The sequence below is a fragment of the Paenibacillus sp. WC2504 genome (assembly GCF_052682475.1).
Map to the genome: position 1 here is coordinate 6320737 of NZ_JBQZFH010000001.1, position 115343 is coordinate 6436079.

The following is a 115343-nucleotide window of genomic DNA, read 5'->3' on the forward strand; positions in this document are numbered from 1 at the left end:
GACGATCTGATTGCCAAAGCGGGGTTTGACGTGGAAGGGATTATCGGCAGCGCCAATATCAAGAAATTTGCAGACGGCAAATATTATTATCTGCCTGCCAACAAGAACGTCGGTGCCGTGCTTTTCAATAAAAAGGCATTAGACGAAGCCGGCGAGAAGCTGCCCACCGCCTGGACCTGGGATGACTTCAGCGCCCTTGCGGCGAAGCTCAACAAAGGCGAGCGCAAAGGCACGATGCTTGACCCCGCTTTGTCCACCTTCGGGGAAATTATCCTGCAAACCGGCAAAGCCAAAGACTCCTTCATCGCAGATGACGGCACGTCCAACTTCAACAGCCCCGCTCTGAAGAAAGGTTTGGAGCTGCAACAAAGCCTGGAGAGCAAAGGCATTATGATGAAATATTCCGAAGCCGTCGCCGGCAAAATTACAGTGCAGAACGAGCTGCTGACAGGTAAAGCGGCTATGACGCCTTCTCAAATCTATATCATCCGTTATATCAAAGATACGAAGAGCTTCCCTCACGATTTCAAAGTTGCTTTCGCTCCGTATCCGCAATTTACGGCTGGGGGCAACGTTAACCCCGGCGGCGGTATGGGTGACTATATGTCCATTAACAAAAACAGTAAAAACAAAGAAGCTGCCATGAAGTTCATTTCCTGGTACCTGCAAGAAGGCAACATGTCGATGGTTCCCGGCGGTCGTATCCCGACGAATAAAAAAGCCGATGCAGGCAAAATCGCTTCTATCCTAATCGGCGATGCCAAAGATTTGATTGATGAAGATTCCTTGAAAGCATTGCTCGCTGGAAACTACACATTCCCAACAGCTTACAATGTACCTGTCCCTACAGAGCTGAAAGCCATCTACAAGGACGAAATGGAGAAGTATTTACTCGGCGTCCAACCGATTGATAAAACGCTCGAAACGATGAAAACCCGCTCCGATACAACGATCAAAGGCGCCAAAAAATAAGTTCACGCTGCCAAGGAAGCTGTCCCCACAAGTCATTCAGTGACCTGGGGATAGCTTTTTCATAAAGGAAGCCTAACACATGAAACGAAAGGATGACTCGCCCATGAGACCATTCTGGCAAACCGCGAAATTCAGGGAGAATCTCGCCGGTTACCTGTTCATTTTACCTAATCTTACCGGGTATCTCGCATTTATTTTATTGCCCATTCTATTCAGTCTTTATCTGGTCTTTGTGGACTGGGAGTACCTCAAAGGATTCGCCGGTATCACATGGGTTGGCTTCGATAATTTCAAAGCGCTGCCAAGTGATCCGAAATTTCTTAAATCGCTGCAAAATAATACCGTGTTTACCTTAGTCAGCGTACCCGCTTCCATCGTAATCGGCTTGTTCATGGCCGTTATTCTAAACAAATATGTGTTTTTCAAAAATACGCTGCGGCTGCTGATTTTTTTACCTTACGTCTCTTCCCTTGTTGCCGTCTCCGTCATATGGAGCATCATGTACCGTGCAACGAACGGACCCATCAACCAATTCCTGTTATCGATCGGTATCGAACATCCGCCAGGCTGGCTATCAAGTCCGAAATCCGCGCTTTTTGCCATTATTATCATGTCCGTATGGGTCACCATCGGTTATGCCATGGTCATTTACTTGGCAGGCCTACAAGGCATTTCTAAAGATTTGTACGAAGCGGCCGAGATTGACGGCGCCTCAAAGATGCGGCAATTTTTCCAAATCACCGTCCCCATGCTAACACCGACCACATTTCTCATTGCCATTACGCTCATCATTTGGTCCTTCCAAGTGTTCGGTCCAGTCGCCGTTATGACGCAAGGAGGTCCGATTGATTCAACGATGGTGCTGTCCTATCACATCTATCTGCTTGCTTTCCGTTTCTATAAAATGGGCTATGCGGCTGCTGTGTCGTGGGTGCTGTTCACCATTATCTTCATCATTACGCTCATTCAGTGGCAAAGCCAAAAGCGTTGGCAGGATCACTTTTAGGAAGAAAGGAGAACCATCATGGAAATGGAAACTACCTATCCGGTGCAATCCACCCAACAAAAAACGCGAGCTAAAAACAAGCAGCTGTCTTGGGTTATCAAAGCCATCATTACCATCGTATTGGCAGCCTTCGCGCTAATCATGATACTGCCTTATATCTGGATGATTTCTACTTCTTTTAAAATCAATGGCGAAGTTTTCAAGTATCCGATTGATTGGATTCCAAAAACATGGCATTTTGAAAATTACAAGCAAGTATGGACGGGTCCTAACCCCTTTTATCTGTTCTATTTGAACTCCATTAAAATTACCGGGATTACAGTTGCTGGAAACTTACTCACGAGTGCAATGGCTGGCTATGCTTTCGCCAAAATCCGCTTCAAAGGCCGCAACTTCCTGTTCCTGCTCTACCTATCAACGATGATGATTCCAAGCCAAGTGCTTCTACTCCCGCGTTTTATCTTGTTCGATTCGATGAAACTGATTAACACGCACTATTCACTTATTTTGCCAGGTTTGTTTACAGTATTTGGCACTTTTTTGATGAGACAGTTCTTCAGCACGCTGCCCAATGAATTGCTTGAAGCCGCCCGTGTAGACGGAGCCGGGTACTGGCGCACCTTCTGGCAAATTTCATTGCCGCTGATCAAACCTGCCATCGTCACCCTGCTCATTCTCTCCTTCACTTCCCATTGGAATGAATACGAAGGTCCGCTTATTTACCTCAGAGACAAACATCTCTTTACGATTCCACTGGGGTTAACCAGCTACGTCGAAGAGTTCGGGACCAATTATGTCCTTACCATGGCTGCTTCGGTATCCGCTCTGCTGCCTCTTCTCATCGTCGTAATCGTCTGTCAGAAATGGTTCGTTGAGGGCTTCGCCAGCTCAGGGTTGAAAGGGTAGCAGGCAGCGGGCAGAAGGCAACCCCCTAGGATATTCAATCAACTTGTAGATAGGATGCCTAGGGGAGCCTCATTGGATGATTTCCAATGAACTAGCTTTATTTGCAGGCTAAACATACATTTCATTGGACGAAATCCAACGAACTCCGCAGCACAAAGCCCCTATTACTGCCTTATATTCTATCTCGGCATTGGATTTCATCCAATGAAATTGCCGTTTCAGCAGCCAAAACCATACTTTCATTGGATTACGTCCAACGACGTGCCAATCCAAACGCGCTATCCTCATCCTTTCACCTCACTTCGAAGTCGAATCCGCTCTTTTTACCCATATACCCTTATCTCCACCACTTCCGCGCTCGGACTCCCATTCGTCGACTCGACGATCAATCGCAATTGCGCAGCAGAAACGCAGCTTGCCAACTCATGTCTTCGCGTCCTTTTCCGGTTGTTCGTCTCCCGCAGCAGAACGACCCACGTCCCGTCCACGCAAGTCTCAATCCGGTAGTCTTTCACCAATTCCGGCATGACGTCAAAGGACGTCCTGAACGCGTGCAAATTGATCAGATCCTGATTCACATTGTCATTGAAAGTCACCTGCACCCGCTTCATCTCCTTCGGCTCCTCCCATGCCAGCTCAAGCCACTCTTCCCTGCCTGCTGCCATCTGCTCCGACATCCACAGATGCGGAGTGCCGTAAGGACGCAGATAGCCGTCCGTCACACGCTCAGCCGAGAAAGCCGTTGACGCTTCCGGTGATCGGAAGCAGATCGGCTTGCGGTCTAAGCCGCCTTTCATGCTCCACAGCACAACCGGCTGCTCCGGCTGATGATCCTCCAGCTTCGGATCAACAATCGGCTTCGCGCCCTTTACGAAAGCGATCGTCCCTGTTACCGGCTCATTTGCATGGTAAACAGTCACGTTCTCGTTCGCTTTGACAATGACGAACGCGTTCTGCTCCACCTCCGGCTCCCAGCGTAGATCAAAACCCACCCACTGGCGCTCACCTGTCGCAACACGGGCTGATACAGCCGCAATCAAGCTCTTCGGCACATAGTTCTCAGCGCGTCCCGTATCCCACAGCTCCACGGTCATCGTCGTAGCCTCCGAGACATCCGTCAGAAGCTCGAAGCCCCGCAGCGCTGGAGCTACCGGGAATACCACAGCCACGTCCGTGTGCAAGCGTCTGGGCTCCACAGCCCGCTCCACGCCCACCTGGCGTAATGTACTCGACGCCGTTACCTGGGCCCTGCGGGCCAGATCCGCTTCATCTTCGCTGCGCAGGCCAATGATCGAAGCATCCTGACGCAGCAACGTCATCTGCAGCTCCTTCAGATGCTTCTGATGCAGCTCGCGGGGCATCACTTGCTTTTGCACGCACAGGGCCGCCCCCGTCCCTGCCGCCTCTCCAATGACGGCGCACGTGGCCATGACCCGCGTCGTCCCGAACGCAACATGCGAAGTGCTGATATTGCGTCCCGCCATCAACAGATTGCTGACATTCACCGAGTACAGTGAACGAAACGGAATATGGTAGATGCCGTCGGCATGCAAGTGCTTAGAGCCGCTTTCCTTCGCGTACATTCCCTGCGGAGGATGCAAATCAATCGACCACCCGCCGAAGGCGATACGATCCTCAAAAGGCGTCTGCGCCATAATGTCGTTTTGAGTCAGGACATAATCGCCGACAAATCGCCGGTACTCCCTTTTTCCGGGCAAAGCACCGACCCACTCAAGCGTCATCTGCTGCGCTTCGAAGTTGCCGGAGTTTTTAATATAATCCCAAATTCCGTAGATGACGGACCATAGCTCATCACGAATCTTTTCATTTTCATGCACAGTGTCCAGCTCGCCGCCCCACTCAATCCACCAATAATGACAGCCCGAATCTCCACTGCGTATAACTCTTTTGATCGGTATCGATGTCTTCGTAATATCTTTGGCAAAGCTCGGAGGATGGAATTTAACGGGATGGCCCACATCTTTCGTGTAAAATAAAATCGTGCTGCCCAGCGTGATCCCATCCGCCACCTCCGGCGCCCAATCCTCGCCATGCTCCGCTCTCGCTTCACGTCCAATCCGGTACTTCGCACCAGCCAGAAACCCGATGAGCCCATCCCCTGTGCAATCCAGAAATACTTCGCTTTCGAAACGGATTTTTCGCTCAGAACCCATCATCCAACCTGTAACACTGCGGATCATCCGATGATCCTCTTCGCCATCAGCCTCCACCTCATGAACGTCCGTGTTGAGAAAAAGCTGAATACGGCACTCTGCGCGCACCGCTTCGAGCACCGTCAAATCCCATAAATACGGATTGCCGTCCATATTCTGAAACTGGTTTTCGACGAACAGCTCCCCCATAATGCCAGTTTCCCGCGCATAGCGGTTGACTCCGTGCCCTGTCGCGCCGCAGACCCAAACACGCACCTCGCTGGAGGAGTTTCCGCCTAATACAGGCCGATTCTGGATGAGCGCTACCGTTTGCCCAAGCCTTGCCGCAGCAATGGCTGCACACACACCGGATAACCCGCCGCCAATAACGGAAATATCCGTTTTTACCCGTTCCTCTTTCATTTACCTTTCCCCCTCAACGCTTGCTTATGTCCTCATTTTAATGTATAGTAAGCGCTTTACTCCATGCACGACTGCAACATAAACTTATACAAAATTTCATTCCTATCTATCTTGCTTCTACGGTTTCGTATATGCTAGTCATGTGGGACAAATTGGCAGAAGTGAGGGGCAAATCGTGCGAGTACGCGATATAACAAACACGAAACCGGAAGTGATCAGCCATGTCTACTGGAAGGAGAAAGCCGCCTTTCAAGTTCAAGTGGACATCAACGACTTCTGGGTGGTATTTGGCGTGGAAGATGGCAGTTTCACTTATAGCATCGGTCCGCACGAAGGTACGGCTTCGTTCGGTGATCTCGTGTTTTGTCCGCCTGGCGTTGCTTTTCAGAGAGAAATGGTCCATCCCTTGTCTTTTCACGTGTTTTTGCTGCGATGGGTACATGAAGAGGACGGTGCCTTGCTTACGGAGGACAACATCCCTGCCGGCAAAGTAACCGTCCATGATCTGCATCGGCTGACATCCACTTATACGTATTTACGGAAGTGGACGGAGCTTCATACAGAGGCCTCCACTGCTTTACGTCATCACTTTGTGACGGATATCTGGATGCAGGTTGTGGAAGAATGGCAGTCAGATTCTCGCACACCTTCGGGTGAGGACATCCTTGTGCAGAAAGCTATTGCCTACATGCTGGAGCATGCAGCGTCCTCGTTCAATTTGAAACAGCTCGCCATGGAGCTAGGGCTGACACAGGTGCAGTTTACGCGGAGATTCAAAAAAACGACCGGCATGGCGCCGCTGGATTACCTCACTTCTTTGAGATTGCAGAAGGTACAGAAACTTTTGCTCGATAGCGACTTGACGCTGCAGCAAATTGCGGGAAGATGCGGGTTCGAGAATGAATTCTACTTGAGCCGCGTGTTTAAAAAGCGCATGCGCATTACGCCTTCGCATTACCGGAAGCTGCATCGGTTATGAACCCTTTTTAGCGGAAACAATGGAAGTAAAGAGAGAGGTGTGATCTCATTGAACGTTCTTCTTTTCGGAGCCACCGGCATGGTAGGGCAATCTGTGCTGCGGGAATGTCTCCTTGATACTCGGATCAAGCGCGTAGTAACCATCGGGCGGAATGCGACTGGCCAACAGCACCCGAAACTCAACGAGCTCGTGCACGTGAATTTGCTGGATCTGTCAGCCTTGGAGGGCAAACTGTCCGGATTTGATGCTTGCTTTTTCTGCCTTGGCGTCTCTTCTGCGGGTATGAGCGAGGAGAAATATAAAGCGATAACGTACGATTTAACGATGAGTGTGGCAAAAACGTTAGTGAGGCTGAACCCCGCCATGACGTTCACCTATGTGACTGGAGCCGGTACGGATAGCTCTGAGCGAGGGCGCAGCATGTGGGCGCGGATCAAAGGCAAAACAGAAAATGACCTGCTCAAACTGCCTTTTACAGCGGCGTATATGTTCAGACCTGGTGGCATTCTGCCTCTGCATGGCGTCAGATCCAAAACGAAGCTCTATCAGGCCGTTTATACGGTCATGAAACCTTTTTACCCGATGCTGGAAAAATGGTTCCCGAATTCGGTCACGACCTCGGAAAAGGTTGGCCGCGCCATGATTGAAGTGGCTATTAACGGCTATCCCAAGCCGATCATTGAGAGCAGTGATTTGAATCAGTTCTAACTCGCAAAAGAAAAAGGACTCCTCGCGGAGTCCTTTTCGACGGTGACAAATTGATGGTACTTTTGCCTTGAAACCTACTTCGCTCGGTAACTACCTCATCACATTCCTGCAGTTTTTGACTACATTAATGGCCTGCGGCACATCTCCTCGCTTTACGGTAGATTCAACAACAACTTCCCTGGTATTTCGTCTACATAATATGCGACACAACACCTCTCTGAATCACCGTCGAAAATTAGTATGTCCGATCTCCACTATCTTATACAGAACACCTCAAAATGATTTGACGAATATATATGCTAAGAATATAATTGCTATAGCAACTAATTTTCGAGAAGAGGTTTGTGTTATGCAGATGGATCATTCCCTGGGGTTTATTCTGAATCATGCCGGGCGCCGAATGACACAGCTTTTGGGCTCTCAATTTCAGCCATACGATATGACGACGGAACAGTGGGTCGTGCTTCATCGTCTGGCCTGCGAGGACGGGATTACCCAGAAACTGCTCGCTACTCGAGCGGAGAAGGATCAGACGAATATTACCCGAATACTCGACCAATTGGAGCGCAAAGGGATGATTGAGCGCCGCGCTAATGAACAGGATCGCCGATCCTTTCTAACGTTCATTACGGAACAGGGCAGAGCTATGAACGACATCCTCACCCCGATTGAGCAGAAGGTCATCGCTTCACTGCTCAGCAGCTTCACGGAGGAACAGGCTGCCCTGCTCAAGTCGCTGCTCATTCAAATCACCCAAGAAGCCAATGCACGCATTAAGGAAGTGGAGGAATCACAGTGAATACCGAGACCGATCAGAAATTGTGGAATCGCGATTTTGTTGCTGTATGTCTCAGCAGCTTTTTTTTATTCATGACGTTTTATATTCTAGCCGTAACGTTACCTATCTTTGTCACCGATACGTTGCATGCCGGGCAGCAGCAAATTGGTCTGGTGATGACCGTCTTTATTATTTCAACCGTTATTTTACGTCCATTAACCGGCAAATGGATGGACGAATGGAATCGGAAGAAGATCATCTCCTTCTCCCTTGTCCTGTTTATGATTTGCACCGCGATGTATCCGTTTATTCATCAGTATGGTGTCTTGCTAGGCGTACGGTTTCTTCATGGCATCGGCTTTGGGATGGCTACCACAGCCGCTGGGGCTGTCGCCATTGATCTTGTGCCGGATCGACGCAAAGGCGAGGGCATCGGCTATTTCAGTCTTTTCATGAGCCTGGCGATGGTTGTAGGACCGTTTCTCGGTTTAACGATTATGCAGTCTAACAATAATGCGCTGCTGTTTGGCGTCTGTATCGTGTTCGCCGTTCTTTCCCTTATGTTCGGGTTATCCCTCCGTATTCCGAAGCGCGTTGTACAGGCATCCGTGAAGCCGGAAAAGGGCTGGAGAAAATTCATCGAGCCGCGCGCGATCCCGATTTCCCTGACAGGCAGCGTACTCGCCTTCTCCTATGGCGCCATCACCACGTTCCTGTCCGTTTACGCAAAATCGAACGGATTGGAGAAATACGCAAGCTACTTCTTCATGGTGTTTGCTTTGATGATTGTCATTTCCAGGCCGTTTACGGGCAAATGGTTCGATCGTTCAGGACCTAACGGCTTAGTTTACCCAGGCGTTGTTTTGTTCACGCTGGGGATGATTAGCCTCAGCCTGACATCGTCCCCCGTGCCCTTTTTAGTGGCCGGCGGACTGCTGGGACTTGGCTTCGGCGCCATGCTGCCGAGCTTTCAAACCATCGCGATCCAAGCGGCGCCCGTGCACCGCAGAGGACTTGCCACCGGCACGTATTTCTTGCTCTTCGATACCGGCTATGGCATCGGCTCGTATGTGCTTGGCCTCGTCGCATCCAAAACAGACTATCATACGATGTACTTCGTGGCCGGCATCGTTGTTGCATGTTCGTCACTGCTGTATTACGGGCTGCATCACCGGAAATCGAGTGTCGCCCTGAAGTCCGGTCCAGCGGCTTCGATGAAATAAGCAAACGCCGTTTCTCACTAACACTTCTGAGTGGTAGGGAGGGACGGCGTTTTTATCATTTTCACAGGAAGTTACAGGGAATAGCAATTGACATTAAATTGGCGGAGTGATATAAAAATAATGTGTAGCACTCAAGTAGAGAGAGTGCTAATATTGAACTATTGTTACATATCGAAAGGAGATTTATCCGTGGAAAAGAAACAGTTTCAGGCTGAGTCCAAAAGACTATTAGAAATGATGATTAACTCCATTTACACGCAAAGAGAAATCTTCTTGAGAGAGCTCATCTCCAATTCCAGCGATGCCATTGATAAAATTTACTACAAAGCACTCACAGACGACTCATTGGTATTTGATAAAGACAATTACTTTATCAAAGTCATTGCAGACAAAACGAACAGAACATTAACGATCCGCGATACCGGTATCGGGATGACAAAAGAAGATTTGGAGAACAATTTAGGGATCATCGCGAAAAGCGGTTCTCTTGCGTTCAAAAAAGAAAACGAAGCCAAAGACGGCCACAATATCATCGGCCAATTCGGCGTAGGCTTCTACTCCGCGTTCATGGTAGCTGATGTTGTTACGGTGACAAGTAGAGCTCTTGGCAGCGACACGGCTTACAAATGGGAATCCACTGGCGCTGACGGTTATACCATCGAAACAGCCGAGAAAGATTCCATTGGTACAGAAATCGTACTGCAAATCAAAGCGAATACCGAAGATGACAACTACGACGAATATTTGGACGAGTACCGCCTGAAAGCGATCATCAAAAAATATTCCGACTTCATTCGTTATCCGATCAAAATGGACGTTGCCGGCAAAAGACTTAAAGAAGGCACGGAAAATGAATTCGAGGATTATCAAGAAGAGCAGCAGCTCAACAGCATGGTGCCTATCTGGAGAAAAAACAAAAGCGAGCTAACGCCTGAGGATTATGAGAAGTTCTATCATGAGAAGCATTACGGCTTCGATAAGCCGCTTAAGCATATTCATGTTAGCGCGGACGGAGCTGTTGTCTACCAAGCGATCCTCTTTGTTCCGGAAAGCATGCCTTTCGACTACTATTCCAAGGAATATGAAAAAGGCTTGGAGCTATACGCCAATGGCGTTTTGATCATGAACAAATGCGCGGACCTGCTGCCCGACTATTTCAGCTTCGTGAAAGGGATGGTCGATTCCGAAAGCTTGTCTCTGAACATTTCCAGAGAGATGCTGCAGCATGATCGTCAATTAAAGTTGATTGCCAAAAACATTCAGAGCAAAATCAAAGGCCAACTTCAATCCATGTTGAAGGATGAGAGAGAGAAATACGAGACCTTCTACAAAGCGTTTGGCCGTCAGCTCAAATTCGGCGTCTACAGCGACTACGGCACCCATAAAGACGTTCTGCAGGACTTGTTGATGTTCCACTCCTCCAAAGAGAAGAAGCTCGTTACACTCGACGAATACATCGCGAGAATGCCGGAAGATCAGAAGTACATTTACTATGCATCCGGGGAGTCTATGGAGCGCATCGATAAGCTTCCGCAAACGGAGCTTGTTACGGATAAAGGCTATGAAATCTTGTATTTCACAGACGATATCGATGAATTCGCAATCAAAATGATCATGACTTACAAGGAAAAAGAATTCAAATCGGTTTCCAGCGGCGATCTCGGCATTGAAGCTGATGATAAATCCGAAACCGAAGCGGACAAAAACGATAACAAAGAGCTTTTCGACTACATGACCAGCTTATTGTCCGGTAAAGTTACGAACGTCAAAGCATCCAAACGACTCAAGAAGCATCCGGTTTGCCTGTCTACAGACGGTGACGTAACCATCGAGATGGAAAAAATCTTGAATGCGATGCCGAATAATCCGAATGTGAAAGCTGAAAAAGTTCTTGAAATCAACATGAACCATGAAGTGTTCGGCTCGTTGAAGGACGCTTTCGAAAAAGACAAAGAGAAACTGAACCTTTACACGGCCCTCTTGTACAACCAAGCACTCCTCATCGAAGGCTTGCCGCTTCAAGACCCGGTTGAGTTCACGAATGACATCTGTAAAATTATGGTGTAAATCTTTCGCCATAATCAAGAGCACTGCCGCCGCTATGGTTGCAGTGCTCTTTCTTGTAATCAGGAATGCTCATCAAGCCTGATCATCGGCTGCGCGGCTCTATCCTCACTCCGATTATTTGCCTCCATATTCGAATACACATAAGCCAATAATCGATCTTGATCAATTCCTAAGGAGCTAGCTACCTTCATAATATCTAATTCATAAGAAAAACCTGGAATTTGATTGGATTTGACGGACATATGCTTCAACCATCCTTCGAATAGATGTAATAATTGGAAATAATGTGATATAGTTTTCTTACAAGCATTAATCGGCACGACAAAGGCAAAACCACTGAAAAGTGGTGACGCAAAGCTATAGGGGCTAATTTGGACTAATTTCCATGTCCAAAATGTCAGCCAGCTGCCAAGACCGCCTCCGTCCGATTAATGTAGAAATGACTAGGAGGAGCTGAAAAGGATGGAGAAAATTGTGTTGAATGGAAACATGAGCTTGGATGTGGAGCACTTGATTGCTAACCTGCATCTACCGGAAAGTGATATTTTGAACATGTTCTCCTTTAAGTTTAATAACAACCTGCTGTCCCACGAAGAATCCATTCGGTTTATTCAATTTCTTAGGAGTGAACTGGACAAACGTACCCAATAACAGAATTATGCACGAACGCCCACAAAAATGCAGTCGGTTGGTGTCTATAGCATTATTTTTTTTAAAATCGAAAGAAATCGCGCCATAATAGCTTTTTAAGAATAAACACAGCAAAAAGACAACGGGAATCCCGCTGTCTTTTTCTTATTTTTTGTCAGATTTAAGGTTTAAAGTTTAGTGGATTTTCATACGCTAACATCCAATAATTTCCAAATACACAACATATACTATACTAGATTACTAGATTAGTCCTTGAGTTGAGGATAGAAAGGGAGAATGACGATGAGTTCAGGCTTGATTACCTTGCATTTGACTGCAACCATCACGGTTTCGGGGACCATATTAACAATGCCCTTACGATTGGCGTTACGGTCGTCTTGGAGACGCTCTCCTTTACGGCTACCTCTTCTTCTACTTCAACGACAAATAATTTAGTAGTCACTACGGTTATTCACTCTATCTAACAAATAAAAGCCGATCTGATCACGTTCAATCGAACGAATCAGAACCGGCTTTCTTTATTTGTCCCGGAGTAGGCCGGGATCATGCTTTCCCAATATTTGCGTTAACTCTTTGAGGAACATGTTAATGTCCTTGAATTGCCGGTAAACGGAGGCGAAGCGAATGTAAGCCACTTCATCGACTGGGTACAATTGCTCCATGACGATTTCGCCAATGCCTAAACTGTCTACTTCCGCATGAGCCGTCGTGCGAAGCTGCATCTCAACTTCGGATACAAGCATCTCGAGTCTCTCCATAGACACCGGACGTTTCTCACAGGCACGTATTAAGCCTCTTAATATTTTCTCACGACTAAATTCTTCCCTGCTGCCATCTTTTTTAATCACAATAAGCGGAGTTTCTTCCACCATCTCAAAGGTGGTGAATCTTCGGGCGCATTTCTCACATTCCCGGCGACGGCGGATCGATTTGTTTTCATTAGCTGAACGTGAGTCAAGCACTTTCGTACCGGAATAATCACAGAACGGACACTTCATTCGCTATCTCTCCTTTCTCTTCTATCTGATGGATTACCATATGTTACATGTCATGAACGATGAAGAAGTGCGCACAATACTAGTACCAACCGACAAGGAGGTGAACAGACATGAGCGCAGGAAACAGCAACACACTAGTTGTTCCTCAAGCTAACGCAGCGTTGGATCAGTTGAAATACGAAGTAGCCCAAGAACTTGGTATCTCTATCCCACAAGATGGATACTACGGTAACATGGCTACTCGTGACACTGGTGCCATCGGTGGTCACATTACTCGTCGCCTGGTGCAAATCGCAGAACAATCTTTGGCTGGTCAATTCAAGTAATCTTGAGTAGAAGTAGCCGCTGAATCTGCAAACGGGAAGCATTGGACTTTAAGCCCCCACAAAGGAGCTAGTCCAATGCTTCTTTGTTATGTAGAGACTTCATTTGCTCACTCTTCCATTGTTCTTGTTCGGAGTAAAGCTTTGTGTATTTCTCGTAATAATAAATAACTCTCTGAACATAATGACGCGTTTCGCCGAATGGGATTTGGTCAATGCGCTCTTGTGAGCCGTCCCAAACGTTCGTTTGCTTCCATTTATTCACATTCCCTTGTCCTGCATTGTAAGCTGCAATCGCATAAATTAAATTTCCATTGTAATGCTTGTTCAGCCAGCTTAAATACCAAGAACCGAGATTAATGTTCACATCCGCTTTTAACAAATCCTCCTGGGTATGTGGTCCTAAATTCGTGGACTCTACAATCCATTCTGCCGTGTCCGGCATCAACTGCATAAGCCCCAAAGCACCTTTTTTCGATTCCAAATGATGCTTATAGTTCGTCTCCACCCTGATGATGGCTGCAATGAGAAAAGGGTCTATATTGTGCTTCGCCGCACTTTGCTTAATTTCCTGCTCAAAATAGATTGGATACAACTTTCTTCCTATAAAATTGCTGTTCATAAAGAGGACTAGAACGAAACAAACGAGTAAAAGGGCGAACACTCGTTTTTTGCGCAAAAACTTCATGAAAGCCCCTTCCCTAGCCAAAACCGTTCGACCGAAGATAAGGTATCTTCCCAGGTTCCGCTGTTGTCGATCACGATATCCGCCAATTTGCGTTTTTCTTCTATCGACATCTGCGCGTTGATTCGCTTGTTGGCCGCGCTTTCCGTTAAGTTGTCTCTTCGCATTAAACGTTCTACTTGAATGTGAGGAGGCACATACACGACCAGAACCTCTTCGAACATAAAAGATAGGTTCGATTCAAACAATAAAGGAATATCGACGACAACCAGTTTGTCAGGAAATTGCTTCTCATACGCTTCCATCTGTTCTCTGATCATCCTGCGGATAGGCGGGTGCAAGATGTGTTCTAGTTGTTTACGGGCATCCGTATTCCCAAATACGATCTCACCCAGCTTTTTACGGTGCAGTGAGCCGTCTTCCTGAATGACCGCTTGTCCAAAATGCGCAGCAACCTGTTCGAGAACAGGGCTGCCGGGCTGGACAACATCGCGCGCAATTTGATCCGCATCTACTAATAGGGCGCCGCGGCTAACCAGCATGGCGCTAACTGTGCTTTTGCCGCAAGCGATTCCTCCTGTTAACCCGATATTCATAGGCAAATCTCTCCTAAATGTTTTCCTGTTACTACAGCATTTTCAATAAACCCATAAGTATAAGTACACACCCCGGAAGAATAGATAACTTCTTCATCCACGTCATTTCCGCGTAACGAAAGCCAATGCGCAAGCCTAGTGCAATAAACGAACCGCTCGAAATCGAAATAACGGATGCCGTTAACAAAGGAACAAAACCAATTAATGCAGCGCCAATACCCGCTCCAAATGCGTCCAATGAAAGGGCTAGCCCTAGCAAAGTAGCTTCGGAAGCTGAAATATTACCTGATTTATCCACATCAGCAATGGAGGGTGTACGCAAAATTTGAATAACCAAACCAAAACGCTTGAGCTCGATATTCAGAATTTCCTTCGTCCTTTGCAGCGTATCGAGCGTGGCGGGCTCATTGCCGGAAGGGGGAATACTGCTGAGAGATATCTGGTCGTCAGACGGTTTGGCTGCCTCTTGGGGATCCTGCGACTTCTGTTGTCTCTGTTGATAAAGCGCCCAAATGCCAATCCCGATCAGGATGAGTGCACCGATACGTTTGGCAAACTCGGGAGACATAAAAGAAGACATCAGGACGCCTATTTGCATCGAACTATAAATAATGATACCAGACCAAAGGGATATAATACCAATAGAGAGAAATGGAATTCGAATTTTGCGTAATCCGTACATGACGCCAACGCCGAAACCGTCTAATGAAACTGCGAAAGCCAGAACCAGCAAAGAAAGCACCGGAAGCATAATACCCCTCCTAAGAGTTTTACCACTGACGATAATAAGTTGGGTAACAGATCATCATCTGGGCTAAGTACTCCATATCATATGGGAAGGGCGCGCTTCACGTGCCTATTTCTCAGACTTCTTTATGATTCTCTTTCGCTTTAACGGTTGACAGGTTGGACAAATGTGCGTTCCGCGACCGCCAACCACGGTTTTGTAGATTTCGCTGCCGCATGTTTTGCAGCTTTGCGACTGTCTGCCATAAATGTTCAGCTGATGCTGGAATAAGCCGATTTCACCTTGGCCGTTGACATACGATTTAATTGAAGATCCACCCACCTCAACGGAATCGCTCAGTGTACGAATAATCGCCCCATGCAGCAGCACGAGCTCCTTCTTGCTGAGCGACGACGCCTCGCGTTCAGGATGAATACCGGCCAGGAAAAGGGACTCGTCTACATAAATATTACCGATGCCGACAATATATTCTTGATTCAGGAGCAGCGGCTTAATCTTCGTCTTTTTGTGGGCGATCCGATCCCGGAAAGCTTCAAAAGTGAAGCCCTCATCCAGCGGCTCCAAACCAAGTTTATGCAGCGGCGGCTGTGTGAGTTCTTCCCCTCTCGGGAACAAATGCATCGTACCAAATTGTCTGACATCCTTGTACCGCAGCTCGCTGCCGTCGGTAAACCGAAATAACACATGCGTATGAGACTCCAGCGGATCTTCCGTGTTGTACAGGCCATAGCGGCCTTCCATCCGCAGATGGGAGACCATGACGTAATCAGTTAAAACAAATCGCAAAAACTTGCCTCTGCGCTCAATCGTTTCAATCTGCTGCCCTTGCAGCAGCACTTCAAACATCTGGATATCATCAGGCTTCTGAATAATGCGGGGCAGTCTGACCTGAACCTGCTCGATCGTTTTACCGGTGATCAGATTGTTCAGTGTGCGCTTGACCGTCTCGACTTCGGGTAGTTCAGGCACGGATGTTCACCTCTTTTTGAATTTGTTCAGTTTCCTTACTTGGCGTCATACCAAGTAAGGCCATAATCCACGTCCGCGCTCAGCGGCACGTCCAGTTTCAATGCCCCGGCCATGACTTCCGGCACCAGGCGGCGCATCGTCTCGAGTTCCTCTTCCGGGACCTCGAAGACGAGCTCATCGTGTACTTGAAGCAGCATGCGGCTCTTCAAGCCCTCTTTCTTCAAGCGGGCATCCATCTGCACCATAGCAAGCTTAATGATGTCTGCCGCCGTACCTTGAATCGGCGTGTTCATCGCGGTACGCTCCGCAAAGGAGCGGAGGTTGAAGTTCGAGTGCGTAATCTCCGGCAAATACCGGCGGCGCTGCAGCAGCGTCGTCACATAGCCGTCTCGGCGCGCATCCTTCACGATATCGTCCATATATTTGCGTACGCCCTGGAAGACAGCAAAGTATTGTTTAATGAACTGTGCTGCATCCCGGCGAGTAATGTCCAAGTTCTGAGACAAGCCATAGTCGCTGATCCCGTAAACGATCCCGAAGTTAACAGCTTTCGCTTGACGACGCATGTTCGCGTCGACGGCGCTTTCTTCCACGCCGAAGACGTCCATCGCCGTCTTCGTGTGGATGTCCATATTCTGAAGGAAAGCTTCCTTCAGCTTCTCATCCTGCGAGATGTGCGCCAGCACGCGCAGCTCGATCTGCGAGTAATCCGCAGCGAGAATGTACCATCCAGGCTCGGATGGCACGAACACTTTGCGGATCTTCCGGCCCTCCTCCAGACGAATCGGAATGTTCTGGAGGTTCGGGAACTGGCTGCTGAGCCGTCCTGTGGCGGCAATTGTCTGCCGGTAATAGGTATGCACCTTACCGGTCTCCGGCCGCACCTCTTTCAGCAGCCCTTCGACGTACGTCGATTGCAGCTTCGCCAGCTGACGGTAATTCAAAATCTGCCCGACCACTTCGTTGTAGGGCGCAAGGCGCTCCAGCACCTCGGCATCGGTCGAGTAGCCGGTTTTGGTCTTCTTCCAAGCTGGCAGCCCCAGCTTCTCGAACAGAATCTCGCCAAGCTGCTTCGGCGAGTTGATGTTGAACTCGACGCCAGCGAGCTTGTAAATGCTGGACATAATCGTGTCCAGCTTATTGACAAGTTCCACGCCGAGCGCTTTAAGCCCTTCGGCATCTACGGCGATGCCGCGCAGCTCCATCTCTGCCAGCACGCTGGCCAGCGGCTGCTCCAGTTCATAGAAGAGCTGATGCATCTCGCCCTTCTCCAGCTCTTCCGCCAGCACCGGCACCAGGCGCGCGGTCGCCATTGCTTTGCGTCCCAAGTGGTCGCTAAGCGCTGTTAACTCCGGCAGGCGGAATTTCGCGCCTTTGCCGAACACATCTTCGTCTGCCTTCAGACCAGGCAGGCTGTATTTCGCCGATAAGCCGCTCAACGTTAGATTCGACTCCGTTGGGTCGAGCAGGTAAGCGGCGAGCAAGACGTCGAAATCCACGCCTTTGAGCACGATGCCCTGCCAAGCCAAAGCGAGAATCGAGCGATGCAGATCGAAAAGCTGCTTCTTCTTCGAATCATCCGCCAGCCATGCCCGCAGCGGCTCGCCAGCTTCTCCTTTGAGCAGCTGGAATGGCACGTAATAGGACGTATTCACGTCCTCATCATGCGTAAACCAGACCACGCCGACATTGACGGCTTGATGTGGATTTTCACCGACAGCTTCCACATGGATCACTCCGCTGTCGCTTAATTTGCCAACTAACTCACCCACATTGGCTTCCGTAACGACAACCGCTTCCATGCTTTCAACAACTTGTCCTTCCGCTTCCAAGTCCACAGCGCCGAAATCCATTTTCTCCAGCAAGGATTTAAATTCGAGCTTACGGAACATGCCAGCCAAGGCTTGTCCGTCATATCCATCGTAACGGAACGTATCCCACTCGGTTTCCATCGGCACTTCGCGGAAAATCGTCGCGAGCTCTTTACTCATAATCGCGTCTTTCGCGTGCTCCTCGACCTTTTCTTTCATCTTGCCCTTCAGGCTGGCTGTATTCGCAAGCACTTCTTCCACGGTGCCGAATTCATGAAGCATCTTGAGCGCAGTCTTCTCTCCAACTCCCGGAATACCAGGGATGTTATCTGAGGTATCGCCCATGAGTCCCTTTAGATCAATAATCTGCGCAGGTGTAAGACCGTACTTCTCTTTGATCTCAGCCGGGTTATATAACTCAACTTCCGTAATTCCTTTGCGCGTTATCGCAACGGTGACGTGATCGGAAGCGAGCTGCAGCATATCCTTGTCTCCCGAAACAAGAAGCACTTTCTCGCCTTTGGCGTCTGCGGCTTTGGTCAGCGTGCCGATGATGTCGTCAGCTTCATAGCCGGATAGCTCAAACTGCGGGATTTTGAATGCTTTCAGCAGTTCTTTGATCAGTGGAAATTGTTCGGAAAGCTCTGACGGCGTTTTGGCCCGTCCACCCTTGTATTCCGTATATTCTTTATGTCGAAACGTAATCTTCCCGGCATCAAAAGCAACAAGAAAATGCGTCGGCTTTTCTTCTTCTATTAATTTGAGCAGCATGGTTGTAAAACCATAAACGGCATTCGTGTGCAATCCGCTAGAATTGCTGAGAAGCGGTAAAGCATAGAAAGCTCTGTTTGCAATAGAATTCCCATCAATAATAATAAGCTTATCCATAAGTTCACACCCCGTTTTTAGACATACTTCCTTCATCATAGCATACGAAATTAAAATAAAAAAACGCTAGCGCACATAAACATGTAAGGAATCCATTAATCGATGTTCCGGTCTTCAAAAGGAGGTTCTCCGAATGAGCCCTTTTTTCTCACCAACACGTAAAAAGGTTATATTTTTCGATATGAACAATACGATTCTGGATCGCAGACAATGCTTTGACTCTGCATTCCTTGAGGTCATGAATGACTACACGGCGAGGTGGGAGCCGGACGAAACTCTCTTCACAGCCCAAGACGTTCTTCAGAGTTATAAAATGGAATGGAGCCGGCACCGCAAAGCACCGGTGCGCAGCCCTTTATCACCGGATGAGCTGCGGCACATTTGTTTGCGCAAGGCGCTGCATCCTCTGCCAGTGAATGTGAGCACGGCGTTTACCCGAGCTTTTTTCGAACAGGTCGAGGAGCAAGAGGATCATTTTGTTGCGCTTTTTCCCGGCGTAGAGGACACGCTCGAAGCGTTATCCCAGAATTATAAGCTTGCCATCATCAGCAACGGAAACCGCAGAAGATTGCAGAGTAATTTGGATAAATTGAAGCTGACCCGGTGGATTACAGAGGATCGCTTATTTAGCTCGGAGAAGGACGGTCCGCGTAAACCGCACCCAGCTATATTTGAGAGGGCTCTGAAGACCATGAACGCGGCTTCAAGCCAAAGTGTGATGGTTGGTAACTCGTGGCGCAATGACGTGGTAGGAGCCGCTTCCAGCGGTCTGGACGCTATCTGGATCCATCCCGGGAATATGAAGAAAATTTCCGAACGGCGAATCGGCAAACAGAAGGTTGTTATCATCCGTTCATTTAAACAGTTGATCTACACCTTCTAATGTTTCACCCTATATTCTGGAAATAATAAATACTGCCTGGATACGCTTTGGCTTTCTTCTTGAGAGCAGCCGCGGTTTGTGAAATATGTTCAAGTGAAATGGGAGATTCACAGGTGCAAACGACTAATGACAGCGATAGTGTGACTCCCTCGCTTTTAACTTTATTGCCGCTCCGGTCCCATACATACTCCCATTCCTCATCTTCATAAAACATCTGCACGCCCATTTCGAACCTGCGAATCATTTCCTGGCACAGAAGCTCAGGCTCATCCGTAGAAGAAATCGCGATGAAATCATCGCCTCCCACATGCCCCACGAAATCAAGCGGGGTTCCGCAAACCGAAATCGCCTGCTGCATAATGTCAGCTGTATATTGAATCAATTGATCCCCTTTTTGAAAACCGAACCTGTCATTGAACCATTTGAAATAGTCCAGATCCGCATAGACAACATGAAATGGCTTACTTTCATGAATCCGTTTATTCAATTCCCTATTAATTTGCAAATTCCCCGGCAAGCCCGTTAATGGATTCGCCACTCGAGCGGACTCCATCCGGACATTGGTTATACTCTCCAGAATGGCTCTGATCGAAGCAATACCCGCCATCTTTCCGCTACTTGTTATAATTACGAGGTCATACAAATGATGAATCGACCGCGAAGTCGCCATCTGGGACACCTGCTCGACGGAAATAAACTCGTCCACAATTAGCGGCGAGTCGTCCATGATATTGTCAATCGTCCGGTTCCAAAACAAAGAGAACGCATATTGTCCCGCCAACTGCTGGAACAAGCGATCTCTCATCATAAGGCCGACCGGTTCTTCTTCACTAACGATGACAGCTCCCACAGATTCCTGGTTTTTTTTGAAATAATCCGCCACTTCCGAAATAGGCACTTTCTTATCGAACACTTTCACCGGTGTTTTGAGATCGCCAATTGCCCAGGTCATATGTCCTCCTTGTACTTTGCGCTGCTGCCAAATCAACATCTTCAAGCTGTCCTGAATCGTTGCAGGATCCGCCTGTGGTCTCCCCAGCAAAAAGCCTTGGGCATAATGAACCCCAAGCCTCGCCAATTTGGTCAGCTCATCGACATGTTCAATGCCCTCAGCGATCAAAGAGATGTTCATTTTTTGTGCAAAAGTAACGAATGTTTCCAATATGTACTCTTTGACTTTATTGATATGAATATCCTGGATGAGCGACCGGTCGATCTTGATGAAATCCGGTTGAAGCTCGGCAATGGCTTGCATGGACGAATATCCGGCCCCGGCATCATCGATCGCAATTCGATAACCTTGCTTCCGGTAATGAGCCAATATTTTTTGAGCTAGGGAAAAATCCTCAATGGAGGTTCTTTCTGTTATTTCAAAAACAACGTTGTTTGGACGAAGCCCGTATTTCTGTAAAATTTCCAGTGTTTTCCCCGGAACGAACCCAGGATCATACAGGACATGCGAAGAAATATTAATAAAAAGCAATTGCTGCGGATGCTCCAAAATAGACCCCTGAATGGCTTTCTCTCTTGTCAACTGTTCCAGCTTTTACAGTTCACCGTGCTGCTCTGCGAATTGAAACATGGTTAGCGGCGAGTGAAAATTACTATCTTTGGGACCACGAATTAGTGCTTCGTACCCCATTACCAGACCATCTTGCATAGAAACAATAGGCTGATAGACAGAATAAATGGAACCTTTTTCAATGATATCGTAAAATTGGAGGAGCTCTTCTGACTGAATACCCATGTCCATCATCCCTTGCGTCATTTAAGTTTATTATCAGTCTATCAAACCAAATGGCAGGCTTTATTATCAATATGTAAAATGTGTGTAAAGAGTTCAAATAAAAAAGAGGGAATTGCCTTTTAGCCACGAAAAAATAGAAGGACGATTGCTAGGTGCGTACAAAGGCTTGTACAAGCACGGAAAGGATTTGAAATGGAACAACAAGTCAAAATCTTGGCGGTAGATGACCGCTACGAGAACTTGCTGGCTCTCAATAGCATTCTGGCCTCTTCCCACTATGACGTGATTTCGCTGCAATCGGGTGAGGAAGTTCTTCGATATTTATTAAAGGAACCCGCCGATCATATTGCTGTCATTCTCATGGATGTCCAAATGCCGGGCTTAAGCGGCTTTGAAACGGTTGAACTGATCAAACAGCGCAAAGCCTGTCAGGATATCCCGATCATCTTCTTAACCGCACTCAGCACATCGATTGAGCATGTTCTAAAAGGGTATCATGTAGGCTCAATTGATTACTTGTTCAAGCCTGTTCATCCCGAAATGCTGCGCATGAAAGTCGATGCTTTCGTCAATATGCACTTGGGACATCAGAAAATCAAATTTCAAAGCGAGCTTCTGCACAAACGGACGCTTGATCTCGAAGAGACGAACCGTAAACTGGCGGAAGCCGAGGAGAAACTGAAGCAGCAGAATTCACTTCTAGAACAATGGGTCGAAGAACGAACTACGGAACTAGTAGATGCCCATGAGAAGCTGCTGAAGTCTCAGGACCATTTTCAGAAAATGTTCATGCTCTCCCCTTCCTTGATGGCCATTCGCCGTCTGCCGGAACTTACTTATATCGAAATAAATGAAAGTTGGAAGCAATATACAGGGTATGGCGACGAAATCATCGGCACCAATATGGATTTATTACGATCGGATTCCGGGGAATCTATCAGCTACGATGAAGTGATTCATAACTGCAAAGTGAAGTATGAAACCAAATCCAAGGAAACTCGAACGGCTCTTCTCTCTACGGAGATCATCGATATTGAAAATGAGAGTTGCTTGCTTCAGGTGGCCGTCGACATTACGGAAAGCTTGCGCTTTGAGACGGAAATGGCTCGTCTTGCTCAGCTGAATCTGGTTGGGGAAATGGCAGCAGGCATCGCCCATGAAATTCGCAATCCGATGACGACGATTCGCGGTTTTTTGCAATTGTTTCGTGAAAACGATCGCAATATGCAAAAAGAGTATATTCCGATTATGCTCGAGGAGCTGGATCGCGCCAACGAAATTATTACCGAATATTTGTCACTGGCCAAAAACAAACAGTCCCATCAACAGCCGGATCAAATCAACCGGATCATCGAAATGCTCCTTCCACTCATACAAGCTGAAGCAGTCATGTCAGGCAAGCACGTTCAGTTCCAATTTGTCGATTGCCCGGTTATTCATCTTGATGATAAAGAGATGCGCCAGCTTATTCTCAATATGTGCATGAATGGGCTTGAAGCCATGACGATTGGCGGAACGCTTACGATCCAAACTTTCCAAGAAAACGGATATGTTGTCTTGCTTATTTCGGACGAGGGGACAGGCATTGATGAGAAGCATCTGGAGAAGCTTGGACGCCCTTTCTTCACCACCAAGGATGAAGGCACAGGCCTTGGTTTAGCCATCTGCTACAGCATCGCCGCCAGGCACCGCGCCTCGATTGAGGTCCAATCCAGCTCGGAGGGGACGACCTTTCTTATTCGCTTCCCTATTCCTGAATGAGCCGCGGCTACGAATCTGTTCGTCGCACATAGCATCAAAAAAAGACCGTAAACCAAGCGGAATCCGCTTCGTTCTACGGTCTTTTTTTGTCTCTTTTACACGTTCAAATCTTTACGCTTCCCAGTCACCATATAAATAACGCCTTCACCAATATTCGTAGTGTGATCCGCTACCCGCTCCAGGAAGTGGGCAACCAGCAGCAAATGAGTCAACTGACGATTGCGATGATAATCGGAATTCATCATACCCATCAGCTCTGTCATGACAGTGCTGTACATTTTATCTACACGATCATCCTTCTCAGCTAGCGCTGCAGCACGGTGAACATCGCGCTCTGTATAGGAGAGCAGGCTTTCCTGCAGCATCTCGATGGCGATATTCGCCATTTGCGGAATTGTCTCGAGAGGCTTCACAAGTTCTTCTCCGGCGAAGCGGATTGTAATTTTGGCGATGTCTACGGCATGATCGGCAATACGCTCCAAATCAATTGCAATTTTGAGCGCTGTGCCAATAATGCGCAGATCACTTGCCATAGGCTGCTGCAAAGCAATGAGACGCAGCGACAGTTCATCAATCCTAGTTAAATAATCATCGATTTGATCGTCATTGTTAATCACTTGCTGCGCGGCTTTCTCATTGAGCGTTGCCAGAGAATTAACGGACGTAAGAATCAATTCCTTAACGCTTTCCCCCATCTCAAGCAGTTCTTTTTGCAGCAAAGTTAATGATTGATGAAACCCGGGTCTTGCATCCATGTACGTTGCCCCTTCCAGTAGTTGTTAGCCGAATCTTCCTGTAATGTAATCTTCGGTACGTTGATCATTCGGATTTGTAAAGATTTTATCGGTTTTGTCAGTTTCGACTAAGTACCCGTTCAAGAAAAAGGAGGTCATATCGGAAATCCTAGCGGCTTGTTGCATGTTGTGAGTAACGATAATGATCGTATATTTGTCTTTCAGGGTTTGTGTAAGTTCTTCAACCTTCAACGTTGAAATTGGATCTAAGGCAGATGTAGGCTCATCCATCAAGAGAACATCTGGCTCAACGGCAAGCAAACGAGCGATACATAAGCGTTGCTGTTGTCCACCGGACAATCCAAGTGCGGATTTGTTCAAACGATCCTTAACTTCATCCCATAATGCAGCTTGGACAAGGCTGCGTTCTACGATTTCATCAAGCAATGCTTTTTTCTTGATCCCGTGAATACGCGGGCCATATGCAATATTGTCATAAATGCTCATCGGAAATGGATTTGGACGTTGGAACACCATACCCACCCGTTTACGCAATGAAACCACATCTGAATCCGGACCATAAATGTTATGGCCGTCTACAGCCACATTTCCCGTAATACGAACACTGTCAATCAAGTCATTCATCCGGTTCAAGGTACGCAGGAACGTGGATTTCCCACAACCTGACGGTCCAATCAATGCTGCGATACTTCCTTTTTCAATCGTTAGATCAATATCGTGAAGCGCGTGATTTTCTCCGTAGAATAAATTCAATTTATCTGCTTTAATCTTTGTTTTAGTCATAGTTGAAGTCGCCATTGTTATTTCCCCCCGGAAAGTCTTTTTTGTAAGATTCGGCTTGGTATGCTGACCAATAGATTAAAGATAAGTACAACGATCAGAAGCAGCGCGGCACTTCCCTTGGCAATGTCTTTCGCATCTGGCACAAGCGCTTCAGCACCTACATACCATAGATGAACGGATAACGTCTCACCCATGTTCAGCGGGTTGAAATCCGGGAAGAAACGGGAAACCGATAACCCGGCTGTGTAAATAAGAATGGCGGATTCACCTAATGCACGACCTGCAATCAGCGTGATTCCTGTAATCAAACTAGGCAGCGCTGCTGGAATGAGCACTTTACGGATGGCCTGCCATTTGGTTGAACCGAGCGCCAAGCTTGCTTCCCAATAGGACTCCGGAACCGTGCGGATCGATTCTTCCGTAACCCTGACCATAACAGGCAAATTCAGCAGGGCCACTGTCGCCGCGCCGCCTAGAATGGAAAACTTCAGCCCGAGCAAATTGGCAAAAAGCAAAAATCCGAACAATCCAAAAACGATGGAAGGTACAGAAGACAAAGCTTCAACGGATATACGGACAAGATCCGTAAACCAATTCTTTTGTGCATAAATCGCTAAGTAAATGCCTGAGAACAATCCGATTGGAATAGAAATCAGGAGAGATAAGATCAGGACGTAGAAAGAGTTGAACAATTGAGGCCCAACGCCCCCGCCAGCTTTAATTTCTTCCGGCTTTCCGAAGATGAAATGCCAGGACAGATGAGGAATGCCATCCCCTAATATCCGAAAGAGAAACCAAGCCAAAATCCCTATGATCACAATGCCTGACGCCCAAAAATATATCGTCGCAATCCGGTCCGTTGATTTACTTGTCATTTCACTTCACTCCTTTTTGCAACAATACGAATGATGATAATTAAGGATAAGGAGATCACAAGTAAAAGCAGCGCCATCATGTACAACGCATTGTTCCATGTTGATCCGTAATTTGTATTCCCCATGTCTTTCACGATGGCTGTTGTTAATACCGTTGTGGAATCCAGCAACGATTTAGGCATTTGAGGCGAGTTACCAATCACCATAAACACAGCCATGGTTTCTCCAATTGCGCGGCCCATCCCAAGAATGATTGCCGTTAAAATACCCGGTCTAGCTGCTGGCAGAAGTACGCGCCACATCGTTTGCCAGCGTGTTGCTCCAAGCGCTAGAGATGCTTCTTCCAAACGGCTGGGAAGTGCGCGAATAGCGTCCTCCGATATGGAAAGAATAGTTGGTAGAATCATAATCGCTAATATGATAGAAGCAGGCAGAATGCCGTAAGCGACATCGCCGGTTATTTTACCGATGGCAGGAACAATGACCGTCATCCCGATCAAACCGTAGACAACCGAAGGAATCCCTACGAATAAATCAGTCGCTGGACGCATGATTTCGCGCATCCATTTTGGAGCAATTTTTGCCATGAATAACGCGCCGGACAAAGCCAGCGGTACTGAGAAGACTACAGAAACGAGCGTCATCAACAAGGTGCTGTATAAGAAAGGAAACGCTCCGAATTTATTCGAACCTGGTGTCCAGTCCGTCGAGAAGAAAAACTCCAAAGGACTTACTCCCTGAAACGTTTTGATCCCTTGCATACCTACGAAAACAATGATAGAGAAAATAATCGCCGATACAAGAGCAGCACTAAGGACAAATACCCATCGCATGATGCTGTCTTGTCTATGTTGTCCTCGGGTCCATTTGGAAACAATTGGACGGCTTTTGCTGTCTGAACTCGCATTTGATAGTTTGTCTGCTACGGAATTCACTGGGTTAATCCCCCTTTATTTAATACCACATGCCCTAACATGTCATACAATTATGATAGGACATGAATGTCATTGCATCGTTAATGAATTGTAAAGGCAATGTAAAAGTTTATTAATTTGTCCTCTCTCACACGGCAAAAAGAGCGCCCGCATGATGCGAACGCCCTAGATGAGAGAACTAATTATTTTTTAAGCAAATCAGCAGGCAAGAATTTCAAGTCACGAACTTGTTTACCTTGGAATTCTTTTGTGGACATATATTCGATGAAAGCTTTAGCTGGATCTTTTGCTTCACCTTTTGTATACATGTGCTCAACACCAAACAGTTTGTAAGTACCGTTTTTGATGTTTTCTTCGGAGAAAGCTACGCCGTCAATTTTCAAAGCTTTAACAGTATCATCGATGTAAGGAGTATCTACATAACCGATGGAACCGGATTGACCAACAACAGCTGTTTTCATAGCACCGCTGTTTTCTTGTGTAATACCGTCTTTAGTGAAGTCTTTACCATCAAGAATGATAGTTTTTACAAGCGTACGGGAACCGGAGCTATCTGGACGGTGTACAAGAACGATTTTCGCATCGTTACCGCCAACTTCTTTCCAGTTTGTGATTTTACCCATGTAAATATCAGCTGCTTGTTGTTTTGTTACGTTGTCTACTTTAACATCTTTGTTAACGATGAATGCGAATGGAGCAATTGCTACTTGGTGGTCAACAAGACCTTTATCTTTATATTCAGCGCCTGGCTCAACGTCGGAGTTACCGATATCGGAAGTACCATCAGCTACGTTTTTAATTCCTGTTCCTGAACCACCAGCTGTAACGTTGATCGTTACTTTTGGGTTCTTTTCCATAAACTCAGTTGCCGCTTGCTTAACTAGTGGAAGCAATGCGCTTGAACCGGAAGCCGTGATTGTACCGCTAAGTTCTGTTTTAGGTGTATCAGAAGGCTTTGCAGACGCTGTAGCAGCTGTTGTTGCAGCAGGTGTAGCGGAAGCGCCATTTGTTTTTGTTTCTGTTTTTGCTCCGCATCCAACCAATGACCCCATCATTAATACCGCGGATAGTGTTAATGTAATTCCTTTTTTCGACATGAACTTGAACATAGTCAGCATGTCCTCCTTTTATTTTATGTTGCTTCTCTGGTTAGTTTCGATTTCCTTGTTTGTCCCTCGCAACTAACTTACAAATACATCGTAACAATCGAATGTAAAATCCAAACCCATGAAACGTAAACGTAATGTAAAACTTTTTCATAGGACTTTTGATAGAGTTGTATGGTTAATTTTACATCTTATTTACACAGTTCGACGCTTTAGTTAATAGAAGTCTCCTATATTTATAAGTAGAAACAAGAAACGCGTCATATCTTGTCTATTTATGGGGGGATGAATGTGAGCCGATTATTTTTCTTCAACATGACTATGCGTACCAAATTAATCGTCAGTTTCAGTGGGGTGCTCTTGATTTTTCTGGCTGTCGCTTATTTCAATCTTCATCAGGTTAGTCAAATCAAACAACATATGAATAATCAGAATGACAAGGTCGAACTCAAAGTGATGGCTTTGGAATTAAAGGAAATGGTCCAAGACATGAACATTATTGCTTCTGGATTGGAGATTTCGAAGAAACCCGAATACATATTTAAATACAATGCCAAACGCCAGCCTTTCAATGATTATATTAAAAAAATAGGAGATACCGCCGCTACGCCTGATCAGCTAAAATGGCGCAGCCAGTTAATCCAAGCCTCCGTTGACTACATTAATAACTTTGATTCTGCCGCTAAAATGATTCAAGTTAATAATGGTACGAGCACTAAGGATTTAGAAATCAACCTGATGTATCTCTACAATGAGTCTCAGGATCTGAAAAATGTGATCTTTGATCTAGTCGATAAGTTCTACGTGACCTATGCGGAGTCAGCTGATCAAGCCATCGTTTCCTCTACCAAAGCTTTGGACAGCACGAGTCTGGTTATGATGTACGCATCTATCGTTGTGCTTGTGATTACGGTTTTGATCGCTTTCTTCTTAATTCGTTCATTTATCCGTCCGATTCAAAAACTGCAAAAAGCCGTTTCGCTTATCGCGGCAGGAGATTTAACACATACGATAAATGCCACATCCAAAGATGAGCTGGGTCAACTCAGCCAAAGCTTCGATCATATGATCCGCCAGGTGCGTCATATGCTTTACGCTACGAAGCAAATCGCCTCTTCCTTAAGCGATCACTCGCATGAATTTCATCGTTTCTCCCAGCTTACGGCTTCCGCAAACACGGACATCTTGAAAGCGATCCATGAAATTTCACACGGGGCCGACGAGCAAGCCATTCAAACTGAGTCCAGCTCCCTGATCATTACAGAGCTGGAGGCAGAGATTCGGGACATTACCGCCTATACGTATGAAATGATAAAAGCGAGTGATGAAGCCGCAGCCGGTACGCTGCAAGGCACAGGTTATGTTCGTGCGCTGAAGGTTTCGTCCGAACAGTCGCAAGAGGTGCTGCATAAAGTTGATGCAGCCATGCAGACCTTAGCCGCCAGCTCGAAGCAGATTGGCGCCATCACACGTTCGATTACGGAGATATCGACGCAAACGAACGTCCTGGCCCTGAACGCTGCGATTGAAGCGGCTAGGGCTGGCGTGCACGGCCGCGGCTTCTCCGTGATCGCCGATGAGGTTCGTCAGCTGTCGCAGCAGACGAACGATTCGTCCAAGACGATCAGCGGCATTACACAGGTGCTGCAGAAACAAATCCAAGAGCTGCAAAGCTCTCTCTTGGAAGCAAAAGATTCTGCGGTTACCCAGAATCATCGTGTTGCAGACACGCTCAGCTCTTTCGAGAGCATCGAGCATTCCATGACCGGCATCAAGGAGCAGATTGAGCACATTCATTTGAAAATCGAACAAGCGCGTTCCAAGAACGATCAGCTTGTTGGCTCCGTTCAGTTCGTGGCGGCAATTGCCCAAGAAACAGCGGCTGGCGTGGAGGAAGTCAACTCCACTTCCATCCAGCAGGATGCGTCCATCCGCCGCATTGCGGAAGAGTCCGATGACATTCTCGCATTGGCAGACCGATTATTCACAGAAATCAGCAAGTTCCAGATCATTGAAACCGGTGAAGAAATGGCGAATGGTCAGGATAGTTCAGATACGGATCATACTCCTGGCGATGAAGGTACTGAATGTCATAGTGATACTGACGTTGATACTGACGGTGACGGACACAGCCATGAGCAAATTGAGACAGACTTCACAGTGACTAAAGAGGATGAAAACACTTTATCAAACTATGCCGATCATGCGAAGGAAGCTGAAACCGATACAAAGACAGCGGAAGCAAATTCGAAGGATAAAAAAGAGCCTGTACTTATTGGATAATCTAAAAAGTTGAAAAAAGAGGTTCTCCCCCGGTCACACGATGACTTTTGGGAGAACCTCTTTTTACTTTGTGCAGATTCACGGAGCCTGTCCAAAGCGCTAATGCACGAAACGCCCTTCCTCCGGCCTTGCAACTTCATCGAAATGGTCAGCCAAGTACGCTAATTGACTTGTCAGTTCCTCCCCGCGCATCGGTGTGCCATGCCCGGTCACAGCCAAGCTCGGGCGAAGGTCATTCAATTTCTTGACGGAGGATGCCGCGCCCTCCCAATCGGTCGTAAAATACTTCGGCGGACCGCTGATTTCCTGCGTCTGGAGTAGCACGCGGTAGAGCGACTCCTGTTTTACGGTGACAAAAGCATCGCCAGCGAGTAAGGAGCGGTCTTTTTCCCGGAAAAGCGAAATATGGCCTGGCGAATGGCCCGGTGTATGCATCCATTGCCATTCAGGCAGACCGGGAATGGAGCCATCGGCCTGTAACGCCTTTACATGATTCCCGAGATTGATGCCGTGATTCGGAAACAGCGGAGAAAGCTCACTCATGAGTCCCCCGTTCACGGTTGAATCCCCTTCGGGGTAATTCGCTTTTCCTGTTAAATACGGGATTTCCTGCTCGTGCGCGTAAACAGGCACATCCCAATGTTCAAGCAGTTCCGTAAGAGCACCGACATGATCAAAATGCCCGTGAGTCAAAATAATGCCCTGCGGCTTCGTCATTGTCCCAAAACGATCCTCCGCCAACTGAATGATGTTGTCTGCGGAATGCGGCATCCCGGCGTCGACCAGAAACCATGTCTTCGATTTACTTGTTGGATTGCCGATCAAACATATATTAACGAACTGAATACAGTAGCAATAAATATCTATGCTCACTTCGTGACCTTCCCCGCTTGATACCGTGGTTAACGGGATATGTGTATGCTCATAGGTGGACTCCAATTGTCTTGCTCCTTTTCAGGTGGATTTCTATTATCATCTCCTTTAGCGATTCGGATTATCTGAACAATCATAAGAAAGACCAACCTGCTTAGCGTTTAGCGCAGGTTGGTCTTTTTGTTTAAACTTTTTGCGGAAGCTTTCTAATAATTTCGATCTTCCGGATGCGGTTGGCATCCCTCTCCCGAACGATAAAGGTCAAATCCTCATAATCCCATGGCTCGCCTTTTTCCAGTTCAGGTTGCTTACTATACAGCCACCCGCCAATCGAATCAACTTCCTCATGATCCAGTTTCGTTTCAAGATAATGATTGACTTCATTAACGAGCGCGGTTCCTTTGATCAAGAATCGATTGGCATCCAGCGTTTCAATATCGCGCTTCTCATCCTTATCAAATTCATCACGAATCTCACCGACAATCTCCTCAAGGATGTCCTCAATGGTGATTAAGCCGGCCGTACCACCGTACTCATCCAATAGCAGCGCGATATGCACCTGTTCTTGCTGCATTTTCTTCAAGAGCTGCTTAATGGGCATGACATCAGGCACAGTCATAACAGGCTGCAGTAACGAGGTAAAATCACAATTAGGATTGTTATCATAACTTAAGAAAAACTGTTTGGTATTCACGATACCAATAATATGATCTTTATTCTCTTTGGCAACAGGAAAACGGGTATATTGTTCTCGCTTAATGATCTCCAAATTCTCTTTCAACGGTTTGTTCGCGTATAAGCAGACCATGTCGGTCCGCGGAACCATGATTTCACGAGCTAACAACTCATCAAATGTAAAAATTCGATCCGTGTAGCCGTATTCTGTTTTATTAATTTTGCCGCTTTGGTAACTTTCCTGCAGAATAAGGCGAATTTCTTCTTCGGAGTGAGCTTCTTCATGTTCGCTGGCTGGCTTCATTCCGAGCAATTTGATCATGCCATTCGCAGACCCGTTCAGCAGCCAAATGAATGGATACATGATTTTGTGAAAAACAACAATGATCGGTGCTGTTAGCACTGCGATTTGCTCAGCTTTTTGAATCGCAAGCGACTTTGGCGCAAGTTCACCAAGAACAACATGCAGGTATGTCATCAAAACAAAGGCGATACCAAAAGATAAAATGTGTGACAAGCTGTCACTCAAGGTTAATAGTTCGAATAAGGGGTGCAGCAATTTCTCTACCGTCGGCTCTCCTAACCAACCAAGACCGAGCGCTGTGATCGTAATCCCCAGTTGGCAGGCGGATAAATAAGCATCTAGATTTGTTGTTACTTTCTGTACGGCAAGCGCATTCTTATTACCTTCAAGTACCATTTGTTCAACCCGGCTGGGGCGAAGCTTAATGATTGCAAATTCGGTAGCCACGAAAAAAGCGGTTAATAATATGAGTAAAGCAATTAAAAATAAATTCAACAACATGGCAACTCATCCTTTGCGAAATGAATTATTCTTATAAACAGTTCTTATGAACTATTCTAATATAATATAATGAAACAGACAAAGTTTGTTTTAAGCCATAATCGATTATTTTTCACTTTATTGGGGGAAATCGTTTGCAGATGCCGTCCTTCTCATGAAATCTTTCCTTTTGACATGGCCTTAACCGTATTTTATTATAAGTTCATATGAACTGTTCAATCACAGACGAGGTGATGTCAATATGGAAACATTAACTTTTAGACGCAAAGATATGGCTGATTTAATGTTGTCTTTGAGTGGTCATCTAGAGAAATCACCTCTGGCTATCCTGCAAGACACATGGCGAATTCAGCATGAGAGTGATTTGGAGCAGGGAAAATCCATGTCTGCTTTTCTTTCAACGACGCTTCCTCCCCTAATTGAGAAAATGATCAAGTCGGAGATTAAGCCGGCTTTCTCCTTAAGCGATATCGTTGCACTCGGTACTCAAGTAGAGTTTACACAATTTAGTGTTACCTCTATTCAGAACTGGGTGAAACGTGATTTCAAAGAATTGATCGGACTTCCTGAGGATGGGAAGAAATACTCCCTTCAACAAGTCGCTTTGTTTTTCATCATCGAGGACCTGCGATCATCGTTGGACTATGACTCCATTCGCAAATTGTTCCATATATTATTTAGTTCTACGTCATATAACTGCTCAGAACAAACCATCACTCCCCTTAAGTTTTATTCGATCTATTCGGAGCTGTACGAAGTATTGGATGCACGATACAGGAATTACACGGGGAATAGTCAGGATTTCATCTCCAAGTGGGATCAAATGTTGGATGAGGCGGCACATGAGTATGCCGCTTCACATTGCCCGCATGCGAATGCCAAAGAGCAGGAGATGCTCAAAAATGCCATTCATGTAGCTATCATTTCCGTACATTCGTCTAGTTTTAACTCTTTGGCAAGACGATATGTGAACGGCATGGTATTTCTGCACAGTTTTAAATAATAATGGACAAAAAAGGCCAAGAACCCTATACATCGGTTCTTGGCCTTTCTCTTATAAACTTTATTTCGCAATCTCATCCGTTGCTTTAATGTTGCGCAGAATACTTACTTCAACCCTGCGATTCTGGGCGCGGCCTTCCGTTGTATCATTCGATGCAATGGGGCGATACTCCCCGTATCCGACTGAAGAGTACGAGGAAGGGTCGATTTTACCATTATTTAATAAGATTTTCATAAAATTAACGGACCGTTTGGCACTCAAATCCCAGTTTGTTTCAAAATCCGCGCGGTGAATCGGGATATTATCCGTGTGCCCTCCCACCTCAACCTGATAGCCCGGGTAATTCGCCAGCATGCCTGCGATGGAAACAGCCAGCTTCTGAGAATCTTGCTTCATGGTCGCAGAACCCGAGTCGAACAGCGCGCGATCACTGATGGTAATCGTCAGTTTCTCGTTATCCAGCTTCGTCGTTAGCTGCTCGTTCAACTGATTTTCTTTGATGAAAGCATCCATGCTCTTCTTCAGTTCTTCCAGATCCTTTTCTTCCTTTTGCAGCTTCGCAGCCAGTTGACTGTCTGTATTACTCGGCTCCTTTGGCGGCGGGTTCTGATTCTTGTTGTTGTTCCTGGTCGAGTTCGCCGCGTCGTCAATCGGGATTAAATTAGATACCGCGAATGGCGCTTCTCCACCCGTAAACGCATTATTCAAGGACCTCATAATCGAGTTGTACTTCTTTGAATCCAACTGACTGGATGCAAATAGAATGATAAAAAGAGCTAGAAGCAAAGTAAGCAAATCCGCATAGGGAATAAGCCAGGATTCATCAACGTGTTCTTCATGGTCCTCATGCTTCTTCTTTTTACTCACTGCGCGGCGTCCCCTTTCGCCTCTTCGTCATACGATGCGCGTTCGCTGTTCGCTACGAAGATCATCATTTTTTGCTTCACAGAGTTGGCGGATACACCGGACTGAATGGACAGTAAGCCTTCGACGACCATAAGTTTAATTTCAACTTCCTTCTTCGACTTTTGTTTCAGCTTGTTCGCGAAGGGGTGAAAAATAACATAACCAAGGAAAATCCCAAACATCGTGGCCACGAACGCAGCGGAAATCAAATGCCCCAGTTTCTCTACTTCGCTTAAGTTCCCAAGGGCAGCAATCAAACCTACAACGGCGCCAAGAACGCCAAGAGTTGGTGCGTATGTACCGGCTTGCGTAAAAATTCCCGCATATTTCTTATGTCTTGCTTCCATTTCTGCAATATCTTCAAGCAAGACATCGCGCACGAAATCAGGATCATTTCCATCAATAATGAGACGCATACCGCTTTTCATAAAAGGATCCGATAGCTCTTCCGCTTGCTTTTCCAGGGAAAGAAGGCCTTCACGGCGTGTGATGGATACCCATTCGATAAACGTATTGATCAGTTCTTTTTTAGGCATTAATTTTTGTTCGGTAAAAATAATTTTCAATAAGGTCGGAATCTTTTTTATTTCCTCTAATGAGAACGCGATAAACAGGGCTGAAGCGGTTCCTCCGAAAATAATAAGCGCAGCCGCGGGGTTTAAAAGCGCCACCAAACTTGCCCCTTTTAACACCATGCCCACACCAACCGAAATAAGTGCTAAAACAATTCCAATTAAAGATGATTTCTCCATATGACGACACCCTCTTTTCTCTAGTCATAAAAGCCTTGTAGCACGCATTCCAGAATTCGACAAAAATTCTGTCTTTGTACATAATGATAGGTTTATTTGCTATAAATTACAATCGTTTTCGAGAGAAAACTAGGACTATAGTCATGTATTTTTTGTGAAGATCAATGGGGAATGACGAAATCTGGCGTCTCTCTCTTACCTAATTTATACTTAAGGAGAGAATACTCCTGCTAAATTCGATATCAGCAAATCTGAAGGAAGTTGGTATGATCTGGCAGCCTTTGTGGAAACGATAGAAAAGAAACAAGCAATCTTCATACATAAGGAGAGATGAACGTGGAGAAACGAATATTCGGCCGGACGGGGCAGCAATTTCCGCTGCTCAGCTTTGGCGCACAACGCATCGTAGACGAGCATAACTGTACGGAAGACGAGGCTATTGCGATCGTGAATCGCGCGATTGACGAAGGCATCACTTATTTCGATACGGCACCGAGTTATTCAAAAGGGCAATCCGAAGAGAGGCTTGGCAAAGCCTTAGCGCTGCATGGCCGCAGAAATGATGTCTGGATTGCGACCAAAACGAACGACCGCACGAGAGACGGTTCTTTGAAGCTGCTCGAAGAAAGCCTGAAAAGACTGCAAACCGATCATGTAGAAGAATGGCGTTTGCACAATATCATGACCATGGAAGAGCTGGACAAATGCTTTGCCAAAGGCGGTGCTTTGGAAGCGCTGATTGAAGCGAAAGACCAAGGCTTGATCAAACATATCTCGATCAGCGGACACACGAATCCTCGTGTACAGCTCGAAGCCATCGACCGGTACCCGTTCGATAGCGCGCTTGTGGCTCTCTCCGCCGCTGACCACCTCGTATACAGCTTCGCACATGAATTCCTGCCGAAAGCGAATGAGAAAGGCATTGCCGTGATCGGCATGAAAGTGATGGCGCTTGGCAAGCTTGCTCCGTGGTACGAGAAGGCGCTGCAATACACGTTCTCTCTACCGATCTCCACGGCCATCGTCGGCATGGAATCGATGGAGCAGCTGGAACAGAACCTGTCTATCGCGAAGAGCTTCAAACCCATGACTGATCTTGAGCAACTGTCTTTCCTGAAGGAGATCATGCATCTGGCTAATCCGGATGTCCTGCGCTGGAAATCAACCGACTGGGTGTCGGGGGAATGGTACGTTCGTTAGATAGGCTCCAAGGATAAACACCTTCGTCGCCCTTTTAGGACGATCGCGTTTATCAAGGTAGATCGAAGCAAAAGTAAAGGAGCTAAGCGGCTTATATACGCTTAGCTCCTTTGCTTTTGACGTTAATCGGTGCGAAAGCCCCCGCTTCATGACTCACTCAGAGGCAACGGGAACTACAGGGCGCTATTTATGCCAAGTAGGCTGATTTCAGGGGCGGGAGGGAACTGTGGGGTCTTATTTGCTCTCAAATATGGTGGTAGAGATCCAATATTCAACAAATAGAGGCCCCTAATTCCCTCTCGCTGGCAAATGTGTTGATTGGCAGGAAATAGGGGATCGTAGTTCCCGTACACGCTACTTCATTCAATAATTAGTGCATAGACGATACCGGGACCATGTACGCCAATGGTCAAATCGTTCTCGATATCGGCTGACCGACTCGGGCCTGATATGAAATGAATGCCAGCCGGCCGCTCGCCTAAGGCAAGTGCGTCAAAAGGCCGCAAAACCTCGCCCAACTTCGTCCGCAGACGCTCCACAGGGATGATCGCGATGAACGTCGTCGGGAGCAGACTAACGCTTCGGCCTCGCGTAGCGTCGGACGTGACGACTAACGAGCCCGTGTAAGCGACCGCATGCTCAACAGCCACGGTCCCGATATCTGCGCCAGCCGCCTTGGCGACAAGCTCATCTTTGGCCTCAGCGGTAGCATCCTGCGCGTTCCACACGGTGATGTTCGTTTCCGTGCCGGCTGAGAGGCTTTCGCGCAGCACTTCCAGCTCCGGCTGATCCTGTATGATCAGATTTTTCGCTTGCGTTTTAGCGATAAAATCAGTAATAAAAGCTTGCGCTTCTGCCATGCCCGACAACCGGTAGGTGTGTCCACCTGCTTTTTGCCAGTTCGCCATGAAGAGCTGAATCCGCTCCTCCAGCGGGAGGTTGACCTCCTCCCAAAAAGCGGGAGCCCCCTTCATTGGATGTGCAGGAGCGCTCTGCAGTGGCTTTGCCCGACCCAGACGCGTCGAAATATTAGCAAAGAAGGATTCCTGCTTCTTGAGAGCTTCTTCGTGCAATTGCTGCAGAAATGACGGATCTGATTTAGCCATGATGATGTCCTCCTCCGCCGTTTTTGCGATCAGCGACCAGTTTCTCCATACGTGCCTTCATGACAGCGTCAAGCTCGGGAAACGTGCCTTCCAGCTCCTGCTCGATGTCTTTCCACGACTCACGGAATGTCTTGCTCGCCATACTTGGCGCATAACGATAGGAGTTCCAGCCTTTGAGCGGACCGATCCGCGCTTTGATATGGCCATCCCGAACGAGCAGCTTTTGCCCGATGCGACCGAGCTTAATCAGCGCCTTCACCCGTTTGGCATCGGACATGAGGAAGTTAAAGCCTTTCATCCCCACTTTCTCCGCTAAATCCGTCGATCCCCGCTCTACTTTGCGTTGGCGGAGATAGACGAGCATATCATGCAGCGGAATTTTGACCGGACAAGCCTCATAACACGCTCCGCAGAGGCTGGAGGCGTTGGCAATGTCGTCCCACTGGTCGACATTTTTATTCAGAGCCGGCGTAAGCACCGCGCCGATCGGACCGCTGTAGACGCCGCCGTAGGCATGACCGCCGATATGGCGATACACCGGGCAGGCGTTCAAGCAAGCGCCGCAGCGAATGCAATTCAGCAATTCCTGGAATTGCGGATCGCCTAGCTGCAAAGAGCGACCATTATCGAGGATGATGATATGCATCTCCTCGGGGCCATCGCCGTCCTGCTTACGCTGCGGCCCGGAAATAACGGACATATACACCGTCAGTTTCTGTCCGGTTGCAGAACGAGGCAGCAGCGTCGCCATGACCTCAAGATCGTCCAGCGTAGGAATGATACGTTCCATCCCCATGTAGGTGATCTGTGTCTTCGGAATCGTGCTGACCATCCGCGCATTGCCTTCATTTTCAAAGAGTACCATTGAACCTGTTTCGGCAATGGCAAAATTACAGCCCGTCATCCCGATGTCGGCTTCAAGGAATTTCTCTCGCAGCTTTCTGCGTACGTATCCGGCCAATATTCCCGTATCAGGCTCAAGCTTCTCTCCTGCGTCTTCAGACAGAAGATCAGCGATCTGGTACCGGTTTTTGTGAATCGCCGGGATAATGATATGCGACGGCGTCTCGCCAGCCAGCTGAATAATATATTCACCAAGGTCTGTCTCAATCGCTTCTACGCCGATTTGCTCAAGCGCATGGTTGATGTGCAGCTCCTCGGAAACCATCGACTTGGATTTCACGGCACTTTTCGCCTTCTTATGCTCGGCAATCTGCATCGTTAACCTAACCGCATCCGCCGCATCGGCAGCAAAATGAACATGCACCCCTTGCGCCCTTGCATTTTCAACAAATTTGCCAAGATAGTAGTCGAGATGCGCAATCGTATGCAACCGAATTTCTCGTCCGCGCTCACGCCACTCTTCCCAATTGCCATGCTCGGCGGTCGCAGCCAGCTTCCCATTCTTTAATCGCTCCGTCGTGAATTTCACCGCATTGCGCAAAAAGTCGTTGTTCAGCGCAATTTTGGATCTATCCTTCACCGTCCCGCCAGGTTTATGCTCGCTCATGGGCAAGTTTCACTCCCTCAGCCAATAACTCCGCCAGATGCATCACCTTGACAGGCTTTCCTCGAAACGACAAATTACCGGCAATATTCATTAAACAACCCATATCCAGCCCGACGAGCACTTCAGCTTCCGTCTCTAAGACATGGTCGGATTTCTCGGACACCATCGCCCCGGAAATATCGCACATTTTCACCGCAAAAGTACCGCCAAACCCGCAGCAATCCTCGGCATGAGGAAGCGGCAGCAGTTCCATGCCCCGAACATGCTGCATCAGCTGCATCGGTTCAGCTTTCACTCCGAGCAACCGGCTGCCATGGCAGGACGGATGGTAGGTCACTTTGTGCGGGAATACAGCTCCCACATCCGTAACCCCTAACACTTGTACCAGGAACTGAGTGAATTCATAGGTTTTCTCAACAAGCCGATTAGCGCGTGCTAGATTAACAGGGTCATTTTCAAAAAGCTTCGGATAATAATGGTGAATCATGCTCGTGCAGGAACCCGAAGGCGAAATGACAAAATCGCTGTCTTCAAAAGCCTCCAGCAGGGTCATGGCAGAACCTCGCGCCTCATCCCAATAGCCGCTGTTGAAGGCGGGTTGGCCGCAGCAGGTTTGCTTCACCGGGAAGTCTAGCTTGACTCCGTATTTTGCAAGTAAATGAACGATTGACTCGCCAACCTTGGGATAGACAAGATCGCTGAGGCACGTTATGAACATCGATACTTTCATGTTGCAGCTGACTCCCTTCCTGCATCGTTCCCCCCACAGAGGCAGGTGGCTATACAAAAAACCATCCTCAGTACGAAAGCGAACATACTGGAGATGGAAGGAACAATGTCTTTACTCTTTATCTAGTTGGATGACGTGAACCCCTTTCTCCCGAATACGGTCCACATCCTCCTTATTGGTTTGTCCGTCTGTGATCACATGCTTGATTTCAGGCCATGCCGCGACTTGCGTCAAAGACTGCATCCCGAATTTACTGTGATCGGCTAGCAGATATGTTTCATCGGCAATCGAGATCATTTTGCGCTTAATAAGCGCTTGAAGCTCATTCGATTCGCTGATGCCGCGCTGAATATGAACCCCTTTACAGGAAAGGAAAAGCTTATGGACGTGGTACATGTCCAGTGACCTCTCCGCTAGTGGTCCTACATAGGACAACGATTTTGGCGAGAGAAGTCCTCCCGTAGAAATCACTTGAATTTTCTCCTTGCCGCTGACCTCGAGTGCGACTTTCATCGAATTCGTAAGGATCGTCAGCTGCATATCCGGAATCAATTTGGCCATATACCAAGCCGTTGTGCTCGCATCCAAAATGATGCGGTCGCCTTCGCGAATATGCGATACCGCTTCCTTCGCAATGCTGTTCTTGAAATCAGCGTGCTCCGTTTCCCTTTCCAGGAAAGGCACTTCCGACTGCGCTTCCTTCACACTCACGGCGCCGCCATGGCTGCGCATCAGCTTGCCTTCGCTTTCCAACCGATCCAAATCTCTTCGAATCGTCTCTTCCGTCACTTGACACAGCTCGCTGAGCTCCGTCACGCGAATGCTACCTCTTTCATTCACTAACTGAACGATTCTCTGCCATCTTTCCGCTACCAGCATCGTCTTCCCTCATTTCATCCTCGATCGGGACGCCACCTGACAAAATGTTGCATACGCCGCCTGCCAACCCGCAGCATCCTCGGGGATGTACGTTTTGACCGGGAACGAATTCCGAATCAGCTTCCTGGCTTCGCGTAAATTCGCGATATACCCTAATGCTATCCATTGTACTACAAGGTTTCCTAAGGCACTACCCTCGACAGGACCTGCCCAAACCTCGCGCCCTGTAGCGCTCGCAGTGAATTGGCAGAGCAGCTCATTCTGAATGCCGCCGCCAACAATGTGAAGTCCAGGGTACGTGACACCCGTAAGCTGCTCGGTCCATTCCAGAACAAACCGATATTTGAGCGCCAGACTTTCTAGGATGCAGCGCGCGATCTCGCCTTCGGATTGCGGAACGACCTGCTGCGTATCCCGGCAATATTGCTGAATTTGCTTCGGCATATGCTGCGGATTAAGAAACATGTCGTCATCGGGATCGATGAATGATTGAAAAGGTTTCGCCTGCTCAGCAAGCTTGACGAGAGCGGCAAAGCTGAGGTTTTTGCCTTCTTTATCCCACGTCCGTTTACACTCTTGGATCAGCCACAAGCCCATAATGTTCTTCAGCAAACGGTTCGTGCCATACACGCCGCCTTCGTTCGTGAAGTTCCACGCTAAAGCCTGCTCCGTTAAAACAGGTTCCATCGTTTCTGTTCCCAACAGGGACCAAGTGCCGCAGCTTAGGAAGGCAAAATGATCGTCCAGCGCAGGGACCGCAACAACGGCAGAAGCCGTGTCATGCTCGCCTACGGCAATGACAGGAATCGAAGCAACGTCAAGATCCGCGCAGATATCTGCAGTTAAGGCACCTACCCGCGTACCTGAAGGTACTGGATTCAGCAACAAACTCGCTGGCAGATCAAGCTGCTCGAGAAGCTCTGCATCCCACGCCTTCGTTGTAGCATTCACGAGCTGTGTCGTCGTAGCGTTCGTGAACTCACTATGCTTTTCCCCGGTTAGGAAATAGCGGAGCAAATCCGGAATCATCAACAACGTTTCAGCGCGTTCCAGTAATTCCGGATTTCTTTCTTTAATTGCAGCGAGTTGAAAAATCGAGTTGAATTGCAGAAATTGGAGCCCCGTTTTGGCATAAAGCTTTTCGCGTCCTACTTTTGCAAACACCTTTTCCATCGCATGGTCAGTCTGGTGATCACGGTAATGATAAGGATTGCCCAGCAACTCGCCGTTCTTGGATAGCAGACCGAAATCTACCGCCCAAGAGTCGATCGCCAAACTTTCAATATCCGTATATCCTAGCTGCTTCGTCTGTAAAATCCCTTGTTTCAACTCATGAAACAAGCGCAATATGTCCCAGTGAAGATGGTCGCCCACCTTCACCGGATCATTCGGAAAGCGGTGAATTTCCTCGATCGTCACTTGGCCCGCTTCAGAATCAAGGCGTCCGACGATCGCTCTGCCGCTGCTTGCTCCCAAATCAAAGGCCAGAACGCTTGAGGGTTTACTCACCAGCTCGCACCGCCTTTGCCGCGCACGTTAATGCTTTCGTCGTAGCCGCTCTCTAAGTAAGCTTTCATCGGATCAACCGGCACGCCGATTTCTTCGCGAACTGCTTGCAGCAGCGGTGTCACGTCGAATTCGAACGCTTTACGAATTGCGTCTTCGGCGCCAAGAACGTCTTGACGCTCTTGAGCGTCCTTCACTTCGTCCAGGTTAATGAGCAAAGCTTTTGCGTATTGCGTTTGAACGTTCAGTACAGAACGCAGCATTGCAGGGATTTTACGCTCAATGTTATGGCTTTGATCGATCATATACGCAATGTTATTTGCAGCTTGACGGATTTGCGGGTTTTTATCGTTCGCCGCATCAATGATTTGGTAGAAAATCAGGAACAATTCGTATGGATTCACGGAACCTACAATCAAATCGTCATCCCCATATTTGCGGGAATTGAAGTGGAAGCCGCCGAGTTTATTTTCATCTAACAAATAAGTCACGATGTGCTCAATGTTGGTGCCCTGTGGGTGATGGCCTGTGTCTACAAGCACTTCCGCTTGAGGACCCAACTTGTTCGCCATGTTGAACGCCATGCCCCAATCCGCCAAATCCGTATGGTAGAAGGCAGGCTCATAGAATTTGTATTCAATCAGCATGCGCATGTTTGGCGTCATTGCGTTGTACATCTCTTTGAGCGATTCATACATCCATGTTTTGCGAGCGCGAATGTCAACTTGACCTGGGTAGTTGGAACCGTCTGCGAACCAGAGGCTCAGGGCATCAGAGCCAACGGTTTTGGCAATGTCCACGCACTCCAGCAAGTGATCCGTCGCTTTGCGGCGAATCGCTGCGTTCGAATTCGTCACACTTCCGAAGATATAATCATCTTCTTGGAAAAGATTAGGATTTACCGCGCCGATGGAAACACCCAAATCAGCTGCATGCTGCTTCAACTTTGCGTAATCGTCCACTTTATCCCAAGGAATGTGGATTGCCACCGACGGGCAAGCACCCGTCAGTTTATGAACCTGCGCAGCATCTTCGAATTTCTCAAAAGGATTACGCGGCACACCGTTTTGCTTGTACACTTTGAAGCGAGTTCCAGAATCCCCGTAGCCCCAGGATGGAGTTTCTACTTTGAGGGCCTTCAGCTTGGCTTTTACAGTAGCCAAATCAATACCTCTACTTGCTTGCTGCTCTTCAAACAGTGCATATGCTTTATCACTCATCGGATAATAGCCTCCTTTTGGATATGGAACGGATTAGCGGGTGAAAGCAGCTGGAACGCCGCCGTCAACGGTTATCATGCAGCCTGTCGTTTTCTCAGCTTTGGAAGATGAGAAGTACACGATGGCTTCCGCAACGTCTTTCGGGAAAATGTTAACAAGCAAAGTCGTTCTTTTGCGGTAGTGCTCTTCCAGTTGGTCCGGTTCGATGCCGTAAGCCGCAGCACGCTCATTGCGCCAGTTGGAATTCCAGATCGCGGAACCTTGCAGAATCGCATCCGGCAATACGGAGTTCACGCGAATACCGTATTCGCCGCCTTCTGCAGCGATACAACGCGCCAAGTGAATCTCAGCGGCTTTTGCCGTTGAATAAGCAGAAGCATTTTTACCTGCAAATACCGAGTTTTTGGAGCCGACGAATACCATGCTGCCGCCGACATTTTGCTTTTTCATAATTTTAAAAGCTTCTCTAGCTACCAGGAAATATCCTGTGCTAAGCACGTTCATGTTCAAGTTCCACTCTTTAAGGGATGTTTCATCAAAAGGACTCGATGTCGCAAGACCCGCGTTGTTCACAATAACATCGATTCCACCGTACCTAAGGATCGAATCGCGGTAAGCCGCTTCTACCTCTTCTTCTTTCGTTACATCCATTTTCACCGCAATGGCTCTGTTCTCGCCGTATTGCTCGTTCAGCTCGGCCGCTAATTTTTGTGCGCCTTCCAAATTCAAGTCAGCCAGCACAACGTGCGCGCCTTCTTTGAGGAATTGACGAGCCGTCACGCTGCCTATTCCGCCTGCGCCGCCCGTGATAAAAGCAATTTTGCGGGAGAATTCCGCTTCAGCAGGTGCAAGTGTCAATTTGTATAATTCAAGAGGCCAGTATTCCACGTTGTAAGACTCATTTTCGCTCAAGGAAACGAAAGTTCCAAGTGCTGTTGCGCCTCTCATCACGGAGATTGCACGGTGGTAAAGCGCGCCGCTGACTTGCGCCATAGCCCAGCTTTTGCCTGTGTTAATCATCCCGATTCCAGGGATCAAGATAACGCGAGGAGCCGTTTCGAAAATAACGTCGCCTTCATTTTTGTTGCGTTCGAAGTATGCTTTGTACTCTTCTTTGTAAGCGGCAATGCCAGCTTGCAAAGCTTCCGTCAGGGAAACGGCATCACGGGAATTCGGATTCCAGTCGATGTACAGCGGCTTCATTTTTGTATGAACCAAGTGATCCGGGCATGCTGCGCCTACTTGAGACAAGACAGCTGCATCTTTGCTGTTAACGAACTTCAAGACATCGTCCGCGCTGTCAACTGTCAGGATCATTTTCTTCTCTTTGCTTACTGCACCGCGAACCGTTGGCAGTACCTGCGCCAAAATATCGTTGCGCTCGGAATCGGACAGGGACTCGTATTTGGAGCCGCCGTACAAGTTGTCCTCTTGAACTCGCGCTTCGATAAAGCTTGCAGCTTCATTAATGATTGCAAGTGTTTTGAGGTAACTCTCTTCGGAAGTTTCACCCCACGTAACCAGACCGTGCTTCTCCATCAACACTAACTCAGCTTTTGGATTGTTTCTTACGCCTTCTGCGATCATTTTGGACAGTGTGAAGCCAGGACGGACATAAGGTACCCATACGAAGCGGTCGCCGTAGATTTCTTTCGCCAGCTCACGGCCATTGTGTGCGCAGCATAACGAGATAATCGCATCCGGATGCGTGTGATCCACATGTTTGAACGGTAAGAACGCATGCAAAAGCGTTTCAATGGAAGCACGCGGATGCTTGCTGTCGATCATACAGTTCACCAAGTACGCAACCATTTCCTCGTCGGACATTTCGTCTCTTTCGTACAGAGGACGGATGTCTTCCATCCGAAGGCCTGTGAAATTCTTTGCTTTCATTGTCGCAAGGTCGGAACCGCTTCCTTTGACCCACATCACTTCAACATCACGGCCGCGGAAATCCTTCTCGATGGTTTTGTACGAAGTGTTGCCCCCGCCCCAGTTCGCAACAGCACGATCTGTTCCTAATAAATTGGAGCGGTAAACCAATTCCTCTACGCCTTTTGAAACGTTACTCGCCTTGTCTGCTTCCCACAAATTCGCAACCATAAGTACCCTCCTAAGTATAGGGATCTCTGAGCACCGCCCAAAGTCTCTCCTCTTCACATCCCATGATGTGTTTTGTTTTTGATGGATTTATCGTAACACATCTTTGTTTATTTTTGAATCATTATTTTTGTTTTTGTTTGTCTTTGCACCTGAGAGCCTTGTGGGATGGCAGGCGCTAGCTCGGAAAGCATAAAAAAAAGCCTGGCGGTTCACGCTATCTCCACACAGCCACCTACCAGCTTAACTGCCAAAAACAAATCAAAAAAAGCCTGGCGGTTACCATTCGCCAGACTTTGGTTTTAGCTACTTTTCTAACCTGCCACCATCGCAGCACACTATCTCCATACAGCTACCTGCCATAAGGGAACTCCAGTCTCTTATTTGGAGAAAAACAAGTTATTTTCACTCTAAACGGAACTGCAGGGTCTTATTTCCCCTACATGTCACGATTCTGGGGTGAAAGCAGCGAAATAGAGGACCGTAGTTCCCTCAGAGATGAAAACTGCAAGATTTCTGCGAAATAGCGACCTGTAGTTCCCCAAGTGCAGAGCCATCTGAATTTTCATTGGACAAACTCCAATGAACGCTCACTTTTTGCCGTGGAAGCGGCCATTTCATTGGACAAAATCCAGTGAGTTCACCACTTCGCCGCTGTTTCCAAGACTTCGTTACTCCCTGCATTGGATTTCATCCAATGTGAGCCCCAATTCGACCAACAAAAACGCCATTTCATTGGATTTCATCCAATAGAATAGAATATTCTCATGCATCCACTTGCCCTTTCTCCGCCCAAGCCCCATTACTGTACTCGCACCAATCGCCCTCCCGATCGGGCCTTCCCTTCCCAATTCACCAAAAAGATACCCACACAAATAAAAGCTCCACCCAAACCGACATACCAAGCGACCTTCTCACCAAGCAGCAGCCAACTGGAGAGCAGCCCGAACACGGGCACTAGGAACAGAAACGCGCTTGTTTTGGCCGGATCTCCGCTGCGAAGCAAATAAAACCATAGGCAAAATTGTACAATCGATCCCATGATGATAAGCCAGAGCAGCACGACCACGGACATAGGCGTAAAGGTGAAATGAGGATGCTCCGTCAGCGCTCCCAGAAGTAGAAGCGCAATGCCTCCCGCAAGCATTTGATACGCAGCCAGCACCGTCATATCGAACCCGGCTCCCCACTGTTTAATAAGCAGTGTAGAAGCGGCAAAAAATACGGCACCGAGGAAACCGATCAACATGCCTGCCTGAAAGTTCAGTTGTAATCCAAAGGTAACGACGACTCCGATAAAACCAAGGGCTACACCGAACCATTGCCGCCCTCGATATTTGGCTCCCGTCAGGAAAGTGCCTAACACGATCACCAGCAGCGGATTCGTACAAGTAATGATGGAAGACTCGCCTGAACTAATCCAATGCATGCTATAGTAAGCGCAGCCCATCACACCCGCTGATTGCAATAAGCCGATCAAACCCGCTTTTCCCCACATTTTCAAACTCGTAGGCTGTGGTTTTTTCCTTACAATTAGCGCTAGTATACCTCCCGCCAGAACAAAGCGAAGACCCATCAAAAAGAAAGGCGTCGAATAATCCAGCCCGACTTTGCCTACCGGAAACGCGACTCCCATAACAAAGGTCGTGACAATAATAAGCGTTATATATTTCATTTTGCTCATCTTAAAAAACCTCCCTAACAACAAGATGATCTCATTGTATAGGAGGCTTGGAATTATGTATAATGATTACTATAGATACTTGGAATCATAAATAATGATATCAAAAACATTCAAAAACAGCATAGGAGGTCCACAACGATGGAAAGCTCAGATTTGCGAGTGTTCCAAATGGTAGCACGAGAAGGCTCCATTACCAAAGCTGCCGGACGTCTCGGTTATGTACAATCCAACATTACGGCCCGGATTCAACAATTGGAATCTGAGCTGCAAACGGTCCTCTTTGCTCGGCATAATCGCGGCATGTCCTTAACTTCTAGCGGTAAAACTTTGCTAACCTATGCGGATAAAATCGTCGGTCTACTGGATGAGGCGGTCGTGGCACTTTCTTCATCAGGCGAGCCTAGCGGTCCGCTGTTAATTGGTTCCACACAGACTGCTGCAGCGGTCCGTCTTCCCAAACTGTTTGCCTCTTATTATGCGCAGCATTCTAATGTGCAGCTCTCGTTAACAACAGGACACACGCAATTTCTAATTGAAAAAGTTCTCCACTATGAGCTGGACGGTGCATTCATCGGTTGTTCCTGTACGCACCCTGATTTGCAGTCCATCCAGGCGTATGAAGAAGAATTGGTCGTCGCAGCAGGCCCTGGCGTTGCCAATCTTTCGGAGGCCTTGACGAAGCCTGTTCTTGTGTTCACCACAGGTTGCTCCTATCGCGACGTTCTGGATCAGTGGCTGCAGTCCATTGGCATCACACAACCGATCATGATGGAATTCGGTATGTTGGAAGCCATTATTGGCGGTATTTCCGCAGGATTAGGCATCTCGCTTATGCCAAAGGCCGTCATACAGAAGCATGAAGCGGAAGGATTAATCCGCACTTTTGCGATTCCTCAGCATTACCGTTTTATCAAAACGGAATTTATCATGCGCAAGGATGCTTTTATAAGCAGCTCACTAAGCGCTTTTGTCGGCATGCTGCCGGGAGCCGTGGAGGCGTAAGCAGCTGGCCGTTTAAATTTCTTCATAATCAGCAGGCCCACCTGGATGCAGGGTGTCCATATCTCCCCACGCATCGCCGTGCTCCATATCCTGTTCATCTTCGGCGACATTTTGGAGATCACTGGCGTTAATTGTGATGATAGGATAATCGTGATGAGCGGCCACCTGCGCAGCTTGCTGCTTCATGAATTTCGGAGACCCTTCCGTATCCTCATCATAGACCAGAAGAATACCGTCCGAATTGCGCAGCAGGAACTTGTCCCGCTCCTTAAACTGCCAAGGTCCCTCATATTTCGTTTTCGTGATGCTATTGACATAATTAGCCCGAGTTATAACGCTCGTGTAGCTATTCTTTTTCTCGTCGCTCCACTTCTCTTCTTGCTCCAAAAAAGGCGTGATAACAGCCAATTTGAGCTCCGGGTAAGTGCCTTCTCTAAGGTCAAGAACAGCCTCCGCCGCCCACAGCTCGACGCCCCAACCGCCGCTCACAACAACCCATTCAAGTCCCTCTTCGATCAGCGGAGTGAGTCGCTTTTGGATCGCTTTTTTAATAATCGAAATGCCTGGATGTTTTAATGAAAAAATGCCTAGCTCTGATGCTTTATATCCTGTGATTAAGATTCTTTTCAAAAAAGGCACACCACCTTATGAACTCTCCCTACAGGGTAGCATAGAAAGATAACGATAGAAAGCAAAAAAAGCCGCCGGTTAACAACCGGACAGCTCTCTGCTCATAGCCTCAACAAGCCAAGGATAGGCCTGGCTCCCATTCACTTCGTGCTTACCTTCGTACAAATGGAATCCCAACCGCTCAGCCGCACCAACTCTCGTGTACTCACCCTTCAATTGCTCGATCGCAACTTCCGTCGTAGCTACCGGGAAAATCCGATCCTGCCGGCCAGAAGCTATGAATAACGATCGTGGCGCAATCAGACCTATTAAGTCAGGCAGCTCCGCATAAGCCAACGCGCTTGGCAAGTAGTTGTCGATACAGTGACGAAGATGCATGATACTACCCTTAAACGTATTCCCAAAAGCGCATAACACCGTAGCCTTGACGCGTTCGTCCAGCGCAGCTAGGTAAGAAGCAATTAAGGCGCCACCCGAGAAGCCAAAGCAGCCGACGTTGTCTCCTTCAACGTCCTCGCGTGTCAACAGATAATCGATGGCCCGCTGCGCTTCATGCACACGCAGCCCCGCCAACGATATGCCGTACAACAGCAGATGGGAAGCGAGTGCTTGGCAAGAGGAGTTGCCAACTTTTCCGTCCTTTAGCTCCTCCGCCAATCGGCGATCGCCGAAACCGATAATTTCCGGCACCATCACGATAAAGCCGCGTTTCACTAATTCAACCGCGTAATTTCCGTGAGAATCCGGTTCCCCGGTATTTTCGCTGCCATCGGCATGCATGCCGGAAATCTGCCTGCTGCCGTAGCCATGCCCATGCAGGGCAAGGACAGCGGTTGAACGCTCTTTTTTACCCTTAGGAATTAGCACGTAAGCAGGGACACGGAATCCCGCCACCGTTCCAAATTCGATTCGTTCCTGAATATGATCATCCCGTTCGATACGCTCGAGCAGAACAGGGAGAAGCTCATCTTTCGTCATCAGCCCTATGTCCAAAGAAGTGGCCAGCCCTTGCTTAAGCCTTTCCCGGGTCTGTTCAGCACTCTCTTCCCTCATCTGCTCTAAACGTTTCTGCTCATAGGAGAGATAGAGATTCTCCATGATGGCATCTGGATTCCACATACAGTCACCTCACCCTCATTTGCTAAAAAGTGACCAGCTTATCAACAGCCACAGGTTGTCCTGTGCGTAGGGATATGTTACCTGCGATACCAGTAAGGATGGACATTGCGCCATCGACATGCGAAGCAGCTCTTTGGAAGCGATCGTCAGATGCTTTTTCGAAAATATCCCGCAGCAGCACAGGGTCTCCGCCGCCGTGACCGCCAACGCCTTCTTCGATTTGAACCTGATACGGCGCTGCGAACATAGGGAACACTTTGATTGTTTTCTCCTTCAAAGCACCTTCGTCTTCTTTTTTCCCGCCGGAATTCACGTAGGATTGCTCTACGACTTTCATTTCAATACGGCCTTTGCTGCCGTTAATATGCACATTGAAGCCTTCCCATGGCATATAAGCGTTCAAAGAGTATGTCAAAATCGCTTTATTTTTGTAACGGACCATAACGCCCATTGTGTCTTCGATGCTGATACCGTCGCCGAAAACGCTTTGATCGCGCTGATAACCGTCTTCATGTTCCGCATTTAAATATAAGCCTTTGAGGTGCTCGTTTTTGTCCAAATGCAGTGCAAATGGATCGTCCTTCGCATTTTCGTTGCCTGTTGCGCGTTGATAGAACTTGGTTTCGCCGCGTTTCTCGGCATTTTCTCTACCATAGAACATCAAGCCGCCCATTGCATATACAGTTTCAGGACGTGTTCCCAACCAGAAATTCACGAGATCGAAATGATGCGTCGATTTGTGCACAAGCAGACCGCCGCCATTGCGCTTATCCCGGTGCCATCTGCGGAAATAGTCCGCTCCATGCTGGGTGTTAAGCAGCCACTCGAAATGTACGGAATGCACGTCGCCAATTGTTCCATCCATGATCAATTCGCGGATTTTCGTATTATGCGGGGCATAACGGTAATTGAAAGTTACGCGAAGCTGACGTCCTGTCCGCTTGATAGCATCAAGAATTTCTTGACATTTCTCTTCATCCACCGTCATCGGTTTCTCCGAAATGACATCGCAGCCCATCTCCATCGCTTTAATAATGTAGGTGTGATGCGTGCGATCAACGGAAGTTACAATCACATAATCCGGCTTTTCTCTGCGGATCATCTCTTCGAATTCATGCGCTTTATAAGTAGGCACAGCCTTGTATTCATATTTTTTTTGCAGCAAACCGTTGGTAAAGTCCATTCTCGTTTGATTGATATCGCAGATGGCAACAAGCTCAGATGTATCTTGGAAATCCCTTACAATAGCGCCATAGAAAAATTCAGCACGTCCTCCGGTGCCGACGACTGCATAACGTTTTTTCATAACTGGTTAAGCCCCTCTCGAGAATAAGTTTTCTTATCTCAAGATTAATACAATATTTGCTGTGTTTCTAATCAAATCTTATCTAATGTCTTTCAATCCTTGCATATTTTGCTATAATAACAGTACATTTAGTTTGATTTGATCGAAGAGGTGTCCGTTGTGATCCAATATGAAATCGAAAGACTACGCAGAGACCGGCCCTACTCCATGCAGGTGAATCATTTCCATGATCATTATGAAATCTACTATTTGCTGAGTGGCAAACGCTACTACTTTATACAAGACCGCTCGTATCTCATTCAAGAAGGCGACCTCGTTCTTATCGATAAAAATCAGCTGCACAAAACGCGAAATGCCGATGCGGAGGCTCATGAGCGTATATTGCTCAGCTTCGATGATAGGTGGATTCGCTCCATTGGGGAAGATGCTTCCGAGCATCTGCTTGTGCCTTTTGTGCAGAAACAGCATGTATTCTCTCTGAGCGGTACGAACCGTACCTTGGTTGAGAATCTGCTGTTTCAGCTGCTCCGGGAGCAGCAGCAGGCGCTCGGCGGGTGGCAATTAAACAGCCGCGCGCTGTTTACGCAGCTGCTGATCTTCTGCTCACGCATGACGGACAGGATCAGCACAGCACAAAGTCACGCGCAAGCGCACAATCCCAAAATATTTGAGATTGTGGCTTATATCAACGAGCATTACCGGAATCGGTTGACGCTGGCTTCGATCTCGGAGACCTTTTATATTAGTCCCAGCTATTTTTGCCGCTCTTTTAAAGAAACGACGGGATTCTCGTTCGTTGAATATTTGAACAATGTGCGGATTCGAGAAGCACAGCGGCTGCTAAGAGAAACCAAACTGAAGGTTATTCACATTGCGGAGCAATCGGGCTTCGATAGCGTCGCCCATTTTGGCCGCGTGTTTAAGCAGGTCACTTCGCAGACGCCGCTAGAGTGCCGGAAACTGATGCGGCTGAGCCAGTAGTGGCTGGCGGGGCGCGTTAGGTGGGGAGTTTGGAGAGTGGATGGAGAGGTAGATGAAGATTGAGTGCACATTAAATGTAGATTGGATGCAGATTTGATCGGGATTAGATGGATAAAGTAATGTTATTTTTTGAAGTTTAAGTCTATCGGGTGGAACTAGATGGAAATTATACCTCTAATTCCTTGGAAAAGTGATGATTTTAGCATAAACGTCTGAATTAGCAGTAGGATTTCCAGTTATTTGGGATATATAGGTGGAATTACACTAATTAACTGTAGGAAATCCTGTTATTCAGCTGCGCAGCCTCTCCTCCACCGTGATTCTGTGCACCTGACGAGAAAACTCAGTGACAGTTTGAGGTAGCTGACGACGTTAAGGGAACCATGGTCCGCTAATTTGCCTGATAATCGCCAATTGGCAGGTCAAAGGGAACTATGGTCCTCTATTCCAATGTTTCTGCCGAATATCAACTCCAAGCCGAGAAATAAGGCCCTGTAGTTCCTATTTGCCCCGAAAACAGCCCGTTTCTGCAAAATAGAGGCTCATAGTTCCCTTTCCTCTTAATGAAGGGAGCGGGGGAGGTATTTGCTACTGGTGACGGTGGTGTTACTTGGTTATGGCTGCTGGTGACTGATCGCGGTGATGTTACTTGGTTATGGCTACTGGTAACTGGTGACGGTGGTGTTACTTGGTTATGGCTATAGCGGCTGATGGCAGGTGACAAGAGTTGAGTGTAATGTTTATGTTCAGATGTTCGATGTTCAGCATCAAACATCTGCCCACGGTCACCACTGGTCACCACGCGGCGCGACCACACACATAAAGAAAAGGCCCCCACAAGTGGAGGCCTTTTCTTTTTAAAACCCGAAATATTGCTTCGCGTTATCGTAGGAGATACCTTGAACCAACTGCTTGAGCAGCTGCTCGTCATTCGGGAACTCGCCCGCTTCAACCCACTCGCCGAACATGTTGCACAGAATTCTGCGGAAGTATTCATGTCTCGTGTACGACAAGAAACTTCTGGAGTCGGTGAGCATGCCGACAAAACGGCCAAGCAATCCGAAATTGCCAAGCGATTTCATCTGCGAAACCATGCCGTCTTTCGTATCGTTGAACCACCAAGCGGCGCCAAGCTGAATTTTGCCCGGGATTCCGTCGCCTTGGAAGCTGCCCATCAGCGAAGCAAGAATTTCATTGTCACGTGCGTTCAATGAGTAAAGAATAGTTCTTGGCAGCGAATCCGCAACAGCCAGCGAAGAAAGCAATCCAGTTAGCGCGCTCGCTACAAGGCTATCGTTAATGGAGTCAAAACCTGTATCCGGCCCAAGTTTTGCAAAAGCTTGTCCGTTATTGTTACGGGATGCGTTGATATGGTATTGCATCGCCCAGTCGAGCTTTTTATATACGCCGCCCAGGAATAGCAAAGTGAATGCTTTATATTTTTTCTCATCTTCCAAGCTAACTGCGTTGCCAGCCAAGGCCGATTTGAAAATTTGTTCAACTTCTTCTTTGGTCGCCACCGCAAAAGGCACGTAATCCAAAGCATGGTCAGACACTTTACAGCCTACGGAATTAAAGAATTCCGCTCTGCTCTCAAGTCCCGCTAGCAGATCGTCGTAGGACGAAATCGTGATGTCTGCCGCTTTTTCCAATTGAGCGATCCAAGGAAGGAACGTAGCTCGGTTAATTTCGAGCGCTTTGTCAGGACGGTAAGACGGCAATACTTGCGTGTGGAAATCTTTGATTTCTTTGATTTTGATATGATACTCCAAGGAATCAACTGGATCATCCGTCGTGCAGATGACCGTTACTTTGGAATTCGTGATCAGGTCTCTGGCGCGTGAACCGCCTTCAGCCAGCTTCGCGTTCACTTTTTCCCAAATGGCAGGCGCGTTCTGTTCGTTAATCAGGTCATTCACACCAAAAAATGTGCGAAGTTCCATGTGAGACCAGTGGTACAGCGGGTTACCGATCGCCATTGGCAGCGTACCTGCCCAAGCAACGAAACGATCATAATCGCTAGCTTCTCCAGTCACTTTATTCTCTTCAACGCCGTTAGCGCGCATCATTCTCCACTTGTAGTGGTCGCCGTAAAGCCAAGCTTCCGTAATGTTATTGAATTGTTTATTTTCATAAATCTCTTTAGGGCTCAAGTGGCAGTGATAGTCAATAATCGGCAGATCTTTAGCGTATTCGTGGAACAAATGAACAGCGGTTTGATTAGTAAGTAGGAAGTTTTCATCTAAAAACGTTTTCATAAAGCAAATTTCCACCTTTCTCGACCTGATTGATCTGCCCTTAATTTTAGCCGAAGGTGGATGCGAAGTCTTGTGATTTTTTGCTTTAATTTTGCGAAATATGCATATATTGACCTCTCAAAGTTTATGGATTTGAATTCTCGGCATTTGCACCCGCCGTTATTTCTTCCGGTATCGTCTTGGAAGCGCCTGGAACGTGCCGCGGTTTATGGTTAACCAACTCCGAAGAGTAAATGCTGACATAGACACGGCCGGGCAAAGCCTGCGCTCTGATCAGGATCGGCTGATTATAGTTGTTTTTGAAGCTAAAATCCGGTCCTCCCCAGTTCACCGTCGCGTCTCTCCCTGAAGGTACGTAGGGCACAGATCTGCTGTGCGAGTATCTTTCGACAATCGTAAGACCAGCCCGGTCCACCGCATTAAAAAGGGTCGAGGAGGTTTGACAAATTCCACCGCCAATCCCTTCTGAAAATTCTCCCCTCACAATAACTTTCGCCGGCATATAGCCTCTTCCACGCGTACGAACGCCAACCACCCGGTTAAAAGAGAACGTTTCATTCGGGAGAACCACGTAGTTGTTAATCGCCTGAGTAGCGAGCTTAATATTCGTAAAGCGGTGCTTATTATTTGAATTAAAATACGTCACATAATAGCCGATTGGATGTACGCGGATGCTAGCCAGCAGTTCACTATCTACTTTCGGATATATAGGCAGCGTAGGAACATCAAATTTCATAGGTCCCTCACTGTAAAACTGCTTGTAAAATTGTTCCACAAAAGCACGCCGATTCAACTGTGCTCCTGGAATTTCCTTCACTATCCCTCCTGCATCACTAATTGTCGCATTCACGGGTTTCCGGTACGCTTTCTTCTCCATTTCGGTCATGAGACGGTCTAATCGCTCATTATTAACCAACGGCACGTCAACATAATCAAGTCGGTAAGCCTCACGCTGGACATTCGCTTGAATTTGAGAACTTCCATCCTTGGTTGTCTGATCCGCCATTTCATTCATTTGCATAAAAAGCATGAGACCTGCAATCCATCCCTGCATCATCTAATCAATCACCCCTCCCCTATTGTAAACAATTGAAAATTTTCCATACCAAATAACTCAATTCCTAACCTGAATGTAAAAAAGGACCGCCTCCGACCCATGATTGGCCTAAGGAACAGTCCTTTGCTTGTAAGCTTATTGCATAGCCTTAATGCGGATAGGCGGCTTCGAATTCATTCCCGCATGGTCCGCCGCTTGGGTTATTTTCCAGATCGACGGTTTCACCGTTTTGGCGGTACAAAGGGCAATAATAGTGACTAATGTGCGTAGCGGATTCATTGGCATAATGACAGATGAACGCCCTGCGGAAGCGATCCTTCGTTTTGTTGCGGTACGAGCCGTGGATGAGATTTCCGTTAAAAAACAGCACGTCGCCTCTTTCCATGACGACCGGTATCGCCTTTTCGTCTTTTGGCGGCTTAACATAATGCGTGGTAAACGATTCTTTGGCATCTGCCAGATCGGGGCAAGAAAGATCCAGCGTATTCGTCTTGGGAACGACGAGCAGACCGCCGTTTTCCTCATCTGCTGCATCTATCGCTGTCCATGCGGCTATACAGTTGCCGGGCTCAACCTGTAAATAGAAGTTATCCTGGTGCAGCGCTTGGCCGCGAGAGCCTGGCGGTTTGTAATAGAACATGCTCTGGGCAGCCAGCGCTTCCTCCTCATACAAATCAGCTAACACCTCCATCACCGGCTGATGCAGCATATACTTCCTAGCCGTCTCGTTAAAACGGTGCGGATGCATGACCCGCGGATAACGCTTCAGAGGGTCCGATCCATCTCCTTGCAAGTCAGGTTCGAAATGCCCCGGAATCGCCTGCAACGAAATCTCTTCAAATTTAGCATCAATTTCCGCCAAGTGTTCCGCTGAAAATAAGCCTTTTACGATCAAATACCCTTCCCGTTCAAAATGCTGTTTTTGCTCTTTCGTCAGCTTAAGCAATGTGTTCGCCATCTTGTCTTCCCTCCAAGTTATCTGTTATTCTTCATGTTCTCAGCATATCGAATAATGCGCTCTCACAGAAGTAAGAATGCTGCTAATAAATCCTATAATCCTGCTATTTTCTGTTATACTCAGTTTATTAGCAGGCAGCGCTCAGGAGGGAACGATCTTTATGAATATGGAAGCAAACACATTCTTGGCAGGGCATTTCAATGAATCGGATTCCTACTTCACCATTCGCCCTGAAGGACGTAACGATTGGCTTCTCTGCTTCACGCTAGGCGGCGAAGGTTACTTCAAACTTGGCGGGAATGAAAGACGCTGCCGGGCAGGGGATCTCACGCTGCTTGCTCCAGGAACTCCGCAGCATTACGGTACGAGGAAAAATCATCATTGGGAGTTTGTTTGGGCCCATTTTCCATCCATCCTCGCAGAGACGAATCTGCTGCCCAAGGAAGAGCAGCTTTTCCTCACGATTGAAAGCGAGTCGCTCCGGGAACGCATCTACCAAGCTTTCGCCCGTATTCTGCAGGATTCCAGAGAACGCGGGGAATACTGGTTTGAGCTGATCCTTTCCTCCTTGCGGGAAATCCTGCTGATCATGGCGCAGAAAACAAGCCGTAAAATGGACCCTCGCATTGAAGAGGTCCTCCATCTCTTGTCCCAGCAGATGCGCGAGCCTGTCCGCATCGAAGAACTAGCTCAGCGTGTCGGACTCTCCCCATCGCGGCTCGCTCATCTTTTCAAAGCCAGCACAGGGTACTCCATCATTGATTCCCTGAACCGCATGCGGATTCAGCAAGCAGCACTCCTGCTTGAACATACGCAGCGAAGCGCTTCAGACGTTTGCTATGACGTCGGCTTTCAAAACTATAATCACTTCACCAATCAATTCCGCAAATGGCATGGCACGAACCCCAGTACCTTTATGAAAGAACGACGGTAAAAATTATTTGACAGTTTATGAACTCCACGATAAACTGCTAGCAAGCTATAGAAAAAAGGAGGATTTCTATGACCTTTGAACGTAATCTTGATAAATATGCGGAACTGATCGTCCGCGTGGGTGTGAATATCCAATCCGGCCAAACGCTGTGGATTAATGCTCCCATTCTCCATCCGGCTCTTGTGCGCCTCATATCCCGGAAAGCTTATGAAGCAGGAGCCAAACACGTACATATTGAATGGCAAGATGAAATCAGCACACAAATTAAATATATGCACGCACCAGAGGAAGCTTTTCACGAGTACCCTGCTTGGCGCGCTCAAGCACTTAACGATTTAGCGGACAATAACGGCGCTTATCTATTGATTGATGCTGTAGATCCTGAGCTGCTGAAGGACGTCGATCCCGCACGCATTTCCGCAAATTCCAAAGCGGCTGGACCTATGTTGGTAAAATGGAGAGAAAGCATGTCCTCCTATTTCATGACTTGGTCAATTGCCGCAGCCCCTACTCCAGCCTGGGCTTCCAAGGTGTTCCCAAACTTGGATGAAGAAGCGGCCATGGCTGCCCTGTGGGAGGCGATCTTCAAAGCGACGCGCGTCGATCAAGACAATCCTGTTCAGACTTGGCACGAGCATAACGCCACGCTGCGCAGCAAAAGAGAACAGCTCAACGAGAAGCAGTTCCATAAAATTCATTACCGTGCCCCGGGCACAGAGCTGACGGTCGAACTGCCGAAAAACCACATTTGGCGCGGTGGATCGGCTACGAACGGAACGGGAGGTTTTGAATTCAACCCGAATATCCCGACGGAAGAGGTGTTTATTTCACCGAATCGCCTAGGGACACAAGGAACAGTGCGCAGTTCGAAGCCGTTAAGTTATCAAGGAAATTTGATCGACAACTTTACAATTACCTTCGATAACGGACGTGTCGTCGATTACAAAGCCGAGGTAGGGTTTGAATCCTTGAAAGCGATGATTGAAATGGATGAAGGCGCCCATTATTTAGGCGAAATCGCGCTTGTGCCTCATGATTCACCGATTTCCAATTCGAATCTGATTTTTTTCAATACACTTTTTGATGAAAATGCTTCAAATCATTTGGCTTTGGGAAGAGCTTTTCCTACCTGTGTGGAGGGCGGGCCTGCCATGTCCAAGGATGAGCAGTTGGCAGCAGGGCTTAACGACAGCCTGATCCATGTTGATTTCATGGTCGGTTCGGCCGACATGGATATTGACGGCGAGCATGCAGATGGCCGCATGGAACCTATTTTCCGCAAGGGCAACTGGGCATTTTAACTTAGACAAAAGAGACCTTCTAAACCCACAATAGGTGTGGAACGGAAGGTTCTTTTTTCATATAGTATAGGAGCATTGGTTTTTACCAAATTGGGAATGTTAGTCAGAAGGTAGACGGAATTTCTTGCACCCCATCCAAACAAGAGGAGTTGATCGTATGAGTACCAAACCGACGATTGCTGCGATTAGCGTGCCATTTGATCTTGGAGCAGGCCGACGCGGGGCTAGTAAAGGACCTAAAGCTATTTTCCAGGCAGGCTTGTTGCGGGGCTTGCAGCAAATGAATATGACGATTCAACATGTGGCGGACATACGCCTCCCGAACGATACAGCAGCTCCGCTTCCGCCTGAGGTGGATAAAAAAAATTTAAAATATTTAGCTGAAGTTATAGACATAAATACTCGCTTGGCTGAGCAAGTTTCCAAAGCAGCCGAACAAGGTCAGTTTCCCCTCGTAATAGGCGGCGATCATAGCATCGCCATTGGGACATTGGCTGGTTTATCCGGGCATTATACGAATTTAGGTGTCATATGGATTGATGCGCATTCGGATTTAAATACGGCGCACACGAGCCCGTCCGGCAATATTCACGGCATGTCGCTCGCGATTAGCCTTGGGATGGGGCACCCTCTGTTAACCGGCATTCAAGGGGATCAAGCCAAGGTGAAGCCGGAAAATATCGTCCTTATCGGTTCCCGTTCCCTCGATGAAGGCGAGAAAAAGCTGATCCGTTCACTCGGCATCAAATGCTATACCATGCATGATATCGATCGCAAAGGGATGGCGGCTGTGATGCAGGATGCCATCACTTATATAAGCGGTAAAACAGATGGCGTTCATGTCAGTTTTGATGTTGATTCCTTAGATCCTCTTGAAGCGCCAGGAACCGGCACAGCGGTCAAAGGCGGACTCCAATTCCGCGAAGCCCATCTCGCCGTCGAGATGCTGCATGAAGCAGGCATCGTCACATCCGCAGAATTCGTTGAAGTTAATCCGCTACTCGACGATAACAACAAAACTTCGCACCTGGCGGTCGGCCTCATTAGTTCATTGCTGGGGAAACAAATTCTATAGCCGAAACCCTATCCGAAACTCGTATCCCTCACAAGGGATACGGGTTTTTGTGCTTGTTGCAAGCAGGTTTAATTGGTAAAATATTGATGACTTACAAGACGGACACAGGATTGGAGATTGCATGAAAACGATAAATCACTGGGTTTTGCAGCTTTTACTCGCCCTGCTTTCCTTATCCACGATTGGGATCTATCTGTTCTTCAAAAACCAAACCTATTTTGAATTCCTGAATTGGAATCTATTCCTTGCCTGGATCCCCAATTTGTTCGCCTGGTTGGCTTATTTGTTACATTCGCGCCGACCTTCGGTTGTCGTCCATTTATTCACCTTCATCTTTGGACTAGCCTGGCTTTTGTTCCTCCCGAATGCCCCGTATATCATAACCGATTTCATCCATTTAACGCTTTTGAAGGACTTATACATAACCAAAAAAGCCTGGAACATGAGCTTTTGGAATGATTTTTTCACCATTTTTTTATATGCGTGGAATGGTTTATTGCTTGGCTGCAGCTCCATGTATATGATCCATCTCATTTTGATGAAATATTGGGGCCGCATCCTCTCATGGTTCCTCATGATCGTAACCTCGCTGCTCAGCGGGTATGGCATTCTTTTGGGCAGAGAATATCGATTGAACAGCTGGGATGCTCTGTTGAGTCTGGATATCGTGGACACCCTGCAAAAGAGTATACACAAAGAAGCTATTATTTTCTGCGTGCTAGTCGGCTTTGTCATCCTTGCCATGTACACAACTTTCTATTTGCTTATCAATGGCATAGGTAGCTCCAAGGTTGCTGTATCTAAAAGATAAAGAAAATGCCCTCAGCCCATCTTTCCGATGAGTTGAGGGCATTTTCTTCGTTCTAGCCTGACTTAGTCGGCAGGATGCAGCAATCTTTCGCCCGCAATGCCTGGCGTCGTCATCTGAATCGGATTGAGGATTTCTTCAATCTCCTCCGTAGTCAGCAATCCGCGCTCCAGAATCAGCTCTTTCAGCGTCATGCCTGTGCGCACGGCCTCTTTAACCAGCTGCGCGGCTACCTCGTAGCCAAGATGAGGATTCAGAGCAGTTACGATGCCGAAGCTTTGCTCGACATAGGTGCGGCACCGGTCGCGGTCCGCTTCCAGACCTTCGATGGCGAAGCGCTCGAAGACATCCGCCGCGTTGCGCAAGATTTTGAGCGATTGCAGCAAGTTAAACGCAAGGACAGGACCCATGACGTTCAGCTCGAATTGGCCTGCTTCACACGCCAAGCAGATCGTATGATCGTTCCCGATAACTTGGAAGGCAACTTGGTTCACAACCTCCGGCATAACAGGGTTCACTTTGCCCGGCATGATCGAGGACCCTGGTTGTCTTGGCGGCAATTTCAGCTCCCCTAGACCTGCACGAGGACCTGAAGCCATCAGACGAATATCGTTGCATATTTTGGACAGATTCACGGCACAAACCTTCAAAGAGGCGGAGAGTTCTGTGTAAGCATCCATGTTTTGCGTGCCGTCAACCAAATGCTCGGCATTCTCAACCGGGATTCCGCACTCATCTTTCAAATGAAACATCACGCGATTGACATACTCCGTCTTCGCATTCAGCCCCGTCCCTACGGCAGTTGCCCCCATATTCACTGTCAAAAGACCCGTTGAAGCTTGGCGAATCCGATTGATATCACGCTGCAAGACACGTGCGTAGGCGCCGAATTCTTGTCCAAGACGAATCGGAACAGCATCCTGAAGATGCGTTCTCCCCATTTTTATCACATCATCAAATTCTTTTTCTTTTTTGGCAAAAGCGCTTTGCAGCGAGATCATCGTCTCGATTAATTGCTGGGATAAGCGGTAGGCGGCAATTTTGATCGCAGTAGGAATGACGTCATTCGTCGACTGCGACATATTCACATGATTGTTTGGATTACAGTGAAAGTAACTGCCTTTCTCCTCACCCATCAGCTCCAGCGTCCGATTCGCCAGTACTTCATTCATATTCATATTGATTGAAGTTCCTGCTCCCCCTTGGATGGAGTCTACAATGAACTGATCCAGAAGTTTGCCCTCTCTGACTTCTTCAGCTGCTTTTACCAAGTGCTCAGCAATCTTCTTAGGCAGCATATGAGTTTCCATATTCGCCAGAGCTGCCGCTCGTTTTACTTCTGCTAACGCCGTTATAAGTTCTGCATGAATTTTAACGCCTGTAATTGGAAAATTTTCAAGGGCACGCATCGTTTGAATGCCGTAGTAGGCCTCGGCTGGAACTTGCTTTTCACCTAAAAAATCTTTTTCAATGCGAATACTCATCGTACACACCGTTCCTTTTTCATTAAAGTAACTGCTCGCTCGCGAAGTAGGTGTTCTAACTGCATTCTTCAGGGGACGAATTTTAATTGACCACCGTAATGTACAGTAGTTATCAGAACTATTCGCGCCTTCCTGCCCATATTCCTGCAATATCTGACATGCCTTGTAATAAATTTATGCAAAAATGAAAGCATTTTCATAAATCGAAATGTTTTAGTATTCTTCAAATAATATTACCTTTCTCTACTAATATATGCTCACAGGCGGCCGATGCAAGGACATTCCATTAAAATACGCTGCCCGAATATTGATCCATTGACACATGCATGCACATGAGCAACCTTATAACCAGAAGAATACAATAGATTACAAGCTCGCATTGTGCGACAATACAAGTATCAAAACACGTTTGGCCAGGTTGCACTCCAAGGAGGAATACTCATGGACACAAAAAGTTCTTTGATTATTGATCAAACAGAAAAGTACGGAGCCCATAATTACCACCCGCTGCCTATCGTCATTTCCAAAGCGGAAGGCGTTTGGGTTGAGGATCCAGCCGGCAACCGCTTTATGGATATGCTTAGCGCTTACTCGGCCTTGAATCAAGGGCATCGTCACCCCCATATCTTGAAAGCGCTCCATGAACAAGCTGAGAAGGTTACTTTGACTTCAAGAGCTTTTCATAGCGAGACACTGGGAGCTTTCTATGAAAAATTAGCGAATTACACCAATAAACCGATGATTTTGCCGATGAACACCGGTGCCGAAGCGGTCGAAACGGCGGTCAAAGCGATCCGCCGATGGGGCTACGACGTCAAAGGGATTCCGGAAGATCAAGCGGAAATTATCGTCTGTGAAGGGAATTTCCATGGGCGCACGGTGACGGTCACTTCCTTCTCGTCATCGCCGGAATACAAGCGCGGCTTCGGACCTTTCACGCCCGGCTTCCGCATCATCCCATACGGGGATGTGGAGGCGCTTCGGGCGGCCATCGGACCGCATACAGCCGGGTTTTTGTTCGAGCCGATTCAGGGCGAAGCCGGCATCGTGATCCCGCAGGACGGTTACCTGCGGGAATGCTATGAGCTATGCCAAGCGAATCGTGTGCTTTTCGTTGCGGACGAAATCCAGACCGGATTCGGCCGTACGGGCCGCCGCTTCGCTACGGACTGGGAAGGCGTCACGCCGAACCTGTACATTATGGGCAAAGCCCTCGGCGGCGGTGTTTTTCCGATCTCGGCCGTAGCCGGAGATCGAGAGGTCCTTGAGGTGTTCGAGCCCGGGTCCCACGGCTCCACCTTCGGTGGGAACCCGCTCGGCTGCGCCGTCGCTATTGCGGCGCTGGAAGTGATTGAAGACGAGCGGCTCGCAGAGCGCTCGGATGAGCTTGGGGCTTATTTCCTGAAGCGGCTTCAGGAAATTCAGTCGCCGCTGATCGCGGAGATTCGCGGACGCGGGCTGTTCATTGGTATTGACCTTAAGGTCCCGGCCCGCCCCTTCTGCGAACAGCTGAAGGAGAAGGGACTTTTGTGCAAGGAGACACACGAGCACATCATTCGCTTTGCTCCTCCGCTAACCATTACGCGGGAGGAGCTGGATTGGGCTTGGCAGCATGTGCATGATGTGCTGACTGGCGCTTAAGCTGATTATCGTTGAGCAAATCAATTACGGTGGGAACTACAGGCCGTTATTTGAGCGAATTCGCCCAATTCTCTGGGTGAAACGGAACTGTAAGACCTTATTCCCGCCAAATTATCCAATTTCCAGCTCTAACGGGTGAAATAGGTGACCGTAGTTCCGCTAAATAAAAAGCTCCGCTTTCCGTAAGAGGAAGGCGGAGCTTTTTTTATTCTTTCACAAACACAAGCGTCCCGAAACGCTGAGGAATATGAAAATTGACTGCACCGGTCGGAGACCAGGCCCAGTAATGCCGCTTGCCTTCCGTATCGTCATCGATCCGGTACAGATTCCAGCCCCACTCGGCACCATGCTGCGGAACTTGCTCTTGCTCCAGCCCTTCCCTTAGATCGGCAAATGGAATTTCCAGTTCATAATGCTTCCACCCCTCTGCCCCATCGGAGACAGACGTGCGCAAACCCTTAGCGTCCCAAGCCACATCCACTTTTTTATTCCCATCAAGGCTGTTGTGAATCAGAGCATCGAATTCAACGCCCCGCGGGCTGAGTTCGAATTCGTAGTAGACTTTGCCCGTACCTGTGGGGTCAAGGAACACCTCCACAACGTCCTCCTCATAAATCGGATCATCACGCCGCTCCATCGTCGCCACGACATGATCGTCTTCACACTCAAACCGGACATGCAAGGCATCTTCAGTCCAGCATGCGCGGAACTGCGTTTCCAAACGAGGATTGGCTCCGGTTACAACTTCGTACAGCCTCTCCGGGGTAATTTCATCCCAAGGAATACGTATTTTTTCATCAGCTATGTATTGGCATTCGTATCTCATTCCGGCTCGTTTCCTCACTTTGCAATTAATCTTTGTAACCAATATAACACAATAAAACCGCCTAGCGGCGGTCAACTGTTCATATTCTCTTTTTATAAACCCTCATGGCAAAGATATAAGCCACTAGCATAATTCCGGCGCACCACGCAAGTGCAATCCATATATCGTTATTCAAAGGCTGGCCTGACAACAAGGCGCGGATAGCTTCTACAATCGAGGTCACCGGTTGATTCTCTGCGAAGATGCGAACGATGGTCGGCATCGACTCGGTTGGCACAAAGGCCGAGCTGATAAATGGTAGGAAGATAATCGGATAGGAGAAGGCGCTGGCGCCATCAACGCTTTTTGCGGACAGTCCAGCTATCGCTGCGACCCAGGTTAAGGCCAACGTAAACAGTGCAAGGATCCCGGCAACGGCAAGCCATGGCAGCAAGCCGGCGGAAGAACGAAAGCCCATAAGCAACGAGACCAGAAGAATAACGACAACGGAGATTGCGTTGGATACCAGCGAAGTTATGACATGCCCCCACAGTAAGGTGGAACGGGCAATCGGCATGGTGTGAAACCGCTCGAATATGCCCCGCTGCACATCGATAAATAATCGGTAAGCCGTGTAGGACACACCGCTGGCAATGGCAATTAATAATATGCCGGGCAAAAGGTAATTCACATAGTTATCCGTTCCGGTTTGAATGGCACCGCCTAACACATAGACGAACAGCAGCATCATCGCGATGGGCATAATGGTCACCGTGATGATGGTATCCATGCTGCGGAAAATATGGCGCATGGACCGTCCCAGCATGACGCTGATATCGCTGAAGAAATGATTTTTTACCGTCTCCATTTATTTCCCCTCCTTTTTGCCGACGATAGCCAGGAAAATCTCCTCAAGTGTCGGCTGCTTCTCCACATATTCCACCTTTGCGGATGGGAACAGCTTTTTCAGATCCGAGAGTGTGCCACTGGCAATAATCTTACCCTCATGCAGAATAGCAATTCGGTCAGCCAGCTGCTCAGCCTCCTCCAAATACTGTGTCGTAAGGAGTACCGTAGTGCCGCCACCCGCAAGCTCCTTAACAATTTTCCAAACTTCGATGCGCGCTTCGGGATCAAGCCCTGTGGTGGGTTCGTCAAGGAAAATGATCTGCGGTTTTCCCACGAGGCTTAAAGCGATATCGAGCCTGCGGCGCATCCCCCCGGAATAAGTAGCCACCCTGCGGTCGGCCGCGTCTGTCAGGCCGAAGCGCCTGAGCAAGTCATCCGCAACTTGTCGCGGGTTCTTGAGATATCGCAGCTTCGCAATCATGATCAGATTTTCACGGCCCGTCAAAATTTCATCCACCGCAGCAAACTGCCCGGTCAAACTGATCACCTGCCGTACATGATCAGGTTTTGACGCGACATCTAGTCCGCCAACGGCGGCGGATCCGCTATCTGGTTTGAGCAGTGTAGTGAGGATTTTGACAACTGTTGTCTTGCCGGCACCGTTGGAGCCAAGGAGGGCGAAAATGCTGCCCTTTTCCACCTCGAAATCTACACCCTTCAGCACTTGATGCTCCTTGTAGGATTTCGTCAATCCTTTTACTTGAATGGGTTTGGTAAACGCGGTCTGCATCAGAATCCCTCCTTCATTTAAATGACTGTCACTTTTGACAAATTCGCTTCCATCCCTTTAAGTGCGGCATAAGTCAGTTTATCCATCGTAGCGCCATCAAAGTTGATGCTTTGGATAGCCCTGTAATGCTTCTTAGACAAGGTAAATCCCGATAAAAAAGACACATTTCTAAGTGTTGCGTTTCTGAACGAAACGCCGTTTAAAGCTGCTTTGTCAAATTTAACGCCGATAAACGTCTGCCCATCAAAACATTGGCCAGTCAGATCCGTGTACTTGAAATCAACCCCATCAAATGAACAACCATCAAAAACTGTTTTTCTAAGATCGGTCATTGTTAACGTTACGTCGGTCAATCTTGATCCTGTAAATTTGACTCCGTCGAGCCCCGACTTGCTGAAATTGGTTCGAACAAGGATGGTGTTACGGAAGCTTGCATTTGTCAGATCAAGTGTGGATAGGCTGCAGTCCGTCAGATTTGCGCGGTCAAAATTGGCTTCTCTTACGTCGCTGCTTTTAAACGAGCTGCCTGTCAAGTCCGCCCCTGCAAAGTCAGACCCGCGTAACGCGCTGGATTTAAACTGGCCTTTGTGGGCCGTAACCCCTGCAAAGTCGCTATTCGCCAAGTTGCTTGCGCTGAAGTTAATCAGCACTTGCCGTTCCAGCGAACGAGAAAGGTTGGCAACCTCCAAGATCGTTTCCTCGATATCTCCGATACTCTCAATTGTCATCTTTAATGCGGTTGCATCGTCCTTGCCTGCGGCTTTGAGTTCTCTGTACCGCTCCTGCAAATCGGAGTGCAGGTCCGCCTTTAATTCATTTACGCTTTTCACTCCGTCATATGGCGTGAAAACACCATTCAAATAGTTCGTCAATTGCTGATTCATAGTATCAATCTCCTTATAATAAATTTTCTAACACGCGTTTGGCATATTCCCAATTGTTGAAGTTGCGGGCGTAAGTTGCTTTGCCCTTTTCCGTAATCCTGAAATACTTGCGACGTCCGCCTTGCGTTTCATCGCCCCAATACCACTCGATATCCAAGTCAGCCTCGAGCCGCCGGAAACTGGAGTACATCGTAGCTTCCTTAAGTTCGTATTCGCCCCCTGATCGCTCGGCTATCAGCTTGACAACCTCATAACCGTAGCGATCAGCTTCAGACAAGAGCCGTAAAATCATCGTATCCGTATGTCCACGAAGCAGGTCGGATGTGATCTTGTTCTCGCTCATGTCATCACCTCCATATCTGCATAATAAAGCATACTACTATGACTGTCAAGGTACTATTTTAAATTAAATACTTTGCCTATAATAATTTCCAGGCAGACATAACAAACAAATCGCATAGCTCATGAAAAAGGCCCTATTTCGATGAAATAGCGCCATTGTAGCTCCTCACTCGTGAAGAAGAACCGTTGGAGAAGTTAATACCCTCCGTAGTCTAGCTTGTTAAGAGCCCGGTAGGAGCGAATTTTGAGCGTTGAGAACAGCCAGTATCGCTAAAAATTCAGCGTTCTGAGACATTTGGTCAACGATACACCATTGAGGAACTGGAGGCCGCTATTCTAACAAATTAGGCCCGTTTCCGTGTTCAGCGGAACTACAGGTCTTTATTTGACCGACTAATCCCGTTTTCTTTAAGAAAACGGACAAATAGCGGCCCACAGATCCCTTCCGCGCGAAAAAGAGCCTATTTCGATGAAATAGCACCCTGTAGTTCCGTCCGACGAGGAACCGCCAAGCGATGGCAGCAAATTTCATGGGTGGAGAGTCCGAATCGCGGCTGCAGCAGCAATTTATGTTGTATTTTGTGCAACCATTTAGCCGTATAGGGCCTCAGATCACCTCTATATTGCAACTTTGTGCAACCATTTAGGCGTATGAGGCCCCAGATCGCCTCTATATTGCACTTTGTGCAATGATTCATATATTTAAACCGCTTACATTTCATCTTCACAACAAATGATTGTATAATCTGCAACGAAAGACCGCATTCGCAGTCTGACCACACCAATACGTTGTATTAAATGCAACATAACCCTTCGACTTTGCTCACCTCACCCTCCGCGCCATGTGTAACAGTAGAAATTCCAGTTACTCCGCCAATGAACATCAATACGGCTAGCGGTTTTCATGGATGGTAGTACTTTTTACAAAAAAAAAGCAGCATTCTCAATTTCTCGAGAATACTGCTCGCTTTCAAAGCCGAATCAACCTTTATAAGCAATGTTTATATCATATTCTTTATCCAGATAATTAGAAATCTGATCGCGCGCTTCCGACTTAACGTCACGCAACCAATCGGCATCAAGCCGATCTACAGTTTCCATTCGTATATTCTCGTACTTCGTTTTGGCTTTCTCTTTTTGCTTCACTAGGTTCCGAGTAAACATAAAAAAGCTTATCAAAGCCAGAAGGGAAGCCGATAATCTTTTGTCCGAAACAAGCAAATCAAGGATGACCATAGCATTACCACCCGAAACTAATAAAACCTTATGATAGAAGGATATTGTGAAATATAACAGCAACGCGGCAGTTACAATGAGAAATATCCATTGCGTCTTCTTCAGTCTATCCCATTCTTTCTTTCTCTTTTTCAGTTTTTCTATCAACACTAAGGTATCATTACTTAGATTTAGATCAGGCTGCTTCATCCGCATTCCCCCTCACTAATCATCGTATGCTTGTTCACCGTTAATCTTGCAAGAAAAAAAGACCGAAAGCATCACTCTAAGAGCGTTGTCGAAGATGCTTTGCTCTTTGAATATTCGTTTTTAGAAACGTTTTTTCCCTACCAGGAATTTTTTGTTTCCTTTTTTTGCAGTTACAGGCACGTGCTTATAGCTGCGGATCATCGGATTTTTGCAGAGTGGGCAGCTTGGTAAAGCTTCCGTAACGAATTCTTTGCGAACCCATGCTTTACAATCTGCCTCTTTACATTTCCAAATTTCAATCTGTTCGACTTCTGGTTTCTGTTCTTCCGTAACGGTACTCGTTGATGTAGACATTTTCAGCATGTTCTCCCTGTTTCGTAGATTAGACTACTTATTATTATACAGATCCCATTTAATATCAAGTCTTTCCCGTGTTCAAAATTATTTACCGATGGTAGAATGGGAAAAGCGGCTACAAATTAGACACACAATGAAGGCAGGAATCTCGCATGACGAATTTACTACAAGAATGGAAGTTTCAGTTTCAGGGATACAGCCGAAATATTTTGCTGTTCTTTTGCTTCAACTTTGTTTGGAACTTAGGGTTGGGTATGTTTGGACTGGTTTATAACCTGTATGTCAAAAGTCTTGGCTATGAGCAAACGACTGTCGGCAGCATCGTTGGCATGACTTCCCTGGCAGCAGCCATCATTCTTATTCCTGCAGGCATTATGAATGACCGATTCGGACCGAAGTGCGTTATTACGTTCGGTCTTGTTTTCACCATTGTCACATTGACGGTTCGCTCTTTATTCGAGGTTGAAGCAGGCATGCTCGTTTCTTCCTTCTTCGGAGGCATGGCTCTTGCCGTCGTCTCGGCAACCATTCTGCCTTTTATGGCTAACAATTCCACGCCACAGCAGCGTGTGCATTTGTTCAGTTTTAATATGGCACTTGTGATGATTGCCAATGTTGTGGGTATCGCACTCGGCGGCCTGCTATGTGACTTTTTTCAATTTATAATCGGGTTAGAGGAAATTATAAGTTTACGTTTCACTTTATTACTTGGCGTTGTCTTCGCGGCGCTTGGCATCATCCCTGTGGCTTTGTTCGAAAAAAGCGAGCAGGAAATTCAGCCGCGGAGGGAACCGCTCAATTGGAAACATTCGTGGCGCTCCCACAAATCTTCTCTTCAAGTTATCGGCATCTTCTGCGTACTCGGCTTGCTGTCAGCGATCGGCGGGGGAATGATCGTCCCGTACTTGAATGTGTATTTCGAGGATCGATTTGAAGCTTCCAAGTCTGCGATCGGCATTGTTGTCGCGTTAGGACAAGGAGCTACAGCAATTGCATTTCTTATTGGTCCAATGATTGTAAAGAGATTCGGGCAAGTCAAATCCGTTGTGTACTTGCAGCTCTGTTCCATCCCCTTTCTCCTCCTGACGGCTTTCTCCGCTAATTTCTACTTATCGTCCGGCGGTTATTTGTTCCGGCAGGCCTTAATGAACGCGGCAAACCCTTTTTACAACTCGGTCAAAATGAGTTACGTCGACCGCTCGCTGCGCGGACTAGCCTCATCTTCTGGGGAAGCGGTTTTCAACCTAGGCTGGTTCTTGGCGGCTCCGATCAGTACAGGCCTGGTATTCCGTCATGGCCCCTATTACGGCTACGCTTATGCTTTCTGTATTACAGCAGTAGTTTACGTGGTGATCTCTTATTTCTTTTATTTCTTTTTCGGGAAAAATCGATTCAAACCGGTTGAAGAGTCTCAATAGATGGAAGAGACTTCATAGATTGCGCAAAAAAATTGGTTCTTTTCTATCGTTGACTTCAGCGATGGAAAGGAAATACAATAAAATGAGAGCGCATTCATATAGTCACTATGAACTCTTTATCTATGTTTGATTTTGATTGTGAGGGGATTGCTAGTATGAAGAATAAAATCATCTTTAATGGACAAAGTATTGTCTTAACGTGGATGATCTCCTATATCGTTATTCTCCTTTTACCTGTCGTCATCGGTTTGCTTGTGTACGTGGAATCCAACAAAACGCTGAAGGATGAAATTCAACAAGCCAATGATTCCCTATTGAAGCAGGTTCGCGAAGTCATGGATAACCAATTCAAAGCGATGGAACAGCTCAACTTTGAAATCACATGGAATGTGAACATGCAGGAACTGCTCTACTCGAATAAATATGAAGCCTTTCCCAAAGAATATCGCTATGATATTTCTCAAATCGCACGTAATCTATCGATGTACAAAACCTCCTATCCACTGATTGACTCTTTTTATGTCTATTTGTATAAGGATCAATCCGTTATTCTCCCTACTACGGTCAGACCTAGCGCTTTTGCCTATCAAACTCTGCATATGAGCGATGAATTTTCTTTTGCATCTTGGCAAGAAATTATGACTCGTCCCAACTTCAAAGGTTTTATCCCAATGACCCGGATCGGTGACGATAATATGCTGCGCAAAACGGTGGCCTATATCAGCACCTACCCGATGGAACACAATCAGCCTCTTGCTACGAACGTCATCATGGTCGATCAGTCTCGCATTCTTGGCGCTATTCAGAATATGGAGATTTTCAATAAAGGGCACGTCTTTATATTGAATAATGAGAATCAGATTCTGGCTTCCAATTCAGCCCATGCGCTTCCCAGCGATTTCCCTTACGACAAATTAACAAACACGCCAAACTTCTATTTCTCCGGCTCTGATCATGAGAAATATGAGGTTTTTAACATTCAGTCTCCTATTTCCAAACTCAAATATGTGTCCATCATGCCGAGCACGATTTATTGGCAAAAGGCTGCTCACATCCGCAATTTGACGTATATGAGCATGGTGATTTCGCTGCTTGGCGGCGGCATTCTCACTTTCTTCTTTTTACGGCGCAATTATAATCCCGTTCGGCGCCTTGTCCATGCATTTTCCAAAAAAATGACTCTTGCCTCAGGACAGCGCTATAATGAGTTTCACTTCATCCAGGAAGCGGTCGACAGCACCTTGCTTGAGATGGCTGATTTCAAAAGCAAAATGGAACAGCAGCGGCACATGGTCCGCTCCCATTTCCTCGAAAAGTTATTGAAAGGAAAGCTGGACCGGCACATGCCGATTGCGGAAGCCTTGACGACTTTTGATATGAAGCTGGATCGCAGAGACTTTGCCGTTATGCTGTTTGTCGTTGATCAAAGCGCGCCGTTCTTCGAACGGATTACCCATACGTCTGATGAGGATAAGTGGAAGCTGCTGCATTTCATTATTATGAATGTTGTGGAAGAGCTGACATCCAAGCGGCACCGCGGTTATGCAACGGAGATTGACGATTCGCTCGCCTGCTTGGTCAATTTAACATCGGAAGAGGGTGCGAACGGCAAGGAGGAACTGCTGCGCATTGCCAAAGAGACCCAACTTTTCCTCTCAACGACCTATAACATTCATCTAACGATATCGATCAGCAGCATACATGAGAAAATATCCAATGTACCTCAAGCTTTCTTGGAAGCCCTAGATTCTATGGCCTACAAGCTGGTTATGGGGGGACATGAAATTCTGTCTTATGATGATTTGCAAGCTAACCGTGCCTGTGAGCCGGCTTCCGGCTACTATTACCCGCCTCAAATTGAACAACAGTTCCTGTATGCCGTGAAATCAGGGGAATTGGAAGAAGCGAAGGGCATTCTTGCCGAGATCATGAACAAAAATTTTGAAATCCGCGGGATTTCCGTCTCCTTAACCAAATGTTTAATGTTAGGCTTGGTTACTACCATGATGAAGAGCATAAGTGAAACCGGAGACATCCAAGAGAGCTTCTTCATCCGCAATCCCAAGCTGGTCGACCGGCTCTTAAGCAGCATTACCGTCCCGGAAATGAATCTGTACTTGAATGAAATGCTGGAGCAAATCTGCACCTATACAGCGGCCAAACGGCAGGTAGCCATCTCGCAAACGCGGCAAAAAGCCTTGCAGGAGCTGGTCGAAGAAATTTCTGTTTATATTGAAAATAATTACTCCGACGCCAATTTGAATGTGACCATGATCGGCAACCATTTTGACCGCAAAGCCACTTACTTGTCGAAGCTTTTCAAAGATTATGTGGGTGAAGGTCTCCTGGATCGCATTAATAAAGTCAGGATCGACAAATCCAAGCAGCTTCTGAAGAGCCAAGAGCAGTCGGTCGGCGATGCCGCGAACGGAGTGGGGTTCAACGATATCAATGCCTTTATCCGTGTTTTCAAAAAAGTCGAAGGCATTACGCCGGGAAAATACAAAGAGCTGATTGAAAAATAGAGGCTTTGGGCAGCCAATGGGCTGTCCGCTCCTTTTTATAAGCCTATTTTGGCTATTTTGAAGACTCGATTGGATATTTTGTAGAGCATACCTCAACAATTCAAGAAGCAATTGGACAATTTGCAGATGGTTGTTTTGTAAGCGTTATCATATAGTAAAGGTGTGACAGAGAACACCTCATACATTTAAGCAAAATGAAGCAGCGTCTGCGAAGCCAGTTGGTCTGGCGAAAAACTTAGTTACTCTTAGGAGGTCAATCTATGCAAAAAAACAGAAAAAAAATGTTCACCGTGCTTGTTGCAACAACGTTAATGGGAAGCTTGACTGTCGCTTGTTCCTCATCGAACACGCCGAGTACAGACGCTAGTCCGAAAGCGACTGCCGGAGGTACAACCGCTCCAGCGGCTGCCGCCCCTGCTTCGTACCCGCTCAAAACAGATAAGACCCTAACGTATTGGGGCGAACTGCCTGGCAACGTGACAGGGGTTAAAGCGGCTCACGCCGACATTCCTTTCTTCCAAGAATGGCAGAAAAAGACCGGTGTTCCATTGAAGTTCCTTGCACCTCCTACCAACCAAGCTTCGCAAGCATTGAACGTTTTGTTAGCATCAGGCGATCTTCCTGATATGATCGAGTTTGACTGGCAAGGGGCGTTCCCTGGCGGTCCTGAAAAAGCGATCAAAGACGGCTACATTTTGAAATTGAATGATACGATTGATAAATTTGCACCTAACTTGAAGAAATATCTCAAAGAACATCCTGAGATCGACAAACAAGTAAAAACCGATAACGGCAGCTACTATTCCTTCCCGTTCATTCGCGGCGATGATTACTTGCGTGTCTATCAAGGTCCAATTATTCGAAAAGACTGGCTCGATGAACTAGGTCTGCCGATTCCAGAGACGATTGACGATTGGTATACAACATTGAAAGCCTTCAAAGAGAAAAAAGGCGCTACAGCTGCCTTCTCCGTTGTCAGTGTGCCTAGACCGTTCAATGAATTAGGAAACGGTGCTTTCGCGGGTGCTTATGGCGTGACACGTGATTTCTACATTGACAATGGCACGATTAAATTTGGTCCGGCTGAAAAAGGCTACAAAGACTTCTTGGCAACCATGCACAAATGGTATGAAGAAGGTTTGATTGATAAGAACTTCGCAACAGCGGACGGCAAAGCTTTGGATGCGAATATGGCCTCCGGCGCAACAGGCGTTACCGTCAATAATGCAGGCGGCGGTATCGGTAAATGGCAGCCGCTGATTACGGCGAAAGATCCGAAAGGCGTGCTCGTTGCAGCGCCATATCCGGTACTCAAAAAAGGTGATATCGCGATGTACGGGCAGAAAGATCCATCCTTCTCGCCAGGCGGCATGGTTGCGATCACAGCTTCTTCCAAAAATATTGAGACGGCTGCTAAGCTTCTTGACTATGGTTACTCCGAAGAAGGTCATAATTACTTCAACTTCGGCACCGAAGGCGTTTCCTACAAAATGGAAAATGGATACCCGAAATATACGGACCTGCTCATGAAAAATCCGGATAAATTAGCACCGGCACAGGCTCTGTCCTTGTATGTACGCGGTAACTACAATGGTCCATTCGTTCAAGATAAACGTTACATCGAGCAATATTTGGCATTGCAAACGCAACGTGATGCCGTTACAACTTGGCAAAAAACAGACGTAGATAAACACAAACTGCCGCCAGTCACGGCTACACCGGAAGAAAGTACAGAGTTGGCCAAAATCATGACTGACGTCAACACGTTAGTTGATGAAATGACGCTTAAGATCATTTTGGGCACTGAGCCTGTAGATTCCTTTGACAAATACCAAGAGAAATTCAAGTCTGTTAAACTGAGCCGCGCGCTTGAAATCAAGAAAGCATCCTTGGATCGTTTCAATAAAAGATAGATAACAGGCCAGGGGGAGGGCAATCGCCCTCCCTGCTTTACTAGAACTTCGCGGCGAAAGGAGAGATTTCATGCGCAAAGCAGGACAAGCAACGTTCCAAGTACGTTTCAAACGCGATTTTTTGCTCAACAAATATTTGTACCTGATGATGGTTCCCGTGCTGGCCTACTACATTGTCTTCCATTATGCGCCGATGTATGGAGCTCTGATCGCTTTTAAAGAGTACACCCCGATTAAAGGCATTTTGGGCAGCTCATGGGTCGGCTTCCAGCACTTCAATGATTTCTTCAGTTCCTATTATTTCTGGCGAATTCTCAAAAACACGGTTATTATCTCGCTTTACTCCCTGTGTTTTGAATTTCCTGCACCTATTATTTTGGCGATTCTGATCAATGAATTGGCGAATAAAAGGTTTCAGCGTTTCGTACAAACCGTTACGTACATGCCTTATTTCATCTCCCTCATCGTGATCGCCGGGATGATCAAAGATTTTACGAATAATGGCGGGTTAATTAATAACTTTCTGACGCACTTTGGCGCCAGTGATACGGCGATGCTGCAGAAGCCTGAGATGTTTCGGACGATCTATATTTTATCGGAAATTTGGCAGAAAATAGGATGGGAGTCTATCATTTATTTAGCGGCTCTCATGGGAATTGATCAGGAACAGTATGAAGCTGCGAAAATGGACGGAGCCAACAAAATAAAGCAGATCTGGCATATTACCCTCCCAGGTATTCTACCGACCATCGCGATCATGTTCATTCTGCGCATGGGGAACCTACTAAACGTTGGTTTCGAGAAAATTATTTTGCTGTATAACCCCAGCACGTACGATACGGCTGATGTCATTTCCTCCTTCGTTTATCGAAAAGGATTAATTGAATTCGGCTGGAGCTACAGCTCCGCGGTCGGTTTGTTCAATTCCGTCATCAATCTGGCTTTACTCATTGCAGCAAATAAAATCAGTAAAAAAGTAAGTCAAAGCAGCTTATGGTGAGGAAGGAGGGACTGAAGTGAAAACCAGCTACTCAGACAAAGTATTTACTACGGTCAACCACATTGTATTGCTTTTACTCGTTGTCATTACGTTGTATCCACTTCTCTACGTCACCTTCGCTTCCATCAGTGATGCAGGGCAGTTGATTACCCACAAAGGGTTTTTGTTCAAGCCTTTAGGTTTCAGCATTGAAGCTTACAAAAGCGTATTTAAAAACCCTGCGATTCTCAAAGGTTATCAAAACACACTTTTCATCCTCATATTCGGGGTCACAACGAACCTCATCGTTACATCCTTAGGGGCTTATGTGCTTTCGCGTAAAAATGTGATGTGGAACAATGTGTTTATCTTCATCGTTGTCGTTACGATGTTTTTCAGCGGCGGTCTCATTCCGCTCTACTTAGTGGTCAAAGGCGTGGGCTTAATCGACTCTTTATGGGCTACGATTCTACCTTTTGCCGTTAACACTTTCAATTTGATCATCATGCGTACAGCCTTCATGGCTGTACCTGAAAGCCTTGAGGAATCTGCGAAAATGGACGGAGCCAATCACTTCGTCATTTTATTCCGCATTATTATCCCGCTCTCCATGCCGGTTATTGCTGTTATGATTCTCTATTATGCCGTTGAGAAATGGAATGGTTGGTTCTATGCCTCCATCTTCCTGAAGGATCGAGACCTGTATCCGCTTCAGCTCACGTTAAGGGAAATTCTCATTTCGAATAACACCGACTCCATGTCAACCGGTGCCAATGCAGCCGATCAATTTCAAATTGGGGAAACGATCAAATATGCAACGATCATGGTAGCTTCCGTGCCCATTCTTATTCTGTATCCATTCGTACAGAAGTATTTCGTCAAAGGCGTCATGATTGGCGCTGTCAAAGGGTAAAATCACAGCATGAAAACGCCGTTCACCTACTTCCTAGGTGCGGCGTTTTTGTTTTTTCGTTTACTTTTGAATGCTTTAGGCAACAGCAGTTTCTTGTGTGAAACTTGGCCATACACTATAGGGTCACAGTATTGCTCATTTGAGAGGAGAGGCCTACATGAAAGTAGATCTGGGATGCGGCGAGCATAAACATAGGCATTTTTATGGAATCGATCGCGTTGGCGGCCCGGAAGTGGACATGGTTTGCGATATCAATGACGGTATTCCGCTGCCCGATCATTCCGTTGAAATGGTCATGGCCAGCCGCAGTCTGCCTTATGTAAACGATCTCCTGGCTGTCATGTCCGAGCTGTACCGAATTTGTGTCCACAAAGCGATCGTCTGTATTTTATCTCCGTACGCCCATCATTTTCGCCATATGTCCAATCCCCATCTTAAGCAAAAATTTGATGAATATACGCCCCGCTATTTCACCAATCATTTCCATCAGCCCCCAGGCAGTCCCCTCAGCCCCATTGTCCCCAGCTATACAGGCAGCTCTGTCCCATTTGATTTCCGGCTGCTGAAGATGGAGTTTTTCTATGAATCTCCCTTTAGCCCTCCGCTATATGAGCAGGACGAATTGGACTTGTTGCTCCAGCTCCAGCCGAATGTCGTCAGTGAGATTATGTATCAATTCGTTGTTGTAAAAAAAGAACTCTCTGTCGACGAATGGCTATGGATGTGCAATCAGCAATACCGTGAACCTCAGTGGGCCGAAGCATTAAGACAGCCTGCCCCTACAGTAGTTGTGGAAGCAGCCGTACCAGAAACGCCTACATCGTTTCCCCCTCCAGCTATGGACTTCTATAGCCATAAGCCTGTTAAATCAACCAAAACAATCGCCCGTAGCCCCAAAAAGAAACCTATATAAATTTGACATCATAATTAAACTTTATATTTTCTGATCATGTTTTCTATTTCACATCATACCATGTAACCATCGGCCTAAATTCACCATTCATCACAGCGAACTTCCTCCAGCTATCTAACGGACGGTTCAAAATCTAGGGGGTGACGATCATAGCTCTCGTCGTCAGGTCCACACTCAACGCGACTGGCGCGATCACGTTCACCGGAAATACACTTGGCTTAAGTCGCTCCGATACGGTAGGCCAACCGGGAACACAAGACAGCATCGGTGCTTTCACGACGGTGAATACCGCGCTGAAATTCGGAACATATCCCGCAGGCACGACCAATCTCTACACCTCGAATAATTCATCTGCCATTCTCACCATTCCTGCAGGAAGCACCGTACTTTATGCAGAACTGATCTGGGGCGGATCTTATATCAACGGCAATGTTGACCTGAGCGCTGTGATTAACAATCCGGTTTCGTTTACGACACCAGCAGCAACGTTTAACATCACGCCTGATGATGCAACGAAGAACGAGTTTAACTTAGGCAGCGGTGCATTCGGCTATGTGCGCACAGCTAATGTCACGACTCAGGTGCAGCAAGGGATAGGCGGTACTTACACCATAGGAAGCGTGCCTGGTACGATTGTCGTTGCCGGTGATCCGACAGCCAACCATTGCGGTTGGACGCTGGCCGTTATTTACCAGAACACGAGCCTGCCTTTCCGGAACATGTCATTGCGAGTCGGTGCCGTACTCGTACAGTCTACCTCTCCTCCTGTGAACACGACCATTACTGGATTCGCTACACCGGTAACAGGCACACTAGGCGGTAGAGCGCTTTTCAGCGCCCAGGAAGGTGATGCTAACCGTACGGGCGATCAGGCGTTGTTCGGGCCTACAACGGCCTCACTCGTCGCGTTATCCGGACCGAATAACTTTGCCGCTAACTTTTTTGCTTCCCAGATCAATAACGATGCAGGGCAGCTTAACACCACTGGGACGTTCGGCTCACTCAACCAAATCAACGGAGCTCCCGGATCGAACATTAGCGGAGGCCGTCAAGGCTGGGATATTACGAACGTAGATGTCTCCGCACGGTTAACGAACAATCAATCCTCCGCCATCCTGCAATTGACAACTTCTGGGGACGCATATGTTGTCAATGCCAATGCCATTCAAGTTGATATTAACGCACCCAAAATTAGTGTGACCAAAAGTGCCAATGTAACCGGAGCGGTCGTGGGCGATACCATCACTTACACGGTAACGACCACCAACTCAGGGACGGCCAGCGCCGCCAGTATCGTGTTGTCCGATGCCTTGCCTACCGGTTCAACCTTCGTAGCTGGCAGTGTCATCGTAGCAGGCGTATCACGGCCGACCTACGATATTACAACAGGCGCGCCTCTTGGCTCCCTTGCCTTTGGCTCATCTATCACTGTTTCTTATAAAGCTACGGTCACGAGTCTTCCGGATCCGCAAACGATTGCGAATACGGCAAATGCCGCCTTCACATTTCAAAGCGTCGCAGGCGGTTCCATTATTTCAGGCGTCATTCCATCGAATACGGTGTCGACGACGGTTTATTCGCCAAAGATTGCGATTGTGAAATCCGCAAGCACGGCGAACGGTTCTGTCGGTAGCACGGTCACCTATACCCTGCAAATTGCGAATACCGGGAATAGAAGTGCCGTCATGACCGTTACCGATAACATACCAGCTGGAACATCTTTCGTTGCGAACAGCTTCAAAGTGAACGGTGTCACTGTTCCTGGCGCCAATCCGGTCACGGGTGTAAACATTGGCACTGTAGCAGCCAGCGGAACATCCACGGTCACCTTTGATGTACTGATCAATTCCCTTCCGTCTCCGCCGCAGCTCGTGAATACAGCGAATAGTACATACACGTTTCAACCGCCTGATGGTCGTACGATCTCGGGAACCGCCGGCTCCAATACCGTGACTATCCCCGTCCGTTTGCCAAGTGTTGGTGCTGTCAAAAGCGCTAATGTTGTCGACGCGGTTGTCGGAGATACTTTTACATACAGTACGGTGATCACGAATTCAGGTGTAGAAAGTGTGACGAATGTCATCCTCACGGACGTCATACCGCAAGGCGCAACTTTTGTGCCCGGCACCGTCGTCGTTGGAGGGAGTTCGAGGCCAAGTTCAGTCCCTGGCGGCGGCATTGCTGTAGGTACCATAACGGCTGGCAGCTCGGTCACTGTCACCTTCCAGGTCAATGTCGTTTCCTTGCCCACTTCCAATCAATTAAGCAACCAGGCATCTATTTCTTATAGTTCCGGTACTTTTACGGGAACTACCCTAACCAATACGATTACGACACCCGTGTTTCAAGCTGTTGTCTCTGTGACCAAAAGTGTGAATAGTACGAACGTCACCGTTGGGGCGACGCTGACCTATACACTTCTGGTTCGCAATCAAGGTAATATCGCTGTTCAACCAACGGTCGTGGATACCATCTCACCATCCACCACGTTTGTGATAGGCAGTGTTACAATAAATGGCGTTTCCAGTCCGAGCGCGAATCCTGCTGTTGGTATTCCAACAGGGGCTGTTCCGCCTTCCGGCACGAGTGAAATTAAGTTTCAAGTCGTCGTACAGAACTTGCCGTCACCTCCAAGACTCCAGAATCAAGCAACGGCAAATTACACGTACCAACCACCTGACGGACGCACGCTAAATGGGAGTACCGTGTCAAATACGACGGATATTCCCGTATCCGCCCCCAATGTCGTCGTAAATAAAGCAGTTAATCTATCGTATGCGGCTCTCGGTGAAACACTGATTTACACGCTCAACATCACGAACAGCAGCGTTGTTCAAGTCAGCAGCGTCACCTTGCAGGATTCTCTGCCAGCCGGAGTTACGTTCCAAGCTGGAAGCGTGACGGTAGACGGTGCGCCAAGATCTGCGGCGGACCCGAATACCGGCTTCTCAATTGGAAACATTGCGGCCGGCGCCACAACACAGGTCATTTTCCGGGCAACCGTCACTTCGGTTCCCACGCCAGTGCAAGCTGAGAATCACGCCAGCATAAGCTTTAACTCCGGAGTTTTCTCTGGAGCGGCTTTCTCGAACAGCGTTATCACGCAAATTCAGCAGCCCATCTTATCCATTGTCAAAAGCTCCAACCTGACGCTTGCAGTTCTCGGCGATATCGTTGTTTACAAATTGGAGGTGGGCAATACCGGCAGTTCTCCTGCCAACGTAACGTTAACGGATAATATACCCGCAGGCACGACGTTTCTCGTGAACAGCGTTATCATCAATGACGCTCCTCTGCCAGGCGTTGACCCTGTGAGCGGTATTCCGCTCGGTACGCTTGATGTGGGTGCAAAGAAAATCGTTACCTTTGAAGCGACGGTAACTTCCCTGCCAACTCCGCAGCAATTGGTCGATCAGGCTAGCGCAGCCTACACCTTTACGCTCTCGGATGGCCGAACGCTCTCTGGGTCCGGCATTTCAAACACGGTAACCATTCCTGTTTCAGCTCCTAACGTGAAAGTGATGACCACCAGCAACGTCAGCTCTGCCGTTCAAGGAGATACCGTCACCTATACCAGCGTCATTACCAACCAAGGCGTCGAGAACGTCAATAATGTAATACTTACGAGCATTGCCGATCCGAGCACTTCATTTATTCCCGGAAGCGTCATTGTAAACGGCATTTCATTGCCGAATACCAATCCGTCGACCGGTATTCCAATCGGTACCCTGGCGCCTAACCACCCGGCTACCGTGACTTTTGAGGTGAAAATCACAATGCCAACGCCACAAATCATTAACCAATCTTCGGTCAGCTTCACATCGGGATCCTTCTCAGGGTCATCATCCTCCAATGATGTCATAACGCCCGTTACCCAACCGAATATCACGGCTGTTAAGACAGCCAACACCACCAGCGCAACTGTCGGCGATACTGTTCTATACAGCATCGTTGTGTCGAACACAGGCAACCTTGCAGGGAATGTCGTTGTCACAGATACGATTCCTGCAGGAACCTCTTATGTAGCGAATAGTGCGCAAGTCGACGGGATGCCTCAGCCTGGATCAGATCCCGTAACAGGAATTAATGCCGGTTCCATCGCGCCCGGCACCTTTAAGACAGTAACCTTCTCCGTGTTGATTGAAACTTTGCCCAGCCCGCAAACGATCAGCAACATCGCTACGGCTACATACACGTTCACCCCGCCGGATGGTCGTATCATCACTCGTTCGGTTACATCGAATACCGTTACGTTCCCGGTCTCTTCGCCAAACGTAACCGTATCGAAAAGTACGACTTCTACCGCTTTAACCGTAGGCGATACCATTACGTACAGCACGTCCATCATGAATAGCGGGATTGCCCCCGTCAACAATGTCATATTCACGGATCAAATTCCTGCGGGCGGCACGTTTGTTCCTGGCAGTGTCGTCATTATCGGCGCTCCACCGCCGGTTGTTCCTCCAAACCCGGCCACAGGCGTTCAGTTAGGAACGATCGCAGTTGGAGCAACGGTCACCGTGCTTTTCAATGTACTCGTTACCTCTGTGCCGACTCCAGAACAATTAACGAACCAATCTGCGGTAACGTTCACATCAGGCGCACTCTCAAGCACAACCTTCTCAAATCCCATAACAACACCCGTTTACCAACCTGTCATTGGTGTTCTAAAAGCCGGAAGCACTTCGAATGCAACCGTCGGGGACACCATCGTATACACGCTGAATGTTTCTAACACAGGTAACTATGCGGCTTCTGCCATCCTAACGGATACCATTCCAGCCGGCACCTCCTTTCAGCCAAACAGCGTATTCGTTGGAACGACGCCCGCTCCTGGTGCTGACCCTTCAACGGGGATTGATATCGGTTCCGTTCAGCCGGGTGCCACGATTCCTGTCTCTTTCTCTGTCGTGATCAACACCTTGCCGAATCCGCAGGTGCTATCCAACACGGGAACGGCTGCGTACTCCTTCACACTACCGGACGGCCGACCATTCAACCGTTCTGCCACGTCGAATACCGTAACGATTTCCGTGTCTTCGCCTAACGTCAGCGTTGTGAAGAGCACAACCGTGACGGATGCCGTAGTCAATGATATTCTCCCTTATACGATTGTCATTACGAATAATGGGATTGAACCTGTTAGCAATGTTGTTTTCTCGGATCCGATCCCATCCGGCTTAGCGTTTATTCCAGGCAGCGTCGTCATTGTCGGAGCGCCAACACCACCTGTGCCGCCAAATCCAATATCCGGGATTGCGCTTGGTACTATCGCAGCTGGAGGAACGGTTACCATCACGTTCAATGTCAGAGTGGTTGCCCTACCTGATCCAGCACAGTTAAGCAACCAAGGTATTGTCAGCTTTACCTCCGGCGCCTTCTCGGCGGTTGCCTTCTCCAACACGATTACAACGCCGGTTTATCAACCTATTCTTGCTGCAGCCAAATCGGCAAGTTCCACCAATGCCACAATTGGCGATCTCATTATCTACACGGTAAAAGTCAGTAATTCCGGAAACTACGCAGCCAGTGTCACGTTAGTTGATCCCATTCCTAACGGAGCCACTTTCCAGCAGAACTCTGTTGTACTAAACGGAATCACCCAACCAGGCGCAGATCCTACTACAGGCATTCCATTCACTGCACAACCCGGTGTTACTAACACAGTAACATTTGCTGTTGTTATTACCTCGCAGCCGAATCCGCAGGTATTAACAAATACGGCAACGGCAAACTTCAGCTTTAGTCCGCCTGATGGTCGGGTTATTACAGGTTCAGCTGTTTCCAATACCGTAACCATTCCGGTATCCGCTCCGAATGTCACGGTCGGGAAATTGTCAACTGCTACCGATGCCGTAGTCGGCGATACGATCACTTATTTAGCTAATGTGTCCAATAATGGCATAGCGGCCATCAATAATGTTCAATTCTTTGATCAGCTTCCTGGTTCCACAAGCTTCGTTCCAGGCAGCGTTACCATCGATGGCACTCCGGTATCCACCGCTGATCCAACCAAAGGAATATCGCTTGGCACCATTCAGCCGGGCGCGTCCGTTGCAGTTTCTTTCAAAGTCACCGTTAACACCTTGCCGTTATCCGGGCTGCTTACGAATCAATCGTCCATCAGCTTTACGAGCGGAGCTTTTGCCGCATCCGCCTTCTCCAACACAGTCATCATACCGGTTTATCAACCGATTATCGCTCTCATCAAAAGCGCAAATACAACCAATGCCACCGTCGGCGATACGGTCGTTTACACGCTTACGCTTCACAATTCCGGAAATCTGCCTGCCGTTGCAACTGTCTTCGACACCATTCCGGCAGGAGCCGAATTTGTCCCTAATAGCGTAATTGTCGACGGTCAACTTCAACCTGGCGCTAATCCAGCTACCGGTATCAATGCCGGAACAATCCCTCCTGGCGATACGATTACTGTGAAAATTTCGCTCGCCGTCACCGTTGAGTCCTTACCGTCACCGCAGCAATTAGTGAACACGGCAACCGCCAACTACACCTACTCGCCACCAGATGGCCGGGTACTGTCAGGTTCCGTTGCATCCAACACACTCGTGGTTCCAGTATCCTCGCCAGACGTTAGAGTAGTAAAAAGCTCCGATGTAATTGACGCGATTGTTGGCGATACAATTACGTACACAGTAATTGTCACCAATAGTGGCATAGAAGCAGTTAACAATGTTGTTCTAACAGATCCAATCCCAACTGGAACTGTATTCGTCACAGACAGTGTAACGGTTAATGGCAGCGCTAGACCAGGCCAGAATCCAAGTACAGGCGTTCCGCTCAACACCATTGCTGCAGGTGCATCTGTTACCGTTACTTTCGAGGTGACGGTCGTATGACGGCCGAATCCCAACCTCCCAAACATTTAATTAATCAATCTGTCGTCCGTTTCAGTTCAGGTAATTTGACCAGCCACGCTTATTCCAACACCGTAGATACCCCAGTGGTTGGTCCCGTCATTACAATTCGAAAAAAGGCGAATACTTCTGAAGCCGTGCTCGGTCAAGTCGTAACATACTCCTTGACAATAGCCAATAAGGGTAACTTGGATGCACAAGTTACCCTTTTTGACACCATGCCGGACGGGACTTCGTTAGTTCCTAACAGCGTCATTGTGGATGGCGTCCCCATGCCTATGGCCGAACCCGATAAGGGCATCTATGTGGGGACGATTCATATCGGCCAGCACATCGAAGTAAACTTCCAGGTCGTCGTGCTTCATCCCTCTTCACAACTCAAAAATCAAGCAACGGCAACCTATACCTTCCATACAGCGGGAGGTAGATCTGCAACAGGGAGTTCAAAGTCGAATACCGTCATCATTCCTTTTGAAGAAACGAAAGTCAGCTTTAAGAAACACGCGGATAAACGCTATACTTTTGTCGGCGATACCGTCACGTTTCTATTCACCATCAAAAATGAAGGAAGCTTATCCATTAACAAAATGCTTTTTATAGATCGGCTGCCAGCCGGCGTTCGTTTCGTTATGGGCAGCGTAAAAATCGGGCATACTTCCTACCCGTCAGCAAATCCTGCGGAAGGCATTTCACTTAGCGAACTGCCCGCGTATGCGACTCTATCTCTACAGTTCCAAGTCACCATTACCCATGCCCCCTCATCCGGATGCATCGTGAATGACGCGGAACTTGTCTTACACCTCAGAGACTACAAGCAAAAAATGACATCCAACTCAATTTCATTGGAGGTTTACGATCCTGCGATTTCGGTTGTCGAGTCCGTCCTGCAGCCAAAGGCTACTCTGGGCGATACCTTGACCTATTCCTTAATCGTTGCAAATAAAGGCAATATTGCGGCTGAAATTTGGCTGTCCGATTTCATCCCTGAAGGCAGCTCCTACGTGCTGGGAAGCTTGATGGTGAATGGATCTCCATATGGCAATTCGCTGTTACCCAGCTCTGTGTATGTCGGGCAATTGCCGGCAAAAAACCAAATGGCGGTCACGTTCCAAGTTACGGTCAACGCCGTTGCCATTTCCGCCGAACAGACCGAGCTAACCAGCCATACCGACGTATTATTTAATTTCCGTCTGCCGGATGATCGTGTTGTCTCTGATCATGTGCTGTCCAATACGGTAAGCGTCGAATTGCTGCGACCGATTGTAACCATCGTAATTTTTGCAAATCCTTTAATTGCGGAACCTGAATCCACTGTCCATTACAGGATTCAAGTATCCAATTCAGGCAATCTTGCTGCAGGCAGCGTGTTTCTTCACGATTGGATTTCTCCCTTGACTACGTTGAACGCCGGTACCCTGCGAATCAACGGCAATCCGATGAACCAAATCTTGAGTTCATCTCAACCTTTATCGCTTGGAGTCCTCCAGCCACAAGCCACAACCGAAATCACATATTCAGCGACAATTGTTCTTAGACCGAATGCCAAACGCATTCCGCTAAGAGCATCCGCCAAATATGTGTATCAGGTAAATGAACCTGTTCATACGGGAACGGCGTTGTCCAATGAAGTAGTTATTCGAATTGAGGAGGCGGAAGAATAAAAAAAGCCGGGGCATCTCATCGCCCCGACTTTTTTTATTTAAGGTCATTGATTGCTTTAATCAGTTCAACCGGAATTTTCGGTTTCCGATCATATGTGAGCAAACCGTTAATCTCTTGTTCCACATCCGTTAATTGCGTATAGCAATAGCCTTGAACAACGCCGGAGTTCAGAAGTGGACGAATGACGGCGCGCAGCTTTTGCTCGTAATCTTCATCGTTTTCTGCGCCTGAGTATCCCCAGCCCTCCCATTCGCTTTTCTTATACGCTATCCCGCCAAACTCTGTAACTAGAATCGGCTGATTCTCATAAGGGAAACCTTCGACAAACAGGCGGCGATTAGCCGGCATTGCATGAACAGCCTTCTCTTTGGTGCTGTAGCGCTCTGTCAGGACCTCTTCCCGCCATTCATAATCGTGAATCGCGAATAAATCCGTTTTCACCAATTCCCAACCGTCATTCGAGATAACAGGACGCATCGAATCAATCGATTTGGTCAAATGATACATCGTCAGCGCGTGGTGCTGCTGCCTTTTATCGATCTGGATATTAGGAACTCCCCAGCTTTCATTCAAAGGAACCCATGCAATGATGGATGGATGGTTGTAATCGCGATCGACAGAGGCTTGCCACTCTTTCGTAAACCGTTCTACATACTTTTCCGTGTACTCGTAAGCGTTAGCCGCTTCGCTCCAGACAACAAGTCCGAGCTGATCGCACCAGTACAGATATCTAGGATCTTCCAGCTTCTGATGCTTACGTGCTCCGTTAAAGCCCATCGCTTTCGTCAGTTCCACATCCTGTTTGATCGCTTCATCACTCGGCGGCGTCAAGTTTCCATCTGGGAAATAACCTTGGTCCAGCACCATTTTCAGGAAATAAGGACGGTTGTTGAGACAAAGCTTGCCATTCTCGATTGACACTTTACGCATCCCAAAATAACTCGTCACCTGATCAACAGGTTGTTCATCGACCAGCAGTGTAAAAGTCACGTCGTACAAATTCGGACGCTCCGGCGTCCACCAACCGCCAAGTCCATGATCATTAAAATCATTCAGACGAACCGCTCTTGTCCCAACGCTGTCTTTCAACAAATACGTGTCCTCAGAAACAAGTTTGCCTTTAAAAGAAATTTCAACCTTCACCTGCTGCTTCTCATGCGCTTTGGCGGCTTCGATGAAAAATTGCAATTCCACCTGTTTATTATCAATGTCCGGCGTAATTCTCACTTTATCTAAATATGCATCGGCGCTTACCGCTTCCATCCATACAGTTTGCCAAATGCCAGTCGTTCTCGTATAGAAAATGCTCGCTGAATCCGAGAGCCAGTACTGCTTCCCTCTAGGCAGCGTCACGTCTTTGCTGTAATCAACGGCCTTAACAACTAACTTATTCGTACCTGACTGTAGAGCATCGGTAATGTCCGCGTGAAACGGCGTATGCCCGCCTTCATGCGTAGCAACCAAAGTGCCGTTCACCCAAACGGACGCCTCATAATCAACAGCTCCAAAGTGGAGCAAAATCCGCTTATTTGCAAAGGAATCCGGAATCACCAAATCTCTGCGATACCAGACAACATCATGAAATTCATTGCTGCCAATACCGCTTAATTTGCTTTGAAAAGCGAAAGGCACCTGGATCCTTTTGGATAACGCTTTGTTCCCTAAATGCCACTTCTCTTTGCTGCCTACGCGGTCATCATCAAATTCAAATTCCCACTCGCCATTCAGGTTCATCCAGTTGTCTCGTACAAATTGTGGCCTTGGGTAATCTGCTCGGGGTTGATTCGTCATGGGTAACGCTACCTCCATAAAGTTAATTAATAAGTTAATTAAATAAGTCCAACACAACTAAGACTATTATCATCCCAAGCTCATTTTCTGTCAATACGTGTTATTCAATTAACTTTTAAGTTATTATAAATGCATGCGTGCCGTGCCCACGGCCTTCTCTGTCATACGCGTGATACATGATTCTTCGCCAATTTTAAATGAGTACTGTGGGTATGTGGTTTGTGTTCGGCGGGTGGCGGGGTTTGCGGGATTTGCGGGGTTTGCGGGGTTTGCGGGGTTTGCGGGGTTTGCGGGGTTTGCGGGGTTTGCGGGGTTTGCGGGGTGTACGGTGAGGGCGACTGGCGTGTAAGGTGTGCGGCGAGGGCGGCGGGATGACGGGAACTGCTGGAGTGCAGGTTTTGCGGCGGGTGTGGCGAGCGAGATTACCGTGGGCAAGCTTAGCATTTCCATGGGGATTCGGATAAGGGGAATCTTTAGGGAACTGGAGGCCTCTATTTGAAGAGAAACTCCTGTTTCCTTTCTGAGTGGGAACTACGGGCCCTTATTCAGCCGTCATGTCATGTTTTTTGCGTGAAATTGGCGAAATAGTGGACCTCTGTCAAGAAAGTAAACACATCATTAAGTGACGATCACGCAGTTTCTGAAAAGGTCGCCGCAAACTGAACAGGCGAAACATAGCCGAGGGAGCTATGAACTCGTTTGCGGTTATAGAAGAATTCAATATACCGAAAAATGGCTTCGTATGCCTGGTGCTTGGTTTTGAATTTCGTGCAATAAATAAGTTCTTTCTTTAAAATGCTGTGGAACGACTCTATGCAGGCATTGTCGTAGCAGTTCCCTTTGCGGCTCATGCTGGCTTGCATAGAGTATGAAGCTAGCTTTTCTCTGTATTCTTTAGAGGCATACTGTGATCCACGATCGGTATGATGAATAAGTCCCTTAGCTGGCTTTTTAGCTTGATGAGCGGCTTCTAGAGCGCTCAGAGTGAGCTCTGTTGTCATTCGATCATGAAGTCGCCAGCCTACAATTTCTTTGGTGCACAAGTCCAAAACACTTGCTAGATACAGCCGGCCTTCTCGACACGGGATATACGTAATGTCTGCCACCCAGACCTTCTCAGGCTTATCGGTTGCAAACTTTTGATTAAGTACATTTGGGGCAATCGGGAGGCTGTGATTAGAATCTGTCGTTTGCACTCTAAATTTACGAGATACGCAGGAACGTAATCCTAGCTCTTTCATGTAAACACTGACGGTACGCTCTGAGATGGTTAAGCCCTCTTTCCACAGCATACGAGTAATTTTGGGGCTGCCATAGCGTTCCCCGGAATCATGAAAGTGATAAACAATTCGCTTCAGTAGCGCTGTTTTATGCAATTCCTGCTCGCTTGGTAGCGCCTGTTGCCACTTGTAGAAACCGCTCCTCGATACCTGCATGACCCTGCACATCTTCGCCACCTGAAACTCAGAGCGATGATCTTCGATGAACTGGAACCTTAGTTCCTTTCTTTGCTGAAGATGTGCAGCGCCTTTTTTAGGATCGCTAGTTCTTCCTGCAGATCCTGCTTCTCCCGCTCAGAGGCCTGCAGGCGTTTCTCAATGTCCCGAAGTTTCTCTGGGTTACCTACAGGCTCGTTTTCAAAGGAACGATATTTTGTCATCCAATTCTTTAATGTTCCAGCGGGGATGTTCATTTCCTCTGCGATTTCCGGTAATGTCTTTGTTTGTTCTTGAACGTATTTTACTGCTTGTTTCTTAAAATCTTCATTATATCGTTGGCGTTGCTCTCCCATGGGCGGACACCCTCCTATTCGTTAAGTCTATTATTGGGGTCACTTAACGATGTGTCCACTTCTAATTCTAGCCCCAGTATCCCCTGACACCTGGAAAATGCCCCCTTTCAGAGAAATAGCGCCCTGTAGTTCCTCTAACACGCCATCCTAGCGCATAAAAAAAGGACGACACCGGAGAAATCCCCCCTGCATCGTCCTCTAACCTTAATCCATGTAACCGGCTAATCCATGTTTCATTAAATACGCCATTTCCGCTTCCAAAATGGTATCCACCGCGAGCTCCGTCAATTTCACGTCCGGCCTGCTTAGAATATGATCGATCAAATCGTCGCTGTCGATGTCCACTTCCCCTTTGGCACCTTGTTCAGCCTTCAGAATATACGCTTTCTCATATTTCAGTACGAGCTGGATTTGTTTGGCATCTGCTTTTGATTTTTCTACGATAAATTGAATAAGCTCTTGTTCATTTATTTCCTTACTCATGACGGTTCATCTCCTAATGTCCTATTCGTGTTTATGACTATTGTAGCATAATTGTCAGCTTTTATTTTTTCTGTCAGCCTACACGTCTTGCCAGGCCCATGTTAACATAGAATGAGATGGAAAAACATACCTAAAATACGCACAACAAAGGGGGCTATTATGGATTTAGAATTACGAGTAGCCGCATTGGAAAAAAGAGTAAAAGACCTTGAGCTGCTGCTGGACCATGCACTTCACCGACCAAATGCATCAGGATCTGAACGCACAGAGGTATCAGCTCCGGCAAGCGAGCATTCCCAGCCAGCTCCGCGCCCGCCCCTCCAGCAGCAAACCGTTCCCGCCAAAGAGCCCGCTCCCCCAACAGATTGGGAGCACTTGATCGCCCGCGTCTGGTTGCCGCGCATTTTTATCATCGTCTTCCTGCTTGGCGTGCTCTGGGGATTTACAGCAGCCGTAAGTGCCGGCTTCATTACAGAACCTGTCCGCTGCATACTCGGAGTTGTCGCAGCAGGTCTCATGTTTTGGCAAGGGGAAGCGCAAATACGCCGCAAACGCACAGCACTGGGGCAAGTGCTGATAGGCGGAGCGAGCGGGGTTCTGATCTTGTCCCTGTTCGCTGCCCACATGCTGTTCGAGCTGATCCAGTCCTGGCTTGCTTTTGTTCTTTACATTGTTTCTATTGCAGCTAGTGTGTTCATAGCGATTCGCCATCGTTCACAAGCTCTCATGATTATTACTTTGCTTGCGGGTTATCTTGTTCCGTTCATGGTCGATTCTGCGCACCCGAATATGTGGGTTTTCGCTGGCTACGAAGGTCTCTTTTCCATGGCTATGATGTTGTTATCGCTGCGCTACGCCTTCCGAGGCGCTTATTTCACCGCATTTGGCGTACTTCATCTGCCTTTGCTCATATCGACCTTGCTCAGCCATGCGGCGAGTGACAAACCTGCTGTGCTAACCGTTATCATCTTGCAGCACCTGCTCCTTTTCAGCATTACACTTCTGCGCTCTCAAGATAGCCGAATTGGACAGCGCATCACGTTGTTCTTAAGCTTTGGCCTCGTTGCGGCCTGGACATACGGTTTCTACGGCACTGCTCACAGCGATAGGCACGTCTATGAATGGATGCTGGCTCTGTGGTCGCTTTTGTACATCGGTACATCCTCTTGGCTTTACTTGCAAAAGCGCGCCTTCTCCGTCCATGTATCCATCGCAACGTTCAGCATCTTCTTATGGCTGATTTTCGTCCTGCATGCCGATCAAGCCGGATCAGCGCTTTTAGTCGAAGGCGGCATCGCTCTTTGCCTGGGTGTACGCTTCCAAAGCAGGCTGCAGCAAATCAGCGGAGCTCTTACCTATTTCATCGGTATGCTGTTCGTTCTCACCCATCCGATCCATGATATAGGATCACATGAAACTTTTGCTTGGTTTGTGCTCGTGGCTACCATCGGCGGCCTTTATGCGTTCTATCGCTCTTCTGCTCAAAAAGGCCTTGCGCCGTCGCGCATCTCTATGCTTTTGCTGTGGATGGCATTCATACTGTTCCTCATCTTCGTCTCACAAGTAACGAACGCCTTAACGAAAGCTCTCAATAGTGATTACCAACATCTCGTTCTCTCCGGCGTTTGGGCGATTTATGCGGTGCTCCTTATTGTCGCGGGACTGTTTGTTCGAAGAGCAAAGGCAAATCTAATCGGCATCCTGTTCTTGTTTGTAACCCTGCTCAAAATTATTTTCATTGATCTTCCTGATGTGTCTACCGCCATTCGTGCGATCCTGTTTATCGGACTTGGGGCCATTGGAGTTGGGATTTCCAGGTTGTTTTATAAGCGTAAATAAACAAGCAAACATTGACTCAATCGAAGGGCCTTCATCGCCACTTATCTTGTGGATATGAGGGTTTTTTTCGCTTTTTCAGGGACAAAATAGAATGTGAACTTTCCTTGAATTCATTGCATTACGTCTAAAAATAGCGTATATTTTACACTCGTGGTTATTTAAATTGAATATAATATGTATTTGTTTACAAATAAATACATTCATACAGATGAAGAGGTGTATCACATTATGACTTTGAAACAAACAGCCGCAGGCGTGATCCTGCTTACAATGATGGTGACAGGAGCAGCATGCTCCTCACCAAAAAATACAGCAACTAGCCCGTCTCCAAGCGCAAGTGCAGCAGCTTCCCCGCAAGCAACAGCTGAAACGCAGGATACGATCAACATGAAAGGCTATATCGGCGCTAGAATTGCTCAAGAGAAAGTCGGCTTCCTCTTCGGAGAAGCCAAATCCAAAGATGGCAAGCTAATCCTTAACCCTATCGCCGCTGATAGCAAAGAAAAAGCCGTGAAGTTCCTTTCCAGCTACTTCGATGCCGCAATGGCTGATAAATTGGCAGCCCACTATTTGACGGAACAGCAAGCGGACGGAGCGATTGTAACAAACCCGACTTCCTTTTTCCCGACAAACCTGCTAGATACAACCAAAGCAGACGTCACATTTGACACAGCAAATACGGCGGATCAAGTCAAATTCACGACGAAAGACGGCGCCACTTATACAACGAAAAAAGTAAACGACAAATTCGTTATGACCGACGTAGCGAAAAAATAAGCATATCGACTTAAGACAGGCGAATCTGAGATTCGACCTGTCTTTTTCTTCAATAATGGCCGATACCTTCTCCTAAGTTGCACTTTTTGCAACCTAGCGGCATCATGACGGCCGATGCCGCCTTCTACGTTGTACAAAGTGCAACGTAGAAGGCAGAATAGAGTGGTTTTCACGCTATTTTGATTGAATTCATTGTACTTTGTGCAATGAAGATCCGGTTAGTGGGGTTTAAAGCTGTTTTATGTTGTACAAATTACTACATACATAGACATGGAAGCGAGGGCCCATAGCGAGAGGCGGTCATGCTGAGTAAATGGAATTACTTAGCGCGTAGCAATAATTAGGGGTAAGCTCCACTTACCCCTTACCCCAAATCTATAAAAAAAGAGACCCACAGCAACGGGCCGCGGGTCTTAAGATATATATATTTTAAAGGGGGTCGAGTTTTATTATAAGCCCGTTTCATTAAAGCCAGATGAATAACATATTTCTTTTTGATTACAAAATGAAGTTTAAATTGTAAAGGTAACGTCCTTATGGCACTTTTATGGTAAAAGGTACAATAAACACTTCATTCTGACGCTGAAATTGTCCCCAGATTTTATAAACTCCGCTTTTCGGGAAAATAATCGTGAAAGGTGCTGTAGGCCCTGAACCCTGCTGCTCATTCGGGTGGACATGGACATACTCCTTCGCATCGGTGCTGATGGCAACCACATGCCCCAAGCTGCCCAGATAGGGCTGTAAATCAGTGATCGCCTGTTTCGTCCGGGCATCCTTGATCGTGAAGATCATATCCAGTCCCATCCCCGCCATGAGGTGGTCGAAAGCAAGCGTTACTTCCTTGCCGCCCACCTCTTTCGTCAGCGAGGCATCTGGTTGAAGTGCCGCCTGCTTCGGCTCTTTCCCCTTTATTGTGACCCAGTGCGTTTGCACCGTCTCTCCACTTCCCTGCGGAGTAAAATCAGCAATCAGCTGATAATAGCCGCTGGCAGGGAACTTTGTCTTGACGGTGAATTGGCCTTGACCGACATGCTCCGGATGAAGATGATCAAAATAAGACAGATCTTTGCTCACCACGATCAAATGCATCAGCTTCTCATGCATGACGTCAAAACGATCAATCGGTTTATTCCATTTATCTTGAATTAGAATCGTAATCGTCGCCTCTTCACCCGGCATGTAACGATCCATGGCAACCGAGAAATGCGCAATGGCATCATCGCTGTGGGCATGTGTCGGCATGGCCTCCATATTCCCAGACATCTGCATCCCTGACATATCCATGGTCGTGTTTTGATTCCCGCAGGCGGTTAAGAGAACACCCAAGAGAAGGATGACAAGCTGCTTCATTGATTTCTTCCAGTCGTGAGCGGGGTTGTCAGCATGCTTAATCCCATCGAACAGAGGCCGCAAATAAAGATTGTGCCACCCCACAGCTCAGGAGACCAATCTAACGTGTGGAACAAGCGCAAATCCGCAAAATACAGGCCCCAGATAAGAACGGGCAGCAGGAAGAAAACACCGCGATACTGCCACGCTCCAGCTTCTTTTTCTTTGATCGACTTCAAAAGCAAGTCACCGATTATACCGCTTATGAGCAGAATCACGATAGAACCATAGTGTGAGAAGCCATCCAACACAGCCATCAATACCGCTTCAAACACAAAGAAATAGGTCACCGTTCCGAAAGGCAGCTTCCACCTTCTCCGTACGAGCATGATCGGCATAACGAGCAGCATCGTTGTCACCAGGAAATCCACAACCGCTTTAGCCACTGCGTCTTCTTCCCTGGCCATCCACAAATTCTGACGAAACGACCATGCATACATAAGAAAAAAAGCCATCACGGCAAAGGTCAGCGCTATGGAAGTCAAGGCTGGCAGCAGCCGGCGAAAGCTCGGAGAAACGTCCTTCTCCGCATCGCTCAACGCGCGGTACGGGCTGGTCAGAATCATCAGCGCTCCGGTCAATAGAATCAGATGGGTCGGACTTAAGAGAGCCTCAATATTTTTCTCAATGCCAAATATCGTATGCCATAGCATATCGCCGATACCGCCGATGAAAAAGATCAATACACCGGCGACCCCAAGCTTATATCCCGTAGGAATGGACGCTACCCAAGTGCCGTGACGGGATTTCATTTTGTTCTGATAAGTAAGGATAAGAATCCAAATCGCACAGGCCAAATAGCCGGAGTACAGAATAGCATGCCATGGCGTAAAAAAGGTCTCAACCGCCCCATGATTATGGGCAAAGCCATCGATAAACAAGCCGACAATCAGCCACATCCCCATCACCATTGTGACGGCATGTTTGAAAATACCAACAGTACCCGCGGATTGCGCCACTTTCAGTTGTACCGACAAACGAATCAGCTCCCAACATTTGTCATGATTTCCGTTCAATCATAACACAGTTAATCGCCCGATGAGACCCATACAACTCCTTTTTTCTGCAATTCGTATAACCATTCCTTTGGAGCTGGCACATCGCTGACAATGATATCGATCTCTCTTAAATCTGCAATTTTGTAGAATTGCACGAGCCCGAACTTGGAGTGATCGCAGAGCACGATATTTTGCTTGGCATATTTCATCATTTTCTGTGTCAGCTGGCCTTTACTTTCTTCGAAGCCTGTAATCCCTTTGTCCAGCATCATGCCGTCCACAGATAAAAACGCTTTATCCGCATTGAAATTTTCCACCATCTTCTCAGCCAGTAGACCTGTGACTCTGGAGTGCAGGGCATTCACCTTACCGCCAATTAAAAAGATGTCCCCGGTGAACAATCCTTTGTTTTTGTAGTCAATTAACAGGTACAGGGCAGGTATGGAAATTGTTAGAACCGTCAGGTTTTTCTTGTTTAGTAAATAATCGATGATATGCAAGGTCGTAGTGCCGTCATCGATGAAAATGACGTCATTATCCTCCACGAGGGTGGCTGCTGCACGGCCGATTTTCCGTTTCTCATCCGCGTACAGCACCTCCCTTTTCAAGTGTGACGGCTCATCTCGGGACAAATTAATTTTGACCGCGCCGCCATATACCCGTTTGAGCTTATTTTCATCCTCCAACTCTTCCAAATAACGACGTATCGTCTCAGAAGAGACATCCAGTGCCTCGACCAGCTCATTCGTCTTTACTTTGCCATCCAAATTCAACTGATTGAGAATATAATTCTTTCGCTCTTCACCAATCAAAGACATAAGGTTAGACCCTCCAATTTATGCATCACGCTTTGCATGATAGGGCTTTACTTCGACATTTGCCAAGCAGCCGTGCGCTTTTTTACCTTTTTTAAAATAAACTCATAAGACAAACGAACGATAATATTCGTTCCAACGATCAGAGTAGACATCGCCGCAGCGGCAGCTACGTCGCCTGCATCTTCCATATTCACTAAAGCGACAGCCGCAAGATTCATATCAGCAGCCCGGAGGAACACAACCGCGGATACCGTAACCATGGAATTAACGAAAAAGTACATCGCAATTTCAATAATGGCCGGAAGAGACATTGGCACTGTTACCCGCATAAATGTTCGGTAGAAAGGGACACGCATAGACTCCGAAACGAGTTCGAATTCCTTGTCCAGCTTTTTCAGCGCAGTTGTAGCCGTAATGAAGGGAACTGCGTAGAAATGCGTGATGTTCGCAAGCACGATAATCGCCATGGTGCCATAAATCCAATTCAGCGGATTGCTCGAATCATTAAAGAAGAAAATATAGGCAAGGCCGATAACCATCCCCGGAAGCGCAAGGGGTAAAATTGACAAGAAGTAACCGACCTGCCGCAATCCTTTCATCGATCTGGTCTTTTCAATCAAATAAGCAAAAACAAAGGTCATAATCATCCCCACCACCGCTGTGATGAGTGAAACTTGAAGTGAATTCCAAAACGGCTCCAGACCTGACCCGGCAACACTGGAAAAATCATAATGTTTGAAGCTTAAGCTGATATTGTACGGCCACACCTTCACTAAGGAAGCAAAAAAGATCGTGAATAACGGCACCAAAATAGCAATCGAGACGATGATACAAAATGTGCGATAAAATCTGTCCCGAGCTTGTCCTACCGTTACCCGATATGGCGTGGACTTGGAAGAGAGCAGCGAACGTTGTTTGCGTTCTACGAATCGGTCCACAGCAAAAGCAATGATGGCCGGAATCGTGAGCAGAATCCCCACTGTCGCACCCATGGATAAATTTTGCTGCCCGATAACCTGTTTGTAAATATCCGTGGCAAGCACGTTAAACTTTCCGCCGATTGCCTGCGGAGCTCCGAAATCCGTAAAGCTGGCTGTGAAACAGACGAAAATGGCGCTGATGAGGCCGTACTTAACGGAGGGCAAAGTCACCGTAAAAAAGGTCTTCCATTTATTCGCGCCCAGCGATTCCGCGGCCTCATACAGTCGCTGATCGGTCATTGACAAAGCTGTGATAAAAATCAGAAAAGCTTGAGGAAATAAGTAAATCACTTCCGAGATGACGATCCCAACGGGACCATAAATCGGTACCCTTAGACCAGGCAAAAGTCCGAAAAAACCGTGTGTAACCATGCCTTGATTCCCAAACAAATAAGTAAGTGCAATCCCATGCATCATCGTCGGTTGAAAAAGCGGCAATAACGCAACGTAGCGGAAATAACTTTTGCCCCGAATACCCGTACGGCTAATGCCATAGGCATAAACGAATGCGATAACAACGGCAAGTACGGTAGATAGAACTGAAATCCATATCGTGTTTGTTAACGATTGAAGTAAGGAAGGCGTAGAGAAATATTGGACAAAGTTAGCCAATCCAATAAACTCCTCATTCTTATTTAGCAAAGATTTGCTAAATAAGAGGATTAACGGAATTAAAGTGCTAGTTGTTAAAGTGAGCACGAGCACGACAATCAACACATTTTGTAATGTAAAAAAAGCTCCAAGGTGACGGCGGATCGGCGGATTCATGCTGATGATTCCCTTGTTCATTAGGCACCTACCATAGAATCAGCTGGGAATGTGATCATCTTTTCCTGCGGGAATTCAACGAATACCTCGGAATGTTTGGCAAGCCTCAGTTGATGCGCTGCTTGCGAAGACACATCTACGGCAAGCAGTACATTCTGGTAGCTGCTGCCTGCTGCTAACTGAAGCGTCACTCGGTAGAAAGCTCCTCGGAACTCGACATGCTTGACAACCGCCTTCACTCCTTTGCTTGCCCCAGAGGCTGACAGGCGAATATGTTCAGGACGAATGGCAAGACTTGTACGTTGCGCAAGACTTCCTTGCTCCCCGTTTTCCAGGAAATTAATCGATCCGATAAAATCAGCGACAAATGCCGAATTCGGTGCTTCATAGACTTGTTCCGGCGTTCCCATTTGCACAACTTCAGAGTTTTTCATCACCACAATGCGATCTGCCATCGTGAGCGCTTCCTCTTGATCGTGCGTGACCATCACAGTAGTAATGCCGAGCTTGTCCTGCAACTCGCAAATTTGCTCGCGGAGCTTCACCCGAACTTTGGCATCCAACGCGGAAAGCGGTTCATCCAGCAGCAAGAAATCTGGAGACAGTACAATTGCGCGAGCCAATGCCACACGCTGCTGCTGTCCGCCGGACATTTGCGCCGGGTAGCGATCGTGGAGGTGCAGCAGATCCACTAAGTTCAAGACTTCCTTTACCTTCTCGTCAATTTCTTTCTTCTTCAATTTCTTACCCTGCAAGCCATAAGCGACATTCTGATAAGCAGTGAGATTTGGAAAAAGCGCATACGATTGAAACACCATTCCAAAATTTCTTTTCGCTGGCGGCAGTTGGGTAATGTCCTTTCCGTCAACCGTAATCTGTCCCTGTGTCGGTTTTTCTAATCCTGCAATAATGCGAAGCAATGTTGTTTTACCGCAACCGCTTGGGCCTAATAAACAAATGAACTCATTTTTCTGAATATCAATATGAATATTATTCAAAGCGCTGAAAGATCCAAATGTTTTATTTACCCCTTGAATGGACAAGTAAGCTTGTGTCATGATCAAGCAGCCTCCTTAGTCTTATTAGCTCTAGTATAAGTGTGATATGTTATCGCTTTGTAAAAAGGTGATAGAAAAAAGGCTGCTGCAAGCATGGTTCGCAGTCAGCCTTTTTCTAGGTTTGCCGTTTATTATTTTGGTTCGCTTTTCGCGTTGAAGCGCTTGTCCCACTCAGCAAGAACACTGTCACGTTTTTTCGCAGCATCATTCAGATCATTTTTGATAAGCTGTTTGACCGGATCTACGCTGTAACCATCAGGGATTTTGGCAGAATCTGTTTTGACCGCAAGGATGGCGTAGTTTTTGTTGTATTCTTTCATCACATCATCCGTGATCGCCCAATCCAAGAAGTCTTTAGCTACTTGTTTCACGACTTTCTTCTTCATCAAAGCATTAGCTTCAACGTCCCAACCTGAGCCTTCTTTCGGGAATACAACTTCAACCGGAGAACCGGCTTTTTTCTCTTGAATGCCACGGTAACCAAAGGAAATACCAATTGGATATTCGCCAGTACCGGCTAATTTAGCAGGTTTGGAACCGGAGTGAACATACATCGCAATGTTGTTATGCAATTTATTCATATAATCCCATGCAGCGTCATTGCCTTTCAATTGAACCAATCCGGAAACCGTCAGGAAACCTGTCCCTGAAGACGAAGGGTTCGGCATGGTGATCAGCCCTTTATATTCCGGTTTCACCAGATCCTCATAAGATTGAGGAATTGCCAGCTTGCGCTTCTCCATCTCAACTTTGTTCACGATGAACGCTGTTTCCCAAGCATCGATACCAACCCAGTGCGTCACGGCATTTTTGTCTTTAAAATCAGGAAGAATTCGCTCTACGCCTTTTGGCGCGTAAGGCTCCAACATGCTGTTCTGGTCAAGAACGAGCAGGCTTGTTGCCGCTAAACCCCACACAACGTCTGCTTGTGTATTGTCTTTTTCAGCAAGTAATTTAGCTGTCACGATTCCCGTGGAGTCACGGACAATGTTTACTTTTACATCCGGATATTTCGCTTTGAAAGTCGTGAGATAAGTTTTGATTTGATCATCTTCCAAAGCCGTGTAAACCGTTAGATCCTTGCTTTTTGTATCCACTGTTACATCTGCGCTTGCGCTTGCTGCTGGAGCAGCACTTGTCTTCGCTCCGTCTGTACCAACCGCTTTCCCGCAAGCCCCTAACATTAAAGCAACTGTCAACAACGCTACTGCACTTCCCAATGATTTCTTCATCTTCTTACTCCCACCTTCATTCGAATTATCGGTTTGACTATCTATCACCTGATAAATATTAGTATAATTTAGAATTGTAAAATCAGCATTAAATGCACGTAAAATATTTGTATTTAAATTTTATTTGTTGTTTTTAAGTTGTTTTCCAAAATAACTGTCTTTCGATACCTTGCAGCAGACGTTCAATGTCGGGCCCATGAATATCACCGATGTTACCGATTCGGAACGTAGCCGCGGCTGTTATTTTACCTGGGTAGATAACAAAGCCCTCTTGTTTAATGCGTGCATAGAACTCATCAAAGGAAAACACAGGCGAATCTGGATACAAGAAGGAAGTAATGATCGGCGACTGCAGGTCAGTTGGAAGCAAAGGTTGCAGACCCATCCGCTGCATGCCGGCAACCAACGTTTGTTGATTACGGGTGAACCTTTCGAATCTGCACGTAACGCCACCTTCTTCCTCTAACTCTTGAAGCGCTTGATCAAATGCCCGAACGGTATGCGTTGGCGAGGTATAACGCCATTTGCCTTTACCTTGCTCCATAGTCTCCCACTGATCGTAAAGATCTAATGATAAGGAACGTGCTAGTCCTTTGCATTTCAGCAGTGACTCTTTACGCGCAATGATAAAACCAAAACCAGGCACGCCTTGAATGCACTTGTTGGCACTGCTGATTAAATAATCGATGTCCAGTTCCGCTATATCAATCGGGATCCCGCCGAAAGAGCTCATCGCATCGAGAATCAGTGTTTTGCCGTATTGCTTGGAAACGCGAGCAACATCAGCGATCGGATTCATCATGCCCGTCGTTGTTTCAACATGAACAACCGCCACGTGCGTGATCGACGAATCCACCTTCAGCACTTCCTCTAGCTGCTTAACATTAACCGGCTTCGTTTCACCCGCATCCAGAACGATCGAGTAGATACCGAGGACTTCCGCGATTTGGGCAATTCGTTTGCCATAAGCTCCGTTAGCCAAAACAAGCAGCTTACCCTCTTTGGGAATCACAGATCCAATGACCGATTCAACACTGAACGTTCCGCTTCCTTGCATCAGTACAGTTGTGTAATCATCCGGTTTGCTCGAAGCCATAGTCACTAAACGGCTGCGAATCGACTGAACGAGTTGATTATAATCTTGGTCCCATGTGCACCAATCGCGCAGCATCGCTGCTTTTACTTTTTTACTCGTCGATAGAGGGCCTGGTGTAAGCAATAAATAAGGATTATCCGGGAATTGATTCATCGTTGTTGTCATGGACGTTCACCTCTTTGAAGTTTTTGATTAATGACCGGAATAAGCTGATCAAGTTCACCAATCGTTTGGATGACATAATGAGCGCCTTCTTCTTGAAACTTAGCCGTAACTGCTTCTACTCGCGCCTTTAGAACTTCAGGCTCACAAGCTTCCACTTCCGCTTCACTCATACCCAGTTCACTGCTTCCTAGTACCACACCAATTGTCCAAGTGCCGGCGTTGACACCTTCCCTTATATCGCTGACCGTATCTCCTACCTTCATTACGTTGTACATGGGATACACGTTCAGAGCTGCTGCGTTCTCGTAGATCATCCAAGGATATGGACGTCCTGCGGGCACATCATTTGGGGTAACCAAGTGGTCCGGAGCATACCCGCGCTTCTTCGCTTCGACCGTGACGATCGCCATCATCTCAGCGGTGTAACCCGTTGTGGAACCGATTCGAATGTCGTTTTGACGTAAACGATCTACGAGTGCAAGCGCACCAGGGACAGGTTCAGCATATTCATGAACAACAGCCAGCATCATCGGTTCAAAATCTGCATATAGTGCGTCAACGTCCGTTTCCTGCGGCAATTGACCATAGCGCTCCAGCCATAAGCCGGCGACACGTTGCATTTTTAAAATTTCGCTGATATGATCGCGTTTGAGAAGTCCCATCGGCGCTCTCGCTTCTGACAAGGTGATAGCAATCTCTCTTTTTCGGAAGACCTCCATAAATACGTTAAGGGGAGCAAAACATCCATAGTCCACCATCGTCCCCGCCCAATCAAAAACAACTGCTTGTATCATTGAAACCCTCCTGTTTGACTGTTTTACTTGTTATTTGAGCACCTTTTGTTGGTTTTGGTTGCGTCTATAGGTATATAATAACCCGTATTTGTAATCGCAGCGTTAAACGCGTGTAAAATTTGTGTTTTTAATTTGATTTAATTTGATTTCGTTGTTTCGGTATGATCCTACTCGATATTCGCTCTTCAGTTTTCTGTTGACTTCCTTGTTATTATGTTGGAAATTAAGGGTAGGACACTGGGAGGGATTATAGAAATGAAGCCGATAAAAGCGATTATTTTCGATTTGGATAATACGTTATTGTGGGATGAAAGAAGTATCCAGGAAGCATTTGAGGCGACTTGCGAGGCAGCGGCAGCTTCAGTGAACGTAAACCCGTCCGAATTAGAGCACGAGGTGCGCGCGTTATCCGAACGTTTATTTGAGGAATTGGCCTGTTATGACTATGCTAAAATGATTGAAGTCACACATTTGGAAGCTTTGTGGGGACGATTTGATGCGAAAGAGCATCCAACCTTTCTAGAGCTCAGCCAGTTAGCACCAATGTTTCAAAAAAGCGCGTGGACGCAGGGACTGCTCAAACTGGGCGTTAACGATCCGGAGTTAGGTGCAACGCTAGCGCTGAGGTTTGCTAAGGAACGTCGGGAGCGTCCGTTAGTGTATGAAACCACTTTCGAAGTGTTAGAGGCTTTACGACCGAAGTATCAGCTGCTTTTGTTGACGAATGGCGCGCCGGACCTGCAGCAGGAGAAGGTAGATAGTATTCCGGGTCTGGCGGATTACTTTGATCATATCTTGATTTCCGGTACCTTTGGCCGCGGGAAACCTGATCCTTCTATTTTTGAGCACGCAATGGAGCTGCTTGGTGTCACGGCGGAAGAAGCACTCATGGTCGGTGATAATCTGGATACCGACATCAAAGGAGCTTTAGCGACAGGCATGCGAAATGTTTGGATCAATCATCATCAGCGGACGGCGCCGCCGCACAACTTGCCGAGCCATGAAATCGCTGCTTTAGTGGAACTGCTAGATATCGTGCAGCCATGAAAAAGGACTTTCCCAACAAGGTCTAATGTGACCTTATTGGGAAAGTCCTTCTTATATTGCCTGTCGGCGATTCATACCTCCGGCAGATTCAATTCCTTGCTGCTGCTGAGTCCATCATACAGCGCCTGCTGCCTGAGCACCTTATAAAGTTCAGCTTTGGTCGAGTGATCATATGGCATGACGAATAAAACGCCGATGCCAAGTGCCAGGAACCCTAGGATATACCATCCAAGGAAAGAAAGGTCCAGGACGAACATGTTCCATTTATGCCCATTCGTCATCTGTTTGCTAAGCTCAACCGCCCTCTTCGTGCCAATCCCCGGATTGTCTCCCAAAAGAAAGGGCACCATGCTGTAGGCATAAACCTTGACAAATCCCGGGATAACGAGAAGCAAAAACCAAAGTAAAGTGAGAAAGCTTTTCCAGAGCATCCCCTTCACAATAGCTAGATATCTGCCTTTTTGAAACGAGTAGACCAGGTAATTCATATTCACATCTTCAGAGGCAGCCTGTTTAAAATATTGCATAACGCTCACTTCGAAAGGTGCTGTAACAAAAACATGAAATGCAATGGATACAAGGATAAGGAAAATAAATAACAAGATCGCTCCAACAACGACGGCAACAAATACCGGGCTGTTATAAAAATCGGTCCAACTGTCGTGACTGCCGGTTAAAGGGAATTTGACCGAAGTCCCACCGTTCGAATTGAAAGAACAGCTCGACACCCCTCCGCTTAGCACCGCTAGCAGCAAGCTTACGAGAAAAGCCTTCCAGTAGGACGTTCGCAAGACTTGCTTGGCTCGTCCCTTTAGTTCACTTCGCGTCCAGTCCAAGAAACCACCATCCAATTTCCACATATTTACTAACTATCCTACAACAGAATGTCCAATAATAGAACCCCACCTGCTAACGAAAAAAGGCACCCGCAGGCGCCTCCCTCATCCTCAAAGAATTTTATATTCCGGTTTCACCTTCGTGAAATGCGGGTTTTTCCCTGTGACCATGAGGCCCATGCCCCAGTCAAAATGCGTATTTTCCGTCGGGAAATCGCTCGGATCACGATACTGGAATAGCACGTTCCGTCTTGTTCGGGAACTCCGATTGGATTCCGAGCCATGGATCGTCAAGTAGTTAAAGAACAGCACATCGCCGGCTTCAGCCACACAAGGTATGCCATCTTTGACGGGATACTCTTTATGGTTCAGGTAATGCTGACCCACGTGCGGTATGCTGCCTGAGCGGTGCGAACCCGGAATCACTCGCAGGCAGCCATTCTCCTCATCCGCATAATCCAAATGCACGCTTGCAGCAAGCATCGTATGTTTCTCATGCGGAAAGTAAGGGTGATCCTGGTGCATAGGGAAAGCAGCACCATTTTCCGGCGGCTTCACAAGCATTTTGGAATGATGCAGCTGCACGTTAGGTCCAATGATTTGCTGCAGCACAGCCGCCATGTTGGGATGAATCACAGCGCGCATAAATGCAGCATCGTGATAGTGCACGTCGTGGAAGCCTTTTAGAACCAGCTTCTTCAGCTCATCTGGCGGAAGGAAGTCGCCCCTCCATTGATCATTCCGGTCTGCTTTGGCCTCAGCGGCGCGAATAATAATTTCTTCTACAGCTTGTCTCATTTCCTCTACTTCTTGCTGATTGAATACCCCTTTAACAAGCAAATACCCATTTTCTTTATAAAATTCTACATCCTCACGAGTAATCAATGTTCATTCCTCCATCATTGAAGTTGATTGTAAACCGCTTTCTTATCTATAATTATAAGGAATGAGAGTGAGAACTGTCTTTTTCTGCAAAGGACAGCTTTTTGCAAAATAAGGACATGAAGGATGATGCATGTGTACATGTGCAAAGAAACCAGATCATTGCTGAACGAGGTTGCAACCGTCATTCATGGACCTGCAGCATGCTTTAAAATTCAATATTGGGGCGTAGATCCGTGCCTATTCGATAACCAACCCCATAAGCATTCTTTTTTTGAGGTCTGCTATGTCATTAGCGGAGAAGGCGAGTACACCGAAGAAGGTAATCTCTATCCGCTGCGCGCAGGTACGCACTTTTGCTCCAGACCTGGCATCAAACATCAAATCCGCACCCAAAAAGGCCTCTTTATTCTGTTCGTCGCTTTTGAATTGGATGAAACACAAAGTGAAGATACGATGCGGGATGCCTTTCAGGATCTAGCCGAGCATGCCGAGGTTTGTGTATATGACGGTGACCATCACCCGACGGCCCTCTTGTGGAAGTCACTTTTGCTTCGTGAGGATCATGGCAGCTTGCCTGTTGCCGCAGTTCCAACCTTAGCCTACACACTTCTCGTGTCATTTCTCAGCTTATTCGGTAAAGAGACAGGCAAACCTATGGTCATCCGTAAAAATACGAATATCCTGCTGCAGCGGGCCAAGCTCTATATCCGCGACAACCTGTCTCAACCACTTCACCTTGGCGATGTCGCCGGCTATCTCAATGTTTCAGAGCGCCATCTTTCGCGCTTGTTTTCAGAAGGAATTCATGAAACGTATACCGATTTCATCCGCAGTGAGCGCATACGCCATGCAGCCCACCTGCTGCTGACAAGTGAGCTGTCGATTAACGAAATTGCGGAGGTTACAGGTTTTTCTTCCGTCCATTATTTTACCCATACGTTCAAACAAGAAAAAAAGCTACCCCCCGGCAAGTTCCGTAAACAGGAACAAACCAGCAGGTAGCTGCAAGTACTATCGTGCGGATCGGCTATAAACCAGCGGGTTAAGGGCGGTTGCCGCCAAATCGCCGGGCTTAGCGCCAGGAAACCATGCTTTCAAATCGCTTTCGCGCGCTTTACTATCCGGCTCCGCAATACGCAGTCCGTCCGCATAGTAGATGACCGTCATCACTTTGCGCATGGCATCCGTCGGGTTCCCAGGCGCGCTGTGCAGCGTCCAGCCGGCGTGAAAAGTCGCATCTCCGGCTTCCATAGCGCCATGGGACATCGTTTCATACCCTTTGCCTTCAATGTAACCGGCTAACGTGCGATGGGATTCATCGGATATCACCATTTTGTTAATATATCCTACGCGATGGGACTCAGAAGCAAACGTCATGGACCCTATTTCTTCCGAAATAGGTACCAGCGGCATCCACATTGTAATCGTTTTATCTGTATCCAGCGGCCAGTAGATTTGGTCTTGATGCCATGGGGTGTGTCCTCCATGAGGTTCTTTGTACAAAGCTTGATCATGATAGATGCGCACGCCTTCTACGCCCATCAATTCCGCTGCGATTTTGGCGAATCTTTTGGCTAATACAAACCTGCGAGCCGCTTCGCTTTTTTCCCACAAGTTAGAGATTTGGATAAAAGCCTTGCCATACGTATCCCGCTGCTCAATCGGTTTGTTATGATAATTCAGTTCCTTCACCAAATCCGTAATAACCGGCTCATAAGAAGTGATTTCCGATGGGCTAGCTACCTGCCGAAGGACAATATGCCCTTTCTGCTGATAGCTTAGTATCTGCTGCTCCGACAAAGTATAGCTGTCTTCCAAAGAGGGCAGCGCTTGGTTATGGCTTGTTTCTTTCATGCTCATCTCGGATCACCTCAATTTGTATAATTATAGCTTTATTATAGGGTTCAAGCTGTTCCAAATCTTTGTCAAACAAGGTTATAATTTTGTCAAAAACAACTGAAGTGGAAAGGATCTTCGATGCTAAGCGATTTTCTGAAACAACATCCCATCGTTCCATTCGTTAGACAAAGCGACTTTGCCGTTCGTAAACCATGGTCTTACCCGGAGCGCAGACTGCTTGATTATTTATTGGTCTACATTCAAGAAGGCACTTGTTGTTTCCATGTTGATCATAAAAAATATACATTTAACGCAGGTCAATTTTGCCTTGTACAGCCCGGCAGCTTGCTGTCTTTGGAAGGGTTAACGAATACCGTAACACCGTATATCCATTTTGATCTCAGCTTTAACCCTGAACGAGAGCATAGTTTTCCTACCCGCCCTGGACAAATTGATTTATCGGCTTATCAGCATCTCTTACAACCAACCATCAAAGATTTATACGGGGTGGAAATGCCTGTGCAGGTTGAACCGTCCAAGCCGTTAAAATTGAAAGAAACACTGCTGCAAGTTATCGAGCAAGCCGAGAAGCAGGATCCGCTCATCCAACTTAAGACGCAGCATCTGGTTACTGAGATCATCCTCTCTTTATTAGAGACCTATTATCAAGAACCATACACAGCGTCACAATCGTTCAACTGGATTACTTCCTACTTTTCGCATCATCTAAGTGACCCTATCTCCTTGGCGGACATGGCCGCACGAGCTAATCTGTCGATTTCCCGATTCAGCATGGTTTTCAAACAGCGGTATGGCATCTCTCCTCACCAATATTTAATGAACATGCGGGTGAATCATGCCAAAGAATTGCTGACCCATACAGATCTCAGTCAGGAATCCATTGCCAGCTATTGCGGATTTGCGGATCTGCATCATTTCTCCAAAACCTTTAAGAAACGAACCGGTCTCACACCAGGAGAGCTAAAAAAAAGCAAAATCCCCTTCATTCGAGCTTAAACACTCGAAAAAGGGGATTTCTTAATATCTTGGTTATTTCCTGGGAAATCGTTGAAATTAGTCGAAATAAACAGCTTTACCTGTTTTAGCGGATTCGTAGATTGCTTCCAGAATCTCAGAAACGACACAAGCTTGCTCTGGTGTAACGACTGGATCTGTATCGTTTTCAATGGCTTGGATCCATAGACGCATTTCGAGATCCGGCGCGCTTTCCGTTTCTCCATCATAGAAGGCAACGCCTCCGGCTTTCAACTCAACCTCAGTTGTATACAAGCGGCTGTGCTTTTCGCCGTTAATGCGAAGTCCATTTTTCATGTCAGCGCCTCCTTCTGTACCGCTAAGTGTACATTTGGCTTCATCGACTTCCAATGTATTCAGCGCCCAACTTGATTCGAGAATAATGGTTGCGCCATTTTTCATCGTAATCATACCGAAAGCGGAATCTTCCACGGTAAATTTGGATGGATCCCAAGGTCCCCATGCGTTTGCTGCGTTTTCGCGTTGGGACAATTTATGATACGAAGTACCAAGAACAACCTTCGGCTCATAATTGTTCATCATCCACAGCGTCAAATCGAGAGCATGCGTCCCGATATCGATTAGAGGCCCTCCGCCTTGCTTCTCTTCATCCAGGAAAACGCCCCATGTCGGTACCGCGCGGCGGCGGATTGCATGAGCTTTTGCGAAATAAATATCGCCTAGCTCACCTTCCGAACAAAGTTGGTGCAGGTGTTGGCTATCGCTGCGGAAGCGATTGTTGTAACCGACGGTCAATTTCTTGCCTGTGCGTTTCGCTGCTTCCACCATTCGGCGAGCATCCGCTGCTGTTTTGGCCATCGGTTTCTCGGACATCACGTGTTTGCCAGCTTCCAATGCCGCAATCGTAATCTCTGCATGAGAATCATTCGGTGTACAAACATGAACGATATCAATCGTACTGTCTTTCAAAAGCTCACGGTAATCTTCATATACACGTGTTTCGCCTTTTCCATACTTATCGGCAGCTTCTTGTGCTTTTTCAGGAATGATATCACAGAAAGCAACCATTTCTACGTTTTTTAATTTGTTCAAACTTGGCATATGTTTGCCGTTGGCAATGCCTCCACAGCCGATAATTGCGATTCGATACGTTTTGGACATGATGGTCCTCCTTAGGTTTTCGTCTGAGCTCGTACTATGTATCAGTATATCAAAAACCTGCAAAAATAAAATTTCTGATCTGGCGATAATTATATCCGATTGTGTTATCTAGGCAAAAAAATAAGCCCGGGTAACTGTTTCACCAGCACCCCAGGCTCCTTATTTTTTAATAATCGACGCCACCAGCTTATATCCAACGCCACGAATCGAGTCAATCTGCACGGATTGCTGATTCATCTCCAGCTTTTTGCGCAGTGAACTTACGTGAACATCCACGGTACGCTGTCCGCCGATATAATCAAAGCCCCAAACAATATTCATGAGATCGTCTCTCGTCACGACTACGCCTGGACGCTGTACGAGATACAGCAGTACCTCGAACTCTTTAGGCCTCAAAGGAATTGATTCACCATTCAGAACGACTTCATATTTCTCTGGATAGATGAAGAGCTCGCCTGCCTGAATGACTTTCTCATTCGTTCCCTGCTTGTCTAACGTGACATCCTCCGACATCGTTCTGCGCAGTACGGCCGATACCCGTGCCAGCAACTCCGCTACACCAAAAGGCTTCGTGATATAATCATCCGCTCCGTGCTTCAAGCCTTGGACAACCTCATCTTCAGCATTGCGGGCCGTTAAGATAATAACTGGCGTGCTATTTCCTTTTTGTCTAAGCTTAGCCAGCACCTCAAACCCATTCAAGCCCGGCAGCATAATGTCCAAAATAATTAAATCATAGGACTGCTGCAACGCTTCTTGCAGACCATCTCCACCATGATCCACAACTTTTGTATGATACCCTTCTTGGGAAAGATTGTACGATAACAATCGAGCCAAGGTAGGCTCGTCTTCAATGACTAATATTTTTTGTGCCATGGGATCCCCCGTATTTACAGTTTATTAACATTGCACATCCATATAATAACACAATTTTGCTAACTGAATGTAAATGTTGCATTATCGCCATATAATTTAGTGGATGACTGGCAATTCAATGGTAAATCTCGTTCCAACTCCAACCTCGCTATCCACGCGAATGGTCCCTTTATGCAGCTCAACCAAATGTTTCACAATGGATAAGCCCAGTCCTGTTCCGCCTGAACTTCGCGAACGAGCTTTGTCTACGCGGTAAAAGCGTTCAAAAATACGAGGTAAATCTTTCTTCGGAATCCCCATACCGGTATCAGAGACGATTAAACGCAGACGCTCGTAATCACCTTCGCTATTTGGATCAAGCGGCTCGATCCGCAGCTTAACTTTGCCGCCTTCCTGCGTGTACGCAATACCGTTGGAGAGAAGATTGATAATAATTTGGCGCAGGCGATCTTCATCCGCTTCAATATACATATCTTCATCAACCTGCAACCCCAGCTCGATATGCTTTTTCTCCGCTTCTTTTCTTAATACATTAAGCGATCTTTCCAGAAACTCCGGTAAATAAATCGGCGAAAAATTCATTGGAATCCGCTTGGATTCAATTTTGGACAGTTCGAGAATATCCCCAATCAGCCGGTTCAACCGTTCGCTCTCATCAAAAATAATTTGCAGGAACGATACCGCCGTTTCCTTATCATTCAACGCCCCTGCCAGCAGTGTCTCAGCGAAACCCTTGACAGCGGCAATCGGCGTCTTAAGCTCATGGGATACATTCGCAACAAATTCGCTTCTCATCCGCTCAAGCCTGCGAACAGCCGTGATGTCATGAATCACGATCAGTACCCCTGACCATTCCTCGTCTTCATGGGCAATTGGACTCAAATGAATATCCAGAATACGCTCGGCCGGATAATAGAAAATCATTTCGTCACGAATGGATTCGCGCGTCTCTATACATTCCTGAATCAGCTTCGTAAACTCAAACTGCTGCTTGGCTTCGTTATATCTTTTCCCCAATAATTCCTGGGAAGAAAAGCCCAAAATGTATTCAGCTGAAGGATTTAACAGCATAATCCGCTCTTCGCGGTCAATCATCATAATGCCGCTCAGCATATTTTCCATAACGCCTTGAAGTCTGCGCTCATTCTCCTGAATACGCGCCATTTGCTGCTGCAAGCTTTCGGACATCCGATTGATCGCCTGCCCTAGCTGCCCAACTTCATCATTGCTGTAGGCCGGAACACGAGATTCATAATTCATATTTGTGATTTGCTGGGCGACCTTCGTCATTTTCTCAATCGGGTGAGTAATCCCCTTCGCAATTCGATAGCTAACCAAACCGGCAATCACAAATAAGATCATCAAACCTACAATGAGAAAATACCACAAGCTGCGGATGGAATTATCCACTTGCACCAGGCTCAACGATATACGTAAAAAGCCAGTTGTCACCTGTGACTCATTCTTCACTGGTATGGCGGCGTACAGCATCTTCTCTTTCAGCGTATCGCTGTATCGCGTGGCGTAGCCCACACCATTTGAAGCAGCTGCCACAATTTCCGGCCGACTTAAGTGGTTGTCCATTTGCTCTGGACTTTGATCGGAATCACCGATCACTTTGCCGTCTGCACGAACAAAGGTCAATCGTTCATTCGTTGCTGCTTTAATCCGTTTGGCTTGTTCGGAGAAATAGGATTCCAGCTCAGATTCTGATCCCATTCTGCCCCAATCTCCCGTGGCTACAAGGACATGAAGCTCGCGCTCCATATTATCCTCCAGGGACTTCACGTGAGAATCCTCAAGTACTTTTGCCATAAAAATTCCGGCAAGCAGCATAGATGAACCAATCAATACAATCAAAATAAATGTCAGTTTGGCACGGAATTTCGTCATCTGTTTATCTAGCCTCCGATAGATCAAGTCTGAATTCAAAGAGAAAAGGGCTACTCTACATAGTAACCCTTTCTCCCGCACCAAATCCAGTTATTTAATTGTAAAGATGAAAAAGTGCAAAAGCAATAAACAAACCTTTATGTTTATTTAAAGACAGGCTCTTTCAACGCTGACAGCTTCTCAAATGCGTTTTTCTCAACGTCGGCATGCAAGCTGTTGCCATGTGAATCCATCGTAACGATGGCTGCGAAACCTTCTGTCTCCAAATGCCACATCGCTTCAGGAATTCCGAATTCCATGAAGTCAACGCCTTCTACCTTCTTAAAGCATTGAGCGTAGTATTGCGCCGCACCACCAATAGCGTTCAAATAAACACCACCATGATCCTTCAAAGCAGCCAATGTTTTCGGACCCATTCCGCCTTTTCCGATAACCGCACGAATCCCGAACTTCTTAATGATATCGCCTTGGTAAGGCTCCTCACGAATACTTGTTGTCGGGCCGGCCGCTTTCACATGCCACTCACCGGCTTCATCCTTGCTCATCACCGGTCCACAGTGGTAAATTGCCGCACCATTCAAATCAAGCGGAGCATCGTGATCCATCAAGTATTTGTGCAGCGCATCGCGTCCCGTATGCATCGTGCCGTTAATAACGACCACATCGCCGACTTTCAGACTACGAATTTGCTCTTCGGAAATCGGCGTCGTCAAGACAATCTCGCGACGCTCATCTTCTTTCACATTTTTCGCAGCTTCCGCACTCGCCTCAAAAGCTTCCTGGAAGGAGACTTCGCTTCCTCTCGGATACGACCAGCCGTTGATTTCGCCAGTTTCGGGATTAAGAACCACGCCTTGACGGCGGAACGCCCAACAGTTGTAGGCAACGGAAACGAAGAAACTAGCAGGCAAACGGTTCGCCACGCCAACTTTGCAACCTAGCAATGTGACTTGCCCGCCGAAGCCCATTGTACCAATTCCCAGTGTATTCGCATGCTCCATCACATACTCTTCAACTTTTCGAAGATCAGGATGCGGGTTCACATCATCGACATGGCGGAACAATTGATGCTTCGCCAGCTCGTAGCCGCTTGTCCGGTCGCCGCCGATGCCAACGCCAATAAAGCCTGCGCTGCACCCTTGCCCTTGTGCCTGGTACACGGCATGCATGATACATTTGCGGATTCCGTCAAGATCGCGCCCGGCTTTGCCTACGCCTTCCAGATCAGCCGGCAGGCTGTATTGAATATTTTTATTCTCACAACCGCCGCCCTTAAGAATCAGCTTTACTTCTACTTCATCACGTTCCCATTGCTCAAAGTGAATAACCGGAGTTCCAGGTCCCAAATTGTCGCCGGTATTGGCGCCTGTTAAGGAATCGACCGAATTCGTGCGAAGCTTGCTTGCTTTGGTCGCATTGGCGACGGCTTCAAGAATCTGCTTCTTCATAATAATTTGGTTTGCCCCAACCGGACAGTGTATAATAAACGTTGGCATGCCTGTATCTTGGCAAATCGGAGAGACATTGCATTCCGCCATATGAATGTTATCGGCAATACGGGATAGGGAGAGCGCTGAGCGAGTTCCTTTGTCTTCTTTTTCGCTTGCGGCTTGTACCGCACGACGTACATCACCCGGAAGGTTTGTGGACGTTTCGACAATTAGATCGTAGACGCTTTGATAAAAATGCTGCATGACTAAAAATGGCTCCTCTCGACTTAACAAATAATAATAATTACAAACTATTATACCATATAAGGAGTTACGCTGACATGTCCAAAAGAATCGGGATCACGATTCTGCTGAGTCTGATAGGGCTCACGTTTCTGCTTACGCCGCTCTCGGCTAAGCGATCTCAAGATATCTACTATCAGGATCAAGTTGCTGTCCTCATGTATCATCATATCCATGACACCGATACAAGCTCCAGCACGATTACATCCTCACTGTTTCAAAATCAACTGCAGTTTCTACTAAGCAAGGGCTATCATTTTATTACCCTGAATGAATTCAAGCAATATTTGGCTGGAGCCACAGTACCTTCCAACGCAGTCCTTGTGACGTTTGATGATGGGTATCAGAGCTTTTATACCGGGGCTTATCCGATTCTGAAAAGCTTGCGCGTTCCCGCTGTCAATTTTGTCATCACGCATGATTTGGCCGATCCGCTGGCATCCTATATTCCTTCGATGTCCAAGGAGCAGATCAGCGAAATGACCCATGCAACGAATTTCATCGATATCGGCTGCCACACAGACAGCCTGCATAACAAGCTGCCGAGCGGCGATGCTATGCTTGTCGGCCGCATGGATGGAGAAAACGATGACGCCTACAAGCAGCGCGTGCTGCAGGATACACAAGCTTGTGTCGGCAAGCTTGCAGGGCTTACGGATGCGCCGCTCGACGTCATGGCGTATCCATACGGCATCACGTCGCCGGCGGCGACGGAACAAATTCAGAAGGCGGGCATCCGCTACGCCTTCACGATCTCCCCCGAGATGGCGACGCGCAGCGCTGACCATCTGCTGATCCCGCGGATCAACGCGGGCAGCCCCGGCATCACGCCGGAGCTGTTGGACCGCTCGATCCAGCGCCGCATTCAAGCGCAGCCGGGCAGCGCCCCGCTGCGCGTGGACGCGGCCGCTGCCGTAGCGCAGCTCGGCGGCAGCGCCAGTGCAGAAGGCGGAGCGCTTCGCCTCCGCCTGGGGCAAGAGGCATTCACCCTCCAGGTGAATGCGGCTGAGGCCACGCGCGGTTCGGCGCGCGTGAAGCTGAAGGAGCCCGTGCTGCGCGAGCACGGGCAGGTCACGATCGCGCTCGATGATTTGAGCGCGCTGTTCGGGCTGCCGCTCGTCTACACCCCGTCCACCGGAACGGTGGCTGCGCGGGTGGTGCCGAGCGTGAAATCAAACTGAAGGAGTACAGGAACCTCATGAATCATCACTTTTTTGCCTATTTATATCGCCTCAAATATATCGACCGTTGGAGCCTCATGTGGAACATGCGCAGGGAAAACGTAGCTGAGCATTCTTTCTACGTCTCCACGATCGCCCATATGCTTTGTACGATCGCTAATGAAGTCTATGGCCGCAATGTGCCAACGGATCGCGTTGTCTCTATCGCATTGTTCCACGATGCGTCTGAGGTATTAACGGGGGATATCCCACAGCCCGTCAAACACAACAATGAGCAGATTCTGCGCAACTTCCGCGAAATTGAAGATGTCGCTGTTGAGCGGCTCATTCAGACGATTCCGCCGGAAATTAGCGACATCTACCGCAAGCTGATCCAGGAACCGGATCCTGAGCTCTACCGCTGGGTGAAAGCTGCCGACTTGCTCGAGGCTTACATCAAGTGCTTAACGGAGCTTTCCACCGGCAACCGCGAATTCGTCGTTGCGAAGCAGCAAATTCTAGAAAGCTTGAAAAAAATGAATATGCCGGAAGTGGATTATTTCCTTGAACATATGAGCGCTTCGTTTGAGAAAACGTTGGACGAAATTACGCTTAATCCAAGTCAAGGAGAATAATCATTCCACAATGAAGAAGGGGCTGTTCCAAACGTAGAAAATCTCTGCGTTTGAAACAACCCCTTTATTTCAATCATTAAGCCAATATTTGAGGATTCGTCATGAACAAAATAGCAACTACTACAGCTACC

At 47.4% G+C, this 115343-nt stretch carries 100 protein-coding genes and 1 riboswitch (2 of these 101 only partly in view); of the genes, 38 read left to right on the forward strand and 62 right to left on the reverse strand.

Annotated elements, in window-relative coordinates; all coding sequences use genetic code 11:
• The 3 genes from ACUN27_RS28540 to ACUN27_RS28550 all read left to right on the forward strand — a co-directional run.
• On the forward strand, positions 1-972 hold the 3' portion of the coding sequence (locus tag ACUN27_RS28540; RefSeq protein WP_445559996.1) for an ABC transporter substrate-binding protein. It extends 399 nt beyond the left edge of the window; 972 of the gene's 1371 nt are visible here — the last part of the coding sequence; its start codon lies beyond the left edge, outside the window; its stop codon occupies positions 970-972.
• Positions 973-1051: 79 nt separating this feature from the next.
• Complete coding sequence (locus ACUN27_RS28545) at positions 1052-1978, forward strand: carbohydrate ABC transporter permease (protein ID WP_445559997.1); 927 nt, start codon at positions 1052-1054, stop codon at positions 1976-1978.
• Between the two features lie 18 nt (positions 1979-1996).
• The gene (locus ACUN27_RS28550; RefSeq protein ID WP_315954254.1) at positions 1997-2884 is read left to right on the forward strand and encodes a carbohydrate ABC transporter permease; all 888 of its coding nucleotides are present in this window, start codon (positions 1997-1999) and stop codon (positions 2882-2884) included.
• 108 nt (positions 2885-2992) lie between these two features.
• On the opposite strand, the gene ACUN27_RS28555 is transcribed toward ACUN27_RS28550, so the two are convergent.
• Together ACUN27_RS28555 and ACUN27_RS28560 are read right to left on the reverse strand one after the other, a co-directional pair.
• Positions 2993-3172, reverse strand: a complete 180-nt coding sequence (locus ACUN27_RS28555; protein ID WP_326061010.1) for a hypothetical protein — start codon at positions 3170-3172, stop codon at positions 2993-2995.
• 35 nt (positions 3173-3207) lie between these two features.
• Positions 3208-5460: an FAD-dependent oxidoreductase gene (locus tag ACUN27_RS28560; RefSeq protein WP_445559998.1), complete on the reverse strand. Its 2253-nt coding sequence runs from the start codon at positions 5458-5460 to the stop codon at positions 3208-3210.
• Between the two features lie 175 nt (positions 5461-5635).
• Between ACUN27_RS28560 and ACUN27_RS28565 the strand changes: the two genes are divergently transcribed.
• The 5 genes from ACUN27_RS28565 to htpG all read left to right on the forward strand — a co-directional run bounded on the left by ACUN27_RS28565 (position 5636) and on the right by htpG (position 11215).
• Positions 5636-6439, forward strand: coding sequence for an AraC family transcriptional regulator (locus ACUN27_RS28565; RefSeq protein WP_315954256.1), 804 nt, complete (start codon positions 5636-5638; stop codon positions 6437-6439).
• Between the two features lie 48 nt (positions 6440-6487).
• Positions 6488-7147, forward strand: coding sequence for an NAD-dependent epimerase/dehydratase family protein (locus tag ACUN27_RS28570; protein ID WP_315954257.1), 660 nt, complete (start codon positions 6488-6490; stop codon positions 7145-7147).
• A gap of 349 nt (positions 7148-7496) precedes the next feature.
• Complete coding sequence (locus tag ACUN27_RS28575; protein ID WP_315954258.1) at positions 7497-7946, forward strand: MarR family winged helix-turn-helix transcriptional regulator; 450 nt, start codon at positions 7497-7499, stop codon at positions 7944-7946.
• On the forward strand, positions 7943-9148 hold the full coding sequence (locus ACUN27_RS28580) for an MFS transporter (RefSeq protein WP_315954259.1): 1206 nt from the start codon (positions 7943-7945) through the stop codon (positions 9146-9148). Before ACUN27_RS28575 ends, ACUN27_RS28580 begins: the two co-directional genes overlap by 4 nt.
• A gap of 189 nt (positions 9149-9337) precedes the next feature.
• Positions 9338-11215 carry a molecular chaperone HtpG gene (gene htpG, locus ACUN27_RS28585; RefSeq protein WP_315954260.1) on the forward strand — a complete coding sequence of 626 codons (1878 nt, stop codon included), beginning with the start codon at positions 9338-9340 and terminating at the stop codon, positions 11213-11215.
• Positions 11216-11274: 59 nt separating this feature from the next.
• Here htpG and ACUN27_RS28590 read toward each other — a convergent pair whose 3' ends face one another.
• Entirely contained in the window at positions 11275-11457 is a 183-nt protein-coding gene (locus ACUN27_RS28590) for a hypothetical protein (RefSeq protein WP_315954261.1), read from the reverse strand.
• 74 nt (positions 11458-11531) lie between these two features.
• Positions 11532-11628, forward strand: a riboswitch (cyclic di-GMP riboswitch).
• A gap of 49 nt (positions 11629-11677) precedes the next feature.
• Between ACUN27_RS28590 and ACUN27_RS28595 the strand changes: the two genes are divergently transcribed.
• Complete coding sequence (locus ACUN27_RS28595) at positions 11678-11866, forward strand: hypothetical protein (protein WP_315954262.1); 189 nt, start codon at positions 11678-11680, stop codon at positions 11864-11866.
• A gap of 257 nt (positions 11867-12123) precedes the next feature.
• On the forward strand, positions 12124-12330 hold the full coding sequence (locus tag ACUN27_RS28600) for a hypothetical protein (protein ID WP_315954263.1): 207 nt from the start codon (positions 12124-12126) through the stop codon (positions 12328-12330).
• A 54-nt stretch (positions 12331-12384) separates the two neighbouring features.
• Here the strand turns inward: ACUN27_RS28600 and nrdR are convergent, their stop codons facing one another.
• Entirely contained in the window at positions 12385-12864 is a 480-nt protein-coding gene (gene nrdR, locus ACUN27_RS28605; protein ID WP_127458074.1) for a transcriptional regulator NrdR, read from the reverse strand.
• A 110-nt stretch (positions 12865-12974) separates the two neighbouring features.
• Here nrdR and ACUN27_RS28610 point away from each other — a divergent pair, with 110 nt between their 5' ends.
• Positions 12975-13190 (forward strand): alpha/beta-type small acid-soluble spore protein, encoded by a 216-nt coding sequence (locus ACUN27_RS28610; protein ID WP_127458075.1) that lies wholly within the window; start codon positions 12975-12977, stop codon positions 13188-13190.
• 67 nt (positions 13191-13257) lie between these two features.
• Here ACUN27_RS28610 and ACUN27_RS28615 read toward each other — a convergent pair whose 3' ends face one another.
• The 5 genes from ACUN27_RS28615 to polA form a co-directional block, all read right to left on the reverse strand.
• The gene (locus ACUN27_RS28615; RefSeq protein WP_315954264.1) at positions 13258-13875 is read right to left on the reverse strand and encodes a lytic transglycosylase domain-containing protein; all 618 of its coding nucleotides are present in this window, start codon (positions 13873-13875) and stop codon (positions 13258-13260) included.
• Positions 13872-14468 carry a dephospho-CoA kinase gene (gene coaE / locus ACUN27_RS28620; RefSeq protein ID WP_315954265.1) on the reverse strand — a complete coding sequence of 199 codons (597 nt, stop codon included), beginning with the start codon at positions 14466-14468 and terminating at the stop codon, positions 13872-13874. The genes ACUN27_RS28615 and coaE overlap by 4 nt, the downstream gene beginning before the upstream one ends.
• Positions 14469-14499: 31 nt before the next feature.
• Complete coding sequence (locus tag ACUN27_RS28625) at positions 14500-15219, reverse strand: MntP/YtaF family protein (RefSeq protein ID WP_315954266.1); 720 nt, start codon at positions 15217-15219, stop codon at positions 14500-14502.
• A gap of 105 nt (positions 15220-15324) precedes the next feature.
• Positions 15325-16185 carry a DNA-formamidopyrimidine glycosylase gene (gene mutM / locus ACUN27_RS28630; RefSeq protein ID WP_315954267.1) on the reverse strand — a complete coding sequence of 287 codons (861 nt, stop codon included), beginning with the start codon at positions 16183-16185 and terminating at the stop codon, positions 15325-15327.
• A 35-nt stretch (positions 16186-16220) separates the two neighbouring features.
• Positions 16221-18884 (reverse strand): DNA polymerase I, encoded by a 2664-nt coding sequence (gene polA, locus ACUN27_RS28635; RefSeq protein WP_445559999.1) that lies wholly within the window; start codon positions 18882-18884, stop codon positions 16221-16223.
• Positions 18885-19017: 133 nt separating this feature from the next.
• Between polA and ACUN27_RS28640 the strand changes: the two genes are divergently transcribed.
• Complete coding sequence (locus tag ACUN27_RS28640) at positions 19018-19767, forward strand: HAD family hydrolase (RefSeq protein ID WP_157322823.1); 750 nt, start codon at positions 19018-19020, stop codon at positions 19765-19767.
• Positions 19768-19771: 4 nt separating this feature from the next.
• Here ACUN27_RS28640 and ACUN27_RS28645 read toward each other — a convergent pair whose 3' ends face one another.
• Both ACUN27_RS28645 and ACUN27_RS28650 read right to left on the reverse strand, forming a co-directional pair.
• Positions 19772-21301: a GGDEF domain-containing protein gene (locus tag ACUN27_RS28645; protein WP_445560000.1), complete on the reverse strand. Its 1530-nt coding sequence runs from the start codon at positions 21299-21301 to the stop codon at positions 19772-19774.
• Between the two features lie 12 nt (positions 21302-21313).
• Positions 21314-21535: a hypothetical protein gene (locus ACUN27_RS28650; protein WP_445560001.1), complete on the reverse strand. Its 222-nt coding sequence runs from the start codon at positions 21533-21535 to the stop codon at positions 21314-21316.
• Positions 21536-21706: 171 nt separating this feature from the next.
• On the opposite strand from ACUN27_RS28650, the gene ACUN27_RS28655 reads away from it, so the two are divergent.
• On the forward strand, positions 21707-23275 hold the full coding sequence (locus ACUN27_RS28655) for a response regulator (RefSeq protein ID WP_315954270.1): 1569 nt from the start codon (positions 21707-21709) through the stop codon (positions 23273-23275).
• Positions 23276-23370: 95 nt separating this feature from the next.
• Here the strand turns inward: ACUN27_RS28655 and phoU are convergent, their stop codons facing one another.
• The 5 genes from phoU to ACUN27_RS28680 form a co-directional block, all read right to left on the reverse strand.
• Positions 23371-24030 carry a phosphate signaling complex protein PhoU gene (phoU, locus tag ACUN27_RS28660; RefSeq protein WP_315954271.1) on the reverse strand — a complete coding sequence of 220 codons (660 nt, stop codon included), beginning with the start codon at positions 24028-24030 and terminating at the stop codon, positions 23371-23373.
• Between the two features lie 24 nt (positions 24031-24054).
• Positions 24055-24828 carry a phosphate ABC transporter ATP-binding protein PstB gene (gene pstB / locus ACUN27_RS28665; RefSeq protein WP_315954272.1) on the reverse strand — a complete coding sequence of 258 codons (774 nt, stop codon included), beginning with the start codon at positions 24826-24828 and terminating at the stop codon, positions 24055-24057.
• Between the two features lie 2 nt (positions 24829-24830).
• Positions 24831-25688, reverse strand: coding sequence for a phosphate ABC transporter permease PstA (gene pstA, locus ACUN27_RS28670; protein WP_315954273.1), 858 nt, complete (start codon positions 25686-25688; stop codon positions 24831-24833).
• Complete coding sequence (gene pstC, locus ACUN27_RS28675) at positions 25685-26623, reverse strand: phosphate ABC transporter permease subunit PstC (protein WP_181646701.1); 939 nt, start codon at positions 26621-26623, stop codon at positions 25685-25687. The genes pstA and pstC overlap by 4 nt, the downstream gene beginning before the upstream one ends.
• A gap of 182 nt (positions 26624-26805) precedes the next feature.
• Positions 26806-27732 (reverse strand): phosphate ABC transporter substrate-binding protein, encoded by a 927-nt coding sequence (locus ACUN27_RS28680; RefSeq protein ID WP_445560002.1) that lies wholly within the window; start codon positions 27730-27732, stop codon positions 26806-26808.
• A 312-nt stretch (positions 27733-28044) separates the two neighbouring features.
• Between ACUN27_RS28680 and ACUN27_RS28685 the strand changes: the two genes are divergently transcribed.
• Entirely contained in the window at positions 28045-30012 is a 1968-nt protein-coding gene (locus tag ACUN27_RS28685; RefSeq protein WP_445560003.1) for a methyl-accepting chemotaxis protein, read from the forward strand.
• Positions 30013-30111: 99 nt separating this feature from the next.
• On the opposite strand, the gene ACUN27_RS28690 is transcribed toward ACUN27_RS28685, so the two are convergent.
• The gene (locus tag ACUN27_RS28690) at positions 30112-30951 is read right to left on the reverse strand and encodes an MBL fold metallo-hydrolase (protein WP_315954276.1); all 840 of its coding nucleotides are present in this window, start codon (positions 30949-30951) and stop codon (positions 30112-30114) included.
• 118 nt (positions 30952-31069) lie between these two features.
• The gene (locus ACUN27_RS28695; RefSeq protein ID WP_315954277.1) at positions 31070-32365 is read right to left on the reverse strand and encodes a hemolysin family protein; all 1296 of its coding nucleotides are present in this window, start codon (positions 32363-32365) and stop codon (positions 31070-31072) included.
• Between the two features lie 241 nt (positions 32366-32606).
• Here ACUN27_RS28695 and ACUN27_RS28700 point away from each other — a divergent pair, with 241 nt between their 5' ends.
• A complete protein-coding gene (locus ACUN27_RS28700) occupies positions 32607-33368 on the forward strand; it encodes a DUF1836 domain-containing protein (RefSeq protein WP_315954278.1) in 762 nt (253 codons plus the stop codon).
• A 60-nt stretch (positions 33369-33428) separates the two neighbouring features.
• Here ACUN27_RS28700 and motB read toward each other — a convergent pair whose 3' ends face one another.
• Both motB and motA read right to left on the reverse strand, forming a co-directional pair.
• On the reverse strand, positions 33429-34235 hold the full coding sequence (motB, locus tag ACUN27_RS28705; RefSeq protein ID WP_315954279.1) for a flagellar motor protein MotB: 807 nt from the start codon (positions 34233-34235) through the stop codon (positions 33429-33431).
• Complete coding sequence (gene motA / locus ACUN27_RS28710) at positions 34232-35026, reverse strand: flagellar motor stator protein MotA (RefSeq protein ID WP_315954280.1); 795 nt, start codon at positions 35024-35026, stop codon at positions 34232-34234. The genes motB and motA overlap by 4 nt, the downstream gene beginning before the upstream one ends.
• A gap of 336 nt (positions 35027-35362) precedes the next feature.
• On the opposite strand from motA, the gene ACUN27_RS28715 reads away from it, so the two are divergent.
• Positions 35363-36226, forward strand: coding sequence for an aldo/keto reductase (locus ACUN27_RS28715; protein WP_315954281.1), 864 nt, complete (start codon positions 35363-35365; stop codon positions 36224-36226).
• A 359-nt stretch (positions 36227-36585) separates the two neighbouring features.
• Here ACUN27_RS28715 and ACUN27_RS28720 read toward each other — a convergent pair whose 3' ends face one another.
• The 8 genes from ACUN27_RS28720 to ACUN27_RS28755 form a co-directional block, all read right to left on the reverse strand.
• Complete coding sequence (locus ACUN27_RS28720; RefSeq protein ID WP_445560004.1) at positions 36586-37332, reverse strand: LutC/YkgG family protein; 747 nt, start codon at positions 37330-37332, stop codon at positions 36586-36588.
• On the reverse strand, positions 37325-38842 hold the full coding sequence (locus ACUN27_RS28725; protein ID WP_315954283.1) for a LutB/LldF family L-lactate oxidation iron-sulfur protein: 1518 nt from the start codon (positions 38840-38842) through the stop codon (positions 37325-37327). Before ACUN27_RS28725 ends, ACUN27_RS28720 begins: the two co-directional genes overlap by 8 nt.
• Entirely contained in the window at positions 38829-39572 is a 744-nt protein-coding gene (locus ACUN27_RS28730) for a (Fe-S)-binding protein (protein WP_315954284.1), read from the reverse strand. The genes ACUN27_RS28725 and ACUN27_RS28730 overlap by 14 nt, the downstream gene beginning before the upstream one ends.
• A 111-nt stretch (positions 39573-39683) precedes the next feature.
• Positions 39684-40451 (reverse strand): DeoR/GlpR family DNA-binding transcription regulator, encoded by a 768-nt coding sequence (locus tag ACUN27_RS28735; protein ID WP_315954285.1) that lies wholly within the window; start codon positions 40449-40451, stop codon positions 39684-39686.
• Between the two features lie 9 nt (positions 40452-40460).
• Positions 40461-41963, reverse strand: coding sequence for a rhamnulokinase (gene rhaB / locus ACUN27_RS28740; protein ID WP_315954327.1), 1503 nt, complete (start codon positions 41961-41963; stop codon positions 40461-40463).
• On the reverse strand, positions 41957-43177 hold the full coding sequence (rhaI, locus tag ACUN27_RS28745) for an L-rhamnose isomerase (RefSeq protein WP_326060998.1): 1221 nt from the start codon (positions 43175-43177) through the stop codon (positions 41957-41959). The genes rhaB and rhaI overlap by 7 nt, the downstream gene beginning before the upstream one ends.
• A gap of 33 nt (positions 43178-43210) precedes the next feature.
• On the reverse strand, positions 43211-45280 hold the full coding sequence (locus tag ACUN27_RS28750; RefSeq protein ID WP_445560005.1) for a bifunctional aldolase/short-chain dehydrogenase: 2070 nt from the start codon (positions 45278-45280) through the stop codon (positions 43211-43213).
• A 799-nt stretch (positions 45281-46079) separates the two neighbouring features.
• Entirely contained in the window at positions 46080-46961 is an 882-nt protein-coding gene (locus ACUN27_RS28755; RefSeq protein ID WP_326060996.1) for a DMT family transporter, read from the reverse strand.
• A 138-nt stretch (positions 46962-47099) separates the two neighbouring features.
• On the opposite strand from ACUN27_RS28755, the gene ACUN27_RS28760 reads away from it, so the two are divergent.
• Entirely contained in the window at positions 47100-47963 is an 864-nt protein-coding gene (locus ACUN27_RS28760) for a LysR family transcriptional regulator (protein WP_315954289.1), read from the forward strand.
• A 12-nt stretch (positions 47964-47975) separates the two neighbouring features.
• On the opposite strand, the gene ACUN27_RS28765 is transcribed toward ACUN27_RS28760, so the two are convergent.
• The 3 genes from ACUN27_RS28765 to ACUN27_RS28775 form a co-directional block, all read right to left on the reverse strand.
• Complete coding sequence (locus tag ACUN27_RS28765; RefSeq protein WP_315954290.1) at positions 47976-48593, reverse strand: DUF1273 domain-containing protein; 618 nt, start codon at positions 48591-48593, stop codon at positions 47976-47978.
• A gap of 78 nt (positions 48594-48671) precedes the next feature.
• The gene (locus tag ACUN27_RS28770) at positions 48672-49712 is read right to left on the reverse strand and encodes a dienelactone hydrolase family protein (RefSeq protein ID WP_445560006.1); all 1041 of its coding nucleotides are present in this window, start codon (positions 49710-49712) and stop codon (positions 48672-48674) included.
• A 22-nt stretch (positions 49713-49734) separates the two neighbouring features.
• A complete protein-coding gene (locus tag ACUN27_RS28775; protein WP_127457837.1) occupies positions 49735-51018 on the reverse strand; it encodes a Gfo/Idh/MocA family protein in 1284 nt (427 codons plus the stop codon).
• 159 nt (positions 51019-51177) lie between these two features.
• On the opposite strand from ACUN27_RS28775, the gene ACUN27_RS28780 reads away from it, so the two are divergent.
• Entirely contained in the window at positions 51178-51999 is an 822-nt protein-coding gene (locus tag ACUN27_RS28780; RefSeq protein WP_157322868.1) for a helix-turn-helix transcriptional regulator, read from the forward strand.
• 857 nt (positions 52000-52856) lie between these two features.
• Here ACUN27_RS28780 and uxaC read toward each other — a convergent pair.
• From uxaC to ACUN27_RS28795, 3 genes are all read right to left on the reverse strand, one after another.
• On the reverse strand, positions 52857-54257 hold the full coding sequence (gene uxaC / locus ACUN27_RS28785) for a glucuronate isomerase (RefSeq protein ID WP_315954292.1): 1401 nt from the start codon (positions 54255-54257) through the stop codon (positions 52857-52859).
• Between the two features lie 124 nt (positions 54258-54381).
• A complete protein-coding gene (locus ACUN27_RS28790) occupies positions 54382-55314 on the reverse strand; it encodes a VanW family protein (protein WP_315954293.1) in 933 nt (310 codons plus the stop codon).
• Positions 55315-55462: 148 nt separating this feature from the next.
• Positions 55463-56272, reverse strand: a complete 810-nt coding sequence (locus ACUN27_RS28795) for a phytanoyl-CoA dioxygenase family protein (protein ID WP_445560007.1) — start codon at positions 56270-56272, stop codon at positions 55463-55465.
• 160 nt (positions 56273-56432) lie between these two features.
• On the opposite strand from ACUN27_RS28795, the gene ACUN27_RS28800 reads away from it, so the two are divergent.
• The 4 genes from ACUN27_RS28800 to ACUN27_RS28815 all read left to right on the forward strand — a co-directional run bounded on the left by ACUN27_RS28800 (position 56433) and on the right by ACUN27_RS28815 (position 60393).
• Positions 56433-57206 (forward strand): helix-turn-helix domain-containing protein, encoded by a 774-nt coding sequence (locus ACUN27_RS28800; protein WP_315954295.1) that lies wholly within the window; start codon positions 56433-56435, stop codon positions 57204-57206.
• Positions 57207-57274: 68 nt separating this feature from the next.
• Positions 57275-58507, forward strand: coding sequence for an aminopeptidase (locus ACUN27_RS28805; RefSeq protein WP_315954296.1), 1233 nt, complete (start codon positions 57275-57277; stop codon positions 58505-58507).
• Between the two features lie 157 nt (positions 58508-58664).
• The gene (gene rocF / locus ACUN27_RS28810; protein WP_315954297.1) at positions 58665-59582 is read left to right on the forward strand and encodes an arginase; all 918 of its coding nucleotides are present in this window, start codon (positions 58665-58667) and stop codon (positions 59580-59582) included.
• 121 nt (positions 59583-59703) lie between these two features.
• Positions 59704-60393, forward strand: coding sequence for a DUF1361 domain-containing protein (locus ACUN27_RS28815; RefSeq protein WP_315954298.1), 690 nt, complete (start codon positions 59704-59706; stop codon positions 60391-60393).
• 62 nt (positions 60394-60455) lie between these two features.
• On the opposite strand, the gene aspA is transcribed toward ACUN27_RS28815, so the two are convergent.
• Entirely contained in the window at positions 60456-61874 is a 1419-nt protein-coding gene (gene aspA, locus ACUN27_RS28820; protein WP_379171522.1) for an aspartate ammonia-lyase, read from the reverse strand.
• Positions 61875-62315: 441 nt separating this feature from the next.
• On the opposite strand from aspA, the gene ACUN27_RS28825 reads away from it, so the two are divergent.
• Positions 62316-63515, forward strand: a complete 1200-nt coding sequence (locus ACUN27_RS28825) for an ornithine--oxo-acid transaminase (protein ID WP_326060992.1) — start codon at positions 62316-62318, stop codon at positions 63513-63515.
• Positions 63516-63720: 205 nt separating this feature from the next.
• Here ACUN27_RS28825 and ACUN27_RS28830 read toward each other — a convergent pair whose 3' ends face one another.
• The 7 genes from ACUN27_RS28830 to ACUN27_RS28860 form a co-directional block, all read right to left on the reverse strand.
• Positions 63721-64341 (reverse strand): carbohydrate-binding family 9-like protein, encoded by a 621-nt coding sequence (locus ACUN27_RS28830; protein ID WP_315954301.1) that lies wholly within the window; start codon positions 64339-64341, stop codon positions 63721-63723.
• 79 nt (positions 64342-64420) lie between these two features.
• Positions 64421-65188 carry an ABC transporter permease gene (locus ACUN27_RS28835; RefSeq protein WP_315954302.1) on the reverse strand — a complete coding sequence of 256 codons (768 nt, stop codon included), beginning with the start codon at positions 65186-65188 and terminating at the stop codon, positions 64421-64423.
• The gene (locus ACUN27_RS28840) at positions 65189-65959 is read right to left on the reverse strand and encodes an ABC transporter ATP-binding protein (protein WP_315954303.1); all 771 of its coding nucleotides are present in this window, start codon (positions 65957-65959) and stop codon (positions 65189-65191) included.
• A 17-nt stretch (positions 65960-65976) separates the two neighbouring features.
• Entirely contained in the window at positions 65977-66843 is an 867-nt protein-coding gene (locus ACUN27_RS28845; protein WP_445560008.1) for a pentapeptide repeat-containing protein, read from the reverse strand.
• Between the two features lie 13 nt (positions 66844-66856).
• On the reverse strand, positions 66857-67186 hold the full coding sequence (locus ACUN27_RS28850) for a PadR family transcriptional regulator (RefSeq protein WP_315954305.1): 330 nt from the start codon (positions 67184-67186) through the stop codon (positions 66857-66859).
• Between the two features lie 980 nt (positions 67187-68166).
• The gene (locus ACUN27_RS28855) at positions 68167-68610 is read right to left on the reverse strand and encodes a DUF2663 family protein (RefSeq protein WP_315954306.1); all 444 of its coding nucleotides are present in this window, start codon (positions 68608-68610) and stop codon (positions 68167-68169) included.
• Positions 68611-68730: 120 nt separating this feature from the next.
• Positions 68731-68964: a cold-inducible protein YdjO-related protein gene (locus ACUN27_RS28860; protein WP_127457457.1), complete on the reverse strand. Its 234-nt coding sequence runs from the start codon at positions 68962-68964 to the stop codon at positions 68731-68733.
• Between the two features lie 155 nt (positions 68965-69119).
• Here ACUN27_RS28860 and ACUN27_RS28865 point away from each other — a divergent pair, with 155 nt between their 5' ends.
• The 8 genes from ACUN27_RS28865 (at position 69120) to ACUN27_RS28900 (ending at position 86167) form a co-directional block, all read left to right on the forward strand.
• On the forward strand, positions 69120-70385 hold the full coding sequence (locus tag ACUN27_RS28865) for an MFS transporter (RefSeq protein ID WP_445560009.1): 1266 nt from the start codon (positions 69120-69122) through the stop codon (positions 70383-70385).
• Between the two features lie 155 nt (positions 70386-70540).
• Positions 70541-72910, forward strand: a complete 2370-nt coding sequence (locus tag ACUN27_RS28870) for an AraC family transcriptional regulator (protein WP_445560010.1) — start codon at positions 70541-70543, stop codon at positions 72908-72910.
• A 260-nt stretch (positions 72911-73170) separates the two neighbouring features.
• Positions 73171-74823 carry an extracellular solute-binding protein gene (locus ACUN27_RS28875; RefSeq protein ID WP_127457454.1) on the forward strand — a complete coding sequence of 551 codons (1653 nt, stop codon included), beginning with the start codon at positions 73171-73173 and terminating at the stop codon, positions 74821-74823.
• A gap of 70 nt (positions 74824-74893) precedes the next feature.
• Positions 74894-75823 (forward strand): ABC transporter permease, encoded by a 930-nt coding sequence (locus ACUN27_RS28880; RefSeq protein ID WP_157322898.1) that lies wholly within the window; start codon positions 74894-74896, stop codon positions 75821-75823.
• A 16-nt stretch (positions 75824-75839) separates the two neighbouring features.
• Positions 75840-76715, forward strand: a complete 876-nt coding sequence (locus ACUN27_RS28885) for a carbohydrate ABC transporter permease (protein WP_315954309.1) — start codon at positions 75840-75842, stop codon at positions 76713-76715.
• A 157-nt stretch (positions 76716-76872) separates the two neighbouring features.
• Entirely contained in the window at positions 76873-77628 is a 756-nt protein-coding gene (locus ACUN27_RS28890; RefSeq protein WP_445560011.1) for a class I SAM-dependent methyltransferase, read from the forward strand.
• Positions 77629-77777: 149 nt separating this feature from the next.
• On the forward strand, positions 77778-84488 hold the full coding sequence (locus ACUN27_RS28895; RefSeq protein WP_445560673.1) for a DUF7507 domain-containing protein: 6711 nt from the start codon (positions 77778-77780) through the stop codon (positions 84486-84488).
• Positions 84485-86167 carry a DUF11 domain-containing protein gene (locus ACUN27_RS28900; protein ID WP_445560012.1) on the forward strand — a complete coding sequence of 561 codons (1683 nt, stop codon included), beginning with the start codon at positions 84485-84487 and terminating at the stop codon, positions 86165-86167. Before ACUN27_RS28895 ends, ACUN27_RS28900 begins: the two co-directional genes overlap by 4 nt.
• A 34-nt stretch (positions 86168-86201) precedes the next feature.
• Here the strand turns inward: ACUN27_RS28900 and ACUN27_RS28905 are convergent, their stop codons facing one another.
• From ACUN27_RS28905 to ACUN27_RS28920, 4 genes are all read right to left on the reverse strand, one after another.
• Positions 86202-87959, reverse strand: coding sequence for a glycoside hydrolase family 2 protein (locus tag ACUN27_RS28905; protein WP_445560013.1), 1758 nt, complete (start codon positions 87957-87959; stop codon positions 86202-86204).
• 629 nt (positions 87960-88588) lie between these two features.
• Entirely contained in the window at positions 88589-89443 is an 855-nt protein-coding gene (locus ACUN27_RS28910; protein ID WP_326063635.1) for an IS3 family transposase, read from the reverse strand.
• Between the two features lie 11 nt (positions 89444-89454).
• A complete protein-coding gene (locus tag ACUN27_RS28915; protein ID WP_326063633.1) occupies positions 89455-89751 on the reverse strand; it encodes a transposase in 297 nt (98 codons plus the stop codon).
• 204 nt (positions 89752-89955) lie between these two features.
• A complete protein-coding gene (locus tag ACUN27_RS28920) occupies positions 89956-90234 on the reverse strand; it encodes a hypothetical protein (RefSeq protein ID WP_315955126.1) in 279 nt (92 codons plus the stop codon).
• Between the two features lie 159 nt (positions 90235-90393).
• Between ACUN27_RS28920 and ACUN27_RS28925 the strand changes: the two genes are divergently transcribed.
• Together ACUN27_RS28925 and ACUN27_RS28930 are read left to right on the forward strand one after the other, a co-directional pair.
• A complete protein-coding gene (locus tag ACUN27_RS28925; RefSeq protein ID WP_326062264.1) occupies positions 90394-92073 on the forward strand; it encodes a DUF2339 domain-containing protein in 1680 nt (559 codons plus the stop codon).
• 228 nt (positions 92074-92301) lie between these two features.
• Positions 92302-92850 carry a hypothetical protein gene (locus tag ACUN27_RS28930; protein WP_315955128.1) on the forward strand — a complete coding sequence of 183 codons (549 nt, stop codon included), beginning with the start codon at positions 92302-92304 and terminating at the stop codon, positions 92848-92850.
• 534 nt (positions 92851-93384) lie between these two features.
• On the opposite strand, the gene ACUN27_RS28935 is transcribed toward ACUN27_RS28930, so the two are convergent.
• The 8 genes from ACUN27_RS28935 to phnX form a co-directional block, all read right to left on the reverse strand.
• Positions 93385-94203: a hypothetical protein gene (locus ACUN27_RS28935; protein ID WP_445560014.1), complete on the reverse strand. Its 819-nt coding sequence runs from the start codon at positions 94201-94203 to the stop codon at positions 93385-93387.
• Complete coding sequence (locus ACUN27_RS28940) at positions 94200-95219, reverse strand: hypothetical protein (RefSeq protein ID WP_315955130.1); 1020 nt, start codon at positions 95217-95219, stop codon at positions 94200-94202. Before ACUN27_RS28940 ends, ACUN27_RS28935 begins: the two co-directional genes overlap by 4 nt.
• A gap of 50 nt (positions 95220-95269) precedes the next feature.
• Entirely contained in the window at positions 95270-96058 is a 789-nt protein-coding gene (locus tag ACUN27_RS28945) for a DeoR/GlpR family DNA-binding transcription regulator (protein WP_315955131.1), read from the reverse strand.
• Positions 96059-96105: 47 nt separating this feature from the next.
• On the reverse strand, positions 96106-97827 hold the full coding sequence (locus ACUN27_RS28950) for a putative 2-aminoethylphosphonate ABC transporter permease subunit (RefSeq protein ID WP_315955132.1): 1722 nt from the start codon (positions 97825-97827) through the stop codon (positions 96106-96108).
• Positions 97827-98864: a putative 2-aminoethylphosphonate ABC transporter ATP-binding protein gene (locus ACUN27_RS28955; protein ID WP_315955133.1), complete on the reverse strand. Its 1038-nt coding sequence runs from the start codon at positions 98862-98864 to the stop codon at positions 97827-97829. Before ACUN27_RS28955 ends, ACUN27_RS28950 begins: the two co-directional genes overlap by 1 nt.
• A gap of 131 nt (positions 98865-98995) precedes the next feature.
• Positions 98996-100096, reverse strand: coding sequence for a putative 2-aminoethylphosphonate ABC transporter substrate-binding protein (locus tag ACUN27_RS28960; protein WP_445560015.1), 1101 nt, complete (start codon positions 100094-100096; stop codon positions 98996-98998).
• A gap of 133 nt (positions 100097-100229) precedes the next feature.
• Positions 100230-101357 carry a 2-aminoethylphosphonate--pyruvate transaminase gene (gene phnW / locus ACUN27_RS28965; protein WP_445560016.1) on the reverse strand — a complete coding sequence of 376 codons (1128 nt, stop codon included), beginning with the start codon at positions 101355-101357 and terminating at the stop codon, positions 100230-100232.
• Positions 101354-102151, reverse strand: a complete 798-nt coding sequence (gene phnX, locus ACUN27_RS28970; protein ID WP_445560017.1) for a phosphonoacetaldehyde hydrolase — start codon at positions 102149-102151, stop codon at positions 101354-101356. Before phnX ends, phnW begins: the two co-directional genes overlap by 4 nt.
• A 255-nt stretch (positions 102152-102406) precedes the next feature.
• On the opposite strand from phnX, the gene ACUN27_RS28975 reads away from it, so the two are divergent.
• Positions 102407-103198, forward strand: a complete 792-nt coding sequence (locus ACUN27_RS28975; protein WP_445560018.1) for an HAD family hydrolase — start codon at positions 102407-102409, stop codon at positions 103196-103198.
• Between the two features lie 71 nt (positions 103199-103269).
• Here ACUN27_RS28975 and ACUN27_RS28980 read toward each other — a convergent pair whose 3' ends face one another.
• Complete coding sequence (locus tag ACUN27_RS28980) at positions 103270-104058, reverse strand: DUF975 family protein (protein ID WP_315955137.1); 789 nt, start codon at positions 104056-104058, stop codon at positions 103270-103272.
• A gap of 87 nt (positions 104059-104145) precedes the next feature.
• Positions 104146-104919, reverse strand: coding sequence for a phytanoyl-CoA dioxygenase family protein (locus ACUN27_RS28985; RefSeq protein WP_315955138.1), 774 nt, complete (start codon positions 104917-104919; stop codon positions 104146-104148).
• Between the two features lie 123 nt (positions 104920-105042).
• Between ACUN27_RS28985 and ACUN27_RS28990 the strand changes: the two genes are divergently transcribed.
• Entirely contained in the window at positions 105043-105921 is an 879-nt protein-coding gene (locus tag ACUN27_RS28990; RefSeq protein ID WP_445560019.1) for a helix-turn-helix domain-containing protein, read from the forward strand.
• A 9-nt stretch (positions 105922-105930) separates the two neighbouring features.
• On the opposite strand, the gene ACUN27_RS28995 is transcribed toward ACUN27_RS28990, so the two are convergent.
• Positions 105931-106779, reverse strand: a complete 849-nt coding sequence (locus ACUN27_RS28995; protein ID WP_315955140.1) for a phytanoyl-CoA dioxygenase family protein — start codon at positions 106777-106779, stop codon at positions 105931-105933.
• A gap of 117 nt (positions 106780-106896) precedes the next feature.
• Here ACUN27_RS28995 and ACUN27_RS29000 point away from each other — a divergent pair, with 117 nt between their 5' ends.
• Positions 106897-107775: an AraC family transcriptional regulator gene (locus tag ACUN27_RS29000; protein ID WP_326062270.1), complete on the forward strand. Its 879-nt coding sequence runs from the start codon at positions 106897-106899 to the stop codon at positions 107773-107775.
• A gap of 57 nt (positions 107776-107832) precedes the next feature.
• On the opposite strand, the gene ACUN27_RS29005 is transcribed toward ACUN27_RS29000, so the two are convergent.
• The 4 genes from ACUN27_RS29005 to ACUN27_RS29020 form a co-directional block, all read right to left on the reverse strand.
• Entirely contained in the window at positions 107833-108915 is a 1083-nt protein-coding gene (locus ACUN27_RS29005) for a Gfo/Idh/MocA family protein (RefSeq protein ID WP_315955143.1), read from the reverse strand.
• Between the two features lie 159 nt (positions 108916-109074).
• Positions 109075-109791: a response regulator transcription factor gene (locus ACUN27_RS29010; RefSeq protein WP_445560020.1), complete on the reverse strand. Its 717-nt coding sequence runs from the start codon at positions 109789-109791 to the stop codon at positions 109075-109077.
• A 96-nt stretch (positions 109792-109887) separates the two neighbouring features.
• Positions 109888-111684 (reverse strand): two-component system histidine kinase PnpS, encoded by a 1797-nt coding sequence (gene pnpS, locus ACUN27_RS29015; RefSeq protein ID WP_127457430.1) that lies wholly within the window; start codon positions 111682-111684, stop codon positions 109888-109890.
• A gap of 143 nt (positions 111685-111827) precedes the next feature.
• Positions 111828-113378, reverse strand: a complete 1551-nt coding sequence (locus ACUN27_RS29020) for a fumarate hydratase (protein WP_315955144.1) — start codon at positions 113376-113378, stop codon at positions 111828-111830.
• 77 nt (positions 113379-113455) lie between these two features.
• Here ACUN27_RS29020 and ACUN27_RS29025 point away from each other — a divergent pair, with 77 nt between their 5' ends.
• Positions 113456-114598 carry a polysaccharide deacetylase family protein gene (locus ACUN27_RS29025; protein ID WP_445560021.1) on the forward strand — a complete coding sequence of 381 codons (1143 nt, stop codon included), beginning with the start codon at positions 113456-113458 and terminating at the stop codon, positions 114596-114598.
• Positions 114599-114615: 17 nt separating this feature from the next.
• Entirely contained in the window at positions 114616-115212 is a 597-nt protein-coding gene (yfbR, locus tag ACUN27_RS29030) for a 5'-deoxynucleotidase (protein ID WP_127457427.1), read from the forward strand.
• A gap of 76 nt (positions 115213-115288) precedes the next feature.
• Here yfbR and ACUN27_RS29035 read toward each other — a convergent pair whose 3' ends face one another.
• On the reverse strand, positions 115289-115343 hold the 3' portion of the coding sequence (locus ACUN27_RS29035; RefSeq protein WP_445560022.1) for a hypothetical protein. Its footprint extends 374 nt past the window's final position; the window shows 55 of its 429 coding nt (coding positions 375-429); the start codon falls outside the window, past its right edge; its stop codon occupies positions 115289-115291.

Bases quoted from the DNA above. Each gene is read 5' to 3' on its own strand.
- ACUN27_RS28955 (WP_315955133.1), bottom strand. From the start codon at position 98,864: ATGACACAAGCTTACTTGTCCATTCAAGGGGTAAATAAAACATTTGGA.
- ACUN27_RS28905 (WP_445560013.1), bottom strand. From the start codon at position 87,959: ATGACGAATCAACCCCGAGCAGATTACCCAAGGCCACAATTTGTACGA.
- ACUN27_RS28725 (WP_315954283.1), bottom strand. From the start codon at position 38,842: ATGAGCGAGCATAAACCTGGCGGGACGGTGAAGGATAGATCCAAAATT.
- ACUN27_RS28865 (WP_445560009.1), top strand. From the start codon at position 69,120: ATGACGAATTTACTACAAGAATGGAAGTTTCAGTTTCAGGGATACAGC.
- ACUN27_RS28595 (WP_315954262.1), top strand. From the start codon at position 11,678: ATGGAGAAAATTGTGTTGAATGGAAACATGAGCTTGGATGTGGAGCAC.
- ACUN27_RS28770 (WP_445560006.1), bottom strand. From the start codon at position 49,712: ATGTGGAATCCAGATGCCATCATGGAGAATCTCTATCTCTCCTATGAG.
- ACUN27_RS28915 (WP_326063633.1), bottom strand. From the start codon at position 89,751: ATGGGAGAGCAACGCCAACGATATAATGAAGATTTTAAGAAACAAGCA.
- nrdR (WP_127458074.1), bottom strand. From the start codon at position 12,864: ATGAAGTGTCCGTTCTGTGATTATTCCGGTACGAAAGTGCTTGACTCA.
- ACUN27_RS28900 (WP_445560012.1), top strand. From the start codon at position 84,485: ATGACGGCCGAATCCCAACCTCCCAAACATTTAATTAATCAATCTGTC.
- ACUN27_RS29005 (WP_315955143.1), bottom strand. From the start codon at position 108,915: ATGTCCAAAACGTATCGAATCGCAATTATCGGCTGTGGAGGCATTGCC.
- ACUN27_RS28795 (WP_445560007.1), bottom strand. From the start codon at position 56,272: ATGGCGAACACATTGCTTAAGCTGACGAAAGAGCAAAAACAGCATTTT.
- ACUN27_RS28935 (WP_445560014.1), bottom strand. From the start codon at position 94,203: ATGAAGCAGCTTGTCATCCTTCTCTTGGGTGTTCTCTTAACCGCCTGC.
- coaE (WP_315954265.1), bottom strand. From the start codon at position 14,468: ATGAATATCGGGTTAACAGGAGGAATCGCTTGCGGCAAAAGCACAGTT.
- ACUN27_RS28880 (WP_157322898.1), top strand. From the start codon at position 74,894: ATGCGCAAAGCAGGACAAGCAACGTTCCAAGTACGTTTCAAACGCGAT.
- ACUN27_RS28640 (WP_157322823.1), top strand. From the start codon at position 19,018: ATGAGCCCTTTTTTCTCACCAACACGTAAAAAGGTTATATTTTTCGAT.
- ACUN27_RS28805 (WP_315954296.1), top strand. From the start codon at position 57,275: ATGACCTTTGAACGTAATCTTGATAAATATGCGGAACTGATCGTCCGC.
- rhaI (WP_326060998.1), bottom strand. From the start codon at position 43,177: ATGAGTGATAAAGCATATGCACTGTTTGAAGAGCAGCAAGCAAGTAGA.
- ACUN27_RS28730 (WP_315954284.1), bottom strand. From the start codon at position 39,572: ATGAAAGTATCGATGTTCATAACGTGCCTCAGCGATCTTGTCTATCCC.
- ACUN27_RS28960 (WP_445560015.1), bottom strand. From the start codon at position 100,096: ATGAAGAAATCATTGGGAAGTGCAGTAGCGTTGTTGACAGTTGCTTTA.
- ACUN27_RS28920 (WP_315955126.1), bottom strand. From the start codon at position 90,234: ATGAGTAAGGAAATAAATGAACAAGAGCTTATTCAATTTATCGTAGAA.
- ACUN27_RS28825 (WP_326060992.1), top strand. From the start codon at position 62,316: ATGGACACAAAAAGTTCTTTGATTATTGATCAAACAGAAAAGTACGGA.
- ACUN27_RS28930 (WP_315955128.1), top strand. From the start codon at position 92,302: ATGACTTTGAAACAAACAGCCGCAGGCGTGATCCTGCTTACAATGATG.
- ACUN27_RS28845 (WP_445560008.1), bottom strand. From the start codon at position 66,843: ATGAATCAGCAATTGACGAACTATTTGAATGGTGTTTTCACGCCATAT.
- pstA (WP_315954273.1), bottom strand. From the start codon at position 25,688: ATGACAAGTAAATCAACGGACCGGATTGCGACGATATATTTTTGGGCG.
- phnX (WP_445560017.1), bottom strand. From the start codon at position 102,151: ATGATACAAGCAGTTGTTTTTGATTGGGCGGGGACGATGGTGGACTAT.
- rocF (WP_315954297.1), top strand. From the start codon at position 58,665: ATGAGTACCAAACCGACGATTGCTGCGATTAGCGTGCCATTTGATCTT.
- ACUN27_RS28950 (WP_315955132.1), bottom strand. From the start codon at position 97,827: ATGAACAAGGGAATCATCAGCATGAATCCGCCGATCCGCCGTCACCTT.
- ACUN27_RS28840 (WP_315954303.1), bottom strand. From the start codon at position 65,959: ATGCAGACCGCGTTTACCAAACCCATTCAAGTAAAAGGATTGACGAAA.
- aspA (WP_379171522.1), bottom strand. From the start codon at position 61,874: ATGAGTATTCGCATTGAAAAAGATTTTTTAGGTGAAAAGCAAGTTCCA.
- ACUN27_RS28775 (WP_127457837.1), bottom strand. From the start codon at position 51,018: ATGAAAAAACGTTATGCAGTCGTCGGCACCGGAGGACGTGCTGAATTT.
- ACUN27_RS29020 (WP_315955144.1), bottom strand. From the start codon at position 113,378: ATGCAGCATTTTTATCAAAGCGTCTACGATCTAATTGTCGAAACGTCC.
- ACUN27_RS28625 (WP_315954266.1), bottom strand. From the start codon at position 15,219: ATGCTTCCGGTGCTTTCTTTGCTGGTTCTGGCTTTCGCAGTTTCATTA.
- ACUN27_RS28870 (WP_445560010.1), top strand. From the start codon at position 70,541: ATGAAGAATAAAATCATCTTTAATGGACAAAGTATTGTCTTAACGTGG.
- ACUN27_RS28925 (WP_326062264.1), top strand. From the start codon at position 90,394: ATGGATTTAGAATTACGAGTAGCCGCATTGGAAAAAAGAGTAAAAGAC.
- ACUN27_RS28700 (WP_315954278.1), top strand. From the start codon at position 32,607: ATGGAAACATTAACTTTTAGACGCAAAGATATGGCTGATTTAATGTTG.
- ACUN27_RS28680 (WP_445560002.1), bottom strand. From the start codon at position 27,732: ATGTTCAAGTTCATGTCGAAAAAAGGAATTACATTAACACTATCCGCG.
- ACUN27_RS28980 (WP_315955137.1), bottom strand. From the start codon at position 104,058: ATGTGGAAATTGGATGGTGGTTTCTTGGACTGGACGCGAAGTGAACTA.
- ACUN27_RS28890 (WP_445560011.1), top strand. From the start codon at position 76,873: ATGAAAGTAGATCTGGGATGCGGCGAGCATAAACATAGGCATTTTTAT.
- ACUN27_RS28735 (WP_315954285.1), bottom strand. From the start codon at position 40,451: ATGCTGGTAGCGGAAAGATGGCAGAGAATCGTTCAGTTAGTGAATGAA.
- ACUN27_RS28610 (WP_127458075.1), top strand. From the start codon at position 12,975: ATGAGCGCAGGAAACAGCAACACACTAGTTGTTCCTCAAGCTAACGCA.
- ACUN27_RS28720 (WP_445560004.1), bottom strand. From the start codon at position 37,332: ATGGCTAAATCAGATCCGTCATTTCTGCAGCAATTGCACGAAGAAGCT.
- ACUN27_RS28990 (WP_445560019.1), top strand. From the start codon at position 105,043: ATGATGCATGTGTACATGTGCAAAGAAACCAGATCATTGCTGAACGAG.
- ACUN27_RS28695 (WP_315954277.1), bottom strand. From the start codon at position 32,365: ATGTTGTTGAATTTATTTTTAATTGCTTTACTCATATTATTAACCGCT.
- uxaC (WP_315954292.1), bottom strand. From the start codon at position 54,257: ATGAAAACGTTTTTAGATGAAAACTTCCTACTTACTAATCAAACCGCT.
- ACUN27_RS28975 (WP_445560018.1), top strand. From the start codon at position 102,407: ATGAAGCCGATAAAAGCGATTATTTTCGATTTGGATAATACGTTATTG.
- ACUN27_RS28650 (WP_445560001.1), bottom strand. From the start codon at position 21,535: ATGACGCAAGGGATGATGGACATGGGTATTCAGTCAGAAGAGCTCCTC.
- ACUN27_RS28800 (WP_315954295.1), top strand. From the start codon at position 56,433: ATGAATATGGAAGCAAACACATTCTTGGCAGGGCATTTCAATGAATCG.
- ACUN27_RS28545 (WP_445559997.1), top strand. From the start codon at position 1,052: ATGAAACGAAAGGATGACTCGCCCATGAGACCATTCTGGCAAACCGCG.
- ACUN27_RS28755 (WP_326060996.1), bottom strand. From the start codon at position 46,961: ATGAGCAAAATGAAATATATAACGCTTATTATTGTCACGACCTTTGTT.
- ACUN27_RS28575 (WP_315954258.1), top strand. From the start codon at position 7,497: ATGCAGATGGATCATTCCCTGGGGTTTATTCTGAATCATGCCGGGCGC.
- phnW (WP_445560016.1), bottom strand. From the start codon at position 101,357: ATGACAACAACGATGAATCAATTCCCGGATAATCCTTATTTATTGCTT.
- ACUN27_RS28685 (WP_445560003.1), top strand. From the start codon at position 28,045: ATGACTATGCGTACCAAATTAATCGTCAGTTTCAGTGGGGTGCTCTTG.
- ACUN27_RS28550 (WP_315954254.1), top strand. From the start codon at position 1,997: ATGGAAATGGAAACTACCTATCCGGTGCAATCCACCCAACAAAAAACG.
- ACUN27_RS28815 (WP_315954298.1), top strand. From the start codon at position 59,704: ATGAAAACGATAAATCACTGGGTTTTGCAGCTTTTACTCGCCCTGCTT.
- ACUN27_RS28830 (WP_315954301.1), bottom strand. From the start codon at position 64,341: ATGAGATACGAATGCCAATACATAGCTGATGAAAAAATACGTATTCCT.
- ACUN27_RS28750 (WP_445560005.1), bottom strand. From the start codon at position 45,280: ATGGTTGCGAATTTGTGGGAAGCAGACAAGGCGAGTAACGTTTCAAAA.
- ACUN27_RS28560 (WP_445559998.1), bottom strand. From the start codon at position 5,460: ATGAAAGAGGAACGGGTAAAAACGGATATTTCCGTTATTGGCGGCGGG.
- ACUN27_RS28945 (WP_315955131.1), bottom strand. From the start codon at position 96,058: ATGTCTTTGATTGGTGAAGAGCGAAAGAATTATATTCTCAATCAGTTG.
- ACUN27_RS28875 (WP_127457454.1), top strand. From the start codon at position 73,171: ATGCAAAAAAACAGAAAAAAAATGTTCACCGTGCTTGTTGCAACAACG.
- ACUN27_RS28995 (WP_315955140.1), bottom strand. From the start codon at position 106,779: ATGAGCATGAAAGAAACAAGCCATAACCAAGCGCTGCCCTCTTTGGAA.
- motA (WP_315954280.1), bottom strand. From the start codon at position 35,026: ATGGAGAAATCATCTTTAATTGGAATTGTTTTAGCACTTATTTCGGTT.
- ACUN27_RS29010 (WP_445560020.1), bottom strand. From the start codon at position 109,791: ATGGCACAAAAAATATTAGTCATTGAAGACGAGCCTACCTTGGCTCGA.
- ACUN27_RS29000 (WP_326062270.1), top strand. From the start codon at position 106,897: ATGCTAAGCGATTTTCTGAAACAACATCCCATCGTTCCATTCGTTAGA.
- ACUN27_RS28855 (WP_315954306.1), bottom strand. From the start codon at position 68,610: ATGAAGCAGCCTGATCTAAATCTAAGTAATGATACCTTAGTGTTGATA.
- ACUN27_RS29025 (WP_445560021.1), top strand. From the start codon at position 113,456: ATGTCCAAAAGAATCGGGATCACGATTCTGCTGAGTCTGATAGGGCTC.
- ACUN27_RS28555 (WP_326061010.1), bottom strand. From the start codon at position 3,172: ATGAGGATAGCGCGTTTGGATTGGCACGTCGTTGGACGTAATCCAATG.
- yfbR (WP_127457427.1), top strand. From the start codon at position 114,616: ATGAATCATCACTTTTTTGCCTATTTATATCGCCTCAAATATATCGAC.
- ACUN27_RS28860 (WP_127457457.1), bottom strand. From the start codon at position 68,964: ATGTCTACATCAACGAGTACCGTTACGGAAGAACAGAAACCAGAAGTC.
- pnpS (WP_127457430.1), bottom strand. From the start codon at position 111,684: ATGACGAAATTCCGTGCCAAACTGACATTTATTTTGATTGTATTGATT.
- pstB (WP_315954272.1), bottom strand. From the start codon at position 24,828: ATGGCGACTTCAACTATGACTAAAACAAAGATTAAAGCAGATAAATTG.
- ACUN27_RS28760 (WP_315954289.1), top strand. From the start codon at position 47,100: ATGGAAAGCTCAGATTTGCGAGTGTTCCAAATGGTAGCACGAGAAGGC.
- ACUN27_RS28615 (WP_315954264.1), bottom strand. From the start codon at position 13,875: ATGAAGTTTTTGCGCAAAAAACGAGTGTTCGCCCTTTTACTCGTTTGT.
- polA (WP_445559999.1), bottom strand. From the start codon at position 18,884: ATGGATAAGCTTATTATTATTGATGGGAATTCTATTGCAAACAGAGCT.
- ACUN27_RS28790 (WP_315954293.1), bottom strand. From the start codon at position 55,314: ATGATGCAGGGATGGATTGCAGGTCTCATGCTTTTTATGCAAATGAAT.
- ACUN27_RS28590 (WP_315954261.1), bottom strand. From the start codon at position 11,457: ATGTCCGTCAAATCCAATCAAATTCCAGGTTTTTCTTATGAATTAGAT.
- ACUN27_RS28655 (WP_315954270.1), top strand. From the start codon at position 21,707: ATGGAACAACAAGTCAAAATCTTGGCGGTAGATGACCGCTACGAGAAC.
- ACUN27_RS28850 (WP_315954305.1), bottom strand. From the start codon at position 67,186: ATGAGCGAGAACAAGATCACATCCGACCTGCTTCGTGGACATACGGAT.
- phoU (WP_315954271.1), bottom strand. From the start codon at position 24,030: ATGGATGCAAGACCCGGGTTTCATCAATCATTAACTTTGCTGCAAAAA.
- ACUN27_RS28835 (WP_315954302.1), bottom strand. From the start codon at position 65,188: ATGGAGACGGTAAAAAATCATTTCTTCAGCGATATCAGCGTCATGCTG.